The organism is Cupriavidus sp. GW822-FHT03E04 (assembly GCF_058801495.1).
In genome coordinates, this window is sequence record NZ_JBXANI010000013.1 from 55,511 (window position 1) to 170,199 (window position 114,689).

Annotated in this window: 95 protein-coding genes, 6 tRNA genes and 1 other RNA gene (2 of these 102 running past the window's edge); 77 read left to right on the forward strand and 25 right to left on the reverse strand. The window is 65.8% G+C overall.

The genetic code is table 11. From position 1 onward, the window contains the following. Window positions 1-595, forward strand: the final stretch of a protein-coding gene (locus AC1RQC_RS19950; RefSeq protein ID WP_492884399.1) for a YbfB/YjiJ family MFS transporter. 641 nt of this gene lie to the left of the window's left edge; 595 of the gene's 1,236 nt are visible here — the last part of the coding sequence; the start codon falls outside the window, past its left edge; it ends in the stop codon at window positions 593-595. A gap of 92 nt (window positions 596-687) precedes the next feature. Next, a complete protein-coding gene (locus AC1RQC_RS19955; protein WP_492387191.1) occupies window positions 688-1,809 on the forward strand; it encodes an NADH:flavin oxidoreductase/NADH oxidase in 1,122 nt (373 codons plus the stop codon). 84 nt (window positions 1,810-1,893) lie between these two features. Here AC1RQC_RS19955 and AC1RQC_RS19960 read toward each other — a convergent pair whose 3' ends face one another. Together AC1RQC_RS19960 and AC1RQC_RS19965 are read right to left on the reverse strand one after the other, a co-directional pair. After that, a complete protein-coding gene (locus AC1RQC_RS19960) occupies window positions 1,894-2,874 on the reverse strand; it encodes a Bug family tripartite tricarboxylate transporter substrate binding protein (RefSeq protein WP_492884401.1) in 981 nt (326 codons plus the stop codon). An 89-nt stretch (window positions 2,875-2,963) separates the two neighbouring features. Further along, window positions 2,964-4,061, reverse strand: a complete 1,098-nt coding sequence (locus tag AC1RQC_RS19965) for a porin (protein WP_492884403.1) — start codon at window positions 4,059-4,061, stop codon at window positions 2,964-2,966. 500 nt (window positions 4,062-4,561) lie between these two features. On the opposite strand from AC1RQC_RS19965, the gene AC1RQC_RS19970 reads away from it, so the two are divergent. From AC1RQC_RS19970 to AC1RQC_RS20030, 13 genes are all read left to right on the forward strand, one after another. After that, the gene (locus tag AC1RQC_RS19970; RefSeq protein ID WP_492884405.1) at window positions 4,562-5,449 is read left to right on the forward strand and encodes an alpha/beta fold hydrolase; all 888 of its coding nucleotides are present in this window, start codon (window positions 4,562-4,564) and stop codon (window positions 5,447-5,449) included. A gap of 234 nt (window positions 5,450-5,683) precedes the next feature. Next, on the forward strand, window positions 5,684-5,989 hold the full coding sequence (locus AC1RQC_RS19975; protein ID WP_150983225.1) for a recombinase-like helix-turn-helix domain-containing protein: 306 nt from the start codon (window positions 5,684-5,686) through the stop codon (window positions 5,987-5,989). Window positions 5,990-6,100: 111 nt separating this feature from the next. After that, a complete protein-coding gene (locus AC1RQC_RS19980) occupies window positions 6,101-7,156 on the forward strand; it encodes a Rieske 2Fe-2S domain-containing protein (RefSeq protein ID WP_492884407.1) in 1,056 nt (351 codons plus the stop codon). Next, window positions 7,149-7,919 carry an SDR family oxidoreductase gene (locus AC1RQC_RS19985; protein WP_492884409.1) on the forward strand — a complete coding sequence of 257 codons (771 nt, stop codon included), beginning with the start codon at window positions 7,149-7,151 and terminating at the stop codon, window positions 7,917-7,919. The genes AC1RQC_RS19980 and AC1RQC_RS19985 overlap by 8 nt, the downstream gene beginning before the upstream one ends. A gap of 16 nt (window positions 7,920-7,935) precedes the next feature. After that, window positions 7,936-8,472, forward strand: a complete 537-nt coding sequence (locus tag AC1RQC_RS19990) for a cupin domain-containing protein (protein ID WP_006157660.1) — start codon at window positions 7,936-7,938, stop codon at window positions 8,470-8,472. Between the two features lie 59 nt (window positions 8,473-8,531). Further along, a complete protein-coding gene (locus AC1RQC_RS19995) occupies window positions 8,532-9,362 on the forward strand; it encodes an IclR family transcriptional regulator (RefSeq protein WP_174423390.1) in 831 nt (276 codons plus the stop codon). Between the two features lie 5 nt (window positions 9,363-9,367). Then, the gene (locus tag AC1RQC_RS20000) at window positions 9,368-10,171 is read left to right on the forward strand and encodes an SDR family oxidoreductase (RefSeq protein WP_492809144.1); all 804 of its coding nucleotides are present in this window, start codon (window positions 9,368-9,370) and stop codon (window positions 10,169-10,171) included. After that, window positions 10,164-11,885: a thiamine pyrophosphate-binding protein gene (locus AC1RQC_RS20005; RefSeq protein ID WP_492375970.1), complete on the forward strand. Its 1,722-nt coding sequence runs from the start codon at window positions 10,164-10,166 to the stop codon at window positions 11,883-11,885. The genes AC1RQC_RS20000 and AC1RQC_RS20005 overlap by 8 nt, the downstream gene beginning before the upstream one ends. Before the next feature lie 12 nt (window positions 11,886-11,897). After that, window positions 11,898-12,704: an aspartate dehydrogenase gene (locus AC1RQC_RS20010; RefSeq protein WP_492375971.1), complete on the forward strand. Its 807-nt coding sequence runs from the start codon at window positions 11,898-11,900 to the stop codon at window positions 12,702-12,704. A 22-nt stretch (window positions 12,705-12,726) separates the two neighbouring features. Then, window positions 12,727-14,199 carry an aldehyde dehydrogenase gene (locus AC1RQC_RS20015; RefSeq protein WP_416049127.1) on the forward strand — a complete coding sequence of 491 codons (1,473 nt, stop codon included), beginning with the start codon at window positions 12,727-12,729 and terminating at the stop codon, window positions 14,197-14,199. A gap of 51 nt (window positions 14,200-14,250) precedes the next feature. Beyond that, window positions 14,251-15,240, forward strand: coding sequence for a VOC family protein (locus AC1RQC_RS20020; protein ID WP_174423386.1), 990 nt, complete (start codon window positions 14,251-14,253; stop codon window positions 15,238-15,240). 92 nt (window positions 15,241-15,332) lie between these two features. After that, window positions 15,333-16,289 carry a PDR/VanB family oxidoreductase gene (locus AC1RQC_RS20025; protein WP_492884411.1) on the forward strand — a complete coding sequence of 319 codons (957 nt, stop codon included), beginning with the start codon at window positions 15,333-15,335 and terminating at the stop codon, window positions 16,287-16,289. A 288-nt stretch (window positions 16,290-16,577) separates the two neighbouring features. After that, a complete protein-coding gene (locus AC1RQC_RS20030) occupies window positions 16,578-17,873 on the forward strand; it encodes an MFS transporter (protein WP_492375981.1) in 1,296 nt (431 codons plus the stop codon). Window positions 17,874-17,942: 69 nt separating this feature from the next. Here AC1RQC_RS20030 and AC1RQC_RS20035 read toward each other — a convergent pair whose 3' ends face one another. Further along, on the reverse strand, window positions 17,943-18,461 hold the full coding sequence (locus AC1RQC_RS20035; protein WP_492375973.1) for a MarR family winged helix-turn-helix transcriptional regulator: 519 nt from the start codon (window positions 18,459-18,461) through the stop codon (window positions 17,943-17,945). 374 nt (window positions 18,462-18,835) lie between these two features. On the opposite strand from AC1RQC_RS20035, the gene AC1RQC_RS20040 reads away from it, so the two are divergent. The 6 genes from AC1RQC_RS20040 (at window position 18,836) to AC1RQC_RS20065 (ending at window position 25,314) form a co-directional block, all read left to right on the forward strand. Further along, a complete protein-coding gene (locus AC1RQC_RS20040) occupies window positions 18,836-19,816 on the forward strand; it encodes a Bug family tripartite tricarboxylate transporter substrate binding protein (RefSeq protein WP_492375974.1) in 981 nt (326 codons plus the stop codon). A 72-nt stretch (window positions 19,817-19,888) separates the two neighbouring features. After that, window positions 19,889-22,183 (forward strand): xanthine dehydrogenase family protein molybdopterin-binding subunit, encoded by a 2,295-nt coding sequence (locus AC1RQC_RS20045; RefSeq protein ID WP_492809145.1) that lies wholly within the window; start codon window positions 19,889-19,891, stop codon window positions 22,181-22,183. Beyond that, a complete protein-coding gene (locus AC1RQC_RS20050) occupies window positions 22,176-23,042 on the forward strand; it encodes an FAD binding domain-containing protein (protein WP_492809146.1) in 867 nt (288 codons plus the stop codon). Before AC1RQC_RS20045 ends, AC1RQC_RS20050 begins: the two co-directional genes overlap by 8 nt. A gap of 9 nt (window positions 23,043-23,051) precedes the next feature. After that, entirely contained in the window at window positions 23,052-23,528 is a 477-nt protein-coding gene (locus AC1RQC_RS20055) for a (2Fe-2S)-binding protein (protein ID WP_492809147.1), read from the forward strand. Then, window positions 23,518-24,303, forward strand: coding sequence for an SRPBCC family protein (locus tag AC1RQC_RS20060; protein WP_492375977.1), 786 nt, complete (start codon window positions 23,518-23,520; stop codon window positions 24,301-24,303). Before AC1RQC_RS20055 ends, AC1RQC_RS20060 begins: the two co-directional genes overlap by 11 nt. 189 nt (window positions 24,304-24,492) lie before the next feature. Continuing rightward, window positions 24,493-25,314: an IclR family transcriptional regulator gene (locus tag AC1RQC_RS20065; RefSeq protein WP_459371356.1), complete on the forward strand. Its 822-nt coding sequence runs from the start codon at window positions 24,493-24,495 to the stop codon at window positions 25,312-25,314. Window positions 25,315-25,621: 307 nt separating this feature from the next. Here AC1RQC_RS20065 and AC1RQC_RS20070 read toward each other — a convergent pair whose 3' ends face one another. Continuing rightward, window positions 25,622-25,807, reverse strand: coding sequence for a hypothetical protein (locus AC1RQC_RS20070; protein WP_492884412.1), 186 nt, complete (start codon window positions 25,805-25,807; stop codon window positions 25,622-25,624). A gap of 313 nt (window positions 25,808-26,120) precedes the next feature. Between AC1RQC_RS20070 and AC1RQC_RS20075 the strand changes: the two genes are divergently transcribed. Then, the gene (locus tag AC1RQC_RS20075; protein ID WP_492375979.1) at window positions 26,121-26,714 is read left to right on the forward strand and encodes a ParB-like protein; all 594 of its coding nucleotides are present in this window, start codon (window positions 26,121-26,123) and stop codon (window positions 26,712-26,714) included. Between the two features lie 168 nt (window positions 26,715-26,882). Here AC1RQC_RS20075 and AC1RQC_RS20080 read toward each other — a convergent pair. The 4 genes from AC1RQC_RS20080 to AC1RQC_RS20095 form a co-directional block, all read right to left on the reverse strand. Next, window positions 26,883-26,957, reverse strand: a tRNA-Val gene (locus AC1RQC_RS20080). Between the two features lie 132 nt (window positions 26,958-27,089). Then, window positions 27,090-27,812: a DNA polymerase III subunit epsilon gene (dnaQ, locus tag AC1RQC_RS20085; RefSeq protein ID WP_492375980.1), complete on the reverse strand. Its 723-nt coding sequence runs from the start codon at window positions 27,810-27,812 to the stop codon at window positions 27,090-27,092. Window positions 27,813-27,886: 74 nt separating this feature from the next. Then, a complete protein-coding gene (gene rnhA, locus AC1RQC_RS20090) occupies window positions 27,887-28,324 on the reverse strand; it encodes a ribonuclease HI (RefSeq protein ID WP_150983353.1) in 438 nt (145 codons plus the stop codon). 107 nt (window positions 28,325-28,431) lie between these two features. After that, window positions 28,432-29,223 (reverse strand): class I SAM-dependent methyltransferase, encoded by a 792-nt coding sequence (locus tag AC1RQC_RS20095; protein ID WP_459371350.1) that lies wholly within the window; start codon window positions 29,221-29,223, stop codon window positions 28,432-28,434. Window positions 29,224-29,233: 10 nt separating this feature from the next. Between AC1RQC_RS20095 and gloB the strand changes: the two genes are divergently transcribed. The 15 genes from gloB to AC1RQC_RS20170 all read left to right on the forward strand — a co-directional run bounded on the left by gloB (window position 29,234) and on the right by AC1RQC_RS20170 (window position 48,980). Continuing rightward, window positions 29,234-30,037: a hydroxyacylglutathione hydrolase gene (gloB, locus tag AC1RQC_RS20100; RefSeq protein ID WP_492373905.1), complete on the forward strand. Its 804-nt coding sequence runs from the start codon at window positions 29,234-29,236 to the stop codon at window positions 30,035-30,037. Window positions 30,038-30,239: 202 nt separating this feature from the next. After that, entirely contained in the window at window positions 30,240-31,925 is a 1,686-nt protein-coding gene (locus AC1RQC_RS20105; protein ID WP_492809149.1) for a transglycosylase SLT domain-containing protein, read from the forward strand. A 250-nt stretch (window positions 31,926-32,175) separates the two neighbouring features. Further along, window positions 32,176-34,068, forward strand: a complete 1,893-nt coding sequence (locus AC1RQC_RS20110; RefSeq protein WP_492884413.1) for a propionate--CoA ligase — start codon at window positions 32,176-32,178, stop codon at window positions 34,066-34,068. Window positions 34,069-34,267: 199 nt separating this feature from the next. Further along, complete coding sequence (locus AC1RQC_RS20115) at window positions 34,268-36,667, forward strand: bifunctional salicylyl-CoA 5-hydroxylase/oxidoreductase (RefSeq protein WP_492809151.1); 2,400 nt, start codon at window positions 34,268-34,270, stop codon at window positions 36,665-36,667. Between the two features lie 2 nt (window positions 36,668-36,669). Next, complete coding sequence (locus AC1RQC_RS20120; RefSeq protein ID WP_174423353.1) at window positions 36,670-37,470, forward strand: SDR family NAD(P)-dependent oxidoreductase; 801 nt, start codon at window positions 36,670-36,672, stop codon at window positions 37,468-37,470. A 52-nt stretch (window positions 37,471-37,522) separates the two neighbouring features. Continuing rightward, window positions 37,523-38,374, forward strand: coding sequence for an enoyl-CoA hydratase family protein (locus AC1RQC_RS20125; RefSeq protein WP_492809152.1), 852 nt, complete (start codon window positions 37,523-37,525; stop codon window positions 38,372-38,374). A gap of 15 nt (window positions 38,375-38,389) precedes the next feature. Next, a complete protein-coding gene (locus tag AC1RQC_RS20130) occupies window positions 38,390-39,553 on the forward strand; it encodes an acyl-CoA dehydrogenase family protein (protein ID WP_492809153.1) in 1,164 nt (387 codons plus the stop codon). 54 nt (window positions 39,554-39,607) lie between these two features. Further along, window positions 39,608-41,281, forward strand: a complete 1,674-nt coding sequence (locus AC1RQC_RS20135) for an AMP-binding protein (RefSeq protein ID WP_492373899.1) — start codon at window positions 39,608-39,610, stop codon at window positions 41,279-41,281. Next, window positions 41,278-41,736 carry an acyl-CoA thioesterase gene (locus AC1RQC_RS20140; RefSeq protein ID WP_492373898.1) on the forward strand — a complete coding sequence of 153 codons (459 nt, stop codon included), beginning with the start codon at window positions 41,278-41,280 and terminating at the stop codon, window positions 41,734-41,736. Before AC1RQC_RS20135 ends, AC1RQC_RS20140 begins: the two co-directional genes overlap by 4 nt. A 76-nt stretch (window positions 41,737-41,812) precedes the next feature. Continuing rightward, window positions 41,813-42,223 carry a RidA family protein gene (locus AC1RQC_RS20145; RefSeq protein ID WP_459371339.1) on the forward strand — a complete coding sequence of 137 codons (411 nt, stop codon included), beginning with the start codon at window positions 41,813-41,815 and terminating at the stop codon, window positions 42,221-42,223. Between the two features lie 357 nt (window positions 42,224-42,580). Further along, window positions 42,581-43,717: a glutamine-hydrolyzing carbamoyl-phosphate synthase small subunit gene (gene carA / locus AC1RQC_RS20150; RefSeq protein WP_043347616.1), complete on the forward strand. Its 1,137-nt coding sequence runs from the start codon at window positions 42,581-42,583 to the stop codon at window positions 43,715-43,717. Between the two features lie 56 nt (window positions 43,718-43,773). Beyond that, entirely contained in the window at window positions 43,774-44,454 is a 681-nt protein-coding gene (leuE, locus tag AC1RQC_RS20155) for a leucine efflux protein LeuE (RefSeq protein WP_492373897.1), read from the forward strand. Between the two features lie 65 nt (window positions 44,455-44,519). Beyond that, the gene (gene carB / locus AC1RQC_RS20160) at window positions 44,520-47,768 is read left to right on the forward strand and encodes a carbamoyl-phosphate synthase large subunit (protein ID WP_492373896.1); all 3,249 of its coding nucleotides are present in this window, start codon (window positions 44,520-44,522) and stop codon (window positions 47,766-47,768) included. 224 nt (window positions 47,769-47,992) lie between these two features. Beyond that, complete coding sequence (gene greA / locus AC1RQC_RS20165; RefSeq protein WP_043352072.1) at window positions 47,993-48,466, forward strand: transcription elongation factor GreA; 474 nt, start codon at window positions 47,993-47,995, stop codon at window positions 48,464-48,466. A 10-nt stretch (window positions 48,467-48,476) separates the two neighbouring features. Continuing rightward, a complete protein-coding gene (locus AC1RQC_RS20170) occupies window positions 48,477-48,980 on the forward strand; it encodes a DUF4149 domain-containing protein (protein WP_492809154.1) in 504 nt (167 codons plus the stop codon). Between the two features lie 77 nt (window positions 48,981-49,057). On the opposite strand, the gene AC1RQC_RS20175 is transcribed toward AC1RQC_RS20170, so the two are convergent. Next, window positions 49,058-49,555, reverse strand: a complete 498-nt coding sequence (locus AC1RQC_RS20175; RefSeq protein WP_043347609.1) for a YhbY family RNA-binding protein — start codon at window positions 49,553-49,555, stop codon at window positions 49,058-49,060. Window positions 49,556-49,750: 195 nt separating this feature from the next. Between AC1RQC_RS20175 and AC1RQC_RS20180 the strand changes: the two genes are divergently transcribed. The 11 genes from AC1RQC_RS20180 to phoR all read left to right on the forward strand — a co-directional run bounded on the left by AC1RQC_RS20180 (window position 49,751) and on the right by phoR (window position 62,085). Further along, entirely contained in the window at window positions 49,751-50,416 is a 666-nt protein-coding gene (locus AC1RQC_RS20180) for an RlmE family RNA methyltransferase (RefSeq protein WP_043347605.1), read from the forward strand. A gap of 104 nt (window positions 50,417-50,520) precedes the next feature. Then, on the forward strand, window positions 50,521-52,404 hold the full coding sequence (ftsH, locus tag AC1RQC_RS20185; RefSeq protein WP_150983315.1) for an ATP-dependent zinc metalloprotease FtsH: 1,884 nt from the start codon (window positions 50,521-50,523) through the stop codon (window positions 52,402-52,404). Between the two features lie 259 nt (window positions 52,405-52,663). Then, window positions 52,664-53,461 (forward strand): dihydropteroate synthase, encoded by a 798-nt coding sequence (gene folP / locus AC1RQC_RS20190; protein WP_492373907.1) that lies wholly within the window; start codon window positions 52,664-52,666, stop codon window positions 53,459-53,461. Between the two features lie 88 nt (window positions 53,462-53,549). Continuing rightward, entirely contained in the window at window positions 53,550-54,896 is a 1,347-nt protein-coding gene (glmM, locus tag AC1RQC_RS20195) for a phosphoglucosamine mutase (RefSeq protein WP_183035037.1), read from the forward strand. A 274-nt stretch (window positions 54,897-55,170) separates the two neighbouring features. Further along, the gene (gene pstS, locus AC1RQC_RS20200) at window positions 55,171-56,205 is read left to right on the forward strand and encodes a phosphate ABC transporter substrate-binding protein PstS (protein ID WP_174423343.1); all 1,035 of its coding nucleotides are present in this window, start codon (window positions 55,171-55,173) and stop codon (window positions 56,203-56,205) included. 219 nt (window positions 56,206-56,424) lie between these two features. Continuing rightward, window positions 56,425-57,390: a phosphate ABC transporter permease PstC gene (gene pstC, locus AC1RQC_RS20205; RefSeq protein WP_174423342.1), complete on the forward strand. Its 966-nt coding sequence runs from the start codon at window positions 56,425-56,427 to the stop codon at window positions 57,388-57,390. 11 nt (window positions 57,391-57,401) lie between these two features. Next, window positions 57,402-58,292, forward strand: a complete 891-nt coding sequence (gene pstA, locus AC1RQC_RS20210; protein WP_416049100.1) for a phosphate ABC transporter permease PstA — start codon at window positions 57,402-57,404, stop codon at window positions 58,290-58,292. A gap of 53 nt (window positions 58,293-58,345) precedes the next feature. Next, window positions 58,346-59,134, forward strand: coding sequence for a phosphate ABC transporter ATP-binding protein PstB (pstB, locus tag AC1RQC_RS20215; protein WP_492373893.1), 789 nt, complete (start codon window positions 58,346-58,348; stop codon window positions 59,132-59,134). 55 nt (window positions 59,135-59,189) lie between these two features. After that, the gene (phoU, locus tag AC1RQC_RS20220; protein WP_441636912.1) at window positions 59,190-59,894 is read left to right on the forward strand and encodes a phosphate signaling complex protein PhoU; all 705 of its coding nucleotides are present in this window, start codon (window positions 59,190-59,192) and stop codon (window positions 59,892-59,894) included. 23 nt (window positions 59,895-59,917) lie between these two features. Next, window positions 59,918-60,625 (forward strand): phosphate regulon transcriptional regulator PhoB, encoded by a 708-nt coding sequence (gene phoB, locus AC1RQC_RS20225; protein WP_043347578.1) that lies wholly within the window; start codon window positions 59,918-59,920, stop codon window positions 60,623-60,625. 116 nt (window positions 60,626-60,741) lie between these two features. After that, complete coding sequence (gene phoR / locus AC1RQC_RS20230) at window positions 60,742-62,085, forward strand: phosphate regulon sensor histidine kinase PhoR (RefSeq protein ID WP_492809155.1); 1,344 nt, start codon at window positions 60,742-60,744, stop codon at window positions 62,083-62,085. Window positions 62,086-62,162: 77 nt separating this feature from the next. Here phoR and ppk1 read toward each other — a convergent pair whose 3' ends face one another. Next, complete coding sequence (gene ppk1, locus AC1RQC_RS20235; RefSeq protein ID WP_492809156.1) at window positions 62,163-64,286, reverse strand: polyphosphate kinase 1; 2,124 nt, start codon at window positions 64,284-64,286, stop codon at window positions 62,163-62,165. A 145-nt stretch (window positions 64,287-64,431) separates the two neighbouring features. Here ppk1 and ppx point away from each other — a divergent pair, with 145 nt between their 5' ends. Further along, window positions 64,432-65,964, forward strand: a complete 1,533-nt coding sequence (gene ppx / locus AC1RQC_RS20240) for an exopolyphosphatase (RefSeq protein ID WP_043347570.1) — start codon at window positions 64,432-64,434, stop codon at window positions 65,962-65,964. A gap of 84 nt (window positions 65,965-66,048) precedes the next feature. Here the strand turns inward: ppx and AC1RQC_RS20245 are convergent, their stop codons facing one another. From AC1RQC_RS20245 to AC1RQC_RS20260, 4 genes are all read right to left on the reverse strand, one after another. Continuing rightward, window positions 66,049-66,903, reverse strand: coding sequence for a GNAT family N-acetyltransferase (locus tag AC1RQC_RS20245; protein WP_082054896.1), 855 nt, complete (start codon window positions 66,901-66,903; stop codon window positions 66,049-66,051). A gap of 137 nt (window positions 66,904-67,040) precedes the next feature. Then, window positions 67,041-67,517 carry a SixA phosphatase family protein gene (locus AC1RQC_RS20250; protein WP_150983323.1) on the reverse strand — a complete coding sequence of 159 codons (477 nt, stop codon included), beginning with the start codon at window positions 67,515-67,517 and terminating at the stop codon, window positions 67,041-67,043. A 412-nt stretch (window positions 67,518-67,929) separates the two neighbouring features. Further along, window positions 67,930-68,151, reverse strand: a complete 222-nt coding sequence (gene infA / locus AC1RQC_RS20255) for a translation initiation factor IF-1 (RefSeq protein ID WP_006157708.1) — start codon at window positions 68,149-68,151, stop codon at window positions 67,930-67,932. A 748-nt stretch (window positions 68,152-68,899) separates the two neighbouring features. Continuing rightward, a tRNA-Pro gene (locus tag AC1RQC_RS20260) sits at window positions 68,900-68,976 on the reverse strand. Between the two features lie 398 nt (window positions 68,977-69,374). Here AC1RQC_RS20260 and AC1RQC_RS20265 point away from each other — a divergent pair. From AC1RQC_RS20265 to AC1RQC_RS20275, 3 genes are all read left to right on the forward strand, one after another. Beyond that, entirely contained in the window at window positions 69,375-70,592 is a 1,218-nt protein-coding gene (locus AC1RQC_RS20265) for a GGDEF domain-containing protein (RefSeq protein WP_492809157.1), read from the forward strand. Between the two features lie 129 nt (window positions 70,593-70,721). Continuing rightward, window positions 70,722-70,798 (forward strand) — tRNA-Arg (locus tag AC1RQC_RS20270). Between the two features lie 164 nt (window positions 70,799-70,962). After that, on the forward strand, window positions 70,963-71,850 hold the full coding sequence (locus AC1RQC_RS20275; protein WP_492373889.1) for an alpha/beta hydrolase: 888 nt from the start codon (window positions 70,963-70,965) through the stop codon (window positions 71,848-71,850). 103 nt (window positions 71,851-71,953) lie between these two features. On the opposite strand, the gene fabI is transcribed toward AC1RQC_RS20275, so the two are convergent. Beyond that, complete coding sequence (fabI, locus tag AC1RQC_RS20280) at window positions 71,954-72,742, reverse strand: enoyl-ACP reductase FabI (RefSeq protein WP_492373888.1); 789 nt, start codon at window positions 72,740-72,742, stop codon at window positions 71,954-71,956. A 238-nt stretch (window positions 72,743-72,980) separates the two neighbouring features. On the opposite strand from fabI, the gene AC1RQC_RS20285 reads away from it, so the two are divergent. From AC1RQC_RS20285 to AC1RQC_RS20305, 5 genes are all read left to right on the forward strand, one after another. Next, entirely contained in the window at window positions 72,981-74,861 is a 1,881-nt protein-coding gene (locus AC1RQC_RS20285) for an extracellular solute-binding protein (RefSeq protein WP_492373887.1), read from the forward strand. Window positions 74,862-74,879: 18 nt separating this feature from the next. Continuing rightward, entirely contained in the window at window positions 74,880-75,932 is a 1,053-nt protein-coding gene (locus AC1RQC_RS20290) for a microcin C ABC transporter permease YejB (RefSeq protein ID WP_150983328.1), read from the forward strand. Continuing rightward, on the forward strand, window positions 75,929-77,056 hold the full coding sequence (locus tag AC1RQC_RS20295) for an ABC transporter permease (RefSeq protein WP_150983329.1): 1,128 nt from the start codon (window positions 75,929-75,931) through the stop codon (window positions 77,054-77,056). The genes AC1RQC_RS20290 and AC1RQC_RS20295 overlap by 4 nt, the downstream gene beginning before the upstream one ends. Before the next feature lie 101 nt (window positions 77,057-77,157). Then, complete coding sequence (locus tag AC1RQC_RS20300) at window positions 77,158-78,798, forward strand: ABC transporter ATP-binding protein (protein WP_492373906.1); 1,641 nt, start codon at window positions 77,158-77,160, stop codon at window positions 78,796-78,798. Window positions 78,799-79,084: 286 nt separating this feature from the next. Further along, on the forward strand, window positions 79,085-79,771 hold the full coding sequence (locus AC1RQC_RS20305; protein WP_150983330.1) for a C40 family peptidase: 687 nt from the start codon (window positions 79,085-79,087) through the stop codon (window positions 79,769-79,771). Between the two features lie 80 nt (window positions 79,772-79,851). Here AC1RQC_RS20305 and AC1RQC_RS20310 read toward each other — a convergent pair whose 3' ends face one another. Then, complete coding sequence (locus AC1RQC_RS20310; protein WP_492373886.1) at window positions 79,852-80,802, reverse strand: patatin-like phospholipase family protein; 951 nt, start codon at window positions 80,800-80,802, stop codon at window positions 79,852-79,854. A gap of 248 nt (window positions 80,803-81,050) precedes the next feature. Here AC1RQC_RS20310 and gltX point away from each other — a divergent pair, with 248 nt between their 5' ends. The 4 genes from gltX (at window position 81,051) to AC1RQC_RS20330 (ending at window position 83,143) form a co-directional block, all read left to right on the forward strand. Further along, complete coding sequence (gene gltX / locus AC1RQC_RS20315) at window positions 81,051-82,457, forward strand: glutamate--tRNA ligase (protein ID WP_492809158.1); 1,407 nt, start codon at window positions 81,051-81,053, stop codon at window positions 82,455-82,457. 279 nt (window positions 82,458-82,736) lie between these two features. Next, a tRNA-Ala gene (locus AC1RQC_RS20320) sits at window positions 82,737-82,812 on the forward strand. 110 nt (window positions 82,813-82,922) lie between these two features. Further along, window positions 82,923-82,998: transfer RNA gene (locus AC1RQC_RS20325), tRNA-Glu, on the forward strand. Window positions 82,999-83,066: 68 nt separating this feature from the next. After that, window positions 83,067-83,143: transfer RNA gene (locus tag AC1RQC_RS20330), tRNA-Asp, on the forward strand. A gap of 250 nt (window positions 83,144-83,393) precedes the next feature. On the opposite strand, the gene AC1RQC_RS20335 is transcribed toward AC1RQC_RS20330, so the two are convergent. The 6 genes from AC1RQC_RS20335 to trxA all read right to left on the reverse strand — a co-directional run bounded on the left by AC1RQC_RS20335 (window position 83,394) and on the right by trxA (window position 89,989). Further along, on the reverse strand, window positions 83,394-84,746 hold the full coding sequence (locus AC1RQC_RS20335; RefSeq protein WP_492884414.1) for an MATE family efflux transporter: 1,353 nt from the start codon (window positions 84,744-84,746) through the stop codon (window positions 83,394-83,396). A gap of 24 nt (window positions 84,747-84,770) precedes the next feature. Beyond that, complete coding sequence (locus AC1RQC_RS20340; RefSeq protein ID WP_492373883.1) at window positions 84,771-86,558, reverse strand: ArnT family glycosyltransferase; 1,788 nt, start codon at window positions 86,556-86,558, stop codon at window positions 84,771-84,773. Window positions 86,559-86,745: 187 nt separating this feature from the next. Continuing rightward, entirely contained in the window at window positions 86,746-87,009 is a 264-nt protein-coding gene (locus AC1RQC_RS20345) for a type B 50S ribosomal protein L31 (RefSeq protein WP_006157720.1), read from the reverse strand. Between the two features lie 243 nt (window positions 87,010-87,252). Then, window positions 87,253-88,107 carry a M90 family metallopeptidase gene (locus AC1RQC_RS20350; protein ID WP_492373882.1) on the reverse strand — a complete coding sequence of 285 codons (855 nt, stop codon included), beginning with the start codon at window positions 88,105-88,107 and terminating at the stop codon, window positions 87,253-87,255. Window positions 88,108-88,211: 104 nt separating this feature from the next. Next, the gene (gene rho / locus AC1RQC_RS20355; RefSeq protein WP_043347534.1) at window positions 88,212-89,474 is read right to left on the reverse strand and encodes a transcription termination factor Rho; all 1,263 of its coding nucleotides are present in this window, start codon (window positions 89,472-89,474) and stop codon (window positions 88,212-88,214) included. Between the two features lie 188 nt (window positions 89,475-89,662). After that, the gene (trxA, locus tag AC1RQC_RS20360; RefSeq protein WP_010814265.1) at window positions 89,663-89,989 is read right to left on the reverse strand and encodes a thioredoxin TrxA; all 327 of its coding nucleotides are present in this window, start codon (window positions 89,987-89,989) and stop codon (window positions 89,663-89,665) included. Between the two features lie 530 nt (window positions 89,990-90,519). Between trxA and AC1RQC_RS20365 the strand changes: the two genes are divergently transcribed. The 3 genes from AC1RQC_RS20365 (at window position 90,520) to AC1RQC_RS20375 (ending at window position 97,442) form a co-directional block, all read left to right on the forward strand. Next, entirely contained in the window at window positions 90,520-90,786 is a 267-nt protein-coding gene (locus AC1RQC_RS20365; protein WP_150983336.1) for a hypothetical protein, read from the forward strand. Between the two features lie 126 nt (window positions 90,787-90,912). Continuing rightward, complete coding sequence (locus tag AC1RQC_RS20370) at window positions 90,913-93,828, forward strand: PD-(D/E)XK nuclease family protein (RefSeq protein ID WP_492373881.1); 2,916 nt, start codon at window positions 90,913-90,915, stop codon at window positions 93,826-93,828. Then, on the forward strand, window positions 93,825-97,442 hold the full coding sequence (locus AC1RQC_RS20375) for a UvrD-helicase domain-containing protein (protein ID WP_492884415.1): 3,618 nt from the start codon (window positions 93,825-93,827) through the stop codon (window positions 97,440-97,442). The genes AC1RQC_RS20370 and AC1RQC_RS20375 overlap by 4 nt, the downstream gene beginning before the upstream one ends. Before the next feature lie 184 nt (window positions 97,443-97,626). Here the strand turns inward: AC1RQC_RS20375 and ffs are convergent. Then, window positions 97,627-97,725, reverse strand: an RNA gene (gene ffs, locus AC1RQC_RS20380) — signal recognition particle sRNA small type. Between the two features lie 116 nt (window positions 97,726-97,841). Between ffs and AC1RQC_RS20385 the strand changes: the two genes are divergently transcribed. The 13 genes from AC1RQC_RS20385 to AC1RQC_RS20445 all read left to right on the forward strand — a co-directional run bounded on the left by AC1RQC_RS20385 (window position 97,842) and on the right by AC1RQC_RS20445 (window position 112,698). After that, on the forward strand, window positions 97,842-100,352 hold the full coding sequence (locus tag AC1RQC_RS20385) for an adenosylcobalamin-dependent ribonucleoside-diphosphate reductase (protein ID WP_492884416.1): 2,511 nt from the start codon (window positions 97,842-97,844) through the stop codon (window positions 100,350-100,352). A 93-nt stretch (window positions 100,353-100,445) separates the two neighbouring features. After that, window positions 100,446-102,758 carry a DNA polymerase III subunit gamma/tau gene (locus tag AC1RQC_RS20390; RefSeq protein ID WP_492884417.1) on the forward strand — a complete coding sequence of 771 codons (2,313 nt, stop codon included), beginning with the start codon at window positions 100,446-100,448 and terminating at the stop codon, window positions 102,756-102,758. Between the two features lie 82 nt (window positions 102,759-102,840). Next, on the forward strand, window positions 102,841-103,173 hold the full coding sequence (locus AC1RQC_RS20395) for a YbaB/EbfC family nucleoid-associated protein (RefSeq protein WP_006157727.1): 333 nt from the start codon (window positions 102,841-102,843) through the stop codon (window positions 103,171-103,173). An 18-nt stretch (window positions 103,174-103,191) separates the two neighbouring features. After that, the gene (locus AC1RQC_RS20400) at window positions 103,192-103,509 is read left to right on the forward strand and encodes an antibiotic biosynthesis monooxygenase family protein (protein ID WP_174423318.1); all 318 of its coding nucleotides are present in this window, start codon (window positions 103,192-103,194) and stop codon (window positions 103,507-103,509) included. After that, the gene (gene recR, locus AC1RQC_RS20405; protein ID WP_492884418.1) at window positions 103,506-104,120 is read left to right on the forward strand and encodes a recombination mediator RecR; all 615 of its coding nucleotides are present in this window, start codon (window positions 103,506-103,508) and stop codon (window positions 104,118-104,120) included. Before AC1RQC_RS20400 ends, recR begins: the two co-directional genes overlap by 4 nt. 52 nt (window positions 104,121-104,172) lie before the next feature. Continuing rightward, window positions 104,173-105,078, forward strand: a complete 906-nt coding sequence (locus AC1RQC_RS20410; RefSeq protein WP_492372446.1) for a LysR family transcriptional regulator — start codon at window positions 104,173-104,175, stop codon at window positions 105,076-105,078. Window positions 105,079-105,283: 205 nt separating this feature from the next. Beyond that, entirely contained in the window at window positions 105,284-106,480 is a 1,197-nt protein-coding gene (locus AC1RQC_RS20415; protein ID WP_492809164.1) for a CaiB/BaiF CoA transferase family protein, read from the forward strand. Next, window positions 106,477-107,445, forward strand: a complete 969-nt coding sequence (locus tag AC1RQC_RS20420) for a hydroxymethylglutaryl-CoA lyase (protein WP_492372444.1) — start codon at window positions 106,477-106,479, stop codon at window positions 107,443-107,445. The genes AC1RQC_RS20415 and AC1RQC_RS20420 overlap by 4 nt, the downstream gene beginning before the upstream one ends. A gap of 158 nt (window positions 107,446-107,603) precedes the next feature. Beyond that, window positions 107,604-108,641 carry a Bug family tripartite tricarboxylate transporter substrate binding protein gene (locus AC1RQC_RS20425; protein WP_492884419.1) on the forward strand — a complete coding sequence of 346 codons (1,038 nt, stop codon included), beginning with the start codon at window positions 107,604-107,606 and terminating at the stop codon, window positions 108,639-108,641. Window positions 108,642-108,873: 232 nt separating this feature from the next. Continuing rightward, complete coding sequence (locus AC1RQC_RS20430) at window positions 108,874-109,920, forward strand: ABC transporter substrate-binding protein (RefSeq protein ID WP_150993111.1); 1,047 nt, start codon at window positions 108,874-108,876, stop codon at window positions 109,918-109,920. 197 nt (window positions 109,921-110,117) lie between these two features. Next, the gene (locus AC1RQC_RS20435; protein ID WP_150993113.1) at window positions 110,118-110,930 is read left to right on the forward strand and encodes an ABC transporter ATP-binding protein; all 813 of its coding nucleotides are present in this window, start codon (window positions 110,118-110,120) and stop codon (window positions 110,928-110,930) included. Between the two features lie 63 nt (window positions 110,931-110,993). Continuing rightward, entirely contained in the window at window positions 110,994-111,785 is a 792-nt protein-coding gene (locus AC1RQC_RS20440) for an ABC transporter permease (protein WP_492884420.1), read from the forward strand. A 208-nt stretch (window positions 111,786-111,993) separates the two neighbouring features. Next, complete coding sequence (locus AC1RQC_RS20445; RefSeq protein WP_492372441.1) at window positions 111,994-112,698, forward strand: hypothetical protein; 705 nt, start codon at window positions 111,994-111,996, stop codon at window positions 112,696-112,698. A 112-nt stretch (window positions 112,699-112,810) separates the two neighbouring features. Here AC1RQC_RS20445 and AC1RQC_RS20450 read toward each other — a convergent pair whose 3' ends face one another. Further along, window positions 112,811-114,250 (reverse strand): sensor histidine kinase, encoded by a 1,440-nt coding sequence (locus AC1RQC_RS20450; RefSeq protein WP_492884421.1) that lies wholly within the window; start codon window positions 114,248-114,250, stop codon window positions 112,811-112,813. Beyond that, window positions 114,247-114,689, reverse strand: partial view of a response regulator gene (locus tag AC1RQC_RS20455; RefSeq protein WP_492809167.1) — the 3' portion only. It continues 256 nt past the right edge of the window; the window shows 443 of its 699 coding nt (coding positions 257-699); its start codon lies off the right edge, out of view; its stop codon occupies window positions 114,247-114,249. The genes AC1RQC_RS20450 and AC1RQC_RS20455 overlap by 4 nt, the downstream gene beginning before the upstream one ends.

Sequence of the window (114,689 nt, forward strand, 5' to 3'; positions counted from 1 at the left end):
AAGGCCGGCTCGGCGTGCGAGCACCGCCATGCGCGTGCTGTACGGCCAGTACGCCGCGAACGCGCTGGGCCTTGTGCCGGCCATGGTGCTGCTGGTCGACTACGTGGCGCGCGGGCTCGGCCGAGGCGCGGAGATTGGCGCAGGCTACTGGGTCTTGTATGGTGTTGCTGCCATCGCCGGCCCCCTGGTGTGCGGCAACGTGGCCGACCGCATCGGCTTTGGCCCTGCCTATCGGCTCGCGTTGCTGTTGCAGGCGATCGCCGTGGGTACGCTCGCGTTGTCGGGTAGCCCGGTGCTGGTCGGCGTCGCCACCGTGGTCCTGGGCCTGTTCACGCCCGGCATCGTGCCGCTCGTGCTTGGACGCATCCACGAGATGGTGCCGCATGACCACGCCGAGCAGCGCGCCGCGTGGAGCCGTGCCACCACCGCTTTCGCGCTGTTCCAGGCGCTTGGCGGCTACGGCTACTCGTACCTGTTCACGCTGTCCCACAACAATTACGCGCTGATCTTCCTGTGCGGCGCCGCGGCATTGGGCCTGGCGCTGGTCGCCGATCTCGTCACGCGGCGCGCGCCGCTTGCGGTGGCTGCGCACTGAAATGGCGCGACGACGCAAAAAAACCAGGCGTTCTAGAATGAGATGCCATGCCTGCCGCAAGCCGGCGCTACAGACAGCAAGGAGTCTCTCCCATGAGTGAAAGTCAGTTGTTCCAACCCTTTTCGATTGGCAATCTACGGCTGGAAAACCGCATCGTGATCGCGCCCATGTGCCAGTACTCGGCCGAGGAAGGCTCGGCCGCCGACTGGCACATGATCCACCTTGGCCAGCTCGCGCTGTCGGGCGCCGCGATGCTGATCATCGAGGCCTCGGCCGTGTCGCCGGAGGGGCGCATTACGCCGGGGGATCTCGGCCTGTACTCGGATGCAAACGAGGCGGCGCTCGGCAAGGTGATCAAGGCCGTCAGGGCGCATTCGCCGATCGCGCTGGCGATACAGCTGGCGCATGCCGGGCGCAAGGCATCGAGCCACGCACCCTGGGAAGGCGGTAGCCAGATCCGGCCGGACCAGCCGTCAGGCTGGAAGACACTGGCGCCATCCGCCGTGCCGCACGCCGAGGGCGAGGATGCGCCGTTGGCGCTCGACCGCGCGGGCATGGACAAGGTGCGGGACGATTTCGTTGCCGCGGCCAGGCGCGCGGCCCGCCTCGGGCTCGATGGCATCGAGCTCCACATGGCGCATGGCTACCTGCTGCATCAGTTCCTGTCGCCGCTGGCGAACAAGCGCGATGACGAATACGGCGGCAGCCTGGAGAACCGCATGCGGTTCCCGATCGAGGTGTTCGACGCCGTGCGCGCGGCTTTTCCCGCGGACAAGCCAGTCTGGGCCCGCATCTCGGCCACCGACTGGGTGCCGGGCGGGTGGGATATCGAAGGCACGATCGCGCTGTCGAACGCGCTCAAGGCACGTGGCTGCGCGGCCATCCATGTGACCACCGGCGGCGTTTCGCCGGCGCAGGCGATCAAGCTGGGGCCGGGCTACCAGGTGCCTTACGCACAGCGGGTCAAGGCGGAGGTGGGCTTGCCGACCATCGCGGTGGGGCTCATCACCGAGCCCGAGCAGGCGGAGGCCATCATCGCCAACGGCGAAGCCGATGCGGTGTCGCTGGCGCGCGCCATGCTCTACGATCCGCGCTGGGCATGGCATGCGGCGGCCAAGCTTGGCGCGCAGGTGCATGCGCCAAAGCAATACTGGCGCTCGCAGCCGCGCGAGTACAAGGACCTGTTCATTGATGCCAGTTTCGGGCAGCGCTAGGCTGCGCCGGAAAGCAAGCGGCGTCCGGATTCCGCGGGGCAAGCCGGACGCCGTCGCCTTGCACAGGCTCAGCCAGTCGATCCATCAATCGGCCTGGATGCCGAACTCCTTGACGATCTTGGCGTAGCGTGCCGAGTCCGACGCGATCAGCTTGCTTAGCGTTGCGGGCTCGCCGCCAACGGGCGTGATGGCGATGGTTGCCATGCGTGCCACCACGTCAGGCATTTTCAGGATGTCGTTGACGTGCGTATTCAGCATTTTCACCAACTCCGGCGGCAGTCCCTTGGGTGCCAGCAGCGCTTGCCACGCGCCTACCTCGACATCCTTGTAGCCCAGCTCCGCGAGCGTCGGCACGTTCGGCGCGAACGGCGAGCGCTTCATGTCCGCGACGGCCAGCGGCACGATGGCGCCCGTCCCTATGTATTGCGCCACCGCGCCCAGCGTGGAGTACGTCATCGGCACTTGCCCGCCGAGTACGTCGACCACCGCCGGCGCGGTGCCGCGATACGGCACCTGTGAGAGGTTCACGCCCGCGGCCTTGTTGAACAGCTCGCCAAGGATGTGCATGGGCGATCCGTTGCCGGGCGTGGCGTAGGTCTGCACCGTACCCGCCTTGGCGCGCGCGACCAGCTCAGGCAGCTTGGTGATGCCGGTGCCTTTGTTGACCACCACGAATAGCGACTGCACGCCAAGCTGGGCCACCGGCGTGAAATCGCCGCGCACGTCGTAGCTGGCGCCCGTGCCGTTCTTGAGCACCAGCGGCGCGATGGCAACGGTGTTGGGCGCGACCAGCAAGGTGTAGCCATCGGCGGCGGATTTGGCGACGTACGAACTGCCGATGGTGCCGGCCGCGCCGGTGCGGTTCTCGACCACCACGGACTGGCGCAGGCGCGCCGAGAGTTTCTCGGCGAGCAGGCGGGCCAGTACGTCGGTGTCGCCGCCGGCCGGGTAGGCAACGACCAGCGTGATGGGTTTGGTGGGGTAGGCCTGCGCTCCTGCGCCGCCTGCCATCATGGCCGTCGTGGCCGCGATGGCAGCAAACAGAATGCGAGTTGCGAGCTTCATGGGGAAACGCCTCTAGGTTGACTTCGTGCTGGCATGCAGCGCGTTGCGCGCTGCATGCCAGCCAGTGCCGCGCAGCGACGCGCCGGCGCTTAGAACGTGTGCTTGATGCCGATCATCGTGCCCAGCTGGTTGCCGCCGGGCTTCGGGTTGGAACCCGTCTGGGCACCGCTGACCGACAGGGCGAGCTGGCCGCCGTTGTCGATGAAGCCAGCCGTGGCGTACACGGAGGTGCGCTTGGAGAAGGCGTAGGTACCACGCAGCGCGTACAGCATCGCCTTGTTGTCGCTGTTGTGGTACTTGAGGTAGTAGACCTGGCCGGCCAGCGTGAAGGCTGGCGTAATGTCATATGCCAGGCCCGCATACCAGAGGTCGCTGCGCGGTGTGGGGCTGCCGTCATTGTCGCGGCGGATCACGCCCAGGCCCATCTTGGTCTTGGACAGCAGCACGTAGCCATTGAGCGAGAGCCGGTCGTCCGTCTGGTTGCTCTTGGTCAGGCCGCCAAACGCGCCAGGCCCGCCACGCAGCGAGTCATAGGCCGCGGCCACGCCCCACCATTTGTTGTCGTACTGGAGCAGGGCCGACCATTCGCGGCATTGCTTGCTGTCGGCAGCATTCTCGCCCGCGCAGTTTGTGCCGGCCGGGCTCGGGCCCGCGTTCACCGTGTCGCGGCCAAAGCTATAGGTAGCACCTACCGTGAAGCCGCCAAAGGTGCCCTTGTAAGACACTGCGTTATCGGCGCGCGCGTTCGGCAGATAGCTGTCGAGCGAGCCCGAGCCGTACACGTTGGGGCCGAGGATGTCCGGGTCCAGCGTGGCCCAGAACAGCATGGTGTACTGCCGGCCCAGGGCGACCTGGCCCCAGGGGCCGGAAAGTCCCACCAATGCCTGCCGGCCGAACAGGCGCGCGCCCTGGTTGGATGTGCCGGAATCGGGGGCGAATCCGGATTCGAGCACAAACAGGCTCTTGAGCCCGCCACCGAGATCCTCCGTGCCGCGGATGCCCCAGCGCGATGGCACCGTGCCCGTCAGCGTGTTCACGCGGGCCACGTTGTCCTTCGCCGCGCCAACATTGTTCACATACTCGATACCGGTATCGACGACGCCATACAGCGTCACCGTCGATTGGGCCGAGGCCAGCATGGGTACTGCGGCTGCAAGGGCAGCCAGTGCAATCCGTCCAAGTTTCATCGTTCGTTTCCTCTTCCTTTTCCTTTTCCGCCGTGTCGATCGGTTGGCGTTGCAGCGCTTCGTCAGGCCATCTTCGAGCTGGGTCCGTGCATACCGTAATGAGCACTTTCCATCTTCTTGTGTTTTATATATAAAACATCAGATTACATAAGAAACAACGAGCAAAATATAGCTGTTCATTTCGGGAAACACATGGGTGGGTAATCCCTAGTGATGCGGAGAAGCGACGAGTGGCCTGCACCAGTACGGCGCTGTTGCGCACCATGCTGCGCAACAACGAAGACGGTGGGCGCGCAGCCGCCAGGCCGGCGAGCCGCGCCCGTATTGGTACGCAAGGCTGTGCCAAGCCGTTGCGCCAAAAAGGGGATTTGCGGGGGCTCCAACGTCGGCGGAGAGCCGGGCCTGACGAAGTTTTTTTTGCAGGGGGTTAACCCGGATCAATTTCCAGATTCAGGCGGTCTATATTTCTTAGGTTTTATTCGCAAACTATGGTTTCATATATGGAACAAATTAACCCAGCGCAGCTACCCCAGCCGGATGAAGCGTTGCTCCGCGCACTCGATAGCGGCTTCAGCGAGCGGCGCATAGCCGCCGGCCGCGACGGCGCGCCACTCGCTTACCGGTGCGGCGGCAGCCACGGGCCTGTGGTGGTGCTGCTGCATGGCATCAGTTCCGGCGCGGCCTCCTGGCTGTCGTGCGCAAGCCTGCTGGCGGCGCACGCGCGCGTGATTGCGTGGGACGCGCCCGGCTATGGCAATTCGCCGGCCCTGCCCATCGCAGCGCCCAAGGCTGCCGACTACGCGCTGCGCCTGCAGGACCTGATGCGCGCCCTGGACGTACGGCCTGATGTGATCGTGGGGCACTCGCTCGGCGCGCTGATGGCGGCCGCCTATGTGGCCGAGGCTAGCCCGGCGCTGCTGCCCGCGCAGTTGTTGCTGCTGAGCCCGGCGCAGGGATACGGCGGTCCCGGCAGGCAGGACAAGGCAAGGGACGTGGCGCGCCAGCGGCTCGAAGCGCTCGCGGCTGTGGGCGTGGAAGGCCTGGCCGAGCGGGGTCCCGGCCGCCTGCTGAGCGCCGCGGCCAGCGCCGATGTGCAAGCCTGGGTGCGCTGGAATATGCGCCGGCTGGATCCGGACGGTTACCGGCAGGCGGTGGCGATGCTGTGCGGCGATGCCATTGACGATTACCTTGGGCGCCGGGGGCAGGGCGTCAAGGTGCGGGTCGGCTGCGGCGCGCTGGATGTCGTGACGCCGCCGCCCGGGTGCGCGGCGCTGGCGGAGCGCTTTGCCTTGCCGTTCGAGCTGATCCCGGATGCCGGGCATGCCTGCTACGTGGAGCAGGCCAGCCGGGTCGCGCGCTGGATTCGCCACGGGCTTGCCGCGGCCTAGCTTTCCCACTTCCTGTTCCTCGTCCTGTTCCTTCGTACCCACCCGCCTCAGGCCGCCGCGCCGATGCCGATGCCACGTTCTCGTGGCATTGGTAGATCAAAAGGGTAAACCCCAGTCAATTTTTGAAGTTTCGTTGTCTATAGTGGTGTCTGTGTTCAATATTTAAATCAGCGTTTTATATATGAAACAAAACGCTCGGTTAGCCGGTTGGCAATAAGGGAAAGGAGTAGCGCAATGGAAAACCTCGCATACAACCCGAATCTGGCGCCCTGGGAGCGTCCGGCTCCGAACAATGTCGCCGGCAAGGGCCACATCGAGCAGCCCGGCAAGGTCGCCAACATCGTGTGGCAGACCCGCGCCGCCATGCCCACCGCCTACGAAGACGCGCTGGGCGATGCGCTGGAGGCTGCCTTCGAGGCCGGTGCGAAAAGCCCGGAAGACATCGTGCGTTCGTTCAACCAGGCGGGATTGCTGGGCGCGGATGGCCAGGCCTGGACCGAAGCGCGTTTCCTCGCCGAAATGCGTCGCCTGGGCGCCTGAACGAGGCGCCACGCAGTTCAAGAACATCAAAGCGATTGCGTCGCGAAGGGCAGAGCCATCAGGCGCCCCTCGAAAGAGCGATCCGATCCGGTACCCGCAAGAGAGCAAACAATGGAATCGAACAAGCAAGCGCGTGCCGAGGCGCGCCTGAACACCGGCCTGCACAACTATTGGTATCCGGTATCGGCCGCATGGGCGGTCACGCATGCACCGGTCGGCATTACGCGCCTGGGCCAGAACATCGTGCTGTGGCGCGATGGCGAAGGCCAGGTGCACGCGCTGGAAGATCGCTGCCCGCACCGCGGTGCGCGCCTGTCGATGGGCTGGAACCTTGGCGACCGCGTGGCCTGCTGGTACCACGGCGTGGAAGTGGGTGGCGATGGCCAGGTCAAGAGCGTACCGGCCGTGGACAGCTGCCCGCTTGAAGGCAAGACCTGCGTGCGCAGCTACCCCGTGCAGGAAAAGGCCGGTGCCATCTTCCTGTGGTTCGGTGAGCGCGCTCCAGCGCAAGCCGATGCGCTGCGCCTGCCGGAAGAACTGGAAAGCGACGAGCACACCAATTTCCTGTGCGTGGCGCACTGGGACTGCAACTACCGCTATGCCATCGACAACGTCATGGACCCGATGCACGGCGCCTACCTGCACGCGGTGTCGCACTCGATGGCCAGCGGCGAAAAGCAGGCTGTGATGGCCGTGCGCGAGACCGACACCGGCCTGGTGTTCGAGAAGACCGGCCAGCGCGGCGTGAACTTCGACTGGGTGGAGTTCGGCGAAACCGGCACGATGTGGTTGCGCCTGGCCATCCCGTATCGCGCCAAGGTGGGCCCTGGCGGTCCCTTCGGCATCGTTGGCATCGCTACGCCGGTGGGTGAGGAGCACTGCATGGTGTTCTTCTGGCGCACCCGTCACGTGCAGGGTTGGGAGCGCGATGTCTGGCGCTTCCTGTACCGCAACCGCCTGGAGGGCCTGCACTGGGACGTGCTGGAGCAAGACCGCGTGGTGCTGGAAATGATGGCGCCGAACGCGCGCGAGCATGAAACGCTGTACCAGCACGATGTCGGCATCACCCGCGTGCGCCGCCTGCTGCGCCGCCGTGCCGACCAGGAAGTCGCCGACGAGCCCGTTGCCATGTTGAAGCCGGTTGGCGGGGTGGCAAGCCATGCCTGAGATCGATCGCCACAACCTGCTGGCTGGCCGGCGCGTGCTGGTGACCGGCGCCGCGCGCGGGCTTGGCCTGGCCTTCGCCACCGCGATTGCCGAAGCCGGCGCCGCCGTCGCCATGGCGGACATTCTCGCGGACCGCCTGCACGAGGAAGCGGCTGCGCTGCAGGCCCGCGGGCTGACGGCGCTGCCGTTTGTGCTCGACCTGGGCAACTCCGAATCGGTGACGGCCTGCGCCAACGCGGCGGCGGCCGGGCTGGGTGGCCTGGACGGCCTGGTCAACAACGCCGCGGTGACCGATTCCGGTGGCCGCGACGCCAGCGCGATCGACATCGCCACCTGGGACCGCGTGATGAATATCAACGTGCGCGGCACCTGGCTGATGACCACCGCCTGCCTGCCGGCGCTGCGCGCCTCGGGCCGCGGCGCCATCATCAACCTGGCGTCCGACACGCCGCTGTGGGGCGCGCCCAACCTGCTGGCCTACGTGGCCAGCAAGAGCGCCATCATCGGCATGACCCGTTCGCTGGCGCGCGAGCTGGGCGACGACCAGATCACCGTCAATGCCATCGCACCGGGGCTGACCCTGGTGGAGGCAACCGAATACGTGCCCCAGAAGCGGCGCGACCTCTATCGCGAGCAACGCGCGATTTCCCGCGAGCAGCTACCCGAGGATGTCTCCGGGGCCGTGCTGTTCGCCCTGTCCGACCTGTCCCGCTTCGTGACGGGCCAGACGCTGGCCGTCAACGGCGGCTTCGTCATGCACTGAGCTAGAAGGAATCCAAATGAGCGATCTTTCCCAACAAGACAATATCAAGCGTTCCTGGGAGCAGCCGTCCGGCGCTTCCTTCGACCAGTGGATGGAGAGCCGCGTCGCGCGTTTCTCCACCCGCCGCTACGACTGGGACGCGCTGAAGTTCCAGGCTGACTACGATCCCAAGTACCGCCGTGCGCAGATGCGTTACCTCGGCACCGGCGGCACCGGCGTGGCCACCGACACCAATACCGTGCCGTCCGAGAATTTCACCTTCTCGACCATGATCATCCCGGCCGGCCACGAAGGCCCGTCGCACCTGCACACGGACGTGGAAGAAGTCTTCTTCGTCATGCGCGGCAAGATCAAGCTGATCCTGGAAAAGGACGGCGAGCGTTTCGAAACCATCCTGACCGACCGCGACCTGGTCTCGGTGCCCCCCGGCGTGTACCGCGAGGAAATCAACATCGGCGAGGAAGACGCGCTGATGTGCGTGATGCTCGGCGCCAAGAAGCCGATCACGCCGACGTACCCGCCCGAGCATCCGCTCACCAAGGTCAAGCGCTGAACAGCGCGCGGCCGGCGCGCCAATCGGGGTGCCGGCCCAGTTGAAACACAAGCCATCTCATGACTCAAGAACGCCTGTCGGAAGACACCCAGGACAAGTACATCGTGCCCGGACTGGAACGCGGCCTGCGCCTGCTGGCCGAGTTCAGCCGCCGCGACCGCACCTTGTCGGCGGCCGACCTGGCGCGCCGGCTCAAGGTGCCCCGCTCCACGGTGTTCCGGCTGCTGGCCACGCTCGAGATGATGGGCTTTGTCGAACGCACCGACGGCGGCCGCGACTACCGCCTCGGCATGGCGGTGCTGCGCCTGGGTTTCGAATACCTGGCTTCGCTGGAACTCACCGAGCTGGGGCGCCCGCTGCTGGATCGCCTGCGCGACGACATTCGTTACCCGTGCAACCTGGTAGTGCGTGACGGCCGCTCGATCGTCTATGTGGCCAAGTCGGTGGCGCCCACGCCATTCAGCAGTTCGGTCACCGTGGGGACCCGCCTGCCGGCGCACGCCACCGTGCTCGGGCGCGTGCTGCTCGAAGACCTGACGCTGGCCGAGTTGCGCCAGCTCTATCCGGAGCCGCAACTGGAAGTGTTCACGCCCAGCACGCCGCGTACGGTCGAAGCACTGTTCGAGATGGTGCAGCGCGACCGCGAGCGCGGCGTGGTGCTGCAGGAAGCGTTCTTTGAGGCCAGCATCTCGACCATCGCGGCACCGGTGCGGGATCGTACCTGCAAGGTGGTGGCGGCGCTGGGCGTGACCATCCCGGCCTCGCGCATCGATCCGGAGCAACTGGACATGATGGAAGAGAAAGTCAGAGACACCGCGGGTGAGCTGTCTCGCCTGCTGGACTACCGCCCGCGCGAGCACGGCAAGGTGGTCAACCTGTATCGGGAGTGAGGACGATGTCCATGATTGAACTCGACGGCAAGGTTGCCGTCGTCACGGGTGGATCCTCGGGCATCGGCCTGGCCACCGTCGAACAACTGCTGGAAGCGCGCGCCGCCGTGGCGCTGTGCGGCCGCAACGAAGCGCGGCTGCGCGAAGCCGAAAGCCAACTGCGCGCACGCTTCCCCGAAGCCCGCCTGTACGCCGCCGCCTGCGACGTGCTGGACCCCGCGCAGGTGGCCGCCTTTGCCGCCGCCAGCGAGGCCGCGCTCGGCCCCGCCGACATGCTGGTCAATAACGCCGGGCAGGGCCGCGTCTCCACGTTCTCGAGCACCGAGGACGCGGCTTGGCTCGAAGAGCTGCAGCTCAAGTTCTTCTCGGTGATCCATGCCACGCGTGCGTTCCTTGCGCAACTGGAGCGCTCGGACAGCGGTGCCATCGTCTGCGTGAACTCCCTGCTGGCCGTGCAACCCGAGCCGCATATGGTGGCGACGTCCGCGGCGCGCGCCGGCGTGCATAACCTGGTGCGCTCGCTGGCAACCGAATTCGCCCCCAAGGGCATCCGCGTCAACGGCATCCTGCTCGGCCTGGTCGAGTCGGGCCAGTGGCGCCGGCGTTTCGAAGCGCGCCCGGATGCCGAGCGCGACCTCGACTGGGCCGCGTGGACCGCGCGCCTGGCGCAGCAAAAGCATATTCAACTTGGCCGTCTTGGCCTGCCGCAGGAAGCCGCACGCGCGATCCTGTTCCTTGCCTCGCCGTTGTCTTCGTACACCACGGGCAGCCACATCGATATTTCCGGAGGACTTTCCCGTCATGCGTAACGAACAGCAACAAGTCACGGTGGGCTACGCCATCGCCGCCTTCCTCGAACAATGCGGCGTCAAGGCAGCGTTCGGCGTGATCTCGATCCACAACATGCCCATCCTCGACGCGATGGGCGAGCGCGGCAAGATCCGCTTCGTGCCCGCGCGCGGCGAAGCCGGCGGCACCAATATGGCCGACGCCTGCGCCCGCACCACCGGTGGACTGGGCGTGTGCCTGACCAGCACCGGCACCGCTGCGGGCAACGCCGCCGGCGCCATGGTCGAAGCACTGACCGCCGGCACGCCGCTGCTGCACCTGACCGGACAGATCGAAACGCCGTACCTGGACCAGAGCCTGGCCTACATTCACGAGGCGCCGGACCAGCTGACCATGCTGAAGGCCATCTCCAAGGCCGCGTTCCGCATCCGCAGCGCAGATACCGCGCTGAGCACCATCAAGCTCGCCGTGCAAACCGCGCTGACCGCGCCGACCGGCCCCGTCAGCGTGGAAATCCCCATCGATATCCAGGCCGCGCTGATCCCGATGCCGACCGACCTGCGCCCGCTGGCGGTGCCCACCCATGTGCCGTCCGCCCACGCGCTGGACGAACTGGCCGAGCGCCTGTCCAAGGCAAAGCGCCCGCTGCTGTGGCTGGGTGGCGGCGCACGCCACGCTGGCGCGCAGGTCAAGCGCCTGATGGCGCTGGGCTTTGGCGTGGTCACCAGCACGCAAGGCCGCGGCATCGTGGCCGAGGACGATCCCCGCTCGCTGGGCGCGTTCAACCTGCACAAGCCGGTGGAGCAGTTCTATCAAACCTGCGACGCCATGCTGGTGGTGGGCTCGCGCCTGCGCGGCAATGAAACGCTGAAGTACGAACTGAAGCTGCCGCGCCCGCTGTTCCGTGTGGATGCCGATGCATCCGCCGAAGGCCGCTGCTACCAGAGCGACTACTTCGCCAGCGGCGATGCAGCGCTGGCACTCGATGGCCTGGCCGATCGCCTGGAAGGCAAGCTCAAGGTGGACCCGAACTTTGCCGCTGACCTGCGCAGCGCGCACGAGTTCGCCATGAGTGGCCTGATCGACGGCCTGGGCCCGTACTCGGCGCTGGTGGAAGCGCTGCAAGGCGCGGTGGGCCGCAATTTCAACTGGGTGCGCGACGTGACCGTCTCCAACAGCACCTGGGGCAATCGCCAGCTGCGCATTTTTGACTCCCGTGCCGGCGTGCATGCGCTGGGCGGCGGCATCGGCCAGGGCCTGGCGATGGGCATCGGCGCCGCCGTGGGCGCGGCAGTGACGGCTTCCGGCAAGAAGACATTCTGCCTGGCCGGCGACGGCGGCTTCATCCTGAACCTGGGTGAACTGGCTACCGCCGTGCAGGAGCGCGCCGACGTGGTCTTCGTGCTGATGAATGACAAGGGCTATGGCGTGATCAAGAACATCCAGGACGCGCAATACGGCGGACGGCGCCACTACGTGGACCTGCATACACCGGACTATGCGCAACTGTCGCAATCGCTGGCCCTGCGCCATCGCCGCGTCAGCAACCTGGCCGACGTGGGTGCCGCGCTGGAAGAAGCCACCATCGAATCCGGCCCGTTCCTGCTGGAAATCGACATGCTGTCCATCGGCACGTTCAAGACCGCGTTCGCAGGCCCGCCGGTCAACAAGGAAGCGGATGCCGACGCCGAGAAGACCGCACGCGCGGCCGAACGCAGCACTGTGACCGCCTGAGGGAGACGCAACATGCTGCACGTGTCGATGGTGGGATGCGGAGCGATCGGGCGCGGTGTGCTCGAGCTGCTCAAGAGCGATCCGGACGTGGTGTTCGACGTGGTGGTGGTGCCCGAGGCGCAGATGGACCAGGCCCGCCATGACGTCTCCGCGCTGGCCCCGCATGCACGGGTTGCCACCTGCCTGAGCCAGGCCGACGGACGGCCTGACCTGCTGGTGGAGTGCGCTGGCCACCATGCGCTGGAGGAGCACATCGTGCCGGCGCTGGAGCGCGGCATCGCCTGCATGGTGGTGTCGGTGGGCGCGCTCTCCGAGCCGGGCCTGGCCGAGCGGCTGGAAGCCGCGGCACGGCGCGGCGGCACGCAGGTGCAGCTACTCTCCGGCGCCATCGGTGCGATCGACGCACTGGCGGCAGCGCGCGTGGGCGGGCTGGACTCGGTGGTCTACACCGGGCGCAAGCCGCCCGGCGCGTGGAAGGACACGCCGGCCGAGGCGCTGTTCGACCTCGACGCGTTGACCGAAGCCACGGTGATCTTCGAGGGCAACGCCCGCGAAGCCGCGCGGCTCTATCCGAAGAACGCCAATGTGGCGGCTACGCTGTCGATGGCCGGCCTCGGGCTGGACCACACGCAGGTCAAGCTGCTGGCGGATCCGGGCGTGGATGAAAACGTGCACCACGTGGAAGCGCGCGGTGCCTTCGGCGGTTTCGAGCTGACCATGCGCGGCAAGCCGCTGGCGGCGAACCCCAAGACTTCGGCGCTGACAGTGTTCAGCGTGGTGCGTGCGCTGGGCAACCGTGCCCACGCCATGTCGATTTAAGCAGCGCAGCAAGGCAATCATCATGAAGCAAGACATTCTCCCCATCTGTATCGCAGGCGAGTGGCGCGTGGGCGGCGGCGAGCGCTACGCCACGCGCTACCCGGCCACCGGCGAAGTCGTCGCGGAACTGAATGCGGCAAGCCTGGACGACGTGGAAGAGGCCGTGCAGGGCGCGCATCGCGCGTTCCTCACCAGCGGCTGGGCCCAGCGCAAGCCGCACGAGCGCGCAGCCGTGCTGCATCGCGTGGCCGACCTGATCCGCGCGCGCGCCGAGCCGCTGGCTCAGCGCCAGCGCCTGGACAACGGCAAGCCCATCAGCGAGACGCGCGCGCTGGTGGCCAGCGCCGCCGGCACGTTCCAGTTCTTCGCGGCGGCCTGCGAAACCCTGGAGGAGACGCTCACGCCCGCGCGTGGTGATTTCCTCACCATGAGCGTGCATGAAGCCATGGGCGTGGTGGCCGCGATCACGCCGTGGAATTCGCCCATCGCCAGCGAGGCGCAGAAGCTGGCGCCCGCGCTGGCCGCCGGTAACGCGGTGGTGATCAAGCCCGCTGAGATCACGCCGCTGATGGCGCTGGAACTCGCCGCCATCTGCGAGGAAGCCGGCGTGCCCAAGGGCCTCATCAGCGTGCTGCCGGGCAAGGGCTCGGTGATCGGTGATGCCATTACCAAGCACCCGCTGGTGCGCCGCGTGTCCTTTACCGGTGGCACCACCACGGGACGCCATATCGCCCACATTGCCGCCGACAAGATGATGCCGGTGTCGCTGGAGCTGGGCGGCAAGTCGCCCACCATGGTGTTTGAGGACGCGGACCTGGACCACGCGGTCAACGGCGTGCTGTACGGCATCTTCAGTTCCTCGGGCGAATCGTGCATCGCGGGTTCGCGCCTGTTCGTGGCACGTTCCTTGTATGAGCCTTTCATGGACCGCCTGGCCGAGGGCGCGGCGCGCCTGCGAGTGGGCGATCCGGCCGACGAGCGCACCCAGATGGGGCCGCTGATCAGCGACCGCCATCGTGACTCGATCGAATCGTATGTGGCGCTTGGCGTATCCGAAGGCGGCCAGCTGCGTACGGGAGGCATCCGCCCCACGGTGGCGGGCTGCGAGAACGGCTACTTCTACACGCCGACCATCATCGAGGGGCTGGATAACAGCGCCCGCGTATGCCAGGAGGAAATCTTCGGGCCGGTGCTGGTGGCGATGGCCTTCGACGACGAGGACGATCTGATCGCACAAGCCAACGACAGCGTGTACGCGCTGGCGGCGGGCGTATGGACGCGCGACTACAAGCGCGCGTGGCGCTTTGCGCGTGCGGTGCAGGCCGGCAATGTGTGGATCAATACGTACAAGCAGTTCTCGATCTCGACGCCGTTCGGCGGCTGGCGCGACAGTGGGCTGGGGCGCGAGAAGGGGCGGCTGGGGATCCTGCAGTACATGGAACAAAAGAGCGTGTATTGGGGCATGCATGAACAACCGCTGCCGTGGGCTAACTAAGTGAGCGCGACGACATTGGACGCTGCAAAAGCGACACAGCAGGAGAGGGTAATGAACACGATTCTGGGCATCGACGAAATCGTCTACGGTGCCGACGACCTGGACGCCTGCCGGCGCTTCTTCGCCGACTGGGGCCTCACGCTGGTGCGCGAGGATGCGGCCGGGCTGGATTTCGAGACGCTGAACGGCTGCCGCGTGCTGGTGCGCCGCACCGACGACCCGGCACTGCCGGCGGCAATGGAAGACGGCCCGACGCTGCGCGAGGTGGTGTGGGGCGTGGACACGCAAGCCGCGCTGGACCGGATCGCGGATGCCATCCGCGCCGAGCCGGGTTTCGTCAGCACGGGCGAGCACGGCGTGCAGGGCGAGCAAGGCGAACGCGTTGGCTGCACGGATCCGAACGGCCTGGCCGTGCGCTTCCAGCTGACCCGCAAGCGCGAGGTCGAGGTGGAATGCGCCGCGATGAACACGTGGAACGACAAGCCGCGCATGAACCAGCGCAGCCCGATCTACGAACGTGCCACGCCGATCGAGGTAGGGCACGTGGTCTTCTTCGTCAAGGACGTGGCCGCCACCGAGCGTTTCTACACCGAGAGGCTGGGCTTCGTGCCGTCGGACCACTATCCGGGCCGTGGCGCCTTCCTGCGCTGCGCGCCGGACGGCGGCCACCACGACCTGTTCCTGCTGCAGCTGCCGCAGGCCAAGAGTGGGCTGAACCACGTGGCCTTTACCGTGCGCGACATCCACGAGGTGTTCGGCGGCGGCCTGCATGTGTCGCGCAGCGGCTGGGATACGCAGCTTGGCCCGGGCCGGCATCCGATTTCGTCCGCGTATTTCTGGTACTTCAAGAATCCGGCCGGCGGCCTCATCGAGTACTACGCCGATGAAGACCAGTTGGATGCCGACTGGGAGCCGCGCGATTTCGAGCCGGGTCCGACCATGTTCGCCGAATGGGCGGTGGAAGGCGGGCTGGATGGCAATACGCGCAGGCAGAAGAACGCAGGCGGCCCGCAGGGCAAGTTCCTGACGGAGAAGCGCTGAGCACGGCGTAGCAACACAGGCAACGCGGGCAACACAAGCAACGCAGGCAAGACAAGCAAGACAAGCAACACGAAGCAACCGAAGGAAGTGCCATGAGTACCAGCCAATCCCTGAGCCTGCGCGTGCAGGCCATGCGTTTCGAAGCGCGCGGCATCGTCAGCGTGGAACTGCGCGATCCGCACGGGCATGCGTTGCCCGAGTACGCGCCAGGCGCGCATATCGACCTGCATCTGGGCAATGGCCTGGTGCGCAGCTACTCGCTGTGCGGCGCGCCGGATGTGCGCGACCGCTACGTGGTGGGCGTGCTGCTCGACCGCGGCAGCCGTGGCGGCTCACGCTATGTGCATGAGCAACTGCGGGTGGGCAGCACGCTCACCGTGGCTGCGCCGCGCAACCACTTCGCGCTGGACGAGGGGGCGGCACACACGGTGCTGGTGGCCGGCGGCATCGGCGTGACGCCGATCGTGTGCATGGCGCGTCGGCTGCATGAGCTCGGGCGTTCCTTTACGTTGCTTTACTGCGCACGCTCGCGTGCGGAAGCCGCCTTCGCGGACGAGCTGGCCGCCTACGGCGACGCGGTGCGCATGCACTTCGACGACGAGGCGGGCAGCCCGCCGGACCTGTCCACGCTGCTGGCCGGGCAAGCTGCCAGCACGCACTTCTATTGCTGCGGCCCGGGCCCGATGCTGAACGCCTTCGAAGCCGCCTGCGCCGGCCATGGCTATCCCGAAGTCCATATCGAACGCTTCGCCGCCGACCCGTCGGTGGCGGCGGTGCAGGACGGCGAGTACACCGTGGCGCTGGCAAGCACGGGCAGCGAGCTGAAAGTGCCCGCAGGCAAGTCCCTGCTGGATGCCTTGCTCGAAGCGGGCATTGCGGTAGAGCACAGCTGCAAGGAAGGTGTATGCGGCTCGTGCGAGACGCGCGTGCTCGAAGGCATTCCCGAACACCGCGACGGCGTGCTCAGCAAGAGCGAGCGCGAGTCGAACCAGACCATGATGGTTTGCGTGTCAGGCTGCAAAGGCAAGCGCCTGGTCCTGGACCTCTAAGCGCGCCACCGCGCGCCGCGTCCATCGCGGCGCCAACGGTGGTGGCCATTGCCGGGCAAGTCCGGCAATGCGCCAGCGCGGGGCGGCTGCCTGCCTCGGATACTTTAGAAGAGAAACACCGTGTTGATCCAGAGACAAGAGGCCCCGCTCGCCAACGCGAGCGCCGAGGGTGTGGCGACCCCATCCAGCACCAGCACGGCAGGCGGTGGCGCGCGCGCCATTGACGCCCCCGTGGCAACCACCCGGGGCGAGATCATCGCCCGCATCGAGCGCCTGCCCAGCAATGGCATGCATGTCAGGGCGCGGCTGCTGATCGGCCTGGCCACGTTCTTCGATGGCTTCGACGTCATCGCCATCGCCGCCACGCTGCCGCTGCTGATCTCCATGTGGTCGCTCACGCCGGGGCAGATCGGCTTCCTGATCGCGGCGCCGTCGGTCGGGCAACTGATCGGCGCGCTGCTGTTTCCCGCGCTGGCCGAGCGCTTTGGCCGCCTTAACTCGATTGGCTGGAGCGCGGGCATCATCGGGCTGATGAGCATCGCCTGCGGCTTTGCGCCCTCGTTCGAGATCTTTGCCTTGCTGCGCATCGTGCAGGGCCTGGGCCTGGGCGGTGAGCTGCCGGTGGCCGCCACTTATATCAACGAAGTGACGCGTGCCCACGGGCGCGGGCGCTTCGTACTGCTGTACGAGGTGGTGTTCCCGATCGGCCTGCTGATCTCCAATGCGGTCGGCGCGTGGCTGGTGCCGCGGTTCGGCTGGACCGTGATGTACTTCATCGGCGGCGCCCCGGTCATCCTGTTCTTCATCCTGCGTCGGGCCATTCCCGAGTCGCCGCGCTGGCTGGCGGAGAAGGGCCGCCTGGCTGAGGCCGACCGCGCGCTCGCGGCGTTCGAGTCCCGCGCCAAGGGGCCGCTGGCGCCGCTGGGCGATGTATCCGCGTACGACGCGATGACCGGCAAGCACCCGCGCCGGCGTGTCCGGGATCTGCTGAGCAAGGCCTATATTGGCCGCACGCTGGCGGTGTGGATGTTGTGGGCGACCTGCGGCTTTATCCAGTACGGGCTGTCGACCTGGTTGCCGACGATCTACAAGACGGTGTATCACGCACCGCTGCAGTTGGCGCTGAACCTGGCCGCGGGCGCATCGGTGCTCGGGGTGATCGGCTCGCTGGTGTGCGCGATGATCGTCGATAAGGTGGGCCGCAAGCCGGTGATCAACGTCTCGTTCATCCTGTGCGCGATATCGCTGGCGCTGGCCGGCGTGTTCCACGCGGAGTCGGTGTACGTCGTGGCCGGGCTCTGCGCGCTCTCGCTCGGTTTCCTGGCCAGTGGCTTTATCACGGCCTACGTGTACACGCCAGAGCTGTATCCCACCAGCATCCGCGCCATGGGCTGCGGCTTTGGGGGCGCGTGGCTGAAGCTGGCGGCGATCTTCGCGCCGACGCTGGTGGCCAGCACGATCGGCTCGGGCAATCTCAGCACTGCTTTCTACGCGCTGGCGACGGTGCCGTTCGTGGCGGCGCTCACCATCCACTTCCTTGGCATCGAGACCAAGGGCAAGGTGCTCGAGCAACTCGAGGCCTGATCCGCGACGCACGACATGAAGCCCGTGGCAGCGCCAGCTGCCACGGGCTTTGTTCGTTTTCGTGCGCGCTTACTCGCCCCCGCCCCCGCCGGCGTCGCCGCGCCCGGGCGTCACGCACAGGCCGTGCAGCTTCCTCAGCGCCTGGTACATCGCGCGGCGCTCCTCCGGCTCAAGCAGCCGGATCACCTCCGCCTGGCCTTTCCTGGCCAGCGGCATCACTTGCTTATGCAGCGCCAGGCCTTCCGGCGTGATGCTGCAGATCAGCTTCTTGCGCGGGGTGTTGCCCTCGGCATCCAGCTTCACCAGCCCGCGGCCTTCGAGCAGCCGCAGCGTGCGGCTCACCAGCGCCTTGTCCGATGTGGATTGCAGCACCAATTCTGCGAAAGGCAACTGCCGTGCGTGTGCCAGCAGGGCCAGCAGGCGCCATTCGGGCACCGTGAGCGCGAACTGCTCGGCGTAGGGCAGCGTCACGGTGCGCCGCAGCGCGTTGACCAACTGGCTAAGCATCGTCGTCAGGAAGTCGTCGACATCGAGCCCGCTGCCTTGCTCGTCCAGTTGCGCCCAGGGGCAGTCGGTTTTCGGGGGCATTGCCTTGTCACCGGTGTCGGTTGTCGTTCCGGCTGCGCGCTTCATCAGATCCATGTCTTTCAGGAGATGCCGCCGGACGGCGGCTGATCAGGGGAGGGCGGAGCCGATTGTCTCATAGGGAATCCGATGTGCCGCCTTCTTCTCGTCATGATTCTCTCTTTCTGAGTTTATAAAAAATAGATATGTCAATTAGGGATTAACGTAAGTTGAGTGGTCAAAATTAGCATTCTAGTATGAATGACACGTTCCTCTCCTGAACTAATGTTTCGCTAATAAAACGCACATCGAATGCGTTCCCGTCCCTTAGCCGTGCCTAACCCCGCCCCCACCATGCCATTCCCCGCTGAAGTGGAGCGCCCCCACAGGAGCCGTAGATGAACCTTGCCCGCCGACACGTCCTTGCCACAGCGCTCGCCGCGATTGCCCTGGGAGGCGGCAGCGCCTTTGCACTCGGCTATCCCGCCAAACCGGTCACGATCGTGGTCGCCTATCCGCCGGGCGGCGACACGGACTCCATGGCGCGCATGTACGCGGAGAAGCTGTCGATGCGCCTCAAGCAGCCGGTGATCGTGGAGAACAAGCCGGGCGCCGGCGGCGTGGTCGGCAACGCCATGGTTGGACGCGCGCCGGCCGACGGCTACACGCTCTTGTTCACGCCCAACCCGTTCACGACGGCGCCGATGGTGCTCAAGCTCCCCGCCAGCGCCAGCTACGACGCGCTGCATGGCTTCACCCCGGTCATCCAGACCGGCACGCAGACCGTGCTGCTGGTGGCGTATCCGGGCGGTGGCATCAAGACCGTGCAGGAAATGGTGGCCGCGGCGAAGGCAGGCAAGCCGCTGACGTATGCCACCCCCGGCGCGGGTTCGCCCATGCATATCGCCGGCGAGTGGCTGAACCGCGCCGCTGGCGTGAAGATCCAGCATGTGCCGTACCGGGGCGTTGCGCCCGCCGTCAATGATGTCGTCGCGGGCCACGTCAACTTCGCCTACGTGACGCTGGGGCCGGTGGCCCAGTACATCAACACGGGCAAGCTGCTCGCGCTGGCCGTGACCGATCCGAAGCGCTCTGCGCTGCTGCCCAATGTGCCGACGCTGTCCGAGCTTGGCTACAAGGACGTCATCGTCGGCGCATGGCACGGCGTCATGGCGCCCAAGGGCACGCCGGCCGAGGTGGTGAAGCTGCTCAATGAGCAGCTCAACGAGATCGTCAAGATGCCGGACATCGCCGAGAAGATGGCCACCTTTGGCGCGGTGCCGGTGGGCGGCGCGCCCGCCGTGCTGGAAAAGATCAATGCTTCCGACTACGAGCGGCTGGGCAAGGTCATCAAGGATTTCGGCATTACCGCCGAGTGACGCGACGCCGGCGGCAACGCTCGCCGGCGTCTTCATGGTTTTCAGTGGTTTTCTGACTAGCAGGAGGTCGGCATGAGCACGTCGACAGTGGGAAGCGCCACGCCGCAAGTGACGGCGCGGGAGAAGGTGATGGGCAGGGCCGTGTATGCCGGCGACATCAAGCAGGCCGGCATGCTGCACGCCAAGGTGCTGCGCAGCCCGTATCCGCATGCCCGCATTGTTCGCATCGACACCGCGGCGGCGCGCGCGCTGCGGGGCGTCAAGCTGGTCCTGACCGGCGAGGACACGCCGTCACGGCTGTGGGGCACGCATCGCAAGGAGCAGCGCATTCTTGCCGCTGGCGTGGTCCGCCACGTGGGTGAGGAGGTCGCCGCGGTGGTCGCGGTGGATGAGGAAACCGCGCGCGATGCACTGGACCTGATCCGCGTGGAGTACGAAGAACTGCCCGCCATCTTCAGCGCCGATGCAGCGCTGGTCGATGGCGCGGCGGAGCTGCACCCGGGCACGCGCAATATCGCCCATGAGATGCATATCGAGCGTGGCGACGTCGAAGCCGGCTTCGCCCGGGCCGCGGTGGTCTACGAGGCCACGTACGACATGCACTCGCAGTATCCCGGCTACCTGGAGCCGATGGCTACCGTGGCCGCCCAGGATGGCAATGGCCGGCTCACGGTCTGGGCCTCGACGCAGTCCGTATTCCTGGCGCGCGCGCGGCTGGCCGAAGCGCTGGACCGGCCGGTGTCCACTATCCGCGTGATCCAGGCGGTCACCGGTGGCGGCTTTGGCGCCAAGATCGTGGAGGAGAGCAACAGCCTGATCGCGGCCTTGCTGGCAACGCGGCTCGACCGCCCGGTGCGCCTCGTCAACAACCGGCTCGAGGATTTCCTCGGCGCGCGCTCCAGCGTGCCGGCGCGGGTCTGGCTGAAGATGGGCCTGGACGCGCAAGGGATGATCGTCGCCAAGGACGTCAATATCGTGGCCGAGTGCGGCGCTTATGCGGGCCTGGCTGGCGACGTGATGCACGTGAGCGCGATGCGCAGCGACAACATGCATCGCTTGGAGAACGTGCGCTCCAACGCCGTGCTCGCCTATACCAACAATCCGCCGCGCGGCGCGTTCCGCGGCTTTGGCGGCCAGCAGATGCAGTTCCCGCTGAACAGCCACCTCACCATGCTGGCCGAAATGCTCGGCATGGACCCCATCGAAATCCACAAGCGCAATGCCATCCGCTCCGGGGACACCAGCGTGCATGGCTGGAAGATCGGCAGCAGCGGCCTGGTGGAATGCCTCGAGCAAGCGCGCGAAGCGATCCAGTGGGATGCGCGCCGCGCCGATGCCTCGCGGCGAACCGGCACGCGCCGGCGCGGGCTCGGCATCGCGGCCGCCATGCACGTCAGCGGCAACCGCACGCTGGGCAACTGGGACGGCTCCACCATCGTGCTCAAGGTCAACGAGGACGGGCGCGTCATGCTGCTCACCAGCGAGTGCGACATGGGGCAGGGCGCCAACACCATGCTCAGCCAGATCTGCGCCCAGGAGCTGGGCATTGCGCTGTCGCATGTCACCGTGAGCACGCCGGATACCGATGTGGCGCCGTTCTGCCTCGGCTCGCTGGCGTCTCGCGTCACGATCATTTCCGGCAACGCAGTGATGCGGGCCGCGCGCGAGGCGAAGCAGAAACTGCTGGCCGTGGCCGCTGAGAAGCTCGGCGTGCCAGAGGACGAACTGGACCTGCTCGACGGCGTGATCCGCGCCCGCAATGACGACAGCAAGCGCGCCACGCTCGCCGAGATCGCGCGCTTGCATATCTTCCGCCACGGCGGTGAAGGGCTGATGGTGCGCGCCACCTACGATGCGCCCACCGTGATGCACGACGCCAACTACTACGGCAACATCGCGCCAGCCTACTCGTTTGCGGCGCAGGCCGTCGAAGTGGAAGTGGACATGGCCACCGGGCAGGTCACGTTGATCGACAGCTTCGTGTCGGACGACTGCGGCAAGGCCATCAACCCGCTGGCCGTGCACGGCCAGACGCACGGCGCCACCGTGCAGGCGATCGGCTGGACGCTGTACGAGCATGTGCAGGTCGAGGATGGCCGCATCCTGAACGGCAACTTCGCCGACTACACGATGCCGACCGCTGACGCGGTGCCCGCGCTGCGCACGGATGTGGTTGAATCCGTTGAGCCCAACGGGCCCTATGGCGCCAAGGGCGCCAGCGAAACCGCGATCCTGCCAGGCGCGGCGGCCATTGCCAATGCGGTCTATGACGCCATCGGCGTGCGTATCGCATCGCTGCCCATCACGCCGGAGAAGGTGCTGGCCGCGCTGCGCGAGCGCAAGGAAAAGGAGGCGCGCCATGCGTAATTTCGAATTTCTGGAGCCCGGCTCGGTGCAGGAAGCCAGCCGCATGCTGGCCGACCTGGGCGACGAGTGTCGGGTAATCGCCGGCGGCACCGCGCTGATGCTCGGCATGCGCCAGCGCATGCTCACGCCCACGCACCTGGTATCGCTCGGCCAACTCGATGCACTGCGCAAGATAGAGTTCGATCCGCGCACCGGCTTGCGCATCGGCGCGCTGGCCTTGCATGCGCAGGTGGCGCGCTCAAAGCTGGTGCAGGCGCATTACCCCATGCTGGCCAGCATGGCAGGGCGCGTGGCCAATCCGCAGGTGCGCAACCAGGGCACGATCGGCGGCAACCTTTGCTATGCCGATCCCGCCACCGATCCGCCGGGTTGCCTGATGGCGCTGGGGGCGCAGGTGGTGCTCGCAGGCAGGAGCGGCGAGCGCGTGCTGGAGATGGAGGCGTTCCTGGTCGACTACTACACCACGGCGCTCGAGCCCGACGAGATCGTGACCGAGATCCGCATTCCCGCGCCGGCGCCGGATGCGCTCGGCCACTACGCGCGTTTCCTGCGCACGGCCGCCGAGCACCGGCCGCTGGCCAGCGTCGCGCTGCTGGCTCGCCGGACTGGCGCCACATGTATCGAGGCGCGCCTTGCTGTCGGCGCATCGACGCCGATTCCGGCGCGGATGCGGCATGCCGAGGCGTTCCTGGCCGGCAAGGCCGTCACGCCCGAAGTGGCCGCCGAAGCGGCGGATATCGTCGCCGCGGGCATCGACCCCGTTTCCGATATGCGCGGCAACGCGGACTATCGCCGCGAGATGGTACGGACCGTGGCGCGGCGAAGCATCGCCGCGCTATTCGGGCTGGCGGCGGACTAAGGATTCCCCATGCAAAAGATCCATATCGAACTCACTGTCAACGGCGAAGACCACAGCGTGGAAGTGCCCGCGCGGCGCCTGCTGTCGGACCTGCTGCGCGACGACCTCAACCTGACCGGCACCAAGCGCGGCTGCGAGACCGGCATCTGCGGCGCCTGCTCCGTGCTGGTGGACGGCGAAGTCATGAAGTCCTGCCTGATGCTTGCCGTGCAGGCACGCGGGCGCGACGTGACCACCGTCGAAGGCCTCGGCGCCGGCGGCGAACTGCACCCGCTGCAGCAAAGTTTCATGGAGTGCGGCGGCTTGCAGTGCGGCTACTGCACCCCTGGCTTCCTGATGACCTCCTGCGCCATGTTGGCGCATAACCCCAATCCGACAGAAGAGGAAGTCCGTGCCGGCCTGAACGGCAACCTGTGCCGCTGCACCGGTTACGTCGGCATCGTCGAATCCATTCTGTTCGCCGCGGAGAAGATGCGTGGAAATTGAAAAAAGGCTGATCGTCGGCGCAGCGCCGGCGCAAGTGTGGGCACTGCTGCTCGATCCCAATGTGATGGGCGGCTGCGTGCCGGGCATGCAGTCGATCGAGGTGGTCAGCGATGTGGAGTACATCTCGCACATCCAGGTCAAGATCGCCTTTGTCAGCGCGCGTTTCAAGATCAAGACCACCATCGTGGAGATGCGCGCGCCCAACTACCTGCGTAGCGAAGGCACAGGCGAGGACGCCTCCGTGGCCAGCTCGCTCAAGCAGTCCAGCGAGATCTTCCTGACCGGGCAGCCCGACGGCAAGACCGAACTGCGCATGAAGATCAACGTGGACGTGCTGGGCCGCCTTGGCACGTTTGGCCTGAGCGTGATGAAGACGAAGGCGGACCGGATGTGGGAGGAGTTCGGCACGAATTTGTCGGCGCGGTTGGCGGCGCCTGCCGAGGCGGCGCCGGCTGCGGCGTCCGCAGCGCCCGCAGCACCGGCTGCGGCGCAAACGGTTGCGAAGGAGCAGGCCCCTTCGCCCGCCTCGCCCGCCTCCGCCATCGAGGGGATTCCCGCTCGCCCGGCCGTCATCCCGGCTCACACCGTGCAAGCCAGCCCCAATCGCAGCACAGGCTGGTGGTCGCGCTTGTTCTCGCCCGCGCCCGCCGTGGACAGGGGCCCGCTCACGGATATCTGCATCGAAGTGCGCCAGCCCAATGCGACCATTACCGTGCGCTGGCCGGCACAGCACGCGGGCGAGTGCGGCGCCTGGCTGCGGGACTATCTGAAGTAGGCATGCGCGGCTTCGGTGATGGAAGTGCTGGAGGATAGATGCAGGGCGTGTTATATCGGACAGTCGCGGGCGGCGCATCGGGATGCAAGGTGCGTCATCCGCACCGGCCGGGCCGCAGGGCAGGGCAGGGCCGAAGCCAAAGCCGTTACCATATAGCACGCCAAAGTACTCATTCGCAGAGATATCACCATGACAGATGCCCTCGAGCCTACCGATCTCCAGGACAAGTACATCGTGCCGGGGCTGGAACGCGGCCTGCGCCTGCTGGGCGAGTTCAGCCGCAACGAGCGGACCCTGTCTGCCGCCGAGCTGGCGCGCCGGCTGCAGGTCCCGCGCTCCACGGTGTTCCGCCTGCTGACCACGCTGGAGATGATGGGCTTTGTCGAGCGCACCGATGGCGGCCGTGAATTCCGGCTCGGCATGGCGGTACTGCGTCTTGGCTTTGACTACCTCGCCTCGCTGGAGCTGACCGAACTCGGCCGGCCACTGCTGGACCGCCTGCGCGACGAGATCAACTTCCCATGCAACCTGGTGGTGCGTGACGGCCGCTCCATCGTCTACGTGGCCAAGTCCGTGGCGCCTACGCCGTTCGCCAGCTCGGTCAACGTCGGCACCCGGCTGCCGGCGCACGCCACCGTGCTTGGCCGCGTGCTGCTTGAAGACCTGACGCTGGCGGAACTGCGTGAACTCTATCCCGAGCCGCAGCTGGAAGTTTTCTCGGAGAGCACGCCCAAGACCGTCGAAGCCCTGTTCGACATGGTCCAGCGCGACCGCCAGCGCGGCTACGTGCTGCAGGAAGGCTTCTTCGAAACCAGCATCTCGACCATCGCCGCGCCGGTGCGGGACCGCAGCGGCAAGGTAGTGGCGGCGCTTGGCGCCACCATCCCGGCTTCGCGGATCGATCCGGAGCGGCTCGATGGCATGGTGGAACAGGTGAGGAGTGCGGCGGGGGAGCTATCCCGGTTGCTGGACTATCGGCCGTCGGAAGGTGGAGCCGTAGTTAATTTGTAGGGCGCCGGCCAGCCTTGTCGGCTAGTAGTGACGGGCAAGCACCGCGACTTCCCCTGGCCGCGCATATCCGGCATTGGGCCAGGCGGGGACCTGGAATGTGCACTGGAAATTCGTGTCTAACTACACGAACGCGTCAGGAATTGGCGATGGGCACATGTATCAAAATCCTCACAATCGTTGCGGCCATGACGCTGGCCGGGTGCGCGGCAGTGCCTGCATATGACGGCTATGGCTACGGCTATCCGCCCGAAGGCACTTATCCTTACGGCGCTTACTATCCCGCTTACCCCTATGGCCCCTACTATGACTACGGCTCTGGTGGCCCGGGTTTTATGGGGGTGGTGCCGTGTTCTTCCATGGTGGTGGCCACGGCGGTGATGGTCACCATGGTCATGGCGGCCACGGCGAGGGGCATGGGGAGGGTCATGGCGGTGGTCATGGCGGTGGTCATGGCGGCGGTCATGGCGGCGGTGGTCATAACGGTGGCGGCCATGGCCGGTGAGCGTTGGAGCAGGCCCGATCGGAGTCCGTCATGCCGGTTCTCCCCCTCCTTGTCGCTGCCCTGCTGATCGTCGGGGTGTACGCGTTCGCGATCCGGGCCATCTTTCATCGCGAACCCAAGGTGCGGGGAAGACCTGTCCGGCATTGCCGGCGGCACTACCGGCGCACCTGACGGCGAGCGAAACCCGCATCCGGCTTGGCTGCCTCCCGCGCACCCAAGCCCTTATTCGTTCTGATCGTTGGCGATATGCCTGCTAATCTTGCCTTGTGCAGAACCTGTGCGGAAGAATGAAGAGGAGGGCAACATGGCAGCGGTCCGCGAATCCCTGATTCACGAACTCCACCCGACGCAACTGACGGTGGGCATGATCGAAGTGCAGGACAAGAAGAAACACCTGGCCTCGCTAAAGCCTGCGGAGCAGCGCGAGTTCCTGCAGGCCCATCCGATCCCGGCGGTAAACGGGCCGGGCGGCAAGCTTTACATCACCGATCACCATCATCTCGGGCGGGCTGCCCTGGAGGCCGGCGTCACCAGTGGATTTTTCACCGTGGAAGCCGATCTGTCGGCTTGCGCGCAGGACGATTTCTGGGTGCAGATGGATAAGAGCCTATGGGTTCATCCCCTGGACGAACACGGCGTGCGGCACTGCTACGCTGCGGTTCCCCATCACCTGGAGAAACTGGTCGACGATCCATATCGGTCGCTGGCCGGGTATGTCCGGGACGCTGGTGGCTACACCAAGACGCCTACCGCCTTTGCGGAGTTCGTGTGGGCGGACTTCTTTCGCCGCGCCATCGCCGTCGAGGACCTTAGCGCCGACTTTCACGCAGCGGTCCGGCGAGGCATCACGCTGGCAAAAGGCAAGCTGGCTGTCGGCCTGCCCGGATACGCAGCGTAATCAGCACCAGGGTAAGCGGCACCAGAGTCAGCAGCAGGGGCTCGGCAAATGATTGGCCGAGCTGACTCTCCCGGCCTGGCGCGTTGGCCGATACCGGGCAACAAAAAACCCAGAGAGCTTTCGCTGTCTGGGTTTTTCGGCAACGTAGGCAGTTGCTAGCCACTAATTTGGTGGGTGGTACAGGGATTGAACCTGTGACCCCTGCCGTGTGAAGGCAGTGCTCTACCGCTGAGCTAACCACCCCTGCTGCTGCGCTGTTACTGCTGTGCTGCAGAGAAACAAGATTATGTCAGCGCCGTTGTATCTTGTAAAGCCCTTCCTGGAAATTTCTGCAAAAAATCCGTTGGCTACTTTCGGCCGGCAATCTTGCCCCGTCTATGCGGCTTCGCTCGCCGGCGGTGCTTCCTTCCATACGACTTTGCCACCGCTCGCCTTTTCCAGCTGTTTGAGCACCGCCAGGTGGGCGGTGGCTTCATCTTCGCTGGCCATCAGCACGGGCAGGTCGAGGCGGGAGAGGTCGGTGGCGGCCACTGCGTCGCTCTCGGCGCCGCCGCCGTCGAGCATGTCGATCACCAGTGAGTTCTGCCCGCGCGTCATGGCGAGGTAGACCTCGGCCAGCAGCTCGGCATCGAGCAATGCGCCGTGCAGGGTACGGTGGGCGTTGCTGACGCCCAGGCGGTCGCACAGGGCGTCCAGCGAGTTGCGCTTGCCGGGGAACATCTGGCGGGCTTCGCGCAGGGTGTCGATCACATTGCCAGCGTGCTCGCGAAACGGTGGCAGCCCGACAAGCTTGAACTCCATGTCGAGGAAGCCAAGGTCGAAGGGCGCGTTGTGGATGATCAGCTCGGCGTCCTGGACGAAGTCCCGGATCTCGTTGACCACTTCCGCGAACTTGGGCTTGTCGGCCAGGAAGTCTACGGTGATGCCGTGCACCGCGATCGCGCCTTCGTCGATATCGCGTTCCGGGTTGACGTAGAAGTGCAGATGCCTGCCCGTGAGGCGGCGGTTGAGCAGCTCCACGCAGCCGATTTCAATCAGGCGGTCGCCGGTGGCGGCGCTCAGGCCGGTGGTTTCTGTGTCGAGAACGATCTGTCGCATGGCGGGCATTCTAACCGGTGGGGCGGGGGAAGTCGGGCCGGTGTGGGGCGCTATGAGGCGGTACGGGGCCGGCTTTATCCCTTGAGCGAGTCGACGCCACGGTTGGCAAGGGCATCGGCGCGTTCGTTGCCGGGGTGGCCGTTGTGGCCGCGGACCCAGTGCCAGGTGATGTCGTGCTGCTGCGCGAGCTTGTCCATTTCCTGCCAGAGGTCGGCATTCTTTACCGGCTTCTTGTCGGCGGTCTTCCAGCCGCGGGCCTTCCAGCCCGGCAGCCATTCGCCGATGCCTTTCTGCACGTATTGGGAGTCGGTGTAGACCTTGATCCGGCAGCGGCGCTTGAGCGCGCGCAGGGCCTCGATCACGGCCGTCATTTCCATGCGGTTGTTGGTGGTGAGGGCTTCGCCGCCGAACAGCTCTTTCTCGTTGGTGCCGGACACCAGCACGGCGCCCCAGCCGCCGCGCCCGGGGTTGCCTTTGCAGGCGCCGTCCGAATAGATGATGACGTCTTCGATTTCGCTGGGTTCCATTGGGTATTGGGTATTGGCTAAGCTAAGGGTGGCACCGCGATGAGGCGGGGCCAACCGGGGTGATTGGGGGGGCGGCAGCGCTTGGATGGCGCTTAATGCTCGTCGCCGGGGGACTTGCCGTGGGTGCCCGTGGGGGTTGCCACCGGCGCGGCGACTGGCGACAGCGCAGCCTTGGGACTCTTCCAGGCGGGGCCGACCAGGCGGATATTGCGCACGCGCTTGACCGCCGAGATCATATAGACTGAACCGAAGATCGGCCACCAGCGGTCGCCGGCCTTCTCCATGAAGGCGGCGCGCTGCAGCCAGCGCTCGGTGCGGTACGGTGGGCAATAGCAGCCGAACCGGCCGCGGATAATATCGAAACCCAGGAGTTTGAGCCAGTCCTTGATGCGCACGAAGCCGATGGACTGGCTGTCGTTGGGCAGGAAGGGGTCGGCGCCGAGCCGTTTGAGGCCTTGGCGGGCGCCCCACAGGCTCATGGGGTTGAAGCAGGTCACCACCACCCGGCCTTCCGGCATCAGCACGCGGGACACCTCGCGCAGCACCTCGTGCGGGTCTTCCGAAAACTCCAGGATGTGGGGCAGGGTGATCAGATCGATACTTTGCGTCTCGAACGGCAGTTCGTCGAAGCGGCACAGCAACTGACGCGAATCGGCCTGTGCCCGTGGGCCGTGGGGTCCGTTGCCGGGGGCAAGGGCCAGTGCGGAGAACGGCATGCGGTTCTCGCGCAGGGTGTCGATGTGCGGCAGGCCGAGCTGCACCGCGTGGTAGCCGAAGATATCCACCACGATCCGGTCGTACTGCGCCTGCTCCCACTCGAGCATGTATTGCCCGGGAGGCGAGGCAAGCCAGTCTTCCCAATTTATAATCGGACGCTTGGACATAGGAGCACGCATGTTGAAGGTGGAGCCGATTCCCGCATTCCAGGATAACTATATCTGGGCAATCCACGACGGTCACTGCGCCGCCGTGGTCGACCCGGGCGAAGCCGCGCCGGTCGAAGCCTTCCTGGCACGCGAGGGGCTGACGCTGGGCGCTATTGTAATCACCCACCACCATGGCGATCACCAGGGCGGGGTGGCCGGGTTGCTGGCGGCGCATCCCACCGCGCCGGATGGCGCCCCGTTGCCGGTCATTGGCCCGGCCGGCGAGCGCATCGGCGCACGTACCGTGGCGGTGCGCGAGGGCGATACCGTGAACGTGGTGCACCCGTCGCTGCAACTCAAGGTGCTCGACGTGCCGGGCCATACCGCCGGCCATGTCGCGTACGTGGCGGACCTGCCGGGCGCAGGGCCTTCGGTCTTCTGTGGCGATACGCTGTTTGCCAGCGGCTGCGGCCGCCTGTTCGAGGGCTCGCCGGCGCAGATGTTGTCGTCGCTGGACAAGCTGGCGGCGCTGCCCGGCGCCACCCGGGTGTACTGCGCCCACGAGTACACCCGCAGCAATGTGCGGTTCGCCCGCGCGGTGGAGCCGCATAATGCCGAGCTGGCAGCCTGGGAGGCACGGGTGGATGCGTTGCGCGCGGTCGGCACACCGACCGTGCCGACCACAATCGGGCAGGAGCGCGAGGTCAATCCCTTCCTGCGCTCGCGTGTGCCCGCGGTGCGCGAGGCGGTGGCGGCCCACGCCGGCGGGGTGGCCGGCAATGACGCAGCGGCCTTTGGCGCGCTGCGTGGCTGGAAAGATAATTTCCGCTGATTTGCGCTGATCCCCGCTTGCCGTTACGTCCTTCCGTGCGCCCGCAAGCCTTGGGCGCGCTTGGCCGGGACGGCGTTTTTCACGTACCCGATACGTCCCAGCCGGCCTCGGCCCAGTGCCGCGGCAGGGAGAATTTCATTGACGCGAAAGCCGCTTTTTCTTAGCATCAGGCAAATTTTTAGCGTCACGATTTGAGAACTTAATGAAAATTGGTCGATTACTGGCGGTAGTTGCGTGTGCCGCGCTGCTTGCAGCGTGTGCCAGCACGCCCACTCCGCCCGAGGGCGCCGATGGCGCCACAGCGACCGCCTCCGCTTCCAGGCCCGCGATTTCCAAGCCTGATCCGCTCAACTCGATCAACAGCGCAGGTGTCATCAACGTGGACCGCGACAGCCTGGACTGGTTGCGCGGGCCGTCGAGCGACATCTGGGACCGCATCCGCCGCGGCTTCGGCATGCCGGACCTGGAAGGCACGCTGGTTGACGATCGCACGCAGTGGTACGCGCAGCGCCCGGAATACATGGAACGGATGGTGGGGCGCTCAAGCCGCTACCTCTATCACATTGTCGAGGAGTTGGAGCGCCGCAAAATGCCCACGGAGCTGGCGCTGCTGCCGTTCGTGGAGAGCGCGTTCAACCCGCAGGCCGAGTCCACCGCCAAGGCGGCCGGCATGTGGCAGTTCATTCCCAGCACCGGCAAGAGCTATAACCTGAAGCAGAACATGTTCCGCGACGAGCGGCGGGATGTGCTGGCCTCGACCGACGCGGCGCTGGACTACCTGCAGCGGCTGTACGACATGTTCGGCGACTGGCAACTGGCGCTGGCGGCATATAACTGGGGCGAGGGCGCGGTGTCGCGCGCCATCGCGCGCAACCAGGCGCGCGGGCTGCCGACCGACTACGCCAGCTTGAGCATGCCCAACGAGACGCGCTATTACGTGCCGAAGCTGCAGGCGGTCAAGAACATCATTGCCAATCCCCAGATGTATGGGGTGAAGCTGCCGGATATTCCGGATCACCCGTACTTTGTCACGGTGACCACCTCGCGCGACATCGACGTCAAGCTGGCGGCCAAGCTCGCCAACCTGCCGCTCGACGAGTTCAAGGCGCTCAATCCGTCCTTCAACCGGCCGGTGATCCTGGGCGCGGCAAATCCGCAGATCCTGCTGCCCTTCGATAACGCCGAGCGCTTCCAGTACAACCTGAACACCTACCGTGGCGGCCTGTCGAGCTGGACGGCCGTGACGGTGGATAACCGCGAGCGCATCGAGGCACTGGCGGCACGGCTGAATATCGATGCGGACACGATTCGCGAGATCAACCGCATTCCCAAAGGCATGCGGCTGAAGGCCGGCTCCACGGTGGTGGTGCCGCGCTCCGAGGATCACAACCAGGACATCAGCGCCACGCTGGCTGAAAGCGCCACGATGGCCATGGAGCCAGACGTGCCGGACGCACGCCGCGTGGTGGTGCGGGCCGGGCGGCGCGATACGGTGGCAACGCTTGCGCATCGCTATGGCGTGTCGGCTGGCCAGGTGCAGTCCTGGAACAAGCTCTCCGGCACCAAGCTGGTGGCGGGGCAGAGCCTGGTGCTGATGGTGCCGGCGCGCTCCCGCTTCGTCAGCGCGCCCGAGCCGGCTCCCACCGCTACCGCGCTGGTCCCGGTGCGGGCCGAGCCGGCGCGGGGAACGGCCAAGGGGCGCGCCGCGCCGCGCCAGCGCGTGACGGTCGAGGCCGCGCCGCGCAAGGGCGCCGCGGCCACGGCAAGGTCATCGGCCAAGCCTGCGCCGACCGTTTCGGCAGCCAAGGCCAGCGCCAAGCCGGCCAGTGCCAAGGCGGCCAGCAAATCAGCGGCGGGGCCGGCGAAGACCAAGGCGCACGCGCGCTAAAGCGGTAGTGGGTTTGAGCCAGATCAAGGGCGTGCCAATGGCACGCCCTTTTGCCTGGTGCGGCGCATTGTGGGTAAGCCTTGCGTAAGGCGGCATGCGCAGACTGCGGGAACCAGTGGCTCGGATCGGCCACGGCATGCCAGGCGCCATGCCGCCCCGGTGGTGGCAAACTAGCGACAGCAAATCAATAAACCAACAAACAACCCCACAAACAAACCAATAACCCGCATCCAAGCGGAGGAGACAAGCCATGACGGCTCCCCGTGCCTTGCACGCCCGCTCGCTGAGCGACCCCGAAGGCTTCTGGGCTGAACAGGCTCGCCGCATCGACTGGGAAACCCCGTTCGACACCGTGCTGGACGACAGCTGCCCGCCATTCACCCGGTGGTTCGTCGGTGGCCGCACCAATCTTTGCCATAACGCCGTCGATCGTCATCTGGCCGAGCGCGCGGACCAGGCCGCGCTGATCTACGTATCGACTGAAACCGGCCTGCACCGCACCTGCAGCTATGCCGAATTGCACGACGAGGTCAACCGCATGGCCGCAATCCTGCAGCAGCTGGGTGTGGTAAAGGGCGACCGCGTGCTGATCTACATGCCGATGATTCCCGAGGCCGCGTTTGCCATGCTGGCCTGCGCGCGCATTGGCGCCATTCATTCCGTCGTGTTCGGCGGCTTTGCCTCGGTGAGCCTGGCCGCGCGCATCGACGATGCGCAGCCGCGCGTGATCGTCAGTGCGGATGCCGGCTCGCGCGCCGGCAAGGTAGTGCCCTACAAGCCGTTGCTGGACGAGGCGGTGAAACTGGCCACGCACAAGCCGGAGCGCGTGCTGCTGGTGGATCGCCAGCTTTCCCCGATGGCGCTCACGCCTGGCCGCGATGAAGACTATGGCGCCTGGCGCGAGCGCGTTGGCACGGCGCGCGTGCCGTGCGTATGGCTCGAATCGAGCGAGCCGTCCTACGTGCTTTACACGTCCGGCACCACCGGCAAGCCCAAGGGCGTGCAGCGCGATACGGGCGGCTACGCGGTCGCGCTGGCGGCCTCGATGGAGTACATCTTCTGCGGCAAGGCTGGCGACACCATGTTCTCCAGTTCCGATATCGGCTGGGTGGTGGGGCACAGCTACATCGTCTACGGGCCGCTGCTGGCGGGCATGGCCACGATCATGTACGAAGGCACGCCGATCCGCCCGGACGGCGGCATCCTGTGGCAACTGGTGGAGCAGTACCGCGTGAACATCATGTTCAGCGCGCCCACCGCCATTCGCGTGCTGAAGAAGCAGGACCCGGCCTGGCTCACGCGCTACGACCTGTCCAGCCTGCGCCTGCTGTTCCTGGCCGGCGAGCCGTTGGATGAGCCCACCGCGAGCTGGATCCAGCAGGGCATCGGCAAGCCGGTGGTGGACAACTACTGGCAGACCGAGACGGGCTGGCCGATCATCGCGATCCAGCGCGGCCTTGACCCGCTGCCGGCCAAGCTCGGCTCGCCGGGCGTGCCGGTGTACGGCTACGACCTGAAGATCGTCGACGAGGCCACCGGGGCCGAATGCCCGCCGGGGCAAAAGGGCGTGGTCGCCATCGACGGGCCGCTGCCGCCGGGCTGCATGACCACGGTATGGGGCGACGACGAACGCTTCGTCAAGACGTATTGGTCCGGCGTGCCGGGACGGCGCTGCTATTCCACGTTCGACTGGGGTGTGCAGGACGAGGATGGTTATATCTTTATCCTCGGCCGTACCGACGATGTGATCAATGTGGCGGGCCACCGTCTTGGCACGCGCGAGATCGAGGAGAGCATTTCGTCGCACCCGGCAGTGGCCGAGGTAGCGGTGGTGGGTGTGCACGATGCGCTCAAGGGCCAGGTGGCGATGGCCTTTGTGATCGTGCGCGATGCGGGCCATACCGCCACCCAGCCAGACCGGCTGGCGCTGGAGGCCGATGTGATGAAGACGGTGGACCAGCAACTGGGGGCAGTGGCGCGCCCGGCACGCGTGTTCTTCGTCAACGCGCTGCCCAAGACGCGTTCCGGCAAGCTGCTGCGCCGTGCCATGCAAGCGGTGGCGGAAGGGCGTGACCCGGGCGACCTGACCACGATTGAGGATCCCACCGCACTCGCGCAGTTGCACACGGCGATGCAAGGCTGAAGGCAGGGGCGCCCGCCTTCCGGCTGGCGCTGCACTGCGCAAAAGATTGTCCTTGCCAGGGGGCCGCATGCCGACTAATATTTTAAGTATCAAATATTTAAGCATGATCTAGATGCGCTACCGGCGCATCGCATGTGCCGCACGGTTCTCCTGGAACTCAGAATCCCAGGGGCCACGCCGGCACGCAGGAGACGAAAAAATGCGAGTGCTCTGTATCGGCGGTGGCCCCTCGGGCCTGTACTTCGGCTTGCTGATGAAGCTGCGGGACCCATCCAACGAGGTCTACGTGGTGGAGCGCAACCGGCCCTATGACACCTTTGGCTGGGGCGTGGTGTTCTCCGATGCCACCATGGACAACCTCAAGCAGGCCGACCCGGTCAGCGCGGAGCAGATCAACGCGGCGTTCAACCACTGGGACGATATCGATATCCATATCGGCGGGCGCACCCTGCGCTCCGGCGGGCATGGCTTTATCGGCATCGGTCGCAAGCGCTTGCTCAACATCCTGCAGGCGCGTTGCGAGGCGCTCGGCGTGCACCTGGTGTTCGAGACCGACGTGACGGACGACCAGGAACTGGCGCGGCAATACCAGGCCGACATCGTGATTGCCGCCGATGGCATCAACAGCCGCGTGCGCGGGCGCTATGCCGAGACCTTTCAGCCCGATATCGATACCCGGCTGTGCCGCTTTGTCTGGCTCGGCACGCGCAAGCTGTTTGACGCCTTCACCTTCGCCTTTGAAAAAACCGAGCACGGCTGGTTCCAGGCCCATGCCTACCGCTTCGACGACAACACGTCGACGTTTATTGTCGAAGCGCCCGAAGATGTGTGGCGTGCCGCCGGCATCGAGCAGATGAGCCAGGAGGAGGGGGTGGCCTATTGCGAACGGCTGTTCGCCCGCTACCTCGATGGCAATGCGCTGATCAGCAACGCCACGCACCTGCGCGGCTCCGCCAACTGGATTCGTTTCCCCCGCGTGATCTGCGGCACCTGGGTGCGCTGGAACACGCTGGCCGATGGCCGCCGCGTGCCGGTGGTGCTGATGGGCGACGCCGCGCATACCGCGCATTTCTCGATCGGCTCCGGCACCAAGCTGGCGCTGGAAGACGCCATCGACCTGGCCAACAATATCCGCGATGCCGGCGCGGGCGGCGCCGACGTGCTGCCGCAGGCGCTGGAGCGCTACCAGGCCACCCGCAGCGTAGAAGTGCTCAAGATCCAGAATGCCGCGCGCAACTCCACCGAGTGGTTCGAAAATGTCGAGCGCTACGCGGGCTTGGCGCCGGAGCAGTTCGCCTATTCGCTGCTGACGCGCTCGCAGCGCATCTCGCACGAGAACCTGCGTGTGCGAGACCCCGGCTATGTCGAGGGTTTCGAGCGCTGGCTGGCGGGGCAGGCGGCTGCCAACGTCGCCAAGGCCACCAGCACCGGGCAGGCGGCCGAGGCTCGCGCCGTGCCGCCGATGTTCACGCCGTACCGCGTGCGCAATGTCACCTTGAAGAACCGCGTGGTGGTGTCGCCGATGGCCATGTACTCCTGCGAGGACGGCGTGCCGGGCGACTTCCACCTGACGCACCTGGGCGCGCGCGCGCTCGGCGGCGCGGGCATGGTGGTGGCGGAAATGACCTGCACCTCGCCGGATGCGCGCATTACCCCGGGCTGCCCGGGCTTGTGGAACGATGAGCAGCGCGATGCCTGGCGCCGCATTGTCGATTTCGTGCATGCCAACAGCGACGCACGTATCGCCATGCAGATCGGCCACGCCGGGCGCAAGGGCTCCACGCAACTCGGCTGGGAGCAGATGGACTATCCGCTCGCCGAAGGCAACTGGCCCGTGCTGTCGGCTTCGCCGCTGCCGTATATGCCGGGCATCTCGCAAGTGCCGCGCGAGATGAGCCGCGCCGATATGGACGCCGTGCGCGACGATTTCGTGGCCAGCGCGCGGCGCGCTGCCCAAGCCGGGTTCGACTGGTTGGAACTGCACTGCGCCCACGGCTACCTGCTCTCCAGCTTCATCTCGCCGCTGACCAATCAGCGCAGCGACGAATACGGCGGCTCGCTGCAAGCGCGGCTGCGCTACCCGCTGGAAGTCTTTGCCGCCGTGCGTGCCGTATGGCCGCAGGAGCGCCCGATGTCCGTGCGGATCTCGGCCCACGACTGGGTCGAAGGCGGGATCACGCCCGACGACGCGATCGAGATTGCGCGCGCCTTCAAGGCCGCGGGCGCCGACATGATCGACTGCTCGTCCGGGCAGGTGAGCCCGGACCAGGCACCGGTGTACGGCCGCATGTACCAGACGCCGTTTGCCGACCGCATCCGCAACGAAGCCGGCATCGCCACCATCGCTGTTGGCGCGATCTTCGAGGCGGATCACGTCGACAGCATCATCGCCGCCGGCCGCGCGGACCTGTGCGCGATTGCCCGTCCGCACCTGGCCGATCCCGCGTGGACCATTCACGAGGCGGCGCGGCTGGGGCATCGCGACCTGGCCTGGCCCAAGCAATACCAGGCCGGCAAGCGCCAGCTCGAGACCAATCTGGAGCGAGCGGCACAACTAGCCCGTCAAGCCCAGCAAGCCCGCCAGCCGGAGGATCACTGAGCATGAATGCGCATCTTTCCCTGCAGGGCCGGCACGCGCTGGTCACGGGCGGCGGGCGCGGCATCGGCGCTGCCATCGCGCGCCGCCTGCTCTCGCACGGCGCTAGCGTAACCCTGCTGGGCCGCGACGCGGCTACGCTGGCGGCCACCGCCGATACGCTGGCCGAGGCGGTCGTGTCGCCCGCCATGCTTTGCACTGTGGCGGCGGATATCTCGCAGGCCGACAGCGTGGCAGCGGCCTTTGCCGACGCCGCCGGCAAGGCCGGGCCCATCGACCTGCTGATCAACAATGCCGGCCAGGCGCGCAGCGCGCCGTTCGGCAAGACCGATCTTGCGCTATGGCAATCCATGCTCGAGGTCAACCTCACCGGCACCTTTCTCTGCACGCAGGCCGCGCTGCCGCACATGCTCGCCAACGGCTGGGGCCGCATCATCAATGTGGCCAGCACGGCCGGGCTGGTTGGCTATGGTTATGTGAGCGCCTATTGCGCGGCCAAGCACGGCGTGATTGGCCTGACCCGCGCGCTGGCGCTGGAAACGGCGAGCAGTGGTGTCACCGTCAATGCGGTCTGCCCCGGCTATACGGAAACCGACATCGTGCGCGACGCGGTCGCCAACATCGTGCGCAAGACCGGCCGTACCGAGGCGCAGGCCCGCGCCGAACTGGCCAAGGGCAATCCGCAGGGGCGGCTGGTGCAGCCCGACGAAGTCGCGGACGCCGTGGCGTGGCTGTGCCAGCCATCGGCCAGCGCGATTACCGGGCAGTCGATCGCCGTGGCCGGCGGCGAAGTCATGGCGGGTTGATCGCCAACGCATGCAAGCCAACCAGAATCAGAACGAACAAGCGAGAAACGAGATGAGTGAGATAGCACTGGACATGCGCCACCACAAGCGCAGCTTCGCCGGCTACCAGCCGCGGCACTTCCTGTGGTCGGTCTCGGCCGACGGCAAGGTCGGCACTGTGACGCTGAACCGCCCCGAGCGCAAGAACCCGCTCACGTTCGATTCCTACGCCGAGCTGCGCGACCTGTTCCGCGGCCTGTGCTACGCCACCGATATCAAGGCGGTGGTCATCACCGGCGCCGGCGGCAACTTCTGCTCCGGCGGCGACGTGCACGAGATCATTGGCCCGCTCACGCGCATGACCATGCCGGAGCTGCTGGAATTCACGCGCATGACCGGCGACCTGATCAAGGCCATGCGGGCTTGCCCGCAGCCCATCGTCAGCGCCGTCGACGGCATCTGCGCTGGCGCCGGCGCGATGATGGCGCTGGCCTCGGACATGCGTCTGGGCACGGTGCAGGCCAAGACCGCCTTCCTGTTCGTGCGGGTCGGACTGGCCGGCGCCGATATGGGCGCCTGCTCGCTGCTGCCGCGCGTGATCGGGCAGGGCCGTGCGAGCGAGCTGCTTTACACCGGCCGCGCGATGACCGCGGCGGAAGGGCTGCAGTGGGGCTTCTTCAATGCGCTGCATGCGCCGGACGCTGTGCTCGCCGAGGCGCAGGCACTGGCCGCGCAGATTGCGGCTGGCCCGACGTTCGCCCACGGCGTGACCAAGAAGCTGCTGCACCAGGAATGGAATATGGGCCTGGACGAAGCCATCGAGGCCGAGGCCGAGGCGCAGGCCATCTGCATGCAGACCCGGGATTTCCGCCGCGCCTACGACGCGTTCGTGGCCAAGACGCGCCCGGTGTTCGAAGGCGACTGAAAGGAATAGCAAGCCATGTCCGACAAAGGTTATCTCTGCCTGCCGTTCTTCGACGACGCGCACCGTGAACTAGAGCAACGGCTCGATGCGTGGGCCACGGCCTCGCTCAAGGTCGACCACAGCGACACCGATGCCGCCTGCCGAGCGCTGGTGCGCCAGCTCGGCGCGGCCGGCTGGCTGCGCTACTGCGTGCCAGCCGCCTACGGCGGCGCGCTCGACACGCTCGACTCGCGCTCGCTGTGCCTGCTGCGCGAAACGCTGGCCCGCCATGATGGCCTGGCCGACTTCGCCTTCGCCATGCAAGGCCTGGGCAGCGGCGCGATCACGCTGGCCGGCAGCGACGCCATGCGCGAACGCTACCTGCCGCGCGTGGCGCGCGGCGAGGCGATTGCCGCGTTCGCGTTGTCCGAGCCCGATGCCGGTTCCGATGTCGCCGCGATGCAATGCCGTGCTGTGCTGGATGGCGATCACTACGTGCTCGATGGCGTCAAGACCTGGATCTCCAACGGCGGCATCGCCGACTTCTATTGCGTCTTTGCCCGCACCGGCGAGGCGCCGGGTGCGCGCGGCATCTCCGCCTTTGTCGTGGATGCGCACACCCCCGGCCTGACCATCGCCGAGCGCATCGACGTGATGGCGCCGCACCCGCTTGCCACGCTGCGTTTCGAGAACTGCCGGGTGCCCGTCACCGCAAGGCTTGGCGAGGCAGGGCAGGGCTTCAAGGTGGCCATGATGACGCTGGACATCTTCCGCGCGTCGGTGGCTGCCGCCTCGCTGGGTTTTGGCCGCGCCGCGCTCGACGAAGCACTGGCCCGTGCCACCGCGCGGCCGATGTTCGGCGGCGTGCTGGCGGACCTGCAACTGACGCAGGCCGCCATCGGCGACATGGCCACCGCCATCGATTCGGCGGCGCTGCTGACCTACCGCGCCGCGTGGCTGCGCGATGTGGCCGGCGTGCGCACCACGCGCGAAGCTGCCATGGCCAAGATGGTCGCCACCGAGAACGCGCAACAGGTGATTGATCGCGCGGTGCAGATGTTCGGTGGCCTTGGCGTCAAGGTCGGCACGCGCGTGGAAAGCCTGTATCGCGAGATCCGTTCCTTGCGGATCTACGAGGGCGCCACCGAAGTGCAGAAGCTGATCATCGCGCGCGAAACGCTGGCGCAGCACCGCGCTTAGCGAGAACGCACCACCTTTACCAGCATCACCAGAATGAAGGAAGCGGAGACAACCATGGCGAGCACAGCCCACCTCGATACCTATGCACTGGACCGCTTGCCGCCCCCGCAGCAGTGGCCGGCGTTCCTGTTCAACGCCGATACCCGGTATCCGGAGCGCATGAACTGCGCGCTCGAACTGGTCGAGCGCCACGTGCGCGAGGGGCGCGGCGAGCGCGTGGCAATCCGCTACGAGCAAGACGGTGCGCACCGTACCGTCAGCTATGCCGAACTGGCTGCGCTATCGAATCGCATTGCCCATGTGCTGACCGGCGACATGAAGCTGGTGCCGGGCAATCGGGTGCTGCTGCGCGGCCCAAACAACCTGATGATGGCGGCGTGCTGGCTGGCCGTGGTCAAGGCGGGCCTGATCGCAGTGCCGACCATGCCGCTGCTGCGCGCGAAGGAGCTCAAGCAGGTGATCGACCGTGCGGCAGTCAGCGCCGCGCTGTGCGACGAACGCCTGCGCGAGGAGCTGGAGGCCAATCTCAAGCCAGGCGGCGAGCACCATTGCCCGAGCCTGACCCAGGCGCTGTACTTCAACGGCAGCGGCGCCGGTTCGGTAGAAGCCGCGATGGCGAACAAGCCCGAGCGCTTCGAAGCCTGCGATACCGCGGCCGATGATATCTGCCTGATTGCCTTCACCAGCGGCACTACGGGGCAGCCCAAGGGCACGGTGCATTTCCATCGTGACGTGATCGCGATGTGCGACCTGTTTCCGCGTCACGTCCTCAAGCCCGGCCCGGACGATATCTTCTGCGGCACGCCGCCGCTGGCCTTTACGTTTGGCCTTGGCGGCATCCTGTGCTTCCCGCTGCGGGTCGGGGCTTCCACCGTGCTGGCCGAACGGCTCACGCCCGAAAGCCTGCTGGCGCTGATCCAGGCCTGGCGCGCCACCATCGTGTTCACCGCGCCGACCTTCTATCGGCAGATGGCAGCGCTGGCACCGGGCTACGATCTGTCCAGCCTGCAGAAGAGCGTGTCGGCAGGCGAGGCGCTGCCGGACGCCACGCGCCAGAGCTGGAAGGCGGCCACGGGCATCGAGATGACCGACGGCATCGGCGGCACCGAGATGATGCATATCTTTATTTCCAGCGCGGGCGCGGACGTGCGGCCCGGTGCCATCGGCAAGGTGGTGCCCGGCTATATCGCGCAGATCGTCGACGAGCAGATGCAACCCGTGCCGCATGGCACGGTTGGCAAGCTGGCGGTGCGTGGTCCCACCGGATGCCGCTACCTGGACGACCCGCGCCAGGCCAACTATGTAAAGGACGGCTGGAACCTGCCGGGTGATACCTTCAAGGCGGATGCCGACGGCTACTACTACTACCAGGCACGCTCCGACGACATGATCGTCTCGGCCGGCTACAACATCGCCGGGCCGGAAGTGGAGAGCGCGCTGATGCGCCACGAGGCGGTGGCCGAGTGCGGCGTGGTCGGCATGCCCGACCCCGAGCGCGGCCAGATTGTTGCTGCCTATGTGGTGCTGCGCCCGGGCGTGGCGGCAAGCGACGAGACTTGCGCGGCACTGCAGTCCTACGTCAAGGCCGAGATCGCACCGTACAAGTATCCGCGCAAGGTGATTTTTGTCGATGCGCTGCCGCGCACCGAGACCGGCAAGCTGCAGCGTTTCCGTCTGCGGCAGATGGCCGAGCAGGGCGGGGCACCGGAGGGTGCGAGGCAGCCGTGAACGCGTTCTTCAGCAACAGCGCGCGGGTGCGCTTCAAGGATTGCGATGCTGCCGGCATCGTGTTCTTTCCGCGCTACTTTGAGATGCTCAACGACTTGGTCGAGGACTGGTTCCGCGACGCGCTCGGCTGGTCGTTCGCCGAAATGCATGGCGCAGGGCGGGCCGGCGTGCCGACGGCGGAATTGTCCACCCGCTTTGTCGCGCCCAGTCGCCTGGGCGAATTGTTGACGCGGGAGCTGCGCGTGACGCAGCTGGGTCGCAGCAGCTTTTCGTTGCGGGTGCGCTTTGTCGGGCCGGCAGGGGACGTGCGGGTGGAGATCGCGCAGCGGCTGGTATGCGTGGATACCGCGCAGATGACGTCGCGCGCGCTGCCGCCGGAAGTCCGCTCGGCCATGGAGCGCTTCCTGGCGCCCGATGCCCCGGCGGCCGCACCGATGTACCCGTCCGGGGCGTAGGGCGAAGCCGGCCAAACAAAAAAACAAGATCCCAATCCTAGATCCTGACCACTTCTTACCTTACGGAAAACCGACCATGAAGATTCTCCAGCCACCAGACTGGGCCGCGCCACGCGGCTACTCGAACGGCACCATGACCGAAATGCAGGTGGGCAGCCGCCTGCTCTTCGTCGGCGGACAGATCGGCTGGAACGGCCTGTGCGAGTTCGAGACCGATGACTTCGCCGAGCAGGTTGGCCAGGCGCTGCGCAATATCGTGGCGGTGCTGGCGGCGGGCGGCGCGCGTCCGGAGCACATCGTGCGCATGACCTGGTATGTGAAGGACAAGGTGGAATATGTGGCGGCCTACCGCGCCATCGGCGAGCACTATCGCGCCACCATCGGGCGTCATTTTCCGGCCATGACGGCGGTGGAAGTGGCCGATCTGGTGGAGGCGCGCGCCAAGGTGGAGATCGAGGTGACAGCGGTGGTGCCGGCCGGCGAATGACGCCATCGGCCCGGCATGCCGCCGGGCTGCCGGGCCCGTTGAGGAGGGTGGAGGCGTCCGCAAGTCCTTGATAACTTGAGAAAATGGGTGGCGCGGGGTATAATCCAAAAGTTTCGCTTTCAGAACCCCTCACCCTAGCGCCTACCGAATTCCACCTTCCGCCGCCCCCATTTCGCCCTGGCTCCGCCGCATTGTTTTATGTGGCGTATCGAGCACCGAGCGAACGGCCCCGGCGACAAGCATCGCGCCCAGTCGACGAAATCGACAATCCGCGCGCTGCCTGTCGCCCCGCCGGACAAACGGGGCAAGAGGCGTTGAGCAGGTCGGTCACGGGGTGAATCCAGCAGGAGCCTACCCGTGTTACCGTCTTTTCCGTCCGCCATTCTCGCGCTTGCAGACGGCACGGTCTTTCGTGGCTATTCCATTGGCGCTTCCGGCCATACCATCGGCGAAGTGGTGTTCAACACCGCGCTGACCGGTTACCAGGAAATCCTCACCGACCCCAGCTATTCCCGGCAGATCGTCACGTTGACGTATCCGCATATCGGCAATGTCGGGGTCAATACTGAGGATGTCGAAGCCACGAAAGTCCATGCCGCCGGCCTGATCATCAAGGATCTGCCGCTCCTGGCCTCCAACTTCCGCAAGGAACATTCCCTCGGCCATTACCTGAAGCAGGAAAAGGTGGTGGCGATTGCCGGCATCGATACCCGCAAGCTGACCCGTATCCTGCGCGAGAAGGGTGCGCAGAACGGCTGCATCCTCGCTGGCGAGGACAATGTGCAAAAGGCCATCGACCTGGCGCGTTCCTTCCCCGGCCTGGCCGGCATGGACCTGGCCAAGGTGGTGTCGGTCAAGGAACCGTACGAATGGAACCAGACCGAATGGGTGCTGGGCCAGGGCTACGGCAAGCTGGAGTCGCCGCGTTTCCACGTGGTGGCCTTTGACTACGGCGTGAAGTTCAACATCCTGCGCATGCTGGCCGCACGCGGCTGCAAGGTGACCGTGCTGCCGGCGCAAGCCAGCGCGGAAGATGCCCTGGCGCTCAACCCGGACGGCGTATTCCTGTCGAACGGCCCAGGCGATCCCGAGCCCTGCGACTACGCGATCCGTGCCACCCGTGAGTTCATCGCCCGCGGCATCCCGACGTTCGGCATCTGCCTGGGCCACCAGATCATGGCCCTGGCCGCCGGCGCCAAGACGCTGAAGATGAAGTTCGGCCACCATGGCGCGAACCATCCGGTGAAGGACCTCGACGACGGCCGCGTGGTGATCACCTCGCAGAACCACGGTTTTGCGGTGGACGCCGACACCCTGCCCGCCAACGTGCGCGCCACCCACGTGTCGCTGTTCGACGGCTCGCTGCAGGGCTTCGCGCTGACCGACAAGCCGGCATTCTGCTTCCAGGGCCACCCGGAAGCCTCGCCGGGCCCGCACGACGTGGCTTACCTGTTCGACCGCTTCACCAAGATGATGGCGGACGCACGCCAGTAAGCACGTTCAAGCCAAGACGAGACGTTACGTAGACAAGCAGACCGCAGGACGACCCGATGAACGCCTTCATGCATACCGCGCTGGGCATTACCGATTTCTGGACCTTTGTGCTCGGCACGATCTTTATCGTGCTGCTGCCGGGGCCGAACTCGATGTATGTGCTATCCGTTGCGGCGCAACGCGGCGTGCGCGAAGGCTACAAGGGTGCCTGCGGGGTGTTCCTGGGGGACGCCATCCTGATGGTGCTGTCGGCGGCGGGCGTGGCCTCGCTGCTCAAGGCCAGCCCCGCCTTGTTCTACGTGGTGAAGACCATCGGTGCCGCTTATCTGGGCTGGATCGGTTTCCAGATGCTGCGCGGTGCCGTGCGCGCATGGTTGAGCCGTGGCAGCGATGGCGGGACGGCGGCGCAGGTTCAAACGCCTGTGGACCGCGCGGTCAGCCCGTTCCGCAAGGCACTGGTGGTGAGCCTGCTCAACCCCAAGGCCATCCTGTTCTTCATCTCCTTCTTCATCCAGTTCGTCGATCCGCAGTTCGGCTACCCGGCGCTGTCGTTTGTCGCGCTGGGGCTGGTGTGCCAGTTGTGCAGCTTCGCCTACCTGACCGCGATCATCTTCGTGGGCGCCAGGCTGGCCGAAGCATTTCGCCGCCGACGACGCCTGTCGGCGGGCATGGCGAGCGGGGTAGGCGCCATGTTCATCGGCTTCGGCGCCAAGCTGGCGACGGCCACCCTGAACTGAATCGAATCCTGATATCCGGTGCGGCCCGCGCGATGGTGCGGGCCGGCCAATAATGAGAGCGTGCAATGCCAAAGCGCACAGACATAAAGAGCATCCTGATCATCGGCGCCGGCCCCATCATCATCGGGCAGGCGTGCGAGTTCGACTATTCCGGCGCCCAGGCCTGCAAGGCGCTGCGCGAGGAAGGTTTCAAGGTCGTGCTGGTGAATTCGAACCCGGCCACGATCATGACCGATCCCAACACGGCCGATGTGACCTACATTGAGCCGATTACCTGGGAAGTGGTCGAGCGCATCATTGAAAAAGAGCGTCCCGACGCCATCCTGCCGACCATGGGCGGCCAGACCGCGCTGAACTGCGCGCTGGACCTGCATCGCCATGGCGTGCTGGCAAAGTACAACGTCGAGTTGATCGGCGCGTCGCCGGAAGCCATCGACAAGGCCGAGGACCGCCAGAAGTTCAAGGAAGCGATGACCAAGATCGGCCTGGGCTCGGCCAAGTCCGGCATCGCCCACTCGATGGAAGAAGCGCTGGCCGTGCAGACGCAGATCGCCAAGGAAACCGCGACCGGCGGCTACCCGATCGTGATCCGCCCGTCCTTCACGCTGGGCGGCTCCGGCGGCGGCATTGCCTACAACCGCGAAGAATTCGAGGAAATCTGCAAGCGCGGCCTGGATCTCTCGCCGACCCGCGAACTGCTGATCGAAGAGTCGCTGCTGGGCTGGAAAGAGTATGAGATGGAAGTGGTCCGCGACAAAAAGGACAACTGCATCATCATCTGCTCGATCGAGAACCTGGACCCGATGGGCATCCACACCGGCGACTCCATCACGGTGGCGCCCGCCCAGACCCTGACCGACAAGGAATACCAGATCCTGCGTAACGCCTCGCTGGCGGTGCTGCGCGAGATCGGCGTCGATACCGGCGGCTCCAACGTGCAGTTCTCGATCAACCCGGCCGATGGCCGCATGATCGTGATTGAGATGAACCCGCGCGTATCGCGTTCGTCGGCGCTGGCCTCCAAGGCCACCGGCTTCCCGATCGCCAAGGTTGCCGCCAAGCTGGCGGTGGGCTACACGCTGGACGAGCTGAAGAACGAGATCACCGGCGGCGCGACCCCGGCCTCGTTCGAGCCGTCGATCGACTACGTGGTCACCAAGGTGCCGCGTTTCGCGTTCGAGAAATTCCCGCAGGCCGACAGCCACCTGACCACGCAGATGAAGTCCGTGGGTGAAGTGATGGCCATGGGCCGTACCTTCCAGGAATCTTTCCAGAAGGCCCTGCGCGGCCTGGAAGTGGGCGTGGACGGCCTGGATGACAAGTCCACCGACCGCGACGAGATCGTCGAAGAAATCGGCGAAGCCGGCCCGGACCGCATCTGGTACGTGGGCGACGCCTTCCGTATCGGCATGTCGCTGGAAGAAGTGCACGCCGAGACCGACATCGACCCGTGGTTCCTTGCCCAGATCGAAGACATCGTCAAGACCGAGACCCTGGTCAAGGCACGCAAGCTGGACAGCCTGTCGGCCGCCGAGCTGCGTCACCTGAAGCAGAAGGGGTTCTCGGACCGCCGCCTGGCCAAGCTGATGGGCGCCGAGCCTGCAGCCGTGCGCGCTGCGCGCCATGCCGCCGGCGTGCGCCCGGTGTACAAGCGCGTGGACACCTGCGCCGCCGAGTTCGCCACCAACACCGCCTACATGTACGGCACGTATGAAGCCGAACACGGCGAGTGCGAAGCCGACCCCACCACCAATCGAAAGATCATGGTGCTGGGCGGCGGCCCGAACCGGATCGGCCAGGGCATCGAGTTCGACTACTGCTGCGTGCACGCCGCGCTGGCGCTGCGCGAAGACGGGTACGAGACCATCATGGTCAACTGCAACCCGGAAACCGTGTCGACCGACTACGACACCTCGGACCGCCTCTACTTCGAGCCGCTGACGCTCGAAGACGTGCTGGAAATCGTCGACCGCGAAAAGCCCGTCGGCGTGATCGTGCAGTATGGCGGCCAGACCCCGCTGAAGCTGGCGCTGGACCTGGAAGCCAACGGCGTGCCCATCATCGGCACCAGCCCCGACATGATCGATGCCGCCGAAGACCGCGAGCGTTTCCAGAAGCTGCTGCATGAACTGGGCCTGCGCCAGCCGCCCAACCGCACCGCCCGTGCCGAGGACGAAGCGCTGCGCCTGGCCACCGAGATCGGCTATCCGCTGGTGGTGCGCCCGTCGTACGTGCTGGGCGGCCGCGCGATGGAAATCGTGCATGAGCCGCGCGACCTGGAGCGCTACATGCGCGAGGCCGTCAAGGTCTCGCATGACTCCCCGGTGCTGCTGGACCGCTTCCTGAACGACGCCATCGAGTGCGACGTCGATGCCCTGTGCGACGGCCAGCGCGTGTTTATCGGCGGCGTGATGGAGCATATCGAGCAAGCCGGCGTGCACTCGGGCGACTCCGCCTGCTCGCTGCCCCCGTACTCGCTGGCGCAAGCCACCGTGGACGAGCTCAAGCGCCAGACCGCGGCGATGGCCAAGGCCCTCAATGTGATCGGCCTGATGAACGTGCAGTTCGCCATCCAGCAAGTCAATGGCGAGGATATCGTCTACGTGCTGGAAGTGAACCCGCGCGCCTCGCGTACCGTGCCTTATGTGTCCAAGGCCACCGGCCTGTCGCTGGCCAAGATCGCCGCGCGCTGCATGGCGGGCCAGACGCTCGACTCGCAAGGCGTGTTCGATGAAGTGGTGCCCCCGTACTTCAGCGTCAAGGAAGCGGTGTTCCCCTTCAACAAGTTCCCCGGCGTCGACCCGGTGCTCGGACCAGAGATGCGCTCCACCGGCGAGGTGATGGGCGTGGGCAAGACCTTCGGCGAAGCCCTCTTCAAGAGCCAGCTGGCCGCGGGCTCGCGCCTGCCGGAGAAGGGCACCGTGTTGCTGACCGTCAAGGACAGCGACAAGCCGCACGCGGTTGGCGTGGCGCGCATGCTGCACGACATGGGTTACCCGATTGTCGCCACCCGCGGCACCGCGTCGGCCATCGAAGCCGCCGGCATCCCGGTGCGCGTCGTCAACAAGGTGAAGGACGGCCGTCCGCACATCGTCGACATGCTCAAGAATGGCGAGCTGGCGCTGGTGTTCACCACCGTGGACGAAACCCGTACCGCCATCGCCGACTCGCGCTCGATTCGTATCTCGGCGCTGGCCAGCCGGGTGCCTTACTACACCACCATCGCCGGCGCGCGCGCCGCGGTGGAGGGCCTCAAGCACATGCAGAGCCTGGAGGTCTATGACCTGCAAAGCCTGCACGCCTCGCTGGCCTGAAGCGCGAAGACCGATAGACGGTAGAGTGGACGGCTGAAGGCCTCCGGGCCGCCCGCAGTTGCTGCGGGCGGCCGTCTTGGCCTAAACTAACAGCAATTTCGTCGATCTAACCGTCGATACAACCTGACAACCTCAAAGCCGCGGTTGAGCGGAAGTGCCCCGGGCAGTGATGCCGGCGCATGGTTCCTGCTCCGCTGCGGCTCATTTTTTTGTTGAACGAAGACATGAGCATTCCGATTACCAAGCGCGGTGCCGAGCTGCTGAAAGAGGAACTGCAGCGCCTGAAGGCCGTCGAACGTCCCGCCGTGATCAACGCCATTTCCGAAGCGCGTGCGCAAGGCGACCTCTCCGAGAACGCCGAGTACGACGCCGCCAAGGAAAAGCAGGCCTTTATCGAAGGCCGGATCATCGAGGTGGAGTCCAAGCTGTCGGCGGCGCAGGTCATCGACCCGACCCAGCTCGATACCGACGGCCGGATCGTGTTTGGCGCTACCGTCGACCTCGAAGACCTGGAATCGGGCAAGCCCGTGAGCTACCAGATCGTCGGCGACGACGAGGCCGACCTGGATAGCGGCAAGATTTCCGTCAGCTCGCCGATCGCGCGTGCACTGATCGGCAAGTTCGAGGGCGATGTGGCGATCGTGCTGGCCCCTGGCGGCGAGCGCGAATACGAAGTCATCACGGTTCGCTACGTCTGAACGAGGCTGCGTGTTCTCTTCCTCCTATTCGAGCCTGCCGCCGCTGCCGCATCGGATCTTCCTCCTGCTGACCGTAGTCTGGGCCGGCAGTCTGTGGACAGTGGGCTACATGGTGGCCCCGACGTTGTTTTCCGTGCTGCCCAGCCGCGAGACGGCAGGCTTGATCGCCGGGCAGCTGTTCCGGACCGAGGCCATCCTCGGCGTGGTGGTCGGTGTGCTGCAGCTGGCGCTGTGCAACCTGATGATCCGCCGTGGCGCGGGACGCTATCGCGGCCTGCGCTGGCTTGTGCTGGGCATGCTGCTGTGCGTGCTGGCGGGGTATTTCGGTATCCAGCCCTTCATGGAAAACCTGAAGGAGAAGGCGACGGCGCTTGGCGTGGGCGTGTCCGACTCGCCCTATAAGGGGCAATTCGGCATGCTGCATGGGGTGTCCAGCGTGTTCTACCTGGTGCACAGCGTGCTGGCGCTGGTCACCGTGTGGCGCGCAGCGGCGCCGCGCTCGGCTGGCGAGTGAGACCGAAGGGGCGAGCCCAGGTGGCCGTCCCTTGCCATGCCAGCGGCCCAGGCGGGCGCGCTGGCATGGCTTCGACATTAGTCGAGCGCTTTCTTCTTCTGGCTGGTCGGGCGGACGCGCGCGCGCTTGACGTTGCCGCCGGCGGTGACGCGTTCATTGCCCAGCACCGTCACTTGCGAGCGCTTGGGGCGCCGATTGGGCGCGGCGCTAGGCTTCTTGACCGTGACAGTGCGCGGGGCGGCGCCGCCCCGCGGGGCCAGGCGGCCCAGTTCCTGCGGACGATTTTCCTTCAGGACGGCCGGGCCCGGGCGCCATACCACCAGCAGCTTGCCGATATGCTGGATCGGAGCGGCGTCCAGATCTTCGCAGATGGTTTCGTACATGGCGATGCGGCTTTCGCGGTCGTCGCCGAATACGCGGATTTTGATCAGGTCGTGAGAGGCCAGGCTACGATCGATTTCGGCCAGGACGGGACGCGTCAGACCCTCGCCGCCGATCATCACGACCGGATTGAGGCCATGGGCACGGGAGCGGAGTTCTGAACGCTGGGCGGGAATAAGTTGAAGAGCGGGCATAAGTAAAGCGCAGGCGAGGGCGCAAATGGGCGCGCAAGTGGTGCGCAAACCAAGGCACCGAAGTGCCGAAAAAGCGAATCGGCGCGTATTATCCGTCAAACTGGCGCGGTCAGGCTGCAAAAACAGCAAAACGAGTGAAAAACGCACGGGCGGCCGCGGGCCGGCGGCGTTTTTCTCCATACAGATGTATCCGGAATGGCCAAGAACAAATTCAATCAGGCGTGGTTGCACGACCATATCAACGATCCCTACGTCAAATTGGCGCAGCGCGAGGGCTATCGGGCCCGCGCAGCGTATAAGCTGAAGGAGATCGACGAGCAGGACAAGCTGATCCGCCCCGGCCAGGTCATTGTCGACCTCGGCGCGGCCCCCGGCAGCTGGAGCCAGTACGCCCGCAACAAGCTGGCGGCGTCTTCGCGCGCCAAGGACGGCGGCATCGACGGCGCGGTAATTGCCATCGACCTGTTGCCGATGGAGGCTGTCGCCGACGTCACATTTATCCAGGGTGACTTCCGCGAGGAGGACGTATTTCGCCAATTGGAGGAAATCGTGCTGCAAGCGTCCGGCGGCGCGAAGATTGATCTTGTTTTGTCGGACATGGCCCCCAATTTGTCCGGTGTAGCCTTTGCCGATGCGGCCCGTATCGATTACTTATGTGACCTGGCGCTGGAATTTGCCCAGGCCCATCTGAAGCCGGAGGGCTCATTGCTGGTAAAGTGTTTCCATGGCAGCGGTTACAGCCAGATCGTGGAGAAGTTCAAGCGCCAGTTCAAGGTGGTCGCGAAACGCAAGCCCAAGGCGTCACGCGATAAGTCTTCCGAGACCTTCATTCTTGGGCGTTTCCTCAAGTCGGCGGGGTGAAGCGGTGCCTATCGCTTCGATGAATTTGCTTTTTACCCCGACGCCGGGCGCTGCATTACAATGCAGCTATCCCGTTGGCAAGGCGTTCGTAAAGGAGTTTGGCCTTGAATAACAACCTGTTTCAAAAGGCGGCAATCTGGCTCGTGATCGCGCTGGTGTTGTTTACCGTCTTCAAGCAGTTCGACAAGCCCCGCACGCAGGAAGGCGTCACCTATTCGCAGTTCATGGATGATGCCAAGGCCGGCAAGGTGGGCCGGGTTGACGTGCAAGGCCGCAATCTGGTGGTGACGCCCAAGGAAGGGCAAAAGTACACCATCATTTCGCCGGGCGACATCTGGATGGTTGGCGACCTGATGAAGTTCGGCGTCCAGGTCACCGGCAAGGCAGACGACGAGCCCAACATGCTGGTGCAGGCCCTGTATTACCTCGGACCCACCCTGCTGATCATCGTGTTCTGGTTCTACATGATGCGGCAGATGCAGGGCGGCGGGAAAGGCGGTGCCTTCTCCTTTGGCAAGTCGCGCGCGCGCCTGATCGATGAAAACCAGAATGCAGTCACTTTCCAGGACGTCGCCGGTTGCGATGAATCCAAGGAAGAAGTGATCGAACTGGTGGACTTCCTCAAGGATCCGCAGAAATTCCAGAAGCTGGGCGGCCGTATCCCGCGCGGCGTGCTGCTGGTCGGCCCTCCGGGCACCGGCAAGACGCTGCTGGCGCGTGCCATCGCCGGCGAAGCCAAGGTGCCGTTCTTCAGCATCTCCGGCTCGGACTTCGTTGAAATGTTCGTCGGCGTGGGCGCGGCCCGTGTCCGCGACATGTTCGAGAATGCCAAGAAGCAGGCTCCCTGCATCGTCTTCATCGATGAAATCGATGCGGTTGGCCGTCACCGTGGCGCCGGCATGGGCGGCGGCAACGACGAGCGCGAGCAGACCCTCAACCAGATGCTGGTCGAGATGGACGGTTTCGAGGCGAACTCGGGCGTGATCGTGATCGCCGCGACCAACCGTTCGGACGTCCTGGACAAGGCGCTGCTGCGCCCGGGCCGTTTCGACCGCCAGGTGTATGTCGGCCTGCCCGACATCCGCGGCCGCGAGCAGATCCTCAAGGTCCACATGCGCAAGGTGCCGATCGGCAACGACGTCGACGCCTCGGTGATTGCACGTGGTACCCCGGGCTTCTCCGGCGCCGACCTGGCCAACCTGGTCAACGAAGCCGCACTGTTCGCCGCCCGCCGCAGCAAGCGCGTGGTCGACATGCAGGACTTCGAGGACGCCAAGGACAAGATCTACATGGGCCCGGAGCGCAAGTCCACGGTCATGCGTGAGGAAGAACGCCGCGCAACCGCGTACCACGAGTCCGGCCATGCGGTGGTGGCCAAGCTGCTGCCCAAGGCGGATCCGGTGCACAAGGTCACCATCATGCCGCGCGGCTGGGCACTGGGCGTGACCTGGCAGCTGCCGGAGCACGACAAGTACTCGAAGTACAAGGACAACATGCTTGACGAGATCGCCATCCTGTTTGGCGGCCGCGCGGCGGAAGAGGTCTTCCTCAACGCCATGAGCACTGGTGCTTCCAATGACTTCGAGCGCGCCACCAAGACGGCTCGCGACATGGTCACCCGCTTCGGCATGAGCGACACCCTGGGCACCATGGTGTACGTGGATACCGAGCAAGATGGCATGTTCGGCAAGATGTCGTCCAAGACGGTGTCGGAAGCTACCCAGGTCAAGGTCGATGCGGAAATCCGCCGCATCGTCGACGAGCAATATGGCCTGGCCAAGCGCCTGCTCGAAGAAAACCGCGACAAGGTCGAAGCCATGACTGCGGCCCTCATGGAATGGGAAACCATCGATGCGGACCAGGTCAACGACATCATGGCGGGCAAGCCGCCGCGGCCGCCGCGTGGCGCGTCCAGCCAGAACGGTGGTGGCAACACGCCGTCGGGCGGCTCGCCGGTGGCCCCGACCAACGCTCCGGCCACGGCCTGAGCGGATGGCCGGCACGATAGTGTCGTCGGCGTTCCGGTAATCCGGATCGCGCCGGCGCGGTTGTCGTGGTTGTAGCGGTCGTTCACCAAGCCTGAAGCCGGCGCCTTGTGCGCCGGCTTTTTCATTGCAGGCGCGTACGTCGCGCTGCGGTTTTCCACTTTCCTGGCTTTCGTCCTTTCGTATCTTGCCGTCGATCTCAACCGATTCGAGTTTCCAGTGCGGCCGCTACCGCTTCGCGCGCGACCGCCGTCCGCTGGTGATGGGCATCCTGAACGTCACCCCCGATTCCTTTTCCGATGGCGGCCAGCATGCTGGCCGCGATGCCGCCTTGCGCCATGCCGAGCGCATGATTGCCGAAGGCGTGGACATCATCGATATCGGCGGCGAGTCCAGCCGGCCGGGGTCGGCGGCATTGCCGCTGGATGAGGAGCTGGCGCGTGTGGTGCCGATGGTCGAGGCGCTGCGCGACTGTGGCCGGCCGCTGTCCATCGATACCTACAAGCCGGAAGTCATGCGTGCGGCGCTGGCTGCCGGGGCGGACCTGATCAATGACATCTGGGGCTTTCGCATGCCTGGCGCCGTCGAGGCGGTGAGTGAGGCGCAGGCGGGGCAGGCCGGACTATGCGTGATGCATATGCAGCGCGATCCGCAGACCATGCAGGAGCAACCCCAGTACGAGGATGTGGTGCAAGAGGTGGCTGGTTTCCTGCGCGAGCGGGTGGGCGCGCTGCGCGCCGCCGGCGTGGCTGAAAGCCGCATCACGCTCGATCCGGGCTTTGGCTTTGGCAAGGCGCCGGATCATAATCTGCGGCTGCTGGGCCAGTTGCCGCAACTGGCGGTGGATGGCCTGCCCTTGCTGGTTGGCCTGTCGCGCAAGTCGACGCTCGGCGCGATCCTGGGCGGGCGGCCGCCGCAGCAGCGGATCGCCGCCAGCCTGGCAGCGGCGGTATGCGCCGCGGAACGGGGTGCGTATATCGTGCGTGTGCACGATGTGGAACAAACTGTGGATGCCCTCAAGATCTGGTGGGCCATCCGTCATGAAACTATTGCCTGTTAACATTTGTTTTGATTGCGGGCATCCAGCATTGCGCGCTTAGCCTTTAGCATTCGGCATCCGCAACATCGAACAACGGGAGAATGATCATATGACACGCAAGTATTTCGGCACGGATGGGATTCGTGGCAGGGTTGGCGAGGCGCCGATCACGCCCGACTTCGTGATGCGCCTGGGCTATGCGGCGGGCATGGTGCTCGCCCATGGCGCGAAGCAGCAAGATCAGGCGCGTCCGACCGTCCTGATCGGCAAGGACACGCGCATTTCCGGCTATATGCTGGAGGCTGCGCTAGAGGCCGGCTTTACCTCGGCAGGCGTCAACGTGCTGCTGACCGGGCCGCTGCCGACGCCGGGCGTGGCCTATCTCACGCGTGCGCTGCGCTTGTCGGCAGGCGTGGTGATCTCCGCCAGCCACAACCCGTACTACGACAACGGCATCAAGTTCTTCTCCGCCGATGGCGACAAGCTGCCGGACGCCGTGGAAATGGCGATCGAGCAAGCGCTGGAAGAGCCGATGGTCTGCGTGCGCTCGGACGATCTCGGCCGCGCGCGCCGCATCGAGGACGCCGCGGGCCGCTACATCGAATTCTGCAAGAGCACGTTCCCCTACGAGCAGGACCTGCACAAGCTCAAGCTGGTGGTGGACTGTGCGCATGGCGCCGCTTACCACATTGCTCCGCACGTCTTCCATGAGCTTGGCGCTGACGTGATCTCGATCGGCAACCAGCCGGATGGCCGCAACATCAACGCCGGCTACGGCGCGACGGCCCCGGAAAAACTGATCGAAGCGGTCAAGGCCAATGGCGCTGATCTCGGCTTGGCCTTCGACGGCGACGCGGACCGCCTGCAGGTGGTGGACCGCGATGGACGCCTGTTCAACGGGGATGAACTGCTGTACCTGATCGTCCAGGACCGCCTGCAGGCGGGCCAGGCCGTGGAGGGCGCGGTGGGCACGCTGATGACCAATATGGCGGTGGAGCTCGCGCTCAAGCGCCAGGGCGTGGAGTTCGTGCGCGCCAAGGTGGGCGATCGCTATGTGCTGGAAGAGCTGAACAAGCGCAAGTGGACGCTGGGCGGCGAGGGCTCGGGTCATCTGCTCTGCCTGGACCGCCACACCACCGGCGACGGCATTGTCTCCGCGCTGCAGGTGCTGGCCGCGTTGCGCCGTAGCGGCAAGACCCTGTCGCAATTGCTGGAAGGTGTTTCGCTGTTCCCGCAAACGCTGATCAATGTGCGCGTCGAAAAGGGCTTTGATTGGCAGTCCCACGCGGGCCTGAGCGCGGCGCGTGCCGTGATCGAGCCGCAACTCGAGGGCCGGGGCCGGGTATTGATCCGAGCATCGGGGACCGAGCCGGTGGTGCGCGTGATGGTCGAAGCGGAGAAGGTCGAGACCGCGGAGCAGGCAGCGCAGACGCTGGCGGACGCCTTGCGGGCCTGAAACCGCGTCATCGCCGCCAGTTGTTGCCAAAACGCCGGGCTTTTCGCCCGGCGTTATTTTTTGTTGGAAGGCAATTAGCCGCAAGTTTTAGGCTTGTCTGCCGCGGGATGCGGGCCGGGGAGGGCGTTGCCGACGAGTGGATCAATGTGATGTGGGAGGCTGCTTCCGCTGACTTTGAAGAAGATCTCGTGATGTCATTGAATTGTCATAGTCGGAGCTTAAAGTTCGACTTGTCAAAAAATTGTCATTCCCCAACCATGTCTCTGGAGGACATATGAAGCTGGTCAAGACTGCCGTTGCAGGCATTGTGTCGTTGGTGGTAGCGGGCACTGCGTTCGCGGCGGAAATTACCGGTGCTGGCGCTTCTTTCCCGGCGCCCGTGTATTCCAAGTGGGCCGATGCATACCAAAAGGCAACGGGTAACAAGGTCAACTATCAATCCATCGGCTCGTCTGGCGGCATCAAGCAGATCGGCGCCAAGACTGTCGACTTCGGTGCTTCCGACGCGCCCCTGAAGGATGAAGAACTGGCCAAGCAAGGCTTGGTGCAGTTTCCCACAGTGATCGGCGGCGTGGTGCCGGTGATCAACCTGCAAGGCATCAAGCCGGGCGAACTGACCATCACCGGCGACGTGCTGGCGAACATCTACCTGGGCAAGATCAAGAAGTGGGACGATCCCGCCATCAAGGCACTGAACCCGCACGCCAAGCTGCCGAGCCAGGACATCCTGCCGGTGCGCCGCGCTGATGGTTCGGGCACCACCTTCATCTTCACCAACTATCTGTCCAAGGTCAGCACCGACTGGAAGAGCTCGGTGGGCGAGGGCACCACGGTCAACTGGCCGGGCGGTGGCACTGGCGGCAAGGGTAACGAAGGCGTGGCCGCTTTCGTGCAACGCCTGAACGGCGCCATCGGCTACGTTGAGTACGCCTACGCCAAGCAGAACAAGATGACCCACCTGAACATGAAGAACGCTGCCGGTGCAGTGGTTCAGCCTGGTGACGACGGCTTCAAGGCAGCGGCAGCAGGCGCCGACTGGAGCAAGACCTACTATCAGATCCTGACCAACGAACCGGGCAAGACGGCATGGCCGATCGCCGGCGCGACCTTCATCCTGGTGCACAAGAACCAGGAAAAGGCAGCGCAGGGCGCCGAAGTGCTGAAGTTCTTCGACTGGGCGTACAAGAGCGGTGGCAACATGGCCAGCGAACTTGACTACGTACCGCTGCCGGACGCCGTGGTGAACCAGATCCGCGCGACCTGGAAGAACTCGGTCAAGGACGGCTCGGGCAAGGCGTTGTACAACTGATCGGCGGGCCGCCACGGCAGCCGCGCCGTGCCGGTCCGGCGCCCCAAGGGCGCCGGACCGGCAGCATTGAAGACAGCAAGGCAGTAGAAGCAGCAGTAGAAGCAGCGCAGCAAACGCGGCAACCCGCGCGGGCAAGCGCGACGCAATGCAAGGGCCTATTGGCCCGAGCGGTCGGCGCGGCCAGCCAGCCGCCTATTAAACGAACTCCAATACCACATCATGGCGACTACATCCGATCTATCCGCAGTACGGCCGCCTAGCCGTACCGGTGACATCCTGTTTGGTGGCCTGACGCGCGGCGCCGCCATCGTGACCTTGCTGCTGCTTGGCGGCATCATCGTGTCGCTTGCAATCAGCGCCTGGCCTTCGATCGAGGCCTTCGGCCTGCGCTTCCTGTGGACCGCAGAGTGGGATCCACCCGCGGACGTCTATGGCGCGCTGGTGCCGATCTACGGCACCATCGTCACCTCCCTGATCGCCCTGATCATCGCGGTGCCCATCAGCTTTGGCATCGCGCTGTTCCTGACCGAGCTGTCGCCGGCCTGGCTGCGCCGCCCGCTCGGCACCGCCATCGAATTGCTGGCTGCCGTACCCTCGATCGTCTACGGCATGTGGGGCCTGCTGGTCTTCTCGCCGATCTTCGGCGAGTACTTCCAGAAGCCGCTGGCCGCCACCGTGGGCCAGGTGCCGCTGATCGGCAAGCTGTTCCAGGGTGCGCCCCTGGGCATCGGCCTGCTGTGCGCCGGCGTGATCCTGGCGATCATGATCATTCCCTACATCGCGTCTGTGATGCGCGATGTGTTCGAAGTTACCCCGGTTTTGCTCAAGGAATCGGCCTATGGCATCGGCTGCACCACGTGGGAAGTGATGTGGCGTGTGGTGCTGCCCTTCACCCGTGCCGGCGTGATCGGCGGCGTGATGCTGGGCCTGGGCCGCGCGCTGGGCGAGACCATGGCGGTCACCTTCGTGATCGGCAATACCAACCTGCTGGACAACGCCTCGCTGTTCTCGCCGGGCAACAGCATCACCTCGGCACTGGCCAATGAGTTCGCCGAAGCCGGCGCCGGCCTGCATACCGCCGCGCTGATGGAGCTTGGCCTGATCCTGTTCTTTATCACGTTCGTGGTCCTGGCGCTGTCCAAGATCCTGTTGCTCCGCCTGGCCAAGAACGAGGGTGCAAAATGAGCCAAGCCGCCATGTCTTCCTCTTCCTCTACGTCGATTCCGGCAGTCAGTCCGGATGCGGATGCCACGCGCACGCGTCTGCAGGCACGGCGCCGCCGCACCAACTTCTATGCCCTGACGGCGTCGCTGGGCGCCATGGGGTTCGGTCTGTTCTGGCTGGCCTGGATCCTGTGGACCACCATTTCGCTGGGAGTGGGCGGCCTGTCGATGGATCTGTTCACGCAGATGACGCCGGCGCCGAATACCGCTGGCGGCGGCCTGGCCAATGCGATCTACGGCAGCTTCGTGATGGTGGGCCTCGCCACGCTGTGCGGAACGCCCTTGGGCATCCTGGCCGGCATCTACCTGGCCGAATACGGCAAGACGTCGCCGTTGGCCAGTTTTATCCGCTTTATCAATGACATCCTGCTGTCGGCGCCGTCGATCGTGATCGGCCTGTTCGTCTACGCGCTGGTGGTGACCCGCATGGGCCATTTTTCCGCCTGGGCCGGCATCTGCGCGCTGGCGTTGCTGCAGATTCCGATCGTGGTGCGCACGACCGAGAACATGCTGAACCTGGTCCCGAATGCGCTGCGCGAGGCCGCCTTCGCGCTCGGCACGCCCAAGTGGAAGATGGTGCTGTCGATCACGGTGAAGTCGTCATATGCAGGCATCGTCACCGGCGTGCTGCTGGCGGTTGCGCGTATCGCCGGCGAGACCGCGCCGCTGCTGTTCACGGCCTTGTCCAACCAGTTCTGGACCAGCGACCTGAACAAGCCGATGGCGAACCTGCCGGTGACCATCTTCCGCTTCGCCATGAGCCCGTTCGTCGAGTGGCAGCAACTGGCCTGGGCCGGCGTGTTCCTGATTACCGTTGGTGTGCTGGCGCTCAATATCCTGGCACGCATGCTGTTCAAGAAATGACCGGCAGCGCGATAGCCGCACGGCCTACCCCAAATTCTTTGCGAGAGACGAGCATGACCTCGACCGTCATCGACATTCCCGACACGACCCGCGCCAAGATCGATGTGCGCGACCTGAACTTCTACTACGGCCAGTTCCATGCGTTGAAGAACGTCAATATGTCGATCCCCGAGCGCAAGGTGACGGCCTTTATCGGCCCGTCCGGCTGCGGCAAGTCGACCCTGTTGCGTACCTTCAACAAGATGTACGCGCTCTATCCGGAGCAGCGTGCCGAGGGCGAGATCAACATGGATGGCGAGAACCTGCTGACCGCCAAGAAAGACATCGCTCTGCTGCGCGCCAAGGTTGGCATGGTGTTCCAGAAGCCCACGCCGTTCCCCATGTCGATCTATGACAATATCGCCTTTGGGGTGCGCCTGTTCGAGAAGCTGTCGCGCTCCGAGATGGACGACCGCGTGGAATGGGCACTGTCCAAGGCGGCGTTGTGGAACGAAGCCAAGGACAAGCTCAACCAGTCGGGCTACGGCCTGTCCGGCGGCCAGCAGCAGCGCCTGTGCATCGCGCGCGGTATTGCCATCCGCCCCGAAGTGCTGTTGCTGGATGAGCCGTGCTCCGCACTTGACCCGATCTCGACCGGCCGCATCGAAGAGCTGATCGCGGAGCTGAAGGACGAGTACACGGTGGTGATCGTGACCCACAATATGCAGCAAGCCGCGCGCTGCTCGGACTACACCGCGTATATGTACCTGGGTGAACTGATCGAGTTCGGCGAGACCGAGAAGATCTTCATCAAGCCGCATCGCAAGGAAACCGAAGACTACATCACCGGCCGTTTCGGCTGATTGAGCGTTACGCACATAACGCATAGCATACGAATAGAGCGGCTAGGAGAGCAACATGTCTGACAAGCATCTGTCGACCCAATTCGACGCCGACCTCAACGCCATCAGCACGAAACTGCTGCAGATGGGCGGTCTGGTCGAGTCGCAGATCGAAAACGCCATGCGGGCGCTTTCGGAGTTCGACGCGGGCCTGGCCGACCAGGTCATCGCGCGCGAGCACCACCTGAATGCCCTGGAGCTCGAGATCGATGCCGATTGCGGCAACATCATCGCGCGCCGGCAGCCGACCGCGCGCGATCTGCGCCTGGTGATGGCGATTTCGAAGACCATCACCAACCTGGAGCGCGCCGGCGACGAAGCGGAGAAGATCGCCAAGCGCACCAAGCACATCATGGAAGACGCAGGCGCCCACCAGATCAATTACTCCGAGGTGAAGCTCTCGGGTGATCTGGCCATCGCGCTGCTGCGCCAGGCACTCGATGCCTTTGCGCGCCTGGACACCGTGGCTGCCGCCCGGATCGTCAAGGACGACAAGGCCATCGACGACGAATTCCGTGCGTTCGTGCGCAAGCTCATCACCTATATGATGGAAGACCCGCGCACGATCTCGGTCGCGCTGGATTTCCTCTTTATCGCCAAGGCGATCGAGCGCATTGGCGACCACGCCAAGAACATCGCTGAATTCATCATCTACATCGTCAAGGGAACCGACGTCCGCCACGCCTCGCGTGAGGACATGGAGCGCGAAGCGCTGAGTTAAGGCGCCACCGCGGAGAAAATTACATGCCAAGCAGCATTCTTGTTGTCGAAGACGAACCCGCGATTGCCGAACTGATCGCGGTTAACCTGCAACACGCGGGACACTATCCGATCCGGGCCTATAACGCCGAGCAGGCGCTGTCACTGATGAGCGACGTGCTGCCCGACCTGGTGCTGCTCGACTGGATGCTCCCGGGCAAGTCGGGAGCCACCTTCGCCAAGGAGCTGCGCAATAACGACCGCACCAAGCAGATTCCTATCATCATGCTTACCGCGCGCAGCGAGGAGCAGGACAAGGTGCTGGGGCTCGAGGCCGGCGCGGATGACTACGTCACCAAGCCGTTCTCGCCCAAGGAACTGCTGGCCCGCATCAAGGCCGTGCTGCGCCGCCGCGCCCCCCAACTGACCGACGACGTCGTTGCCATCAATGGCCTGCGCCTTGACCCGGCTACGCACCGGGTCACCGGCCAGGATGAATCTGGCCTGATCAAGCTGGACCTGGGTCCTACCGAGTTCCGTTTACTGCACTTTTTGATGACGCATCCGGAGCGCGTTCACAGCCGTTCGCAGTTGCTGGACCAGGTGTGGGGCGATCACGTGTTCGTGGAAGAGCGGACCGTCGACGTGCACATCAAGCGCCTGCGCGCCGCGCTGACTCCTGGTGGCTACAGCAACATGATCGAGACGGTGCGCGGCAGCGGCTACCGCCTGGCTCGCGCGCCCAGCCACTGATGGGCAGGCTTGCCACGTCGTTTCCGGCGTGGCGCCTGTTACAGCTTGCCTGTTTCGTGGCACACTCCACCGCATTCCATGCGGTCTTGCCGCCTGCCTGACCTTCTCACTTCTTCATGAACGTCATCTGGGCCCGTTCGGCGGCCATCCTGATTTTCCTGGCCCTGGCTTCGGCCGGGCTGTACTTCTTCCTTGGCCCCGTGCTTGCGCTGGCCGTGCTGTGCGTCGGGTTGCTGGGGCATCTGCTCTATTACATCTACCAGATCAACCGGCTCTGGAAAGTGCTGGACGCGCCTGCCTACGGCGAGATTCCCAGCGCGCTGGGGCTATGGGGCGAGGTGTATTACCGCCTGCATCGCCTGGTCAAGCGCTGGCGCACCCAGGTGTTGCAGGTCGAGCAGCAACATACTCGTTTTATCCAGGCCATCCAGGCGTCGCCCAATGGCGTTCTGATGCTGGATGATGCCGACCAGATCGAATGGTGCAACGATGTGGCCGAGCAGCATTTTGGCCTCAATGCGCGGCGCGACGTGCGCCAGCGCATCACCCACCTGATCCGGCGGCCGGAATTCGTCCAGTACCTGCACTTGCAGCGTTTCGATGAGCCGCTGGTGATGCGCGACATGGGCGAGCACAAGCGCAGCGTGATCGCCGTGCAGATCCTGCCTTACGGCGAAAGCCGCAAGCTGGTGTTGACACACGACATCACCAAGGTGGAGAACACGGAGGCGATGCGCAGGGATTTCGTCGCCAACGTCTCGCACGAACTGAAGACACCACTGACGGTGCTGACCGGCTTCCTGGAAACGGTGCGCGACCTGCCTGTGTCGGAGCAGGATCGCAACCGCTACCTCGACATGATGCTGGTGCAGTCCATGCGCATGCAGCACCTGGTCGAGGACTTGCTGGTGCTGGCCAAGCTGGAAAGCGACGAGCAGCCGCCGAGCCAGGACCGGATCGACCTGGCCGAGCTGGTTGCGCACCTCGTGCACGACGCCGAGGCGCTGTCCCAGGGCGAGCACCAGATCTCCGCGCAGATCGACCCGGCCGTCATGATCCGCGGTGCGGAACGTGAACTGCTGTCGGCCTTCGGCAACCTGGTTTCCAATGCGGTGCGCTACACGCCGGAGGGCGGGCGCATCAGCATCGCGCTGAACTACGAGAACGAGCACGCCATTTTCTCGGTCACCGATACGGGCCTGGGCATTGCCGCCGACCATATCCCGCGCCTCACCGAGCGTTTCTACCGGGTCGACCGCAGCCGTTCGCGCGATACCGGTGGGACCGGCCTCGGGCTCGCCATTGTCAAGCATGTGCTGTCGCGCCACCATGCCGACCTGCGCATCACCAGCGAAGTGGGGCGCGGCAGCGTGTTCCGCGTGGTCTTCCCTGTCGATCGCAGCGGCTATATGCCTAGCGCCTTGCCGCGGCCGGGAGAGTCGCCGCAGAAGGCGGCCTGAGCAGCGCCTGCTCGCGGCGTGGTGCATGGCACGGCGCACGCGAGGCGCGCCGTGCCGACCTCACCTCACCCTCACCCTCAGGCGCTGCCGAACAGGGCCAGCAGGTCGTTCTGGCTGACGTGCGGCTGCTTGGACTTGGTGTGCTTGCGGATGTAGCTGCCGTCGGGCTGCATGATCCATGCGGAGGCATTGTCGTGCAGATGTACTCGCAGGCTCTCCTTGATGACCCGCGCCTTCAGTACTTTGTCCAGTACCGGGAATGCCACCTCGACGCGACGGAACAGGTTGCGGTCCATCCAGTCCGCGCTGGACAGGTAGACCACCTCCGTGCCGCCGGCCAGGAAGTAATAGACCCGGTGATGCTCGAGGAAGCGCCCGACGATGGAGCGCACCGTGATGTGCTCCGACAGGCCCGGCACCCCTGGGCGCAGCGCGCACACTCCACGGATGATCAGGTCGATCTTCACGCCGGCGCGTGATGCCTTGTACAGCTCGTCGATGATGGATGGTTCCAGCAGCGCATTCATCTTGGCCATGATGCGCGCGGGCTTGCCGGCACGGGCGTTGCGGGCCTCCGCGCGGATATGCTCCACCAGATTGCTCTGCATGGTGAACGGCGACTGCCACAGGTGATTCAGGCGGATGGTGCCCGCGGTGCCCGTTAGCAGCTGGAACACGTGCTGGACGTCCTCGCAGATCTTCTCGTTGGCGGTGAGCAGGCCGAAATCGGTGTATAGCCGCGCGGTGCGCGGATGATAGTTCCCGGTGCCCAGGTGCGCATAGCGGCGCAGCTTGAACTGCTTGCTCTTGGCGCCTTCCAGTTCGCGGCGCACCATCAGCAGCATCTTGGCATGGCACTTGTGGCCAACCACGCCATAGACCACATGCGCGCCGGCGGATTCGAGCCGCTCGGCCCAGTTGATGTTGGTTTCCTCGTCAAAGCGCGCCAGCAGTTCCACCACTACAGTGACTTCCTTGCCATTGCGCGCCGCGGTCATCAGCGCCTCCATCACCGGCGACTCGTTGCCGGTGCGGTAGACGGTCTGCTTGATGGCTACCACGGCAGGGTCGACGGCGGCTTGCTGCAGCAGGTCGAGCACCGAGCTGAAGCTCTCGTAGGGATGGTGCAGCAGCACGTCCTGCTGGCGGATCGCGTCGAACATCGAAGCGCCGGGCGCAAACACCTTGACCGGCGCCGGCACGTGCGGCGGGTATTTGAGGGCGGGGCGGTCGACCAGGTCGGGGATCTGCATCAGCCGCACCAGGTTGACCGGGCCGCTCACGCGGTACACGTCCTGCTCGCCCAGGCCGGATTCGAGCAGCAGGCGGCGCGCCATGGCCGGCGGGGTGTCGGCCGAGATTTCCAGGCGCACGGTGTCGCCGAAGTGGCGGGTCGGCAGCTCGCCTTGCAGTGCCTCGCGCAGGTCCGTGATATCGTCCTCCGACACGAACAGGTCAGAGTTGCGGGTGACGCGGAACTGATAGCAGCCGTTGACCTTGATAGCGGGGAACAGCTCATGCACGAAGGCTTGCATGAAGGACGACAGCAGCACAAATCCGTAGGGATAGCCCGAGAGTTCCTCGGGCATCCTGACTACGCGCGGCAGCGCGCGGGGTGCCTGCACGATGGCCAGGTCGGCCTCCCGGCCGAAGGCATCCTTGCCCGATAACTCAATGACGAAATTCAGGCTCTTGTTAAGCACCCGCGGGAAGGGGTGGGCCGGGTCCAGCGCGATCGGCGTCAGGACCGGGCCGAGCTCGCGCGTGAAGAAGCTGCGCGCCCATTCGCGCTGCGCCTCGTTCCAGGTGGAGGCGAGGTGAAAGAACACCCCTTCTTTTTCCAACAGGGGGAAAATCACGTTTTGCAGCATGTCATACTGCATGGCCACCAGCTTTTGCACGCGCTCCGTGACAATCTGGTATGCCTGCTGCAAGGAAAGGCCGTCGGGCGTGATGCCGGAAGGATTGTCACGCATCTGCTCCTTCAAGCCGGCCATGCGGATCTCGAAGAACTCGTCCAGATTACTTGAAACAATACAGATGAATTTCAGACGTTCGAGCAGCGGCACGCTGGCGTCAGCTGCCTGTGCCATGACTCTCGTATTGAATTCCAGAATGCCCATTTCGCGGTTGAGCAGCGTGCCGGGTGGGCTTGTCGACATAGGCATGACCTTCTTTTGGTAATGCGGCGACTTTTTCATAGAATCATGTCAAATTGATGACAATGTGATTTTGTCACGATGCAGACATGATAAAGACATATTTTCTAAGGTTGGGCGAACCTGACTGCCCGACACCGTTATTGACGCCGCGGCTTGCGGCTTTTACCCACATTCCCCTACCGCGATGAACCAAACCCCTCGCTTGCTGGCTGCCGTCGACATGGGCTCAAACAGCTTCCGCCTGATGATCGGGCGGGTGGATGAGAGCCTGACCGCATCCGGGCCGGCCAGCCAGCTATTCCAGGTCGATGCGCTGCGCGAGCCGGTGCGCCTGGCCGCGGGCCTGACGCCAGACAAGTACCTGGACCAGCCGGCCCGCCGGCGCGGCATCGACGCCCTGCGGCGTTTCGGCGACCGCCTGCGCGATTTCTCCCCTGACCAGGTGCGGGCGGTGGCGACCAATACGCTGCGGGTAGCCAAGAACGCGTCGGAATTCCTGATCGAGGCCGAGCACGCGCTCGGATTCCCGATTGAAGTGATTGCCGGGCGCGAAGAGGCGCGGTTGATCTACCTGGGCGCCTCGCACGATGCGCCGGCCTGTGCCGGCAACCGGCTGGTGGTCGATATCGGTGGCGGCTCGACCGAGTTCATCATCGGCAGCGGCTACACATCCAAGCTGATGGAGAGCCTCTACATCGGCTGTGTCTCGCACAGCCGCCAGTTCTTCCCCAGCGGCAACGTCGATGACTACGCGATGAAGCAGGCGGAACTGGCCGCGCGCAGGGAGATCCAGGTGCTCGTGCGCCAGTACCGGGCGGCCGGCTGGCAGCAGGCGGTGGGTTCGTCGGGTACGGCGCGCGCGCTGGCCGAACTGATCGAGCTCAACGGCATGAACGACAACCCGGCCGAGCACGGCATCACCCGCGAAGGCCTGGAGCGCCTCAAGCGCGCGCTGGTCAAGGCGGAGAACGCCAACCGGGTCAAGCTGGTGGGCCTGAAGGCGGACCGCATCCCCGTGCTGCCAGGTGGCCTGTCGATCATGCTCGGCGTGTTCGCCGAGCTCGACATCGATCGCATGGACGTCACCGACGGCGCGCTGCGCCTGGGTGTGCTGTACGACCTGCTGGGCCGCACGCACCACGAGGACATGCGCACCATCACCGTGGATCAGTTTATGCGCCGCTATGGCGTAGACCGCGCGCAAGCCCAACGCGTGCGCCAGGCCGCGCTGGGTTTGCTGGCGCAGTTTCCCGAGCCGCGCAATGAGCGCCGCGACGACAATCTGGCACTGCTGGGCTGGGCCGGCGGGCTGCATGAGATCGGCATGACCATCTCGCACAGCGGCTACCACAAGCACTCGGCGTACATCGCCACGCACGCCGACATGCCGGGCTTCTCGAAGACCGACCAGGCACGGCTGGCAACGCTGCTGCTCGGGCATGCCGGCAAGCTAGGCAAGCTTTCCGGCAGCGGCAAGTTCCTCGACTGGCGGATGCTCTTCAGCCTGCGCCTGGCGTTCGTGCTGTGCCGGCGCCGTGCTGACGAACCGCTGCCCGAGATCACCGTGGGCCAGCGTTCGGATGCGCTGGACGAAGGTTTCGAGGTGCGCTTGCCCAAGGCCTGGATCGAGGCCAACCCGCTGGTCGAATACAGCCTGGCGCAAGAAGCCGATGAGTGGGAGCGCATCGGCAAGCGCTACAAGGTGGTGTACGCCTAAGCAGAGCGCGGGGGCGGCCAGATGGCGGCCCCCGTTTCGATCGGCGGGCGTGAACCAATGCAGGCGGCGAGCGCCCGCACAGGCTCAGGCGTCGCGGTTCAAGCCAAGGAAGTGGCGCGCATAGCGGGGGTTCATGTCGTTTACGCGCAGCAGCGTGAGGAAGTCCGCCACGTTGAAGTCGGGATCCCACGCCGGCATGCCGCAAATTCGCGCGCCTAGCCGCAGGTAACCCTTGATCAGCGCCGGCGGCTCTACATCCAGCGTCTGATTGAGCTCGTCGATCGGCAGAGGCAGGCGCGGGAACGCGTGATATTCGATCGGCGCCAGGGCGCGCTCGGCGAAGACCCGGTACAGGCTGGCCGCATAGTGGCCGCCATCGCTCATCGGCACGCTCGCGCATCCGAGCATCGACTCGATGCCCCAGCGCTGCAGGTACTCGCCCAGGCCACCCCACAGCGCCATGATCACGCTGCCCGAGCGGTAGTCGCGGTGCACGCACGAGCGGCCCAGTTCCACCATCTTGGGCTTCAGGTGAGCCAGGCGCACCAAGTCGAATTCCGACTCGGCATAGAGGCAGCCAATACGCTTGGCCTGGTGGGGCGCCATAACGCGGTAGGTGCCGACCACCTTGAGCGTGGCCGTATCGCGCACGATCAGGTGGTCGCAGTAGGCGTCGAACATATCCACGTCGAGTTCAGGCCTCGACGGGTTCAGCCTGGCGCCCATTTCTTCGGCGAAGACCTTGTAGCGCAGGCGCTGCGCTTCTTCTACTTCATCCTGGTGGCGCGCCCACGCCACGCTGAAAGCAGGCTGGTCATGCGCTTGTTCATGTGCTTGTGCAGGTTGCTGGCGATGAAGACGCCTCCGCGCCGAATGGCCTGACAGGCCACTGGGCAGGGAATCGAACAACGGCTGGGTGGGCGTCGGGAGCTCTCGCATCAGTATGTCCTTTCGGTGACGAAACTGTTGCGGTCGAATGTAGAGAGGGCAGGTGACAGTGCCGTGAAGCGGTCGTGACGGTTCAGTGACGGCGGCCCGGAAAGCCGGGCCGCGCCGTTGCGGGGTGCCCAAAAATGCTAGAGAAATTCCGGATTGATGACTGCGCGCAACACGACCTGCGATTCACTTTCGCGCGTGCGCCCCGACAGCCACCAGATGCCGCTCTTGCGCACGCTCCAGTTCATTTCCGAGCCCGCCAGCAGCAGGCTGGCAAGTTGGCCAAGCCAAGGCTGGTGCCCGACCAGCACGGTGTGCTCGGCGCCTTGAGGCCAATCGATCGCAGCCAGCACCGCGCTGACATCGGCGCCCGGGGCAAGCTCGGGCAACACCTCTGCGTTCTCGCGCAGGGCGGCGGCGGTTTCGCGCGTACGCAGGGCCGGGCTGCAGACCACCCGCGTACCGGGAGGCAGATGGCTGCGCAGCCATGCGGCGGAGGCATCCGCCTGCTTATGTCCGCGTTTGGTCAGGGGGCGTTGCAGGTCGGCATTGCGGGAAAAGCCAAGCGCGCCAGACAACTCCTCGGCTTCGGCATGACGCCACAGGATCAGGTTCATGAGAGCGGTGTGCTCAAGCTAAAGGGGAAAAGGGGAAAGGGAAAACGGGAAATGGATGTTTCGAGTATGGCCACGCGCGCAGGTGCGTGCAAGACGGGCAAACACCGGGCGGGAACGCAGCATGGCACTGCCAAATGACACGCACGTGGCGAGCCATACATGGCGGAAGCTGCCGCAGCCTGGGGTGAAGCGATAGGGGGGGGCAATGGCCGACAAGCCACCGGCATCGACCAGCGCTCCAGGCCTGAGGCATCAGGATGGAATAGCCATCATGATTGTTTCAGTGGAGCCGCTAATGCACGATGCGTGCAGGTGGCTATGGCCAGATGTCTCCCAGGGCGGGACCGCCGCGATGCGGTGCCCTGGAATGCGGTCTAGCGCAACGCTCGCCGGGGGCGAGTGTGGAAGAAGATCAGACTTTGTGGCGGAAGTTGATGCGGCCCTTGGTCAGATCGTAGGGCGACATTTCCAGCGTCACGCGGTCACCAGCCAGAATGCGGATGCGGTGCTTCTGCATCTTGCCCGAGGCATAGGCCCAGATTTCCACGCCGTTTTCCAGCGTCACGCGGTAACGATTGTCCGGCAGGGCTTCCGAGACAACACCGCCAAATTCGATAAGTTCTTCCTTAGCCAATCTTCTTCCTTTACGGCAGCCTTGGGCTGCATGAATTTAGGTAAATCCGGTGAGGCGAGCGCTGGCATGCCTGCATGCTCGCGAGGTCCGGGTGCCAGCAGTGACAAGCGCCGGCTTGCTTGGTTGCGCCTTGAAGTTGCGGGAGGCAAGCTGACCCGGACCGGCACGGCAAAAAAGCGCGTGCAAAAAAGTCCACGTTAGGGAATCGCCGGGGGGCGCGTCAGTGCCCGGCAGATTGCCTTGCCGGTTGCGGTCGCAAGCTAATGCGGCCGTGCTACCGTGATAGGCGCGGGGGCAATGAAGCGGGCAAGATGTTCCCGGTGGCTTGCCGAACTGCGCTGGATACTGCGCTGCAGTGTGATGGCTGCATTCCTCGGCAAGGGCGCCCGGTTACAGGGCATGCTGCATAAACCCCGGGCTAACGCGCGATTATATCATGGGTGTGCAGTCCAGGCGTGGCGCGCGCATGGCCGCCTTACCCGGATATGGCCGCGAAAACAAGAGAAAAAGCCCGCCGCCGGGTGGGTTGCGGGCTTAAAAGTGGTGCGGGCGGTTCGCAGACCCGCCCGCTGCCAGTGTCTGTGTTTCAAGCGCGCAGGGGATCCCATATTCATGGCATTGCCATTGGGTGCTGCGGTGCAGTGAGGTGGGTGCCCGGCGCAGCGGCCGGCACTGGCCCGGACAAAATCAGGCGACAAAAAAAGGCTTAGACCTTACGGTCTAAGCCTTTGATCTTATTGCTAAATACTGGTCGGGGCGACATGATTCGAACATGCGACCCTCTGATCCCAAATCAGATGCGCTACCAGGCTGCGCTACGCCCCGAAGCCGTGGATTGTAGCTCGGCGGCGGGGCCGGGGTCAAATTTTACTTTTGCACCGGCCAAGCGAGGCGCCGGCCGATGTGGGGGTCGCCGCAGGATTTGATGGATAAAAGGTTCGCTTGACTTGGTCGCAAGCGCTGACATAATCCGCACACCGCAGCGGCCAGGCCCCGCGCCCGGTCAGGCGCACAGGCAATCCGTGCCGCTAGCGGGACTGGCGCCGAACATGAGAATAAGAGTGCCCTCGCCACGATCGCGAGGCCCAGCCCCTGTCCGCCGGGGCGCATGAAGACGGTCAGAAGCTTAAAAAGAAGGAATGGCGAAAACCTCGGGTCCGCGCGGGTCCCGGGGCGCATGGTGGCGTGACGGAACGCTGCCTGCCAAGTTGGACGGGGAAATCATGTTTCAGTCGCAGGTTAGTGTGCTGGTCGCGGGCCTATTCGGGTTGCAGATGGCGGTGGTGTTCGCAGTCTTGCAGCGCACACCCGGCATGGGCCGCGCCGGTTTGAATTCTTGGGTGACCGGCGCGTTGCTGGTCACCGCAGCCACCGTCTTGCTCGCTGCGCAGGACTATCTGCCGGAATGGCTTACGCTCAATCTGGTGGATCTGGTCATGACGGCGGCTTTGTCCTTGATGGTCTATGGCACGCGCCGCTTTTTCGGCAAGCGCGGGGGTGCGGCTGCGCTCTGCTTGCTGAACCTTGCCGTGCTGGCCAACGCCGCGTACTTCGATTGGGCGGGCGTGTCGCCGGCGGAGCCGGCGCTCGTCTTTATCCTGGCCAATACCTATCTTCCGCTGTTGTTGCTGCGCGTGGTGGCGCCGCAAGTGCGCGCCAGGCGCGGCACCGGCCGCCTGGCGGCGCTGTCGCTCGGGCTGATCGCGCTCGCTTGCGCGGTCATGGGCCTCTATCAAGCCATCGACCTCAAGCTGCTCCCCGCTGGCCTGGCCTGGCTGGCAAAGCGCCCGCCCCGGGAAACCTTTGCCGTCCTGCACGCCTTTGGCATTGTCAGCCTGGCCGTGAGCTTCGCGCTGCTTGCCCACGATAGCCTGCGCCGACGTCTGGAGCGCCGCGCCAGCTATGACGACCTGACCGACGTCCTGTCGCGCGGCCCTTACTGGGAGGCGCTGGAAGAGGCCTGCAAGCAAGCGGACCGCCAGCAACGCCCGCTGACCGTGGCGTTCATCGACCTGGATCATTTCAAGGCCATCAACGATCTCTATGGCCATCTGGCCGGCGACAGCGTGCTGCGCCACTTCAGCGGCTTGCTGCGCAAGTCGGTGCGCGCGGACGATTTCGTCGGCCGGCTGGGTGGGGAGGAGTTTGGCATCGTGATGCCCGGCACCGCGCTGGACCAGGGCCGGGCGATCAGCCTGCGCCTGAGTGCGCTTGTGCGCACCACGCCGTGCCCTTCCGAGCCGGATGCGATTTCCTACACGGTAAGCATCGGCATGGCGGAGCGGCTGCCGGGGGAGGGGGCGGATACGCTCATGCGCCGCGCCGACAATGCCCTCTACGATGCCAAAACCATGGGGCGCAACTGTGTGTCCACGCAACCCATTGACCGGCTTGCCGGCATGGCCACGACGCCGCGAATGCGGGTTTCGCAGGCATCCTGAGCCGGGCTGTGTCGGGCCGCATGCCGACACGGTAGGATCGGCCGCGGGGCTGAGGTAGAATACCGGGCTTCGCATGCTAAGCCGTTCAGCAGCATGCGAAGCCCTCTGCATTTCAGTAGTTCCTCCTGTCCGCCCTTAGCTCAGTTGGATAGAGCACTCGCCTTCTAAGCGAGCGGTCACACGTTCGAATCGTGTAGGGCGGACCATTTTCTCCCGCATTCCTCAGCATTCCCCCAGCATTCTCCATCGCCCAGAGGCGCCATCGCATCGCGAACTCAGGCGATGGGCTGCCGATGGCCGCCAGTCCGGTCTAAGATTTCGGGGATGCCGTGGTTTTTTCTGGCACGGCGCCTTTCCCGAGGCTAGTCCCATGGCGAAGTTCAACACAGGTGCAGGCAGGAAGCTCCGTTACTGGCTGGCCGGCGGCGCGTGCCTGCTGATGCTGGCCGCCATTGCCCGCCATGCCTTGTTCCTGGCGGTCGAGGAGGACGCGTTCGAGCCCAAGCCGGCCGATGCGGCCGACGCGATGACGCCGGACCGCCTGGGGGTCGCGTCGCGCCAGTTCGCGTTTGCCAGCGGCGCGCGCATGCTGCGCGCCTCTTGCGTCCTGGCTCAGGGCGGTGACGCGCCCGCCGTGCTGATCTACCACGGCGACGAGGAAAACTTGTCGGACTGGGCCAGCGCGCAGGCGTTGCTCTACCACAATGGGATCTCGTCCTGCGTATTCGACTACAGCGGCTATGGCGCCAGCGGCGGCAAGCCCGGCGTGGTCAACCTGCATGAGGACGGCCTGGCCGCGTATGGCCAGTTCCTCGCCATGACGCCGCGTGCCAGCCGGCGCTATGTGATGGGCTTTTCGCTGGGTTCCGGGGTGCTGCTGGACGTGATCCCCGCCTTGCGCCCGGCGCCCGCTGGCCTGGTGATTGCCGCCGGCTTCACGTCCGCACGCGAGGCGGCGGTGGTGACCGGGCGGGTGCCGGCGTGGGTGGCAAGGCTGCTTCCGGAACCGTGGGACAACGAGGACCAATTGCGAAATTCAATGCTGCCGCTGCTGCTTGTGCACAGCCGCGCGGACGAAGTGATTCCCTTTGCATATGCCGAGCGGCTGGAGCGCGCCGCCGGTGGCCCCAGCCGGCTGGTGGCGCTGTCGGCGCTGCCGCACGATGCGGCGATCCTGCCGGAGCGCCAGGACGCGTTCTGGGCGCCTATCGTCACCTATCTGCGCTCGGGCTGCCTGGGCGGGCAGGTCGCCAAATAGGCCGCGCACGCTGTGCCGCCGGGCGGGCACGAAAAAGGGGCGTCGGCCAAAGCCGCACGCCCCTTTTTCGCGATGGCCGCCGTGAGAGGCGGCCGCGCCGGGATTACGCTTCTTCGGGCAGGCTCGCACCCACGGTATTGAAGCCGGCGTCCACGTAGGTGATCTCGCCGGTCACGCCGCTGGACAGGTCCGACAGCAGGAAGGCGGCCACGTTGCCGACCTCGTCGATGGTCACATTGCGGCGCAGCGGCGCTGCCTCCTCGATGTGGCCCAGCAGCTTGCCGAAGCCCTTGATACCGGATGCGGCCAGGGTCTTGATCGGGCCGGCGGAAATGCCGTTGGCACGAATGCCGCGCGGGCCCACCGAAGCGGCCAGGTAGCGCACGCTGGCTTCCAGTGATGCCTTGGCCAGGCCCATGGTGTTGTAGTTCGGGACCACGCGCTCCGCGCCAAGGTAGGTCAGCGTCAGCAGCGAGGCCTTGTCAGACAGCATGGGCAAGGCGGCCTTGGCCAGCGCGGGGAAGCTGTAGGCGGAGATGTCGTGCGCCATGCGGAAGGACTCGCGCGAGAGGCCTTCCAGGAAGTCGCCGGCGATGGCTTCGCGCGGCGCGAAGCCGATCGAGTGCACCAGGCCATCGAGCTTGTCCCAGCTTTGGCCAAGCGCGGCGAAGGTGGCGGCGATCTGTTCGTCGCTGCCAACGTCGCATTCGAATACCAGGCTGCTGCCAAATTCCTTGGCGAAGTCGTTGATGCGGTCCTTGAAGCGCTCGCCGACATAGGTGAAGGCGAGCTCGGCGCCTTCGCGCTTGCAGGCCGTCGCGATGCCGTAGGCGATCGAGCGATTGGACAGCAAGCCGGTGATCAGGATTCGCTTACCTGCGAGAAATCCCATAACTTCTCCAATGATGTTCGAGGTGGACGGGCACGTTTCGTGCAATGGCGTCCGGGTTGCGGCGCGCACCGCGCGGCGGCTGCTTTTCAGCAGGCTGACGACCGGCAAAACGGCGGTGCCGCGTACTGGAATGTCCGGATGGCTGGATGCCAGCCGAACCCATGTAAAATTGTCTCATAACTTGACCGCGCCGCCGAAGGCTGCGGACGATCCGATTCAGGTGGAGGACCCAAACCGGATGCATATTCGCGCACGTAGACCGCTTCAGGCGGCATGGCAGCGCTTCCGCACATTTGCGGCGCTGGGCTGTGGATTAGTAGCCCTGTGTACCGCGGGTTTTCCCTTGTCAGCCGGAGCCGCCCATGGCTTCGCACAGTATGGCGGCCTCAAGTATCCCGCCGATTTCACCCATTTCGACTACGCTAACCCGGACGCGCCGCGCGGCGGCACGCTGACGCTTGCCAACCCGGACCGCCGCACCAGCTTCGACAAGTTCAACCCGTTCACGCTCAAGGGTACCTCCGCCCCGGGTGTGAACGCGCTGATGTTCGAGTCGCTGTTGATTGCCAGCAGCGATGAAACCGCCAGCGCCTATGGCTTGCTGGCGGATGACGTGACCGTGGCGCCGGACGAACTGTCCGTTACCTTCCACATCCGGCCGCAGGCGCGTTTCAGCAACGGCGATCCGGTGCTGGCCGGCGACGTCAAGTACTCCTACGACATGCTGATGAGCAAGGCATCCAGCCCTGGCTACCGCAGCATGTGCACCGACGTGAAGGCCGTCACGGTGGTGGATTCGCGCACGGTACGGTTCGATTTCAGGCAGCGCAACATCGAGCTGCCGCTGATCGTTGGCTCCTTGCCGGTGTTCTCCAAGAAGTGGACCGCCACGGTGCCGTTTGACAAGCTGACCTTCGAGGATCCAGTGGCCAGCGGGCCTTACCTGATCGAGCGCTACGATGCCGGGCGCGGCATCACCTTCAAGCGCGATCCGTCGTACTGGGGCAAGGACCTGGCGGTGCGCCGCGGCACTTTCAACTTCGACCGGGTGGTCTATCGCCTGTACAAGGACGAGACCGCCAAGCTCGAAGCCTTCAAGGCTGGCGAGTTCGATGCCATCGTCGAGTACAAGGCCAAGAGCTGGGCCAAGAGCTACGAGGGCAAGCGCTTTTCCAATGGCGAACTGCTCAAGACCGATTTTCCGCACCGCAACGGAGCCGGCATGCAAGGCTTCGTCATGAACATGCGCAAGCCGATGTTCCAGGATGTGCGGGTGCGGCAGGCCCTGATCCTGGCGCTGGATTTCGAGTGGCTCAATCGCCAGCTGTTCTATGGCGCGTATCGCCGCCTCGATAGCTGGTTTTCCAACAGCGAGCTGGCCGCCAGCGCCACGTTCGACGGCCGGCCCGGCCCCGGCGAGCTGGAACTGCTCGAGCCGCTGCGCGCGCAGCTGGCGCCCGAGGTGTTTGGCCCCATCGTGTCGATGCCCACCACCAATCCGCCGCGTTCGCTGCGCGACAACCTGCGCGATGCGCGCCGGCTGCTGGCACAGGCCGGCTGGACCTACGCGGATGGTGCGCTGCGCAATGCCAAGGGCGAGCCTTTTGTCTTCGAGTTCCTGGACGACGGCGGGGCCATGAGCCGCGTCATCACCACCTACGTGCGCAACCTGGAAAAGCTGGGGATCGAGGTGAACCAGCGCACCACCGATTTCGCGTTGTACCAGAAGCGGCTGGAAGACTTCGACTTCGACATGGTGTCGATCCGTTTCCCTGATTCGCAGAGCCCGGGCAACGAGTTGCGCGACCGCTTCAACAGCGAGGCGGCCGGCACGCCTGGCTCCGACAATCTGTTTGGCCTGAAATCGCCGGCGATCGACCGCTTGGTGGACAATGTCCTGCACGCCCATACTCGCGAAGAACTGATCAACGCCGGGCGTGCGTTGGACCGCGTGCTGATGCACGGCTACTACATCGTGCCCAACTGGTATAGCGCGTCGCATCGGGTGGCATACCGGAAAGAGCTGGTCTATCCGCAGCGCCTGCCGTACTACTACACGGCGGAGGGCTGGGTCCTGAGCAACTGGTGGCGTGCCGACACCAAGCCGGCCGCACAATAAGCGCGACAAGGAAACAAGATGCTCGCCTATCTGCTCAAGCGCGTACTGTTGATGATCCCGACCCTGCTCGGCGTCATCACGCTGACCTTCGCGGTGATCCAGTTCGTTCCGGGAGGGCCGGTCGAACAAATGATGCTGGAACTCAAGGGGCGGGGTGGCGGTGGCGGGGAGGCCAGCGGCGGCGGCGCGGAGTATCGCGGCCGGCGCGGCGTGGACCCCGACAAGATCAAGGAGATCCAGGCCCTGTATGGCTTCGACAAACCGCCGCTGGAGCGCTATTTCATGATGCTCAAGCGCTTCGCCCAGTTTGACCTGGGGCAGAGCTATTTCCAGCACCGTAGCGTGTGGGAGCTGGTGAAGTCGAAGATGCCGGTCTCGGTCAGCCTGGGGCTATGGACCTTTTTCCTGACCTACCTGATATCGGTGCCGCTCGGCATATCCAAGGCGATCCGGGCGGGCAGCCGCTTCGATGTCGTGACCAGCATGGTGGTGCTGGTGGGCTATGCCATTCCAGGCTTCGTGCTGGGCGTGTTGCTGCTGGTGCTGTTCGGAGGCGGTACCTTTGTGCAGTGGTTCCCCTTGCGCGGCCTCACATCGGATAACTGGGACCAGCTCACGCTGATGGGCAAGGTGATGGATTACCTGTGGCACCTCGTGCTGCCGATCACCGCCTCGGTGGTGGGCAGCTTCGCGGTCGTCACCATGCTGACCAAGAACGCGTTCCTGGAAGAGATCCGCAAGCAGTACGTCCTGACCGCCCGCGCCAAGGGGCTGGCGGAGCGGCGCGTGCTCTGGAAACACGTCTTCCGTAACGCGCTGATTCCGCTCGTGACCGGTTTCCCGGCAGCCTTCATCGGCGCTTTCTTCACCGGCTCCCTGCTGATCGAAACCCTGTTTTCGCTCGACGGGCTTGGCCTGCTGTCCTACGAGGCGGTGCTGCGGCGGGATTATCCTGTTGTGCTGGGCACGCTCTACCTGTTCACCCTGATCGGCCTGGTGACGCGGCTGATCTCCGACGTTTGCTATGTGATGGTCGACCCGCGCATCCACTTCGAGGCGGTGCACCGATGAAATTCAGCTCGCGCACGCTCCCCAACGGGCTGCCGCATTCCCTGTCACCGCGCCAGCGCGCCTGGCAGCGCTTTCGCCGCAATCGCCTGGGCTACTGGAGCCTGATTCTCTTCGTCGCCATTTTCCTGCTGAGCATGGTTGCCGAGACCTTGTCCAGCGATCGGCCGCTGGTAGTGAAGTACAAGGGCGAGTGGTATTTCCCCATCGTCAAGACCTACGCCGAGAGCACCTTCGACGGGGACTTTCCCACCAAGGCTGACTATCTCGATCCGTTTATCCGCGACCGCATCACCAGCAACGGCAATTTCGCCATTTTCCCGCCCAACCGGTACTCATACGACTCGATCAACTATTTCTCCAAGGAGCCGAACCCGGCGCCGCCTTCTGCGGAGAACTGGCTGGGTACCGATGACCGCGGGCGCGATGTGCTGGCGCGGCTGCTCTATGGGTTCCGCGTCTCGGTGCTGTTCAGCCTGGCGCTGACGTTGATCGGCGTGGTGATCGGCACCTTGACGGGCGCGCTGATGGGTTTCTTCGGCGGGCGCTTCGACCTGATCTCGCAGCGCGCCATCGAGATCTGGAGCTCGATGCCCGAGCTCTACTTGCTGATCATCTTCGCGTCCATCTTCACGCCGAGCCTGGCGCTGCTGATTATCCTGCTTTCGCTGTTCGGCTGGATGGGTTTGTCCGACTACGTGCGCGCCGAGTTCTATCGCAACCGCTCGCTCGACTACGTCAAGGCGGCGCGGGCGCTGGGACTGTCCAATGTACAGATCATGTGGCGCCATATCCTGCCCAACAGCCTGACACCGGTTATCACCTTCCTGCCATTTCGCATGAGTGCGGCCATCCTGGCCCTGACCAGCCTCGACTTCCTCGGCCTCGGCGTGCCACCCACCACGCCAAGCCTGGGCGAGCTGCTGGCGCAAGGCAAGGCCAACCTCGATGCCTGGTGGATTTCCTTGTCGACCTTTGCCGTACTAGTGGTGACGCTGCTGCTGCTGACGTTCATGGGCGACGCGCTGCGCGACGCCTTCGATACGCGCCTGGGCCTGGCCCAGCTGCGCGGCCGTGTTGAGCCGAAGGCGCCAGAGGGTTCTCCCGCGGCCGAGGCGGTGTCATGAGCGCAATGCAACAAGCCGCACAGGCCACACGGGCCACGCAAGCCAGCGCCAACGACCCAACGCAACCCGCGCAAGCCAAGGGGGATGCCGGCGGCCCGCTGATGTGCATCGACAGCCTGTCAGTCACCTTCGGTCATGGCGAGGATGCCACCCGGGCGGTGCGCGATGTCAGCTTCGACTTGCGCGCCGGCGAGCGCTTTGCGCTGGTGGGCGAGTCAGGCTCGGGCAAGACTGTCACGGCGCTGGCGATGCTGCGCCTGGTGGACGATGCGCGCTACCAGGGCTCGGTGCGCTTCGAGGGGCGCGACCTGCTCAAGGTGTCGGAGCGCGAGATGCGCGGCATCCGCGGCGCCGACATCGCCATGATCTTCCAGGAGCCGATGACCGCGCTCAATCCGCTCTACACCATTGGCAACCAGATTGTGGAGACGCTGGCGCTGCATGAGGGCCTGGACCGGCGCGCGGCGCGCGAGCGTGCCATCGCGCTGCTCGAGCGCACGGGCATCAGCGACGCGGCGCACCGTTTCGACAGCTTTCCCCACCAGCTTTCGGGTGGCCAGCGCCAGCGCGCCATGATTGCCATGGCGCTTGCCTGCCGGCCCAAGCTGCTGCTGGCCGACGAGCCCACCACGGCGTTGGACGTCACCATCCGGGTCCAGATCCTGGAGTTGCTGCGCGACCTGCAGGCGGAGTTCGGTATGGCCGTGATGCTGATCACGCACGACCTCAACCTGGTGCGGGCCTTCGCCCAGCGAGTGGGGGTGATGGAGAAGGGCGTGCTGGTCGAGGTTGGCGAGACTGCCGCGATCTTCGCAGCGCCCCAGCATCCTTACACCCGCAAGCTGATCGACAGCCGTCCGCGGCGCGAGGTGCTTCCGCTTGTGCCGCTAGCCCCCGTGTTGCTGGAGGCGCGCGGCTTGTGCGTGAACTATGCGCGCAAGCGCCGCGGCCTGGCCGGATGGTTTGGCCGCGACCAGTTTGCCGCCGTCAAGGACGTGAATTTCGCGCTGCGCGAGGGCGAGACCATCGGCATCGTGGGCGAGTCGGGCTCAGGCAAGACCACGTTGGCCCATGCGGTGCTGAACCTGCAGCGCCGCGGCGCCGGGGATATCCAGTTCCTGGGCAAGAGCCTGGACGAGGTCTCCCGGCGCGAGCGCAGCGCCTTGCGCTCGCGCTTGCAGGTGGTGTTCCAGGATCCGTTCGGCTCGTTGTCGCCGCGCATGACCATTGAGCAGATCGTGGGGGAGGGCCTGGCCCTGCACCAGCCTGGCTTGTCGCGCGATGCCATGCGCCAGCGCGTCACTGAGGCGCTGCGAGAGGTAGGCATGGACCGCACTGCCCTGGGGCGGTATCCGCACGAGTTTTCCGGCGGCCAGCGCCAGCGCGTTGCCATCGCGCGCGTGCTGATCCTCAAGCCGCAGGTGCTGGTGCTCGACGAACCCACCTCGGCGCTCGACGTGTCCATCCAGCAGCAGGTGCTGGCGCTCCTGACGCAATTGCAGCGCAAGTACAACCTGAGCTATCTCTTCATCAGCCACGATCTCGCGGTGATCCGCGCCATGGCGCACCGCGTCATCGTGATGAAGTCCGGCGAGGTGGTCGAAGCAGGGGATACCGAGGCCGTCCTGGGTGCTCCGCAGCACGCATATACCCGCAAGCTCATGATCGCGGCCGAAATTGGTGCGAGCGACCCGACGCCGCCACAACTTGGTGCAGCTGAACTCAGGGTGTCACCCGATTGACCTGCGGTTGACATAATCAAACCGAGAAAGCATCTGCGACTTTCGTCGTATAGCCTTGATTGCAAAGCGTTTTATTTGAATTTTGTAACGAACTTTGACATGTGGATGACAACCTTATACCATCCGGCGAGAACTATTTTCGGGGGTGGTTCGCGCGTCGCTTATGCGTGTGGCGAGTGGTTTGCATCACTTGGTCCGCTTTTTGCGTGCGAGTCATCCCATTGATTTCAAGCCCGCCCGGTGTGTTTTCCCGGGGGCGGTCAAGAACGATTCATCAGGAGAACCAATGCAGCGAATGCTTCATTCCCTGGCGCGCGGCGCCGTAGGAATTGCCATTGCCTGCGGTGCCACTCTATCGAATGGAGTGCTGGCTGATACGGTGTTCAAGGATCCCGACGCCCGCATCGATGCACGTACCGAACTGAGTGCGGACCCGCATCCGGAAGGCAAGCGCGGCTTGCTTTCTTCGGTCATGAATTCCACCAGCCATGTGGCCAGCAAGGCCGGCGACCTGGTCATGAATGCCCTCGGGCTGATTGGCGTGCGCTACCGCTTCGGTGGCAACAGCCCAGAATCGGGCCTGGACTGCAGCGGCTTCGTTCGCTACGTGTTCAATGACACCTTTGGCTTTGTGCTGCCGCGCCGCTCGGTCGAGATGAGCCAGGTCGGCACCACCGTGGCATCCAACGACCTGCGCCCCGGCGACCTGGTGTTCTTCAACACCATGCGCCACACCTTCTCGCATGTTGGCATCTATATTGGCGACAACAAGTTCGTCCACGCGCCGTCCACCGGCAGCAAGATCCGCGTCGACGACATGCGTGCCTCGTATTGGGTGACGCGCTATAACGGTGCGCGCCGTATCGATGACGCGCCGCAGGACAGCGGCAGTGCTAACAACCTTGGCAATATGGTCGAGACCCTGAAGCGTTTCGATCCGAATGCAGTCAATCGCCCGCTCTACGGCGGCTGATCGGCGCGCGGACGCGGTCCGCGCCAGTCAAGGAAAAAGGACTGCCACGCAGTCCTTTTTTCGTTTGTGCTGCCTGCCGCTTACTGCGCGGCTACCGTGCCGGCGGGCCGCAGCCGTGCCTGGGCGAGCTTGTCGCGCAGGCTCGCCATCACGGCGGCGGCGGCTTGCTCGCCGGCCAGGATGGCGCGGTTGCGCGAGTTGAAGTCGCTGCCGCTCATGTCCGGCAGGTCGGGGCGGATCACAATGTCGGCTCGCGCCAGCGCCATCTTGCTGATCGACTGCCCCATGATGGCGGTGGTCTGGAGCAATACGCCGCTCTGGCCATTGCTTTTCTGGCTGGAAGGCTCGGCGGAGATATTCACGGCAATCACGAAGTCCGCGCCCATGGTACGCGCGGAGTCCACCGGCACGGGCTCGACCAGGCCACCGTCCACATAATCGTGTCCCTGGATCGAGACTGGCTGGAACACCCCCGGCACGCTACTCGACGCACGCACCGCCTGGCCCGTATTGCCGCGCCGGAACAGGATGCCCTGGCCGGTCTTGAGATCGGTGGCGACGATGCCCAGCGGCAGTTTCATGGACTCGATGGAGCGATTGGCGATCAGCTTGTTCACATAGTTCTGCAGCGCCTCGCCCTTGAGCCAGCCGCCGAAACGGGTGCCAAAGGGCAGGGCCCAGTCGGCGATGGCGGCTTCGTCCATCGTCAGCGCCAGCTTGTTGAGCTGGAAGCCGCTCATGCCCGAAGCGTAGAGCGCTGCGACCACCGCGCCCGCGCTGGTGCCGGTGACGAGGTCCGGGTGGATGCCTTGCGCCTCCAGCGCCTTGATCACGCCGATATGGGCAAAGCCGCGCGCGGCGCCGCCGCCAAGCGCGAGGCCGATCCTGATGGGGCGAGGTGGCACCACGGGCACCAGGGACGGCACGACCGGTGTTTCCGGTGTGGCGGTGAGGGTGCCCGGCCTGGGGCCAAAGGAGCAGGCGGCCAGCAGTGCTGCCGCGCCGGCGCCAAGGAAATTGCGTCGTTGCATGGATAACCGAGGGAAGAGAAGTGGCGCATTAGGCATAGCTAGCGCCGCGACGGCAGGAATGTGCCGTCCGCGCTGGCCACGCGTCCCGCGCGACAGCATTCAGACCGGGCAGAGCATAAATGATTCCGCGCGGCCGGGCATCCCGGCGCCGGATGGGGCGGGATGCCGCGCCCTGCTTGCTATAATGCGGCGATCCTACACTCCGGCCTGCGCGCATTCGTGCGCGGGCTTTTTTGTTTCATTCCTCTATGACACAACAACGCGTCCGCACCCGCTTCGCGCCGAGCCCGACCGGCTTCATTCACCTCGGCAATATCCGCTCCGCGCTCTACCCCTGGGCCTTTGCGCGCCGCATGAAGGGCGATTTCATCCTGCGCATCGAGGACACGGACGTCGAGCGTTCTTCGCAGGAATCGGTGGACGTGATCCTGGAAGGCATGGCCTGGCTCGATCTCGATATCGACGAAGGCCCGTTCTACCAGATGGAGCGCATGGACCGCTATCGCGAGGTGGTCAAGCAGATGCTGGACAGCGAGCTGGCCTATCCTTGCTACATGAGCACCGAAGAGCTGGACGCGCTGCGCGACGCGCAGCGCGAGCGCGGCGAGAAGCCGCGTTACAACGGGTTCTGGCGTCCCGAGCCGGGCAAGGTCCTGCCGGCGCCGCCGGCCGGCGTGCAGCCGGTGATCCGCTTCAAGAACCCGATTGGCGGCAGCGTGGTCTGGGACGATGCGGTCAAGGGCCGGATCGAAATCTCCAACGACGAGCTGGACGACCTGGTGATCGCGCGCCCGGACGGCACGCCGACCTATAACTTCTGCGTGGTGATCGACGATCTCGACATGCGCATCACCCACGTGATCCGCGGCGACGACCACGTCAACAACACCCCGCGCCAGATCAACATTATCCGCGCACTGGGTGGCGTTGCCCCCGTGTACGCGCACTTGCCGACCGTGCTCAACGAGCAGGGCGAGAAGATGAGCAAGCGCCATGGCGCCATGCCCGTGACCGGCTACCGCGACGAAGGCTATCTGCCCGAGGCCGTCCTAAACTATCTGGCCCGCCTGGGCTGGGCACATGGCGACGCCGAGATCTTCTCGCGCGAGCAGTTCGTGGAATGGTTCGACCTGGAGCACCTGGGCAAGTCGCCGGCGCAGTACAACCCGGAAAAGCTGGCCTGGCTGAACAACCACTACATCAAGGTAGGCGACAATGCGCGCCTGGCCGGGTTGACCCAGCCGTTCATCGAGGCGCTGGGTGGCAAGGTGGAGGGCGCAAGCCTGGAGGGTGTCATCGGGCTGGTGAAGGACCGTGCCAATACCCTGAAGGACGTGGCTCAGGCCGCGCTGCTGTTCTACCGCGGCGAGCCGCAGCCGGATCCGGCGCTCAAGGCAGAACACCTCAACGCCGACATCCTGCCGGCACTGCAGGCCCTGGCCACGCGGCTGGCGGCACTCACCGAGTGGAAGCGCGAGGAGATCAGCGCGGCCTTCAAAGCGGTGCTGGCCGAGTTCGGCCTGAAGATGCCCAAGCTGGCCATGCCGGTCCGCCTGCTGGTGGCGGGGCAGTTGCAGACGCCTGCCATCGATGCCGTGCTGGAGTTGTTTGGGCGCGATACGGTGCTGCGCCGCATCCAGGCCGGGCTCGCCTGAAATAATTTGCAGAAATTCCTGACAGGGGCTTGCGCTACTGCCAGGAATTCAGCATAATCTTGTTCTCCCTGCAGCGCGGACAAAAACCAAGCGGGCATAACGGATGGAAGCGATAAGAAGTAATCCCGCAGTAATGTGGATCGCAGAAAAAAGTTAAAAAAAGGGTTGCAAAAAAGCAAGGTTGTTTATATAATCTTGTCTTCGCTGAAACGAAGAAACAAACGCGAAACGCTGCGAAGGTGGCGGCAGAAAAAGAAGTGGGCGGTAACGTAGTACCATGGGGCTATAGCTCAGCTGGGAGAGCGCTTGCATGGCATGCAAGAGGTCAGCGGTTCGATCCCGCTTAGCTCCACCAAAATGCCGGAAGTTTCGAGTGTAGTAAATCGAGATTTCCAGGGTGCTGTGAAAATCTTGTTTTTTGGATATTCACGGTGCCAGACGGAATAAGTCGAAAGACAAGTTTCTGTCCCCATCGTCTAGAGGCCTAGGACATCACCCTTTCACGGTGAGTACAGGGGTTCGAATCCCCTTGGGGACGCCAAATAACGAACGTAACCAAACGTTCGGTTTGTCGTCGAAAGCATCACTGTCGATGATAAGTAAGAGTATGGAGTGGTAGTTCAGTTGGTTAGAATACCGGCCTGTCACGCCGGGGGTCGCGGGTTCGAGTCCCGTCCACTCCGCCAAAACTAAACCCGCATGGTTATGCCATGCGGGTTTTTTCTTTTGCCGTTCGGCATTCACTCGATCAGTTTCCGATAATCCCTGCTATTTGATTCGGCTCGCGCATGGTGGTGGTGCGGCGACATTATGCCGGGCCATGCCTGATAGCCAGGCAGGCATTATCGCGTTGTGGCTGGTCGCGGTCTGCGCTTGTTCGGCTATATGCCCTTGTCGCAGCGGAGATAATCCATCCGCTGCGCGTTCCAGGCTTGCTCAGCTTGTACGGCGCCGGCTGACTGTGACGAAGTAGCGCACCAGCAGCGAGCCGGCGATCGCGAGGCTGATGCTGTTAGCCAGCCAGAACCCCGCTGCTCCACGCGTGAAGGCGGGCAGGGCATCGATCAGGCCAAAGCCCAGCACGTAGCCGCCCCCCAGGCCGACTCCCCAGAGAGATATCGCGTAGATCAAGGTCGGCACCAGTGCGATCTTGTAGGCGCGCAGGATGAATGCCGTCATGACCTGGACCGCGTCGAATGCTTGGTAGAAGGCGATGAACAACATGAGAGGAAGGGCAGCGCGTACCACTGCCGGATCCTTTGCGTAGGCATGCAGCAGCGGTTCTCGCAGGATCCACAGCAGGCCGCCGACCATGATCGCCAGCGTAGCTGCCAGGCAGATGCCGCGGCGGGCAATACGGCGTGCGCTGTCCTGATCGCGCGCACCGATGGACTGTGCTACCAGCGTGGAGGTGGCAATCGCCAGCGACAGCGGCAACATATAGGCCACGGCCCCCAGGTTGGCAATGATCTGGTGGCCAGCCAGCACCACGGTGCCCATGCGCGTGATGAAGATCGACATCAACGTAAACGAGGTGATCTCGATCAGGTAGGTCAGCCCCATCGGCACGCCCAGGCGCAGCAGTGCGCGGATCGGCTGCGCTTGCGGCCACGCCCAGCTGGAAAAGATCTGCAAAGGGCGGTAGGCCGCGTTGCGCCGCAGGATCAGGATGCCGGAGATGCACCAGATCCAGCTGATCAGCGCCGAGGCGAGCGCGCAGCCCGGCCCGCCCATCGGGGCCAGGCCGAAGCCACCGTCGATGAACCAGGCATTGAGCGGAATCTTTACTACCAGCCCGACGAGCTGCAGTACGGTCACCATGATCGGGCGCGACAAGGCGTTGTTGAGCGCGGAGTAGATGCGAAAGCCCAGTGCGGCCGGCAAGCCAAACGCCTGGATATGCAGGTACTGCGTTGCCTTCTCGACCAGCTCCGGCGGTGCCTGGGCAAACTCCAGCAGCGGGCCGGGGAACAACAGCAGCAACATGCCGGGGATGGCCAGCGCCAGTCCCAGCCAGGCGGCCTGTCTGACTTCATTGCCAATTTCCGCCGCGCGCCCGGCGCCATGGAGCTGACCGGCGATCGGGGAAAGCGCCTGCAGCACGCCCATCAAGCTGATGTAGACCGTGATGTAGATGGACCCGCCCAGCCCCACGGCGGCCAGGTCGATGGCAGAGGCTCGCCCGGCCATGATGGTGTCGATCACGCCAAAGGCGATCACCGCAAGCTGGCCGACCAGGACCGGCGCGGCCAGCACGGAAATGCGGCGGATATCGTGGAACATGCTCATGCGGGCAGGCGTGGCGCCGCCACGTCAGGGGTGGCTTGGCAGCCGGCGTCCAGGCAGGCTGGGCCGGGGTGGTGCGACCCGGGACATATCGACCAGGCGATACATGCGGAAGCGCTCGTCGCGATCGGAGGGGCGCCGGCCTTCCCAGATCAGGCGCCATTCGAAGTGCGAGATGCTGGTGGGCTCGCCGTAGTCGACGGGGTCGTGGCGCAGCAGGACGTCGCAGCCGTCATCCGGGCCGCCAAAGCGGATATGGCCGAAATAGGCAAACGAAGCCAGCTGCGCGTCGCCCATGCGAATCGGCTGCACGCAGTTATACGCCGTGGGCAGCGCCATCGAGGCGGCCTGGGCCACGTCCCGATAGGTCTTGCCGTAGTTGATCGAAGGCATCCACAGCGTCATGGCCAGCACCCACATCAGGGTGGTGCCGGCGGCCGAAATCACCACCGGGCGCCAGATCTGCTTCGGCGCGCGCGACAGGCGCCAGCGCACGATCAGGATCCAGGCTGCCGTCACCAGCAGCGCATAGACGACTGCGCTGACGGTGAAGTCTTGCTGGAAGCCCGGCAGCAGGCGATAGATATTGGCCGCGACGCGCGGAGGCTGGCCCGTCGTCCTGGCGATCCACATGAACCAGACGAAGCCGCCGAAGATGGTGAAGAACAGCAAGGCGAACCAGTCGATCGCGTTGATGGCGGCGCGCGTGAGCGTCGGCAACCCGAACGCGGCAAGCACGGCCATCGGCGGCAGCAGCAGGATGAACTGTACGTCGCCCGGCGCACGCAGCAGAAACAGCAGCAGCAGCGGCGGCAGCAGCATCGCCAGGGGCAGCGCCACATGCGGCGCACGGCGCATGCCCGACCAGCTCAGCCAGGCCCAGCAGGCAATTGGCCACACCGGCCAGGTAAACAGCAGCAGGTTGCGTGCAATGAAGTTGAGCGCAGCGGCGTTCGGCGCGCCATAGGTGCGGCGATCGTAGCGCGACCACTCGCGGATAAAAGTCACGGCATCGTTGTGGTCGGTCGCGCCGAAGTAGGCGGCGGCCATCCAGGCTGCCACCAGCGCCAGTGCCAGCGGCACGCTTGCCAGCAGCACGCGCGGCAGGGGCAGGGGCTTGCAGGCCAGGCCGCAGATGATGACCGACGCCAGCAAGACCAGCGGAATGACTGGCCCGCTGGACAGGGTCAGCGCGCCCAGCCCGACGCCCAGCCAGATGCCACCTTGGATTGGCTTGTCCAGGCTGCGCACCATGCCATACAGGCTCATGGCGACAAAGCAAACCTGCCCAACCTGTGGCGTGGTTTCGTGGCCGCGCATGGCCAGGCCCACGCAGGCCAGGAAGATCAGCAGGGCGCCGTCGGCCAGCGTGCGGCCGTAGTCGCGCGCGTTGGGCTGGCCGCCGAAGACATAGGCGAAAGGCTGGACCTCGGCACGCCGGCCGAGCAGGTAGGTCGCGTACCAGATCAGTGAACAGGTGCCGAAGTAAAAGAGTGCCGTGGCGATGCGCGACGCGTCCGGCGCGCCAAGCCAGCCGCCAAACAGGCGGATCATCAGGGCGCCAACCCAGAACACCAGCGGGCCGTCTTCGCCGTAAGGGCGGCCCACGATATTGGGCATCAGCCAGTCCTGGGTGCCGCCGGTGGCCAGTTGCCACATCACGCCGAAGCCGGCCGCATCCTCGTTTTTCCACGGATCGCGGCCGAACAGGCCAGCCAGGCCGTAAATGATGCAGATGGCCAGCAACAGTGCGCGCGGAAGCGTACCGGTGGCGGCTGCGGTCAGGTGGACACGGGAAGTCTTGGCTGCGCTCATTGATTGGTGGGTCTAGGGGGCCGCCGGGGCGGGGCGCTCCCGGTTAGCTGCGTCCGCAGGGCGCCGGTTGGTGCCGATCGCGCGGAGGCTGCAAAAGCAAAGAGGCAGCCGATGCTGCCTCTTTGCTTGGGTGCGCGGCGCCGGAGCATTTTGTCCGAGGCCATGCAGCGAGCGGGCTCGCGGCGAATTACTTCGCGGTGAGCTTGTTCAGCTTGCTGCCGAACTTCTGACGGAACTTCTCGACGCGGCCGGCCGTGTCCATGATCTTCTGGGTGCCGGTGTAGAACGGGTGCGATTCCGACGACACTTCGATCTTGGCCAGCGGGTATTCCTTGCCGTCGCGGGTGATCGTGTCGCGCGTCTGGATGGTCGAGCGGGTCACAAAGCTGAAGTCGTTCGACACGTCGAGGAATACGACTTCGCGATAATTCGGGTGAATGCCTTCTTTCATGGTGTTTCCTTTCAGGTTGGGTAGCCAGTCCGTTGTTTGCCGTGCTGCTGCTGCTGCCATTGCCAAAAGCGCTAAAAAAAGCGCCAGAAGCTGGATGCGCTGATTGCACTGGCAGCGTTGCGGCGAACGAACCACTTGCCGATAACGGACAATCCGGGATTATCGCAGAAAAACAAAAAGCTGGGCAAGTTTTGAGTGCGCGATGCGCACGGCGGCCGAGGGTGCCGAAAGGTTGACCTTCGATCACATCGAGGCCGGATCCTGACGATAGAACGCCGCGAGCGAATCATAGAGGACCGGCCAGTGCCTGCGAAGGCCGGCCGGCTCGACAAAGAAGGTCTCCGAGGCCACGGCGAAGAACTCGCTCGGCGCCTCGCAGCCATATGGGTCGATCACCCGCAGCGCCGGCGGCAGCCGTTCCGGATGGTCCCAGGCATGGTCGGACTGCTGCTCGCAGGCGTCCGCGAAGCGGTCGTACTCTGTGAGGAAGGACTCGGCCCATTGCTCTCGGTCGATGCCCGGATGGAGCACGCGTGAGAAGGGCGGCACGCCGTCCGGCTCGCCGTCGAGCATGTCGAGCTTGTGGGCGAACTCGTGGATGACTACGTTGTAGGTGTCATCGGGGTGGTGGGCATGGCGTGCATTCAGTCCGGCGCCGGGCGTCTGCACATCAGGCCAGGAAAGGATGACCGGTCCGTGTTCCCAGGCTTCACCACTGGCTTGCTCGACCACGCCATGCACCAGCCCGATCTCGTCCTCGACGGTGCGGCGGATGACGAATTCGCCGGGGTAGAGCACGATGCCGCGCCAGCCGCGATACCACTCGATGCCCAGCTTGAGAATGGGCACGCAGGCTTGCAGCGCGACGCTCGTCACCATCTCGTCGGTGAGCGGCAGGTCGTGCGCGGTGGAGTATTCCTTGTCGGCGATGAACAGGGTGGCGAGCTCGCGCAAGGCGGCGAGCTCGGCGGCGCCATAGCGCTGCACGAACGGCAGCGTGGCCACCGTGTGCGCCCACAGCGCGTCGGGAATGGCGTAGTGTTCGAGTTTGCGCACGCGCGAGCGCGCACGCAGGAAGTGGCTCAGTCGGCCGAACATGGGACTCCTGCAGGCACAGGGCGGAAATGCAAAAGGGCGCGCCGAGGCGCGCCCTTCCAGTGCATTGCCAACGCGCGAACCGCAGCGCGCGGCATAGCGAACGATCAGCCGCCTCTGCGCATCATATCGAAAAACTCGGCGTTGTTCTTGGTCGCCTTCATCTTGTCGAGAATGAACTCCATGGCCTGCACTTCATCCATGTCCGAGATGAACTTGCGCAGCACCCAGACCTTTTGCAGGATCTCGGGCTTGATCAGCAGTTCTTCGCGGCGCGTGCCGGACTTGTTCAGGTTGATCGACGGATAGACGCGCTTTTCCGCCAGGCGGCGTTCCAGGTGCACTTCCATGTTGCCGGTGCCCTTGAACTCTTCGTAGATCACGTCGTCCATGCGGCTGCCGGTTTCGATCAGCGCGGTGGCGATGATGGTCAGCGAGCCGCCTTCTTCCAGGTTACGCGCAGCGCCGAAGAAGCGCTTGGGGCGTTGCAGCGCGTTGGCGTCCACACCACCAGTCAGCACCTTGCCCGAGGCCGGCACCACAGTGTTATAGGCACGTGCCAGGCGGGTGATCGAGTCCAGCAGGATCACCACGTCGCGCTTGAGCTCGACTAGGCGCTTGGCCTTTTCGATCACCATTTCAGCGACCTGCACGTGGCGGATGGCGGGTTCGTCGAAGGTCGACGCCACCACTTCACCGCGCACCGAGCGCATCATTTCGGTCACTTCTTCCGGGCGTTCGTCGATCAGCAGCACGAACAGGTCCGCTTCCGGATGGTTGTTCGCAATCGCGTGGGCGATGTGCTGCAGCATCACGGTCTTGCCGGACTTGGGCGAGGACACCAGCAGGGCGCGCTGGCCACGGCCGATCGGCGCGATCATGTCGATGATTCGGCCGGTGATGTTTTCCTCGGCGCGGATTTCGCGCTCCAGCGTCAGCGGCCGGTTCGGGTGCAGCGGCGTCAGGTTCTCGAACATGATGCGGTTCTTGACCGCTTCAGGTGCTTGACCGTTGACCTTGTCCACCTTCACCAGTGCGAAATAGCGCTCGCCGTCCTTGGGGGTCCGTACTTCGCCCTCGATCGTGTCGCCGGTATGCAGGTTGAAGCGGCGGATCTGCGAAGGGCTGATGTAGATGTCGTCCGTGCTTGCCAGGTAGGAGGTCTCGGGCGAGCGCAGGAAGCCGAAGCCGTCCGGCAGGACTTCCAGGGTGCCGTCACCAAAGATGATTTCGCCCAGCTTGGCGCGCTTCTTCAGGATCGCAAACATCAGCTCCTGTTTGCGCATCCGTTGTGCGTTGTCGATCTCGAGGGTCGCGGCCATTTCGAGAAGCGCAGACACGTGAAGCGATTTGAGTTCTGTCAGGTGCATAGACGAGGGGTACAGAGGCGCCCGGACGGGCTGGACCTAAAGGAGGGGGAGGAAATGAGCGAACGCTCGGGGAAGTTGTTGATGCCATCTTAGCACAATCCGGACGGTGCGCCAGGGAAGGCGCACGCACGTCGGATTGTGGCTACACCGGGGGGGCGCCTGATGGCGCCGCGCCCCGGGCCGGCATATTACAGATTGCCGTCGAGGAATGCGGTCAACTGCGACTTGGACAGCGCGCCGACCTTTTGCGCGGCAACCGCGCCATTCTTGAACAGGATCAGCGTGGGGATGCCGCGAATGCCGAACTTGGCCGGCACTTGCTGGTTCTCATCGACGTTGATCTTCGCGATCTGCAGCTTGTCGCCGTAGTCCTTGGCCACTTCGTCCAGGATCGGGGCGATCATCTTGCAAGGACCGCACCATTCTGCCCAGAAGTCGAGCAGGACAGGCTTGTCGGACTGGAGCACGTCTGCGTCGAAGGAGGCGTCGCTCACATACTTGATTTGTTCACTCATGGCGGAAAACCTCTGGTTTCGCTCTGTTTAATTTGAAGGCGGGATTTGCCGAACCGCTACATTACACGAGTTTGCGCATACCTGTAGGCACGCGCCTTACCCGGTGCGGGCTTGTCCCGAGCGACGGGACAGCCACGATTGGCGGGATGTTGCTCATATGTTACCAGTTGATGGGAATTCAATACCCTGCCCATCAACCTCACGGTGCGCTGCCGTACGCGGTGATGAAACCCGCCGATGCGGCGGCGTGTAGCACCATTCTGCCCGCGAAGCCAAGCCTGGTGGGATGATTGTATTAATCGGCGCAAGAGCTTTTATCAATCGGGAGCCGCGCCGAAGCTCGCCGTCAGGTGCCTGATGTGTGACTTATGAGTAACGCCGCCACGGCTTTGATACGCGGCGCGGGGGGCTTGAGCAAACGCAATCCAATGCGATGCAAAGGTCGCGCGGCGCCCCCGGGCGCGTAGAATAGAATCATGCGCCCGGCCTCGGCCCGGCGCCTTTCCGCGCAACAGACAAGGCTACAGACCATGACGCCAGACACCCCTTCCAAGCCGGATCCGCAGCAACCCCCCGAAGTGGAACACTTGAGCGACGCGCTGGATCACATCAATGCCGCGGTCGAGCAAGAGAGCATTGCCGGCGGCGCGGCCAAGGGCCTCCTTTACAGCGTCATCGAGACCCTGGGCACGCTGGTGGGCGACCCCGACCTGCCAGAGCACGCACGCTCCGGCTACCAGGGCCTGCTGGAGACCGCGCGCGAAATCCGCTCGCGCCTCGAGGCCGGCAGTCACTGAGGGCTCTCCGGGCTCGCCGGTTATTCCCGCGTCTTTCGCGCATCCCGTGCGCGATGCCCGGCTGCGCGCGCTGACCGCCGTGCGCTTTCTCGCCATGGCATCCGATCCGGCCGTTACTCTCGCTTCATGACCTCGCTGCAATTTCGTCCCGGCCCCGACTTCCTGCCGCAGGCCGCCGCCGCGGCCTGGTATTTCCTCGACCATTGCGGGGAGCAGCAAGCCGCCGCGCATGTGGTGGTGCCCACCGCTGCGCAGATCCCCGGCGTGCGCCAGGCGCTGGATGCCGCCGCGCGCGCGGCCGGCAAGCCGCGGCTGCTGCCGCGGGTCGTCACCATTGGCCACTGGCTGCTCGACTTGCCACCCGACCCGATCCCGGTGCGCAGCCATGCGGCGCGGCTACTGGCCGTGCAGCAGGCCATCCGTGCGCAGGAATGGCTGCGGCGCGCATTTGGCGCGCAGACCGAGGCCGCGGCGTGGGGGCTGGCGCAGACGCTGCTCGCCATCAGCGACGAACTGAGCGCACGCTGGCTCGACGATGACGCCATCCGCGATGAAGATGTCGATGGGGACGATCGCGCGGCCTTGCTGCAGGGCGCGCTGGAGCGGACCTACGCGCATCTGTCCTCCCGCTTCCTCGGTGAGGAAGCCCGCATCGTGATGGCCTTCTGGCAAGCCTTGTCCGGCCCGGACGATCCGCTGCCCGCGCGCCGGCGCGCGCTGCACCGGCTGGCCCAGCACCTGGACGGCCCGGTCATCTGGCTCGGGCCAACGCCGCCCCAGCCGATCGAGGAAGCGTTCCTGCGGCAGGCCGCCGAGCTCGTGCCGGTGATCCGCATCGGCTACGACTGGACCGCGCAGTCCGCGCAGGCGCCGAGCAGCGCGCTCGATGCCGATTTGGGCGATGAGGACGGGGAGCTCGACTGGTACGACACCCTGCTGGCACTGTGGCCCGAGGCGCGGCTGCCTGGCGCGAACGAAGCCGCCGCGCGCCGCGCGCCACGTAGCCTGCCGGCCGAGCGCCCGCGCGTGCGCGTGATCGGCAGCGCGCGCTTCGAGGACGAGGCCGGCGCTGCCGCCGAGCAACTGGTGCAGTGGCTCAACGACGGCCGCCGCCACGTGGCGCTGGTGGCGCACGATCGCGTAGTAGCGCGGCGCGCGCGCGCGTTGCTGGCGCGGGCCGGCGCGCCGGTGCGCGATGAAACCGGCTGGAAGCTCTCGACCACGCGAGCCGCGGCTGCGCTGATGCGATGGTTCGACCTGCTCAACCAGGACGGCGATACCTCGGCCTTGCTCGACCTGCTAAAGAGCCCGTTTTGCCTGCCAGACTTCGCGTTGCGCGGCGAGGCCATTGCCGCGCTGGAGCGGCAGATCCGGCGCGACGGCATCAGCGGTGGCTGGCGCCGCTTGCAGCAGCGCTTCCGTCCTGATACGGCCGACCAGGCCGGCGGCGATAGCAACGCCGGCGACGCCGCGCAAGACGACGCGCGCCGCGCCGCCCGGCAGGCCGCTTGCGAGCTGGTGCAGCACCTTGCGGCCGAAGCCGGCGCGTGGCCGCGCGGCAACGCACAGCACCCGGTCTCGACCTGGCTGGAACGCCTCGATGCCACGCTGGATGTGCTCGGCATGCGCGAGGCATTGTCTGCCGACGATGCGGGCACACAAATGCTCGATGCGCTGGCGCGCCTTGCCGACCTGCCGCAGGACGAGACGGGTGCCGGCGCCACGCTCAATCTCGGCGAATTCCGCTCCATGCTGTCAGCCTTGCTTGAGTCGGTTGCCTACAAGGAGCCTTCGGCCAGCGGCGCCGCGCGCATCACCATCCTGCCGCTTAACGGCGCGCGCATGCGCCGCTTCGATGGGGTCGTGGTGGTGGGGTGCGACGACACGCAGCTTCCCTCCAGCGCGGCCGAGCTGATGTTCTTCTCCAACCAGATGCGGCGCGAGCTCGCACTGGAAGACCGCGAGGTGCGCTTCGCCCAGCAGGCGCGCGACCTGGCCGAGGTCCTGCTGAACAACGACGACGTGGTGCTCACCTGGCAGCGCCTTGGCGCGCGTGGCGAGCCCAAGCATGTGTCGGGCTGGATCGAGCGGCTCAGCGCGCTGTGCTCGCGCGCGGGCGCGCCGATCGAGGCGAGCGCGCTGCCGGTGCTGCACGAGACCTTCGCCGAGGTGGACGGCATGCCCGCGCCCGCGGCATCGGAGCTGGTGCCTGCGCGCTGGAGCGCGCAGGCGTACAACATGCTGCGTCGCTGTCCCTACCAGTTTTTTGCCGGCCGCATGCTCGGGCTGGCGGGGCTGGAAGTCGTCAGCGACGACCTCGAAAAACGCGACATCGGCGAGCTGCTGCACCGCGTGCTGCTGCGTTACCACCGCGAAGCGTCGCAGGACGGCTTGCGCCGTGAAGATGCTCGCCTGGCGCGCCTGCGCGAGATTTCCGATCACGAGTTCGGCGCGCTGATGAAGGAAGACGGCAACGCCATCGGCTACTACCGCCGCTGGTGCGAAGTGCTGCCGTCCTACGTGGCATGGCAGGCTGAACGCGAGGCACAGGGCTGGTTTTGGGACGATGGCGAGCTCGATGCCACTGTCGACCTGCCCATGCCCGACGGCCAGCCGCTGCGCGTCAATGGCCGCATCGACCGGCTCGATCGCGCGCGCGACGGCAGCCGCGCGGTGCTCGATTACAAGACCCAGACCGTGCTGCGCTTGAAGCGCAAGGTCGGGGACGTGGAAGAGGATTGCCAGTTGCCGTTTTATGGATTGCTGCGCGCCGACGTTGCCGCTGGCAGCTGGGTGGCGCTCGAAGGCGCGAAGGACGGGCCGCCGGCGCCACAGCGCGAAGTGAGCCTGCCTGACTTCGATGCCGCAGTGGCGTGGCTCGAACAACAACTGCGCAGCGACGTGATGCGCCTGCGCCAGGACGCGCCGCTGCCGGCCTTCGGGGACGCCAGCGCATGCACCTACTGCACCGCCCGCGGCCTGTGTCGCAAGGGCTTCTGGGAAAGCACGGCGTTGCCGCCGGGGATCGGAGGCCGCGCATGAGCATCCACGCCTATCTGCGCGATGGCCAGCCGGTGGCCGAGGCCGAGTTCACGCGCGCGGCCTGCGACCCCGCCAGCTCCGTGGTGGTCGAGGCTTGCGCGGGCAGCGGCAAGACCTGGCTGCTGGTGGCGCGCCTGCTGCGCCTGCTGCTGGCCGGCGCGGCGCCGCACGAGATCCTCGCCATCACCTTCACGCGCAAGGCCGCGGAGGAAATGCGCGAGCGCTTGCTGGAAGTGCTGGCGCAGCTCGCGCGCGACGATGACGACGCGGTGATTGCCGCGCTCACGCAGCGCGGGCTGTCGCCCGATGCCGCACGCGCCGCGCTGCCGCGCGCGCGCGGCCTGCATGCACAGGTGCTGGCCGCGCCCGGGCGCATGGCCATCGATACCTTCCACGGCTGGTTTGGCACGCTGCTGCGCGGCGCGCCGCTGGCGTCGGGCATCGTGCCGGGCGCCACGCTGCGCGAAGACGCACTGCGCATGAAGCGCGAGGCCTGGGCGCCGTTCTGGCAGGCCCTGGCCACGCCGCCGTATGCCAACCTGCGCGTCGCCTTCGAGCGGCTGGTGGATGCCATCGGCGAGTTCCAGGCGCGGGCCTTGCTCGACGCCATGTTCCATGCGCGCAGCGAGTGGTTTGCGTTCCGCGAAAGCGCCGATCCCGCCGAGGCGCTCGCCGCGGACCTGGGCGAGGATGCCCAGGTCGACGTGCTGCTGGACGTGCTGGCCGATGACGGCTGGCTTGACGCTTGCCAGGGCATGGCGTCGCAACTGGGCCGGGGCGGCAAGACCGAGCAGGCTCACGCTACGCGCCTGGCCGATGCGATCCTGGCGATCCGCGCTTGGCGCGAGGCGGGCGCCGAAGGGGGCGAGCCCGCCGAGCGCACCTTCGCGATATTGCGCGACGCGTTTTTTACCGCCGCCGGCAAGCCGCGATCGCTACGCGCCACCACGGCGCTGACCAAAGCGCTCGGTGGCGAGGCGATGGTCGATGCGTTCCTCGCCGAGCACGGCGACATGTGCGCCGCGCTGGAGCAGGTCGCGCAACGCCGCTGCGAGGCCGCGGTGCTGGCGGTCAACCTGGCGCTGTATGAACTGGGCGACGCGCTGCTGACGCGCTACCAGCACCACAAGTCCGAGCAGCGCGCGATGGACTTCGCCGACCTCGAATGGCTGGCCGCGCGGCTGATGCGCGACGAAGAGACCGCGACGTACCTGCAAGTCCGGCTCGATGCGCGCTACCGCCACCTGTTGCTCGACGAGTTCCAGGATACCAACCCGTTGCAATGGCGCATCCTGCAGGGCTGGCTGGCCGGCTACGCAGGCCTGGGTGAGCGGCCCACGGTATTCCTGGTGGGCGACCCCAAGCAATCGATCTATCGCTTCCGCCGCGCCGATGCGCGCCTGTTCCAGACCGCCGGCGAGATGCTGCAGTCGGGTTTTGGCGCCACCGTGCTGCGGACCAACCGCACCCGCCGTAACCGCCCGGAAGTGCTCGATTGGGTCAACGCGGTGTTCGACACCGGGCGCGCCGACGGGCGCTATCCGCTGTTCGAGACGCAGACGACCGCACTGGACGAGCCCGGCGGCCCGGTGTGGCTGTTGCCACTGGTCGAGCCCGAGGCAGAGCCGGCACCGCAGGACGACGCGGCTAGCGATGACGATGAAGCCGAGCGGGACCCCGCCATCCACCGCGATACGCTGACGCAGCCGCGCCAGCACGAAGGCGATTCGCTGCGGCTCGAAGAGGGCCGGCGCGTGGCGGCCTGGCTAAAGCATGTCCGCGCCACGGTGCCGGTTGCCGACAGCAATGGCCCGCGGCCCGCGCGCTGGAGCGATGTGCACTTGCTGGTGCGCCGCAAGACGCATCTGGCGGAGTACGAGCGCGCTTTCCGCGAGGCCGGCATTCCCTGCCTGAGCCCGCGCCGCGGCGGTTTGCTGGCTACGCTGGAAGCGCTCGACCTGTCCGCGCTGCTGGCGTTCCTGATGACGCCGGAGTCTGACCTGGACCTGGCCCATGTGCTCAAGAGCCCGCTGGTGGGCGCGACCGACGAGGACCTGATCGCCATCGCGCAGATGGCCCAGGCGCGCGAGCCGCGGCCAGGCTGGTGGGCCTGCCTGCGGGAGCAGGGGCTGCCCGAATTCGGCAGCCCGGCGCTGCGCGATGGCGTCGCGCGCCTGCGCCACTGGCTTGAGGTGGCGCCGCATCGCCCGGTGCATGACCTGATCGACCACATCTACCATGGCGGCGAAGTGCGCCGGCGCTACGCCGAGGCCGCGCCGGCCGAGATCCGCGACCAGGTACTAGCCAACCTCGATGCCTTCCTCAAGCTCTCGCTTGACCTCGATGGCGGGCGCTACCCGAGCCTGCCCAAGTTCATCGACGAGTTGCAGGAAATCCGGCGCGGCGAAGAAGGCGAAAGCCCGGATGAAGGCGGCATGGCCGATAGCGCCGAAGACGCGGAAGGCGAGGCCGATGCCGACGACGCCACCGACAATGCGCAGGACGCGGTCCACATCCTCACCGTGCACGCCGCCAAGGGGCTGGAGGCCCCGTTCGTCGTGCTGCTCGACGCAAATCATAGCGACGCCGCCGCGGATCGGAGCGGCATCCTGATCGACTGGCCGCCGTCCTCAAGCGTGCCGGTGCATTTTTCCGCCTATGGCAAGCGCAGCACGCGCGGGCTCGCTCGCGCGCCGTTGTTCGAGGCTGAGGCCGCCTTGGCCGAACGCGAGAACTGGAACCTGCTCTATGTGGCGATGACGCGCGCGCGCCAGGGCTTGCTGGTGAGCGGTGTCAAGGGGCGCGCATCGCGCAGCGCCGACAGCGCCGAGGGCAACCGCGAGATCGCCGGTAGCTGGTATGCGCGGCTGCTTGCGGCCGGCGTCGGCGTGGAAGTCGAGCCCTTTCCGGCGGCCACCGCGCAGGACGTGGCGGATGCCGCTGCCGGCAGTGATGCATGCGTGCGCTTTACCGATTTTCGCCAGCGTTACCGTGAAGCGGCCGAGAGCCTGGCGCCGGTGCTGGCGTGGGAGGACGAGGAGGCGGGGCAGGGCGCCGCCACGAGCGAGGACGGCGACCACACGATTGTGTTCGATGCCGACGCGGCGCGCCATGGCGAACTGTTGCACGCGCTGCTGGAACGCGTGACGCGCTACCCGGAGGCGTTCGAGGGCTTGCCCACGCCCGAGGTGGTGATGCGCTGGTTCCCGCTGGCAGGAGCCGGTACAGCGCAGGCGCGCACGCTGTGGCGGGACCAGGCGCATGCCGCGGTCGAAGGCGCGCGATTGATGCTGGAGGCGCCGGCATTGCGGCCGTTGCTGTTCCCGCAGGGCGCGCTCAGCGCCCGCAATGAGGTCGAGCTTTACGATGCGCGTGGCCGCCTGCTGCGGATCGACCGCCTGGTGGAGTTTGCCGATCGGGTGGTGATCATCGATTACAAGCTGCGCCTGCTGCCGCAGGAGCACGCGGCCTACGCGCAGCAGCTCGCAGGCTATGTGGCAGCGGTCAGGCCCATGTTCCCCGGGCGGCGGGTCGAGGCCGGCGTGGCCACGGCCGATGGGGAGTGGATTGCGGCGGATGCGCTGCAAACGTCGCGCCAGGGCACGCTGTTCTAGGCGAGTCCATGGATCATGGGAAACGGGAGGGCATTGCGTGGATGCGGATTCAGCGAGGCCCTGCCGAACATTGTGCTATCGGCGGCCTGATGCGCAGACTTGAAGAAAGCGCGATGATGCGAGGGGAGTTACTGCTGGACAGCTGCGGCTGGATAGCTGCGCAATACAGCTAGGGGGATGTTAGGGGGACGAGCCTGACCCTCGGCACTGGCGGAAAACGGCTGTGGCTGCTTCGTTCCCGACCTGACCAGGTTGACCGCGCCACCATGCGAGGAGGCCCGTCCGGTCGGCATTGTAACCCAGAGCGGGCGGGTCCGGCAGTTTTCCGCGAAATTGATTGCGTAAATTGATTGAGTCGCTTGATTGAGCCATGCAACCCAGACACCTGCGAGATCCACGATGAATGCCAAAGACCAGATGCTCCGCGCCACGCTGCCGCCCCAGGACATCTCCACGGAAGTCCTGCTGGAGAAGTACGCCAAGGGTGAGGAGGCGACCGCCGCCGACGTGCGCCAGCGGGTGGCGCGCGCGCTGGCCGAGGCAGAGCCCGAGGCGCAGCGCGCGCAATGGGCTGAGCGCTTCCTGTGGGCACAGGAGCAGGGCTTCGTGCCGGCGGGGCGGATCAACTCGGCGGCCGGCACGCGCATCGAGGCCACGCTGATCAACTGCTTCGTGCAGCCGGTGGGGGACTCAGTTTCCGAGGCGCGTGGCGGCAAGCCGAGCATCTACGCCGCGGTGGCGCAGGCGGCGGAGACCATGCGGCGCGGCGGCGGCGTGGGCTACGACTTCTCCGCGATCCGCCCAGCCGGCGCGCTGGTGAGGGGCACACACTCGCGCGCTTCGGGGCCCGTGTCGTTCATGAAGGTGTTCGATGCCTCCTGCGCCACGGTGGAATCTGCCGGTTCGCGCCGTGGCGCGCAGATGGGCGTGCTGCGCTGCGACCACCCGGATATCGAGACCTTCATCCACGCCAAGGACCGCGGCGACCTGACCAACTTCAATATCTCGATCGGCGTCAGTGATGACTTCATGCGCGCAGTCGAGGCCGATGGCGAGGTCGAGCTGGTGCACGAGGCCGAGCCCGCGGCGGAAACCATCGCCGCGGGCGCGTACCGGCGCGACGATGGCCAGTGGGCCTATCGCCGCGTGCCGGCTCGCCAGTTGTGGGATCAGGTGATGCAGGCTACCTACGACCATGCGGAGCCCGGCATCTTGTTTCTGTCGCACATCAACGACGACAACAATCTTTATTACTGCGAGCGCATTGAGGCCACCAATCCCTGCGCGGAGCAGCCGCTGCCGTCCTATGGCTGCTGCGACCTCGGCTCGATCGACCTGACCCGTTTCGTGCGCCAGCCCTTCGGCACGGACAGCCGCTTTGATTTCGAAGCCTTCGCCGAGGTGGTGCGGCTGGCGGTGCGCATGCTCGACAACGTGCTCGACGTTACCTACTGGCCGTTGCCGGAGCAGCAGGCCGAGGCGCATGCCAAGCGGCGCATTGGCCTGGGCTTCCTCGGGCTGGGCAGCGCGCTGGTGATGCTGGGCATCCGCTATGACGCCGAGGCGGGGCGCGCGCTGGCTGCGCGCATCGCGCAGACCCTGCGCGACACAGCCTACCTGGCCTCGGCCGGGCTGGCGCGGGAGAAGGGCGCCTTCCCCCTCTTCAAGGCCGAGGCCTACCTGGCCAGCGGCTTCGCGCGGCGCCTGCCGGCGGCGGTGCGTGACGCCATCGGCCGCGACGGCATCCGCAACTCGCACCTGCTGTCGATCGCCCCGACCGGCACCATCACGCTGGCGTTCGCCGACAACGCGTCGAACGGCATCGAGCCCGCTTTCTCGTGGACCTACAACCGCAAGAAGCGCATGGCGGACGATAGCTACAAGGTGTTCGAGGTGGCCGATCATGCCTGGCGCCTTTATCGCCACCTCGGCGGTGATATGGCGCAGTTGCCTGACAGTTTCGTCACGGCGCTGCAGATGTCGGCGCTCGATCATATGAAGATGCTCGAGGCGGTCCAGCCCTATATCGACACCAGCATCAGCAAGACGGTGAACGTGCCGGAGGACTATCCATACGAGGCCTTCCGCAATCTTTACCTGGAAGCCTGGCGCGCGGGGCTGAAGGGGCTTGCCACCTACCGCCCCAATAGCGTGCTGGGCGCGGTGCTGTCGGTGACGCCGCCGCCGGCCGGCGCCCCGGCTGCACCCGCCACGGCCGCTGTGACGGATGACCCGCTGCGCAAGCCATTCGCGAGCCGGCCCGTGGGTGACCTCGAAGGTGTGACGTCCAAGGTCGAGTACATGACTTACGAGGGGCACAAGACGGTCTACCTGACGGTCAATTTCATGCGTGTGGCCGGCCAGCTCGATGGCAAGCCGGTGGCCGTGGAGCGTCCGGTGGAGTTTTTCATGCCGGCCGGGCAACGCAACGACGGCCAGCAGTGGATCACGTCCACCATGCGGCTGCTGTCGATGGTGGCGCGTTCCGGGGGCTCGATCGCCAAGGCATTGGCCGATATGCGCAATGTTGTATGGGATAAGGGCACGGTGCGCTATGGCACGCTGGCGCGCCAGGACGGCACCGAGGTGCCGCGCTTCCACGATTCCGAGGTGGCGGCGATCGGGTATGCCCTGCAGCGCATCCTGATCAAGCGGGGTTTCCTCGATGCGGAGGGCATCCAAGTGCCGGTGGCGGCGCTTGCGGCCCGCCTGGCCGGGCTGGAAGGGCCAGGCGGGGGTGCCGTTGACAGTGGTGGCGCGGCCCCGGCAACGGGTGGCGCTGGCATGCCGGCCGCCGGGATGGGGCTGCGCTCGGGCAAGCCATGCCCGGAGTGCGGTGCCCATGCCCTGCATAAGGTCGATGGCTGCGCCAAGTGCGCCAACTGCGGGTATGTCGGGGAATGTGGCTAGGGGCCTGGGGCGCAGGGCAACGCACCTGGCCACCATGTGAAGCGGGCGTGAATCCCGCCTGAAGGACGGCTGCCTTTTGCTACAATCGCCGCCATGAGTTATCAAGTGCTAGCGCGCAAATGGCGCCCCCGGGATTTCACCACGCTGGTCGGCCAGGAGCACGTGGTCCGCGCGCTCACGCACGCGCTGGAACAACAGCGGCTGCACCATGCCTACCTGTTTACCGGTACGCGGGGCGTCGGCAAGACCACCTTGTCCCGGATTCTCGCCAAGGCGCTGAATTGCATCGGGCCGGACGGCACGGGCGACATCACCGCGCAACCTTGCGGGGTGTGCAAGGCCTGCACCGAGATCGATAGCGGGCGTTTCGTCGACTATATCGAGATGGACGCGGCCTCCAACCGCGGTGTCGATGAAATGGCGTCGCTGTTGGACAAGGCGGTCTACGCGCCCACGGCGGGGCGCTTCAAGGTCTACATGATCGACGAAGTGCACATGCTGACCAACCACGCCTTCAACGCCATGCTGAAGACGCTGGAAGAGCCGCCCGCGCACGTCAAGTTCATCCTGGCCACCACCGATCCGCAGAAGATCCCGGTCACGGTGCTGTCGCGCTGCCTGCAGTTCAACCTCAAGCAGATGCCGCCGGGCCATATCGTCAGCCACCTCGACCACGTGCTGGGCGAGGAGGGCATCGTGCGCGAGCCCAATGCGCTGCGCCTGCTGGCCCAGGCCGCCCACGGTTCGATGCGCGACGCGCTGTCGCTGACCGATCAGGCCATTGCCTACAGCGCCGGCCAGGTATCCGAGGCCGCCGTGCGCGGCATGCTGGGCGCGATCGATCAGAGCTACCTGGTGCAGTTGCTGGATGCGCTGGCCGCCGAAGACGGCCCCGCCATGCTGGCGGTGGCGGACGGCATGGCGGATCGCAGCCTGTCGTTTGCCGGCGCCTTGCAGGACCTGGCCTCGCTGCTGCACAAGATCGCGCTGGCCCAGGCGGTGCCCGCCTCGGTCCAGGAAGAATGGCCGGAAGCCGCCGAAGTGCGCCGCTTTGCCGCCGCCTTCGATGCGCAGGAAGTGCAGTTGTTCTACCAGATCGCCAACCTTGGCCGCAGTGAGCTGGCGCTGGCGCCCGACGAGTACGCGGGCTTCACCATGACGCTGCTGCGCATGCTGGCGTTCCGCCCGTCGGCCAGCCCCACACCTGCGGTGGCGCAGGGTGGCGGCCAACAGGCGCCGCGCGCACGCGGTGGCGCTGCGCCGGTGGCCCGGGTTGCGGCAGATGCGGCCGCAGCCAGCGCCGCCGTGGCGCCTGTTGCTCCGAGCTTGCGTGCGGCCGCGCCGATGCCGGCCGGCGATCCCGCGCCAGTCCAGGCACAACAGCCAGTGTCGGCCCCGACGCCGGCAGCACCCGCAAGGACGCTGAGCCCGGCTCCGGCAGCTGTCGCGCCGGCAGCCGCTCCTCCCGCCGCCGGGGCGCCGATGTCGCCGGCCCGTGCGGCGCTGGCCGCGGCGCGCCTGGCCTCCGCCGCGCGCGCAGGGGGCAGCCCGCGCACGCCGCCGCCTGCAGCCGTAGCTGCTGCTGCGCCAGCTGCGCGCCCGCCCTCGGCCCAGCCCTTGCGTCCGCCCGGCCCACCCGCTGCGGTGTCGAGGCCGGCGGCCCCGATGCCTGCCGCCCAGGCCGCAGCCCCTTCGCGCCGGGAGCCTGCGCCCGCGCGGCAAGCCGCCGCGGATGCGCGCGATGTCCGCGACAGCGGCCCGAGCGACGACGTCCCGCCGTGGGAGCACGCAGGCAGCAGCGACGTGCCGCCCTGGGAAGACCTCCCGCCCGACCTGCCCGTGATCGGGCCGTACGACAGCGATCCCGAGCCGATGCCCTCGCGCCAGGCCGCGCCCCGGCGCGAACCTGCCCCGCGCGCCGCACCGCCTGCTCCCGCTGCCGTGCAAGCTGCCCCGGCCGAACCCGTGGCTCCGGTGCGGCTCACGCCGCCTAAGCCGCCGGTGGCCGGCGAAGATGGCACGCCGCCGGTGTTTACCGGCGCGTGGCCGGCACTGGCTGCCAGCCTGCCGCTCAAGGGCCTTGCGCAGCAACTGGCCTACCAGAGCGAGCTTGTCCAGGTCGTGGGCCGTACCTTCCACCTGCGCGCGCCGGTGGCGCCCATTACCGAGGCCGGCGTCGTCGAGCGCCTGCAGCAGACGCTGGCCGAGCACCTCGGCACCGACGTGCGGGTGCAGTGCGAGATTGGCGCGGTAGCCGATACCGCCGCCGCCGCGGATGCGCAGGCTCGCGCGGAGCGCCAGCGCGAAGCCGAGGCCACCATCGAAGGGGATCCCTTCGTGCAGGGTCTGCTGCGCGAGTTCGGTGGCACGATCCTGGAGGGATCGATCCAGCCGCGCGCCGCCTGACCTCTTATTTTTGCCAGGCTGCCGGCGCCCATGACGCGCGGCGGCCCGTAACTTCTATCCAAACGCTAATCAGGAGCACTCCATGATGAAGGGCCAACTGGCCGGGCTGATGAAGCAAGCCCAGCAGATGCAGGAAAACATGAAGAAGATGCAGGAGCAGCTTGCCCTGATCGAGGTCGAGGGCCAGTCCGGCGCCGGCCTGGTCAAGGTGGTGATGACCTGCAAGAACGATGTCAAGCGCGTTTCCATCGACCCCAGCCTGCTTGCCGAAGGCGAAGACAAGGAACTGCTGGAAGACCTGGTCGCCGCTGCGTTCAACGACGCCGTGCGCAAGGCCGAGGCCACCTCGCAGGAAAAGATGGGCTCGATGACCTCCGGCCTGCCGTTGCCCCCGGGCTTCAAGCTGCCGTTCTGAGCCTGACACGGAGCCCGCATGATTCTCGAATCCGCAGTGCTGCCGGTGCGCCCCGGCCAGGAAGCCGCCTTTGAAGCGGCCTTCGGGCAGGCGCGTCATATCATCGCGGGCATGCCGGGCTTTCTTGGGCTTGAGTTGCATCGCGGCATCGAGCAGCCGTCGGAGTACCTGCTGACAGTGCGCTGGCGCACGCTGGAAGACCACACCGAGGGTTTCCGCGGCTCGCCCGAGTACCAGCAGTGGAAAGCCTTGCTGCATCATTTCTATGAGCCGTTTCCCACCGTGCTGCATCACTTGCCGGTGGTGAGCATGGCGGCGTCCGGGGGGGCGGCATGAAGGGCGCCCCCCCGACGTCGCTGCAGGCGCTGATCGAGGCGTTGCGGGTCTTGCCGGGCGTGGGGCCGAAGTCGGCCCAGCGCATGGCTTACCACCTGCTGCAGCACGACCGCGAAGGTGCCCGCAAGCTGGGCGACGCCTTGCGCGGCGCGGCCGACGGCATCAAGCATTGCTCGCGCTGCAATACCTTCACCGAGCAGGAAATCTGCACGACCTGCCTGGACCAGCGGCGCGACGCCTCGCTGCTGTGCGTGGTGGAGACGCCGTCCGACCAGATCATGATTGAGCAGACGCTGACCTATCGCGGCCAGTATTTTGTGCTGATGGGCCGGCTCTCTCCGCTCGACGGCATCGGCCCGCGCGAAATCCACCTGGACCGGTTGCTGGCGCGCGCCACCGACCCCGCCATGGGCGGCCCGGTGACGGAGGTGATCGTCGCCACCAATTTCACGAGCGAAGGCGAGGCCACGGCGCACTATGTTGGGGAGATGCTGAAGGCGCGCGGCCTCAAGGTGTCGCGCCTGGCGCGCGGCGTGCCGGTGGGCGGCGAACTCGAATACGTCGATGCCGGCACCATTGCCCGCGCGGTGATGGACCGGCGCGCGGTGTAGCCGTGCCCGGTCGTATTGCCATGCCTGGGTCCGTGCGCGGGGCCACAACCGCATGAATCTCGCCCGTTTCGACCTTGTCACGCTTGGCCTGTTCGTGGCCGTGGCCCGCCAGGGCAGCATTTCCGCCGGCGCGCGCCAGTCTCACCTGGCGGTGGCGGCGGCCAGCAAGCGCATTTCCGACCTGGAGGCCGCCGTTGGCGCGCCGCTGTTCTTTCGCCACGCGGCCGGGGTGCAGCTGACCGAGGCCGGGCAGGCCTGCTTCCACCATGCGCTGACCATCCTGCAGGACGTGGAGCGCATGGCCGGCGTGATGTCGGACTACGCCAGCGGCGTGCGTGGCCAGGTGCGCGTGTGCGCCAATACCTCGGCCATCACGCAGTTCCTGCCCGACGACCTGGCGACCTTCATGGCGCTGCATCCCACCATCCGCATCGAGCTCGAAGAGCAGAACAGCAGCGAGATCGTGGCCGCGCTGGTGGAAAACCGCGCGGACGTGGGCATCTTTGCCGACCGCACGCCCAGCGCGGGCCTGGTCACGGTGGAGTACCGGCAGGACGAACTGGTGCTGGTCACGCCGCCGGGCCATCCGCTGTCGGAGCGCGGGCCCGTGCGCTATGCGGACACGCTGGAATACGACTTCGTCAGTTTGCCGCAGGTCACCTCGCTGGCGGCTCGCCTGCTGGAGGAAAGCAGCCGGCTGGACCGGCCTTTCCGCCTGCGCATCCAGGTGCGCAGCTTCGACGCCATGTGCCGCATGGTGATGGCGGGGCTGGGCGTGGGCGTGCTGCCGCGCATCGCGGCCGAGCCGCACGTGCAGTCGATGGGGTTGTCGCTGGTGGGGCTGCAGGATGCGTGGGCACGCCGCACGCTGCTGATCGGCATGCGTGACCCTGCGGCGCTGACGGTGTCGGCGCGGCTGCTCATTACCCATCTCTGCGGCGACCGCGCGCCGTTCTGACGCCCTTGGGCTTCAACGTGGCTCGTTCGGGGCTTTCGCGTTCCGAGAAGGCCCGCTTCTCCGAATGCCGATTCCGCCAGCCGCCCGGCTGGGGCACACTGCGTCGAAATAAGGCGTGCTGCCAGCCGCACCGGCCGCACTAGCCGCGGCGCTTCCCATCGGCACACGCCCGCTGTAACCCACACCGCACGGAGACACCCCCACCATGGCGCGACAGATCCTTGAAGGCATTCGGGTCCTCGAACTCGGGCAACTGATTGCCGGCCCCTTCGCCGCCAAGACCCTCGCCGATTTCGGCGCTCACGTGGTCAAGGTGGAGCCGCCCGGACAGGGCGACCCGCTGCGCAAATGGCGCATGCTTTACGAGGACACCTCTGTCTGGTGGGAAGCGCAATCGCGCAACAAGCAATCCATCTGCATCGACCTGCGCATTCCGGAAGGGCAGGCCGTGGTGCGCAAGCTGGCCGCCGAGGCCGACGTGCTGATCGAGAACTTCCGCCCGGGCACCATGGAAAAATGGGGCCTGGGCTATGAAGCGCTGCGCGCGGAAAACCCCGGCCTGATCATGGTGCGCGTGTCCGGCTACGGCCAGACCGGCCCGAAGAAGGACGAGCCGGGCTTTGCCGCGGTGGCCGAGGCCATGGGCGGCCTGCGCTACCTCACGGGCGAGCCGGGCCGTGCGCCGGTGCGCGCCGGTCTGTCGCTAGGCGACACCATTGCCGGGCTGCATGGCGCGCTCGGCGTGCTGCTGGCGCTGTACGAACGCGATGCGCGCGGCGGTGAAGGGCAGGTGATCGACGTGGCGCTGTACGAGTCGCTGTTCAACCTGAGCGAAAGCCTGCTGCCGGAGTATTCGGCGTTTGGTGCCGTGCGCCAGCCGGCTGGCGGCGCCTTGCCCGGCATCGCGCCGTCCAACGCCTATCCCTGCGCCAGTGGCGAGTACGTGCTGGTGGCCGCCAACGGAGACGCCATTTTCAAGCGCCTGATGCACGCGATCGGCCGCGCCGACCTGGGCGACGACCCGGCGCTCGCGCGCAACGACGGGCGCGTGAAACGCGTCGACGAGATCGATGCCGCCATCACGGCGTGGACCCGCACGCAAAGCGTGGAAGACGCGCTGGTGGTGCTCAAGCAGGCCGAAGTGCCATCCGGGCGCATCTACACCGTCAAGGACATCTCGGAAGACCCGCACTACCGTGCGCGCGGCGTGATCGAGAGCGTGACCGCGGCCAGCGGCCTGACCGTCGAAGTGCCGGGCATCATGCCCAAGCTTTCGGCCAGCCCGGGCGCCATCCACGACCGTGCGCCCACGTTGGGCGAACACACCGACAGCGTGCTGGAGGCGGCCGGCTTCGACGCTGCCACCATCGCTGACATGCGCGCACGCGGGGTGGTGGCATGAGCGCGTCATCCATGCTGCGCGGCCCGGCCCGCATCGAGATCAACGAAGTCGCACCGCGCGACGGCCTGCAGATCGAGCCGGCCGTGGTGCCCACCGATGCCAAGGTCGCCTTCCTCGACGCCTTGTCCGCCTGTGGCTTTGCCCGCATCGAAGCCACGTCATTTACCTCGGCCAAGGCCATCCCCGCTTTGGCCGATGCCGAGGCGGTCATGCACCGCATGCAGCGCGGCGCGGACGTGCGCTACACCGCGCTGGTGCCGAACCTGCGCGGCCTGGAGCGCGCGTTGTCGTGCCGGCCTGATGAGCTCAACCTGGTGATGTCGGCCAGCGAGACGCATAACCGCGCCAACCTGCGCATGACGCGCGCCCAGTCGCAAGCGCAGTTGCTGGCAATGATCGAGGCGGCTAACGCGGCGGTTGTGCCGGTCAATGTTTCGCTGTCCACCGTGTTCGGCTGCCCCTTCGAGGGCGAGGTCGATGCCGATGCCGTGATGGCGCTGGCCGAGTCCTTCGCCCATGCCGGCGCGGCAGGTATCACGCTGTGCGACACCACCGGCATGGCGTATCCCACGCAGGTGGCGGCGCTGTGCGAGCGTTTCCAGCGAAGCCTGCCGCAGGCGGGCCTCACCATTCACCTGCATAACACCCGCGGGATGGGCCTGGCCAACGCGTTGGCCGCCTGGCAGACGGGCGTGACCCGCTTCGACGCCGCTGCCGGCGGCCTCGGTGGTTGCCCCTTTGCGCCCGGCGCCAGCGGCAACGTCAGCACCGAAGAGCTGGTGCATATGTTCGATGCCATGGGCGTGGACACCGGCGTGGACCTGGCGCGCCTGCTCGACGTGGTGGCTGGCTTGCCCGCGCTGGTCCAGCGTGACACCGCCAGCCAGTTGCTGCGCGCGGGCACGCGCCTGCGCACGCACCAGCCGCCGGCCTGGCTGGCCGAGCATTTCGCCGGGCAGGGCTGATGCTAGGGCTGACACCAGGGCTGATGCTAGGGCTGATGCTAGGGCTGACAGCGGGCCCGCCGCAAGAATCCCGAAGGACGGGTGCGCACCGCACGGCGAGGGCCGGCGGGCGCTGAACAGAAAACCAAGATCAACAAGCACCAAGCAGGAGACACTTCATGCCTCGCAATCCGGCATCTGCCATCGCACGTCCCCAATCTTCCCTGTGCGCATCCGGCGCGCGCCGCAAGACGCTCGCCGCCGCCGTGGCGCTGGCTGCCGCCGGCCTGGCCGGCACGGCCGCATGGGCGCAGGACGGCGCCTACCCGACGCGCCCGGTCACGCTGGTGGTGTCCGCCGCTGCCGGCGGCACGACCGACCTGGCCGCGCGCATGATCTCCGAGCCCCTGTCCAAGGCCCTCGGCCAGCCGGTGGTAGTGGACAACCGGCCCGGTGGCTCGGGCGGCATTGCCGCGCAGACGGTGGCGCGCGCCAAGCCGGACGGCTACACCCTGATGGTGCAGTACTCGGGCTACCAGGTCATCTCGCCGCTGCTGATGAAGAACGCGTGGGACCCGGTGAAGGACTTCGCGCCGGTCGCCAACATCCTCTCGGCCCCGCAGGTGCTGGTGGTGCGCCCGAGTTTGCCGGTGAAGACGCTCAGGGAGCTGGTGGCCTATGCCAAGGCCAACCCCAACAAGCTCAACTACGCCTCGTCGGGCAACGGCTCCCTGCAGCATGTCTCCACCGAGCTGCTGAACCAGATGGCCGGCATCCAGATCACCCATGTCCCGTACAAAGGCACCGGCCCGGCCATGACCGACCTGCTGGGCGGCTCGGTGGATCTCACCATCACCACGCCGCCGCCCCTGATGGGGCATATCGCGGGCGGCAAGCTGCGAGCGCTGGTGGTCACCAGCAAGCAGCGCCTGCCGAGCCTGAAGGACGTGCCCTCCGCGCCGGAAGCGGGCTACCCCGATCTCGATGTGTCGTCCTGGTTCGCCATGTACGCGCCGGCCGGCACGCCCAAGCCGATCATCGACAAGCTCGCCGGCGAGATCGAGCGCATCATGCAGACCGAGGCCTTCCGCAAGAAGGCGGAAGAGCTCGGCGCCGAGGCGAAGTTCATGGGCCCGCAGCAACTCGCGACCTATCAGCGCAACGAGCTGGTCCGCTGGGCCAAGGTCATCAAGGCGGCCGATATCCACGCGGAATGATGCCTGTGCCCTGGGGCCGGTAGTAAGCCGGCCGAAAGGCGCACCCTGTATCTTCGATGCCCACACGCTGGTGCGGATGCCGGCGTGGCATAGGTGTTGATCCCGATGCGGCCCTTTGCGGCATCGGCTAGCATCGCAACTTGCCGCTACGCGGCACGACGCAAGCCGTAGCACAAGCGGCATGCATCAGCGCGAGAGCTGCAGTTGACGGGTAATCAGGTAGGAGAGAGAAATGTATAACAAGAAATTCTGGAAGCAGGCGCTGCTCGCGCTGGCGCTGTTCCTTGCGGGCTGGTTCACCTTTGGCGGCTACGCCCAGGCACAGGGCAAGCCCGAGAAGACCAAGGTCACCATCGCCGTGGGCGGCAAGAACCTGTTCTACTACCTGCCGCTGACCATTGCCGAGCGCCTCGGCTACTTCAAGGATGAAGGGCTCGACGTCGAGATCGTCGACTTCGCCGGCGGTGCCAAGGCGCTGCAGGCCGTGGTGGGCGGCAGCGCCGATGTGGTTTCCGGCGCCTACGAGCACACTATCAACCTGCAGGCCAAGGGCCAGCAGTACCAGGAATTCGTGCTGCAGGGCCGCGCCCCGCAGATCGTGCTGGTGGTCTCCAACAAGACCATGCCCAACTTCAAGTCGGTGGCCGACCTCAAGGGCAAGAAGATCGGTGTGACCGCGCCGGGATCCTCCACCAACATGATGGCCAACTTCGTGCTGGCAAAGGCGGGCCTGAAGGCATCGGACGTCTCCTTCATCGGTGTCGGCGCCAGCGCTGGCGCGGTGGCGGCCATGCGCTCCGGCCAGATCGACGCGATGGCCAACCTCGATCCGGTGGTGTCGATGCTGACCCAGAAGAATGAAGTGCACATCGCCTCTGACACCCGCACGCTCAAGGACACCCAGGCTGTCTTCGGCGGCAATATGCCGTCGGGTTGCCTGTACGCGTCCACCGCCTTTATCCAGCAGAACCCGAACACCACGCAGGCCATGACCAACGCCATGGTGCGCGCGCTCAAGTGGCTGCAGAAGGCTGGCCCGTCGGACATCGTCAAGACCGTGCCGGAAAGCTACCTGCTGGGCGACCGCGCGCTGTACCTGTCCGCCTGGGAAAAGGTCAAGGAAGCCATCTCGCCGGACGGCACCATGCCGGCCGACGGTCCCAAGACCGCGCTCAACACGCTGCAACAGTTCGACCCGGACCTGAAGGGCAAGACCATCAAGCTGGAAAACACCTTCACCAACACCTTCGTGCAGAAGGCGAACGCCAAGTACAAGTAAGGCATCGCCCGCGCCCAGGGTGCCGGCGGCCCGCTGCGTGCAGCGGGCCTTTGCATTGGCGCACCGGATGCCATGCATGGCATCCGGTGCGCCGTCCTGAACCTGCTTTCCACGTCATTACTATCGCGCGGAGCCGCGGTGCCTGCATCGATCGCACCCGTTGCGTCATTCAGCACCGTATCCGCCAAGAGCCTGCCATGAGCACTCCCGCACTTTCCCTCGACAACGTCACCTGCACCTTCGTCTCCCGCGACGATCGCAGCCAGCGCTATACCGCCGTCAAGGAGACCACCCTGGACATCCAGCCCGGCGAGTTCGTCTCCGTGGTGGGGCCGACCGGCTGCGGCAAGTCCACCTTGCTGAATGTGGGGGCCGGCTTGCTGCAGCCCTCGATCGGCGAGGTACGGGTGTTCGGCGAGCCGCTGCGCGGCATCAACACCCGCGCTGGCTACATGTTCCAGGCCGAAGCCCTGATGCCGTGGCGCAGCGCGCTCGACAACGTCATTGCCGGGCTTGAGTTCCGCGGCATGGCGCGTGCCGAAGCGCAGCAGGAGGGCGAGGCCTGGCTGCGCCGCGTCGGCCTGGGCGGGTTTGGCGACCGCTATCCGCACCAGCTCTCCGGCGGCATGCGCAAGCGCGTGAGCCTGGCCCAGACGCTGATACTGGATCCGGACATCATCCTGATGGACGAGCCGTTCTCCGCGCTCGACATCCAGACCCGCCAGCTGATGGAAAACGAGGTGCTGGAGTTGTGGGCGGCCAAGCGCAAGGCAGTGCTGTTCATCACCCACGATCTTGACGAGGCCATCGCCATGAGCGATCGCGTGGTGGTGCTGTCGGCAGGTCCCGGCACGCACCCGATCGGCGAGTTCGCCATCGACCTGCCGCGCCCGCGCGACGTGGCCGAGATCCGCAACCATCCTCGCTTCATCGAGCTGCACGCGGCCATCTGGGACGTGCTGCGCGAGGAAGTCCTCAAGGGCTATGCGCAGCAGCGCAAGGTGGCCTGAGATGGCCCGGCGCGCTTCGTTCCCATTCAATCCGGTCTGATTTCAATTCGAGTTTCGATTCCCATGGCTTTCCGTCCCGACTCCAAGGGCATGCTGCGATTCTGGCAGTTGCTCGTCCTCGTTGTGATCCTCGGCGCCTGGCATGCCGCCACGCGCTCGCAGCAGGTTGCCTTCTTCTTCGGTGAGCCGCTGATGGTGGCCCAGCGCATCTGGAACTGGTTCGTCGTCGAGCGCGACATCTACGTCCACCTCGGCGTGACCCTGATCGAAACGCTGCTGGCCTTCGGCGTCGGCACGGCCGCGGGCCTCGGCGTTGGCCTGTGGCTGGCGCTCAGCCCGCTCACCTCGGCCATCCTCGATCCCTATATCAAGGCGATGAACTCGATGCCGCGCGTGATCCTGGCACCGATCTTCGCCGTCTGGTTTGGCCTGGGCATATGGTCAAAGGTAGCGCTGGCGGTGACGCTGGTGTTCTTCATCGTGTTCTTCAACGTCTACCAGGGCGTCAAGGAAGTCAGCCCCGTGGTGCTGTCCAATGTGCGCATGCTGGGCGCGAACCGCAAGCAGCTGCTGCGCCATGTCTATCTGCCGAGCGCGACCAGCTGGGTGTTTTCCTCGTTGCATACGTCAGTCGGCCTGGCCTTCGTGGGCGCGGTGGTGGGCGAGTACCTGGGCTCGGCGCGCGGCGTTGGCTACCTGATCCTGCAGGCCGAGGGCACCTTCGACATCAACACCGTGTTTGCGGGCATCGTGGTGCTGACCGCGGCGGCGCTGATGCTGGATACGCTGGTCGGCAGCGTGGAGAAGCGGCTGATGAAGTGGCAGCCCAAGAGCGGAGAGACCGAGCGGCTGTAAGCCAGCCGTCGGGCTGGCGCCCGGGCGATAGCGAGAGTGAGCCGGGACGTGGTGGAAGTTGGCTGTAATTTATTGTTTTACAATAAAAATTGTTTGTAAAACAATCATTTCCGCATAGAATCACGACTTGCTCACCGTCACCGGAGTCGCTATGCATCCTCCTGTTTCCTCACGCATCGTCCGTGTCAGCTGGTGCTAAGCTAGCGTGATGCCCAATGCTGACCGCGGCGCGAACGCCATGCGCCGCCGCCAGTGGCCGATCGTGGTGGCGCTGGTGCTGGTGGCGCATGGGCTCGTGCTGGGTCCGGTGCCCTGGCCGGCACGGCAGGCCTCGCTCTCGTTGCCTTGGCCGGGCGAGCGGGACCCGCGGGCCATGCAGTGGGTGGCAGTGTTGCCGTTCACCGGGTTGCCAACGCCGGCTGCTACCGTCAAGCCCGTTGCATCCTCTCCCAAGCCGCAGACCTTGCCTGCGCCTCGGCCTGAGCGCGCGTGCGCAGGGCAGCCCGGCCGGGAGCCAGTCGCAACGATGGCTTTGCCGCCCGGGGCGGGCGTACCTTTCAACAGTTCGAGCGCGGCCAGCGTGCCCATGCTGCCGCTGGCACCAATGCGCTCCGCAGATCCGGCATCTGCCACTGGCGTTGCGCGGGACAATATCGCCCGCAGTCGTCAGCGGGGCGAGGCCGTCTTCGAGCGCGCCGCCTCTGACGCGGTGGCCTCGCCTGCGCAGCGGCTTGCCGCGGGCATGGCAGGGGCCGCGCAAGGCGAAGCCCTTGTCGAGTCGCAGGTGGGCACGAGTCGTACCGCGCGCGTGCGCGGCGCTGCAGGGACTTACTGCTTGCGCATGAAGGATCCAAGCCTGAAGGTCGATCCGTTTCGGCAGGAGCTGGCACTGCCGTCCAATTGCCCGCCTTAGAGGCCATTTCCAAAAGGATGCTGGCGTCGTTGCACGGCTTTGGCCGATCCACTTGACTGTCTGCGGCCGCCCGCCTAGCCAGAACCGCTTCGCTTCATTTTGAAACCGCCGCTTAGTGGTCCCGCCAGCTTTGGCGCGACGCGAGCCCGGCCCCGGCGCCTGCCACCGCGGTCACCGCGAAGCGCACGCTGACGGTCAGGCCGCCGCCGGGGGTTTCCTCAAGCGCCACCGTGGCGCCATGGGCGCGCGCGATCTGGCGCACGATCGGCAGGCCCAGGCCGCTGCCATCCTGCCCCGGGGTGGATTCGCCGCGATAGAAGCGCTGGAATACCTTGTCGCGCTCGTCGGCAGCAACGCCCGGGCCGTTATCCACCACTTGCAACAACGGCTGGTTCTCCGGACCCGCCACGCGGACCGTCACCTGCGCGCCGGGGCCGGCATAGCGGATCGCGTTGTCCACGAGGTTGCCGGCCAACTCCTGCAGTAGTTCCGCTTGCCCCAAGACTTGCACCGGCGCATCGGCTTCGAAGCCCAGGTCGACCTGGCCGGCCCGCGACACCGGTGCCCATTCGAGGGCCACGTCCCTGGCCAGCGTATCGAGGCGCAAGGGCAGCAACGCCGGCGCGTAGCCACTGTCCGGTTCCAGGCGCGATAGCGAAAGCAGTTGCTGCGCGCCCTTGGCGGCGTGGCGCACGGTATCGTGCAGCGGCCGCAGATGGCGAAGGATGCGTTCGCCATCGCGCTCGCGCAGCGCCAGTTCTGACTGCGCCTGCATGATGGCCAGCGGGGTCTTCAACTGGTGGGCGGCATCGGCAAAGAAGCGCTTGCGCGCCAGCAACATGCGGTGCAGGCGCGCGACGTACTGGTTGATCGCCTCGACCAGGGGCTTCATTTCTGCGGGCAGGTCTTTTTGCTCCAGCGGCGCCAGGTCGTCGGCGCCACGTTCGGCCACCGTGGCGCTGAGCCGGTGCAGCGGCCGCAGGCCGCGCCGCACGCCGAACCACACGATGCCCAGCGCCAGCGTGACCAGTACCATTTCCTGTTGCAGCGAGCCGGCCAGGATCTCGTGCGCCAGCGACTGGCGCGGCTCGATGGTCTCGCCGACCAGCACCCAGACCAGCCGCGCCTGCCCCGACGGCATGTCGCGCACCGGCAGCGGCTGCGCCGCCATGCGCACCGGCTCGCCGCGGAAAACGGCGTCGTAGAAGACGGTCTTGTAGAGCGGCTGCTTTGGCGTGGCCGGCATCGGCAGGTCGTCGTAGCCGGTCAGCGTGGCGCCGTGCTCGTCGCGAATCACGTAGTAGATCCGGCTGCCGGCCTCGGACTCGAAGATCTCCAGCGCCAGGTAAGGCACGTCGATGGCGAAGCGGCCCTCATGCAGGCGGATGCCTTCGCGCATCGATTTGAGCGAGGCTTCCAGCGTGCGGTCGAACGCCACGTGGGCGGCGTCCATCGCACGGTGATAGGTCATCCATGCGTCCATTGCCAGCAGGGCCAGCAACGGCAGCAGCAGCCAGAGTGACAGTTGCAGGCGCAGGCTCGGGACTCTCATCGGGCAGCCGGCGTGGCCATGTTCGCTTGTGCGCAGGCATCGAGCAGGTAGCCCAGCCCGCGCAGGGTCACGATGGCCACGCCGCTGCCTTCGAGCTTCTTGCGCAGGCGGTGCACGTAGATTTCGATGGCATCCGGGTTGACCGATTCGTCGATGCCGAAAATCTTCTCCGACATGGCTTCCTTGTTGACGGCGCGTCCGTCGCGCAGCATCAGCACCTCGAGCACGGCGCGCTCTCGCCGGGTCAGCGCCAGGGGCTCGCCGCCCAGCACGAAGGCTCGGCTGATGCCGTCATAGCACAGCGGGCCGCATTGCAGTTGCGTGCTCTCGTGACCAAAGCTGCGGCGTATCAGCGCGCGCGCGCGCGCCTCCAGCTCCGACAGGTCGAACGGCTTGGACAGGTAGTCGTCCGCACCAAGATTGAGCCCCTTCACACGGT

Excerpts from the sequence above, each read along its gene's own strand:
- AC1RQC_RS19965 (WP_492884403.1), bottom strand. The coding sequence starts at position 4,061 with ATGAAACTTGGACGGATTGCACTGGCTGCCCTTGCAGCCGCAGTACCC.
- dnaQ (WP_492375980.1), bottom strand. The coding sequence starts at position 27,812 with ATGCGACAGATCGTTCTCGACACAGAAACCACCGGCCTGAGCGCCGCC.
- AC1RQC_RS20120 (WP_174423353.1), top strand. The coding sequence starts at position 36,670 with ATGAATGCGCATCTTTCCCTGCAGGGCCGGCACGCGCTGGTCACGGGC.
- phoB (WP_043347578.1), top strand. The coding sequence starts at position 59,918 with ATGCCAAGCAGCATTCTTGTTGTCGAAGACGAACCCGCGATTGCCGAA.
- ppx (WP_043347570.1), top strand. The coding sequence starts at position 64,432 with ATGAACCAAACCCCTCGCTTGCTGGCTGCCGTCGACATGGGCTCAAAC.
- ppk1 (WP_492809156.1), bottom strand. The coding sequence starts at position 64,286 with ATGAAAAAGTCGCCGCATTACCAAAAGAAGGTCATGCCTATGTCGACA.
- AC1RQC_RS20175 (WP_043347609.1), bottom strand. The coding sequence starts at position 49,555 with ATGCCCGCTCTTCAACTTATTCCCGCCCAGCGTTCAGAACTCCGCTCC.
- glmM (WP_183035037.1), top strand. The coding sequence starts at position 53,550 with ATGACACGCAAGTATTTCGGCACGGATGGGATTCGTGGCAGGGTTGGC.
- AC1RQC_RS20345 (WP_006157720.1), bottom strand. The coding sequence starts at position 87,009 with ATGAAAGAAGGCATTCACCCGAATTATCGCGAAGTCGTATTCCTCGAC.
- carB (WP_492373896.1), top strand. The coding sequence starts at position 44,520 with ATGCCAAAGCGCACAGACATAAAGAGCATCCTGATCATCGGCGCCGGC.
- AC1RQC_RS19975 (WP_150983225.1), top strand. The coding sequence starts at position 5,684 with ATGGAAAACCTCGCATACAACCCGAATCTGGCGCCCTGGGAGCGTCCG.
- rho (WP_043347534.1), bottom strand. The coding sequence starts at position 89,474 with ATGCACCTGACAGAACTCAAATCGCTTCACGTGTCTGCGCTTCTCGAA.
- pstB (WP_492373893.1), top strand. The coding sequence starts at position 58,346 with ATGACCTCGACCGTCATCGACATTCCCGACACGACCCGCGCCAAGATC.
- AC1RQC_RS20450 (WP_492884421.1), bottom strand. The coding sequence starts at position 114,250 with ATGAGAGTCCCGAGCCTGCGCCTGCAACTGTCACTCTGGCTGCTGCTG.
- AC1RQC_RS19955 (WP_492387191.1), top strand. The coding sequence starts at position 688 with ATGAGTGAAAGTCAGTTGTTCCAACCCTTTTCGATTGGCAATCTACGG.
- AC1RQC_RS19990 (WP_006157660.1), top strand. The coding sequence starts at position 7,936 with ATGAGCGATCTTTCCCAACAAGACAATATCAAGCGTTCCTGGGAGCAG.
- AC1RQC_RS20000 (WP_492809144.1), top strand. The coding sequence starts at position 9,368 with ATGTCCATGATTGAACTCGACGGCAAGGTTGCCGTCGTCACGGGTGGA.
- AC1RQC_RS20275 (WP_492373889.1), top strand. The coding sequence starts at position 70,963 with ATGGCGAAGTTCAACACAGGTGCAGGCAGGAAGCTCCGTTACTGGCTG.
- AC1RQC_RS20365 (WP_150983336.1), top strand. The coding sequence starts at position 90,520 with ATGACGCCAGACACCCCTTCCAAGCCGGATCCGCAGCAACCCCCCGAA.
- gloB (WP_492373905.1), top strand. The coding sequence starts at position 29,234 with ATGTTGAAGGTGGAGCCGATTCCCGCATTCCAGGATAACTATATCTGG.
- AC1RQC_RS20420 (WP_492372444.1), top strand. The coding sequence starts at position 106,477 with ATGAGCGCGTCATCCATGCTGCGCGGCCCGGCCCGCATCGAGATCAAC.
- AC1RQC_RS20110 (WP_492884413.1), top strand. The coding sequence starts at position 32,176 with ATGACGGCTCCCCGTGCCTTGCACGCCCGCTCGCTGAGCGACCCCGAA.
- AC1RQC_RS20265 (WP_492809157.1), top strand. The coding sequence starts at position 69,375 with ATGTTTCAGTCGCAGGTTAGTGTGCTGGTCGCGGGCCTATTCGGGTTG.
- AC1RQC_RS20130 (WP_492809153.1), top strand. The coding sequence starts at position 38,390 with ATGTCCGACAAAGGTTATCTCTGCCTGCCGTTCTTCGACGACGCGCAC.
- AC1RQC_RS20370 (WP_492373881.1), top strand. The coding sequence starts at position 90,913 with ATGACCTCGCTGCAATTTCGTCCCGGCCCCGACTTCCTGCCGCAGGCC.
- AC1RQC_RS20075 (WP_492375979.1), top strand. The coding sequence starts at position 26,121 with ATGGCAGCGGTCCGCGAATCCCTGATTCACGAACTCCACCCGACGCAA.
- AC1RQC_RS20010 (WP_492375971.1), top strand. The coding sequence starts at position 11,898 with ATGCTGCACGTGTCGATGGTGGGATGCGGAGCGATCGGGCGCGGTGTG.
- AC1RQC_RS20045 (WP_492809145.1), top strand. The coding sequence starts at position 19,889 with ATGAGCACGTCGACAGTGGGAAGCGCCACGCCGCAAGTGACGGCGCGG.
- AC1RQC_RS20030 (WP_492375981.1), top strand. The coding sequence starts at position 16,578 with ATGCATGTCAGGGCGCGGCTGCTGATCGGCCTGGCCACGTTCTTCGAT.
- AC1RQC_RS20375 (WP_492884415.1), top strand. The coding sequence starts at position 93,825 with ATGAGCATCCACGCCTATCTGCGCGATGGCCAGCCGGTGGCCGAGGCC.
- AC1RQC_RS20340 (WP_492373883.1), bottom strand. The coding sequence starts at position 86,558 with ATGAGCGCAGCCAAGACTTCCCGTGTCCACCTGACCGCAGCCGCCACC.
- AC1RQC_RS20025 (WP_492884411.1), top strand. The coding sequence starts at position 15,333 with ATGAGTACCAGCCAATCCCTGAGCCTGCGCGTGCAGGCCATGCGTTTC.
- AC1RQC_RS20290 (WP_150983328.1), top strand. The coding sequence starts at position 74,880 with ATGCTCGCCTATCTGCTCAAGCGCGTACTGTTGATGATCCCGACCCTG.
- AC1RQC_RS20070 (WP_492884412.1), bottom strand. The coding sequence starts at position 25,807 with ATGGCCGCCACCGTTATGACCACCGCCGCCATGACCGCCGCCATGACC.
- gltX (WP_492809158.1), top strand. The coding sequence starts at position 81,051 with ATGACACAACAACGCGTCCGCACCCGCTTCGCGCCGAGCCCGACCGGC.
- AC1RQC_RS20145 (WP_459371339.1), top strand. The coding sequence starts at position 41,813 with ATGAAGATTCTCCAGCCACCAGACTGGGCCGCGCCACGCGGCTACTCG.
- greA (WP_043352072.1), top strand. The coding sequence starts at position 47,993 with ATGAGCATTCCGATTACCAAGCGCGGTGCCGAGCTGCTGAAAGAGGAA.
- AC1RQC_RS20020 (WP_174423386.1), top strand. The coding sequence starts at position 14,251 with ATGAACACGATTCTGGGCATCGACGAAATCGTCTACGGTGCCGACGAC.
- phoR (WP_492809155.1), top strand. The coding sequence starts at position 60,742 with ATGAACGTCATCTGGGCCCGTTCGGCGGCCATCCTGATTTTCCTGGCC.
- AC1RQC_RS20125 (WP_492809152.1), top strand. The coding sequence starts at position 37,523 with ATGAGTGAGATAGCACTGGACATGCGCCACCACAAGCGCAGCTTCGCC.
- AC1RQC_RS20390 (WP_492884417.1), top strand. The coding sequence starts at position 100,446 with ATGAGTTATCAAGTGCTAGCGCGCAAATGGCGCCCCCGGGATTTCACC.
- pstC (WP_174423342.1), top strand. The coding sequence starts at position 56,425 with ATGGCGACTACATCCGATCTATCCGCAGTACGGCCGCCTAGCCGTACC.
- AC1RQC_RS20350 (WP_492373882.1), bottom strand. The coding sequence starts at position 88,107 with ATGTTCGGCCGACTGAGCCACTTCCTGCGTGCGCGCTCGCGCGTGCGC.
- AC1RQC_RS20445 (WP_492372441.1), top strand. The coding sequence starts at position 111,994 with ATGCCCAATGCTGACCGCGGCGCGAACGCCATGCGCCGCCGCCAGTGG.
- fabI (WP_492373888.1), bottom strand. The coding sequence starts at position 72,742 with ATGGGATTTCTCGCAGGTAAGCGAATCCTGATCACCGGCTTGCTGTCC.
- pstS (WP_174423343.1), top strand. The coding sequence starts at position 55,171 with ATGAAGCTGGTCAAGACTGCCGTTGCAGGCATTGTGTCGTTGGTGGTA.
- AC1RQC_RS20115 (WP_492809151.1), top strand. The coding sequence starts at position 34,268 with ATGCGAGTGCTCTGTATCGGCGGTGGCCCCTCGGGCCTGTACTTCGGC.
- AC1RQC_RS20295 (WP_150983329.1), top strand. The coding sequence starts at position 75,929 with ATGAAATTCAGCTCGCGCACGCTCCCCAACGGGCTGCCGCATTCCCTG.
- AC1RQC_RS20035 (WP_492375973.1), bottom strand. The coding sequence starts at position 18,461 with ATGCCCCCGAAAACCGACTGCCCCTGGGCGCAACTGGACGAGCAAGGC.
- phoU (WP_441636912.1), top strand. The coding sequence starts at position 59,190 with ATGTCTGACAAGCATCTGTCGACCCAATTCGACGCCGACCTCAACGCC.
- AC1RQC_RS20430 (WP_150993111.1), top strand. The coding sequence starts at position 108,874 with ATGTATAACAAGAAATTCTGGAAGCAGGCGCTGCTCGCGCTGGCGCTG.
- AC1RQC_RS19970 (WP_492884405.1), top strand. The coding sequence starts at position 4,562 with ATGGAACAAATTAACCCAGCGCAGCTACCCCAGCCGGATGAAGCGTTG.
- AC1RQC_RS20250 (WP_150983323.1), bottom strand. The coding sequence starts at position 67,517 with ATGAACCTGATCCTGTGGCGTCATGCCGAAGCCGAGGAGTTGTCTGGC.
- AC1RQC_RS19995 (WP_174423390.1), top strand. The coding sequence starts at position 8,532 with ATGACTCAAGAACGCCTGTCGGAAGACACCCAGGACAAGTACATCGTG.
- AC1RQC_RS20005 (WP_492375970.1), top strand. The coding sequence starts at position 10,164 with ATGCGTAACGAACAGCAACAAGTCACGGTGGGCTACGCCATCGCCGCC.
- AC1RQC_RS20410 (WP_492372446.1), top strand. The coding sequence starts at position 104,173 with ATGAATCTCGCCCGTTTCGACCTTGTCACGCTTGGCCTGTTCGTGGCC.
- folP (WP_492373907.1), top strand. The coding sequence starts at position 52,664 with ATGGGCATCCTGAACGTCACCCCCGATTCCTTTTCCGATGGCGGCCAG.
- AC1RQC_RS20385 (WP_492884416.1), top strand. The coding sequence starts at position 97,842 with ATGAATGCCAAAGACCAGATGCTCCGCGCCACGCTGCCGCCCCAGGAC.
- AC1RQC_RS19960 (WP_492884401.1), bottom strand. The coding sequence starts at position 2,874 with ATGAAGCTCGCAACTCGCATTCTGTTTGCTGCCATCGCGGCCACGACG.
- AC1RQC_RS20095 (WP_459371350.1), bottom strand. The coding sequence starts at position 29,223 with ATGTCCAAGCGTCCGATTATAAATTGGGAAGACTGGCTTGCCTCGCCT.
- AC1RQC_RS20415 (WP_492809164.1), top strand. The coding sequence starts at position 105,284 with ATGGCGCGACAGATCCTTGAAGGCATTCGGGTCCTCGAACTCGGGCAA.
- AC1RQC_RS20180 (WP_043347605.1), top strand. The coding sequence starts at position 49,751 with ATGGCCAAGAACAAATTCAATCAGGCGTGGTTGCACGACCATATCAAC.
- AC1RQC_RS20065 (WP_459371356.1), top strand. The coding sequence starts at position 24,493 with ATGACAGATGCCCTCGAGCCTACCGATCTCCAGGACAAGTACATCGTG.
- AC1RQC_RS20425 (WP_492884419.1), top strand. The coding sequence starts at position 107,604 with ATGCCTCGCAATCCGGCATCTGCCATCGCACGTCCCCAATCTTCCCTG.
- AC1RQC_RS20105 (WP_492809149.1), top strand. The coding sequence starts at position 30,240 with ATGAAAATTGGTCGATTACTGGCGGTAGTTGCGTGTGCCGCGCTGCTT.
- AC1RQC_RS20305 (WP_150983330.1), top strand. The coding sequence starts at position 79,085 with ATGCAGCGAATGCTTCATTCCCTGGCGCGCGGCGCCGTAGGAATTGCC.
- trxA (WP_010814265.1), bottom strand. The coding sequence starts at position 89,989 with ATGAGTGAACAAATCAAGTATGTGAGCGACGCCTCCTTCGACGCAGAC.
- AC1RQC_RS20285 (WP_492373887.1), top strand. The coding sequence starts at position 72,981 with ATGCATATTCGCGCACGTAGACCGCTTCAGGCGGCATGGCAGCGCTTC.
- AC1RQC_RS20440 (WP_492884420.1), top strand. The coding sequence starts at position 110,994 with ATGGCTTTCCGTCCCGACTCCAAGGGCATGCTGCGATTCTGGCAGTTG.
- AC1RQC_RS20400 (WP_174423318.1), top strand. The coding sequence starts at position 103,192 with ATGATTCTCGAATCCGCAGTGCTGCCGGTGCGCCCCGGCCAGGAAGCC.
- AC1RQC_RS20435 (WP_150993113.1), top strand. The coding sequence starts at position 110,118 with ATGAGCACTCCCGCACTTTCCCTCGACAACGTCACCTGCACCTTCGTC.
- AC1RQC_RS19985 (WP_492884409.1), top strand. The coding sequence starts at position 7,149 with ATGCCTGAGATCGATCGCCACAACCTGCTGGCTGGCCGGCGCGTGCTG.
- AC1RQC_RS20395 (WP_006157727.1), top strand. The coding sequence starts at position 102,841 with ATGATGAAGGGCCAACTGGCCGGGCTGATGAAGCAAGCCCAGCAGATG.
- AC1RQC_RS20310 (WP_492373886.1), bottom strand. The coding sequence starts at position 80,802 with ATGCAACGACGCAATTTCCTTGGCGCCGGCGCGGCAGCACTGCTGGCC.
- AC1RQC_RS20040 (WP_492375974.1), top strand. The coding sequence starts at position 18,836 with ATGAACCTTGCCCGCCGACACGTCCTTGCCACAGCGCTCGCCGCGATT.
- AC1RQC_RS20015 (WP_416049127.1), top strand. The coding sequence starts at position 12,727 with ATGAAGCAAGACATTCTCCCCATCTGTATCGCAGGCGAGTGGCGCGTG.
- AC1RQC_RS20335 (WP_492884414.1), bottom strand. The coding sequence starts at position 84,746 with ATGAGCATGTTCCACGATATCCGCCGCATTTCCGTGCTGGCCGCGCCG.
- AC1RQC_RS19980 (WP_492884407.1), top strand. The coding sequence starts at position 6,101 with ATGGAATCGAACAAGCAAGCGCGTGCCGAGGCGCGCCTGAACACCGGC.
- AC1RQC_RS20300 (WP_492373906.1), top strand. The coding sequence starts at position 77,158 with ATGTGCATCGACAGCCTGTCAGTCACCTTCGGTCATGGCGAGGATGCC.
- AC1RQC_RS20050 (WP_492809146.1), top strand. The coding sequence starts at position 22,176 with ATGCGTAATTTCGAATTTCTGGAGCCCGGCTCGGTGCAGGAAGCCAGC.
- pstA (WP_416049100.1), top strand. The coding sequence starts at position 57,402 with ATGTCTTCCTCTTCCTCTACGTCGATTCCGGCAGTCAGTCCGGATGCG.
- AC1RQC_RS20245 (WP_082054896.1), bottom strand. The coding sequence starts at position 66,903 with ATGCGAGAGCTCCCGACGCCCACCCAGCCGTTGTTCGATTCCCTGCCC.
- AC1RQC_RS20055 (WP_492809147.1), top strand. The coding sequence starts at position 23,052 with ATGCAAAAGATCCATATCGAACTCACTGTCAACGGCGAAGACCACAGC.
- leuE (WP_492373897.1), top strand. The coding sequence starts at position 43,774 with ATGAACGCCTTCATGCATACCGCGCTGGGCATTACCGATTTCTGGACC.
- AC1RQC_RS20135 (WP_492373899.1), top strand. The coding sequence starts at position 39,608 with ATGGCGAGCACAGCCCACCTCGATACCTATGCACTGGACCGCTTGCCG.
- recR (WP_492884418.1), top strand. The coding sequence starts at position 103,506 with ATGAAGGGCGCCCCCCCGACGTCGCTGCAGGCGCTGATCGAGGCGTTG.